Raw genomic sequence first — 115,343 nt, 5'->3', positions numbered from 1 at the left:
TGCGTCAGCACCTACATGCCCATCCGGAACTCAGTGGAGAAGAACATCAGACGGCGGCGTTGGTGGCAGGAGAGCTGCGGAGTTTGGGCTGGAGGGTGCAGGAGGGCATGGGTCGCACAGGAGTTGTTGCTGAACTCGGACCCGATCACGGCCCCACTGTTGGCTTGCGTGTTGATATGGATGCCCTTCCAGTGGAGGAACGCACGGGGTTGCCCTATGCGTCGAAACGTCAGGGGGTGATGCACGCCTGTGGCCATGATCTGCATACCTGTACGGGGCTAGGGGTGGCCAGGCTCTTGGCCAGTTTGCCGGCTTTGCAGGCGCGGGTTCGCCTTCTGTTTCAACCAGCCGAAGAGTTGGCCCAGGGTGCAGTTTGGATGCGGGAGGCAGGGGCGACGAAGGGTTTGGATGCCCTCTTCGGCATTCACGTGGTCCCCAACCTGCCGGCAGGAATCGTGGGGATTCGTCGCGGTTGTTTGACGGCTGCCGCTGGAGAGCTGGAGATTCTGGTGCGTGGAGAAGGGGGGCATGGGGCCCGTCCCCATCAGTCTGTTGATGCGGTGTGGATGGCGGCCAAGGTGGTCACCGAGTTGCAGCAGGCAATTAGCCGTCGGCTGGATGCCTTGCAGCCGGTGGTGGTGAGCTTTGGAAAAGTGGAGGGGGGTCGAGCCTTCAACGTGATTGCTGATCAAGTGCGCTTGCTGGGTACGGTGCGCTGTTTGGATTTGGAGCAGCACGCGATGCTCCCCGGCTGGATTGAAGACACGGTTCAAGCGATTTGTGTTGGTTGTGGAGGGAGTGCCGTGGTCCGCTATCGCTGCATCGCGCCTCCGGTTGATAACGATGTCGTGCTTACCAATCTTTTGGAACGATGTGCGATCGACCGGCTTGGTCGTGATCGGGTGGTTCCCGTGGAGCAACCATCATTGGGGGCAGAGGACTTTGCCGAATTGCTGCGTGATGTGCCCGGAATGATGATGCGGCTTGGCGTGGCTGGACCAGAAGGTTGCGCCCCGCTGCATAACGGAGCGTTTGCACTCGATGAGACAGCCCTTGCTGTGGGCATCGAGGTGTTAACAGCCACGCTTTTGGCCTGGATGGCGGAGCACGGAAGCTGATGAAAACGGATCGCGTCGTGGCTTGGCTGTCCTTGGGAGCGCCGTTGTTGATTGTTCTCGCGGTTGTTGCAGCGCAGCAGCGCGATGGGAATGACAGGGTTCAGGCATTGCCGGCAGCTGCCATTGGTTCGGCTCTCACCCTGAGTTGTGCCCTCGGTCGCCGCCGCCGCCGCGGCAGGCTGTTCGCAGATCTAAAGCGGCTGCGTTTACAGGATGGTGATGGATGAATGAGACCAACCCCCAACCGGATCTCGGAGAACTTCGCGAGGCGATTGCCAGTGGGGATCCAGTTAGGGCGATGCCGGCTCTCACCCAGTTGCGGTTCTGCGACGCTGAAGATGCAGTGCCCTTGTTAGTTCTTGGTACGGAGCAGAAGCCATTTCTGGTGCGTTCGTTGAGTTGTAGTGGCCTGGGCTACAAACGCACAGAACAGGGTTGGGATGTTTTAACGCGTTTGCTGGGAGCGGATGAAGATCCGAATGTGCGGGCGGAAGCCGCGAATGCCTTAGCCAGTTATGGCGTGGAGCGTTCCTGGCCTTTGCTTCAAACAGCATTTTTAGCCGATGGTGCTTGGCTAGTGCGTTGCAGCATTCTTTCGGCCTTGGCGGAACAGCCCGAGATCAAACTCATGTGGTTGCTCGAATTAGCTCAAGTGGCGATCACCGATGCAGATGGCACGGTGCGGGTGAGTGGTGCAGAGATCCTTGGCCGGATTGTTCGCGATGGCATCGACCAACCGATCGGTGCAGAAGCCAGAGCTCTTCTCCAGCCGCTTCAGCAGGACGTTGATCACCGGGTGGTGGCTGCTGCGCTGAATGGTCTTCAGATCAGCTAAACATTTGCCTGCCAGGCTGTTGCTAGTTTTTAAGTACCACTAGGGGTGCCCCACATATTTTTATGTGTGGGGCTGAGATCACACCCTCTGAACCTGATTCGGTTAATACCGGCGAAGGGAAGTGAACGATGTGATCTGCGGCCGTTTGGCCGGCTCCTGGCAATTCAGTAGCTGCTCAGCACATGCGTAATCAATGGGTTTCTGCTCGTAAGGGCCAAGCGAATGTGTCTCAGATGCATTACGCCCGAAAGGGTGTGATCACTGAAGAGATGGCCTATGTCGCAAAGCGGGAGAATCTGCCCGAGTCGTTGATTATGGAGGAGGTGGCGCGGGGGCGAATGATCATCCCCGCAAACATCAACCACACCAATCTGGAGCCAATGGCGATTGGGATCGCCAGCTCCTGCAAGGTGAATGCGAATATCGGTGCTTCTCCGAATGCTTCCGACGCTGCGGAAGAGGTGAACAAGTTGAAGCTGGCGGTGAAGTATGGCGCCGACACCGTGATGGATTTATCAACAGGCGGTGTGAATCTGGATGAGGTGCGTACCGCAATTATTGGTGCATCGCCGGTTCCAATTGGAACGGTGCCTGTCTATCAGGCGCTCGAGAGCGTTCATGGTTCGATTGAGAGACTCGACGAAGATGATTTCCTGCACATCATCGAGAAGCACTGCCAGCAGGGCGTCGACTATCAAACGATTCACGCTGGCCTGTTGATCGAGCATTTGCCCAAGGTGAAGGGTCGCATCACCGGCATTGTGAGCCGTGGTGGAGGGATCTTGGCGCAGTGGATGTTGTACCACCATCGTCAGAATCCACTTTTTACAAGGTTTGATGATATTTGTGAGATTTTTAAGCGCTACGACTGCACCTTCTCTTTGGGAGATTCACTGCGGCCCGGTTGCCAGCATGATGCCTCGGATGCGGCTCAGTTGGCTGAACTGCACACCCTCGGCGAACTCACTCGTCGGGCCTGGAAGCATGACGTGCAGGTGATGGTGGAGGGGCCTGGTCATGTTCCTCTCGATCAGATCGAGTTCAACGTGAAGAAGCAGATGGAGGAGTGCAGTGAAGCTCCCTTCTATGTTCTTGGGCCTTTGGTGACGGACATTGCTCCTGGGTATGACCACATCACTTCTGCCATCGGTGCGGCCATGGCCGGTTGGCACGGCACAGCGATGCTCTGCTACGTGACCCCGAAAGAGCACTTGGGTCTTCCTAATGCAGAGGATGTCCGAGAGGGCTTGATCGCTTACAAGATTGCAGCCCATGCGGCTGATATCGCCCGTCATCGCCCTGGTGCTCGTGATCGTGATGATGAATTGAGCCGTGCTCGTTATGCCTTTGATTGGAACAAACAATTTGAGTTGTCGTTAGATCCAGAACGGGCCAAGGAATACCATGACGAAACTTTGCCTGCGGATATTTATAAACAGGCTGAATTTTGTTCAATGTGTGGTCCTAAGCACTGTCCTATGCAGACAAAGATTACGGATAAAGATCTTGATGATTTGCAAAAAGTTTTAGAAGTTGATGAGCATCATGGTGCTAGTCCTCTAGTTACAGTTAAGCTAGATAAAATTGAATAGTTGCTGACGCCAAGGCCTGGATTTCTTGTCAATTAAAAAAATATATTAAAACACTCGTTATTATTTTTAATTGATATTATACATTTTATTTATAAGAGCTTCAATGCTCTTTGCTTTAGCTGCATTTGGAAGGGCTTTTTGCTAATAATTCGTTATCAAAGGGTTCGTCGCTAGAATTATACAAATACAGGATTACAAACTTTTAGCAACAAATAATACTGGCTTATAACGTTTACCTATGCCACTCAAGCTAAAGTCGTACAACGTGATATAATACGAATACTGCACTAAAAATATCCAAAATAAGAGGTCTCTTTGTCAGAATTCCTAAGTTGGCATCCATCCTCAGAGAATGGGAATAAGCTATATAATATCCGCAAGCAGCTTAGCAACTATATATATCAAGACCCTGTAAATGCATTTGAAATACTTAAAAAAGAGTGGCGTTTTGGAAGCATTAGTGAAATTTGGGACGATTTTATCTTTGATAATGTGATACGAACAGCTTTAGATCGTAATAATTCAGATGATCTGCCTAATGCAGTATCTCGATATAGTGTAATAGATCATCTTTTATTTTTAACTTATATCCGGCGCGAAGAAGATCCAATACGTTTTCGCAGAGCCTTTTGGAATGTCAACTTTTACGGATTGAAGTTAGCAAATGCACTCATGAGTAAAGGCAACTTCTCCAATCATCAAAACAGCAACAAAGTTACATTAGAATATCCTCCCTACCAAAAAAATGATAATAATGCTAAAAAAATCGCATTTATTTTAAAAGGACCTTATAAGCTTGCTCATGTTGAGTTTCTGCATAGTTTTTTGCAAGGAGGCTTTCATTTTAAGTCAAAGGTACATTTGACTTTGATCCTGATAGATGCAAAAGAAGTTTACCCCAAGACAATTGATCATGTCGATATAATTAGCCTCTCGAGTATTGAAGATCCGTATAAGAAAATTCAATCATATATATTATATTGTAGGCAAAAAAATTTTGATCATATTTGCTGGGTTGCATGCGTACAAAATTTGTCTTTATATATGGGGATGCAGCTTGCTCCTGTTCAGAGCTATTGGTCAATGAAATATCATAGTATTATAATGCCAACTATTCAGAAGTACGCTGGCTTAGGTTTTGGTGGAAAAAGCTTTACATACGATAGTGTTAAATGGTTTAGAGGCAGAGCATTTCCGGCTTTAGAGATACCTAAATATAACAAACAGGAAATTAGTAAATTAAAAAACACACAGATGATCTCTGATCAGGATATTGTCGTCGGATGTTTTGTGAGGTCTGAAAAATTACATGATAAAACATTCTGGGATTCAATATGTAATATAATACGTTACAAGCAAAATGTACACTTTGTTATAGCAAGTCAGTCTATGCCAACTCAATTAAAAATATATCTTGAAACTAATTTGAAGAGCTATTTTTGCAAATTTCATCATCTTGGCTGGATAAATACAAAAAAATGGATTTCGAATGTCGATATTTATTACGATAGTTTCCCTCGAGGCTCTTGCAATACAATTTTCGAGGCAATTGAAATGAATGTTCCAGTCTTGATGGCAGATACGAGTCTTAATCGAGAGTCGTCAGCTCTTCCTTATTTGTTGAGTTCTGCTGGTGGAAGTGAGAATTTGACAAATACTTTAGGAATCTATCAGTCTGAATCAGAAAGACTAATGAAGTGCTATGAACTCTTATCATCTATTAAGGAACGTCGAAGTTTATCAACAATTCAAAAAAAATTATTATCTCGACTTCAGAATCAAAAACATCTTTTCGCTAAAGATTATTTAAATTTTTTCATGGATGAACAATATAAAATTAATCCATAATGATTGCTATTTGCGTTATAATTGACTTATAAATATGCAGTAATTTAGTCAGCCAAACTCAATGATGCATAATAATTATTATTTTTGAGAGATTTAACTCTCAAGCGTCTAGGAAGGTTTATGAAAATATAAAATACATGGCATGATAAATAATCAGCGCAAGCTGTTTGGGTAATATGCTAAGATGAGGAAAAAGTTACATGCAAAAAAAATTATTTTCAAGAGTCGAGTTCGAGCAACATCTATCTAAAAAGGCTGCAGAGCAGTTTGTTGACAGTAATCTTTCAGATAAGGCTCTAGAGGCGTTTGTTGGTGCAGATAAACATGACTGGATACATCAAACACGCTGGTTTGGTGAGCCTGCACTGCAGACAGCAGAAGATATGTTAGTCATGCAGGATATCCTTTTTAGAACTAAGCCTGACTTCTTTATTGAAGTAGGTACTGCTTGGTCCGGCTCACTACTTATGTATGCAACAATAATGGAGGCATTAAATTTTGGTCACATAATTGGAATTGATATATATATCCCAGAGGATTTAATTGAAAGAATAAATAGTTTTGAAAATCTGTCAAAACGGATTACATTGATAAAAGGATCGAGTTTGGACGCAGAGACTATTAAACGTATTGATAGCATAGTAGGAGACGCATCCAATATATCAGTACATTTAGATTCTGATCATTCGCATGAGCATGTATTACAGGAGCTAAAAAAGTATTCTAAGTATGTCTCAAAAGGAAATTATCTAATCTGTGGCGATACTGTAGTAGAAGATATACCAGAACAATCACATCGACCAAGACCTTGGGGAGTCGGAAATAATCCAAAAACAGCAATGATTGAATTTTTAAATCATCATCATGAATCTTTTGGTTTCACTATAGATAAAAATATTAGAAACAGACTTCTTCTGTCTAATCAAAAAGAAGGTTATTTACTTAAGAACGAATAATCAATTTGCTAACTCGCGAAGACTTAGGTGACATTCATATGTTTTTCCATCTTCAGTGAATTTGAAAGAGTGACCAGATTCAAAAGTTCGAGCCTTCAAATATGTAATAGCCTCGTATATTGTGTGTTTTTTATTATTCATTTGTGAGCAAAATTCAAGATATGATTTTTTGGAATGATAGCTCCCTTTGATGGCTGTATCTAACTCGTTCTTTGGCAAAATATTAATTTCAAGGTTATTAACTATATTCATGATTTCTTCTTCGAATAGTGATTTACAGGCTATAACTCCCTTTAAATATAACTGCTCTCCAGTCAAAATTGATGTTTTAGCAACATGCTTTTGAGCTAAAATTTTTCCACTATCTATTCCTTCATCTACAAGATGAAGAGTTGCGCCGAACGGCTCATTATGGATAAGGCTCCAAAAGTAACCATACTTGCCCCGACCAAAAGGCAATAAAGAAGGATGTAAATTAACGATATATTCAAATTCATCAATTACTTTATTTTTCAGAATGTGTGGCCACCATAGGAGTAACAAGATATCAATATTTTTTTCGCAGCAATTAGCTAAAACTTGCTTGGACGGCTCGTAATTAGCATCTAAATATATAAAATTAGCTTGAATAGATTCAGAAATTTTTTTAATTTCAGATATAATCTCTTCAGAATCTGCCGAAGATGTAAAAATAGTAGCAATTTTGGCATTTTGGCGGACTAAAGTATTTAATAATTCTAAACCTGTGGAGGAAAAGCAGCAAACAGAAAGACTCATTCTGATTTAAATTGATGTTCATGTACTATAGCTTATAGAGCTATGCTATATTTAACTTACAATTTCTTTCAATAGATGATCGCTAATATAATCTATAGTATTATTATCCAACTCATAGTGAGAGGGTAAAGTAATTCCTTTCTTGAACAGCCAATCTGAGTTGCTATTATTTGATTTATTTTTATAATTTGTATATGCTGGCATTGAGGATAGTGGTCTAAAAAATGGTCTTAGGGGAATTCCTTTAAAAGCAAGATTTTTAATTGTAGAACTTGAATTAAAAGCTTCATTCTCGATGACTAATGTTGTTGCCCAACATCCATTGACAAAATTTGTATTATCAGAAGTCAACGTAAAGTCAAAATCTTGACCCTCAAAATTAGATAAATATCTATCTCTAATTGCTTGCTTAATGGAAATCAGTTCGTTAATCCTATCAAGTTGTGCGCATGCCATAGCACCCATTAAATTTGATGGCATATATTTTGTAGTTGCTTCTAATATAAGATAAGGTTGTTCTGCACTTCGACCATGATCCCTTAAAAATTTACATCGTTTATAAAAATTTTCGTCATCAGTGAGCAGTGCTCCACCCTCACCTGTTGTAATAGTTTTTGTTCTATGAAAACTATGAACACTAAATAAACCAAATTTTCCCGCCCTTATACCCCTTAGAGAAGAACCTAATGCTTCTGCAGCATCTTCGATTATTACTATATTATTCTCTGCACAAAGCTTTTCTAGTTTCATATAATCAGGCATAAAGCCATAAATATCGACTGCAATTACTGCCTTAGTCTTGCTTGTGATTTGGGTATTTATAGTATCTGAACTCAGACACCAATTGTCTTTTTCTACGTCACAAAAAACTGGTCTTGCTCCTGTATAAGTAATTGGAGCAACACTACCAGTCCAGGTAGTCTCGGGAACAATCACTTCATCTCCAATATTAATTCCAAGAGCTATTAAGCCTAAATGTATAGCATGTGTACAACATGGTGTCATAAGACAAAACCTTCGATCATGCCATTTTGCGAACCTTTCTTCGAATTCTTCGACATATTGATAACTATCCCATCCATCATCCATCATTTTTAGAATTATATTTTTTTCGTGTTGAGTGATTGATGGTCCACACATTTTAATCGAATGATTCATGTTTTTAGATTGAATGAAATAAATGGATGCTATATATTATATATAGTGAATTTGATTTTTCCGGTAAAAATTAATAGTATCTGTCAGTCCATGCACCAACTTGGTTGATGAAGACCATTTTAATAAATTACGTGCCTTATTATTATTAAAGATTTGATCACCAACCTCTGTAACTTGCTTGTGCGCTGGCCAATCTATATATTTAATACTGCCTGAACCACATTGATTAACAATAATTGAGCAAATCTCTCCGATGCTATAATGTGAATCAGAGGTGACTAGTAATGTTTCTCCAATACTTTCCTTTGAAGCAACACATTTGATCACAGCATCGATTAAATCATTGACATATAACAAATTTCTTTTTTGCATGCCATCGCCATAAATATTTATTGTTTTACCCTGAAGTGCTTGACCAAGAAAATAATTATTAAATGTAAATTCAGGACTGTGGATTGAGGCATATGGCCCATAGGTATTACTTATGCGAAGTACTGTTCCTTGAATATTAAAAGCCTTACAGTATATTAAAACATGCTTCTCTGACAAAGATTTATCTGCTGAATATATATCAGTTGGAAATTCAGGATGCATCTCATTAGCAGGAATGTTTTTTAATCTTCCAAACTGTGTAGTTGTACCAAAGTGTATTAAACGACATTTAGGATTAAATCTTCTAATCGCTTCAAGAATATTCAGAGTACCTTTTAAATTAGTATCGAGATCAAAATAAGGTTCATCCATTGACCTTGAATGTGATGTTGATCCAGCACAATTAATTACGATATCATTTTTAGCAATAAAATCACTTAACAAGTCAAAATTCAGGATGCTTGAATGAGTTATTTTTAAGTCGCATTTTATGTCGTCTAAATTATAAAGATTTCCCCCAGATCTCTTGTCTAGATTGTCCATAACAGTAATATTTGCAGTTAGCTGATGAAGAGCACGGACAAGATTACTGCCGATAAAACCGAACCCACCTGTGACGAGGACATTTATATTTCCCCAACCATTAATCATTATACTTAAAAAGCAATGTTAAATCTTAGCATCCGATGCTCCACTTTTTTAAGCTAGCTAATCCAAACCTTAATTGGACGCTCGTGATGTGTGCGATGTGGACATGATTAACTTAACTTTATTCTAATACGAATTAATCATACTGAGTAAACTTGAGAGAATATAAGGACTACTCAAGCAACTACCTCCGTCAAAAAAGAAATCAATAAACTCTGGAGATATTGCCTCATTAATAGAATGATACCCACTAAAAATATCGATCCTTTCGAAGTTAATTAGATGCTTTTGATTATTATTTATTCTGAATAAATACTGATGCCTGTCATTCTCGGACATTAGAAAAGATTTTTGCAGATAATTGGTGTCAAAAAGATTTTCTAGCTCTTTCTTTTGATGACGGCTTGAAAGTATTAGAATTTTATCAAATAGTTTTACTACCATTTGAAAAAGTCTTTCCCGTTCACTGATGCTAAGAGACTTGATAAATATTGATGGATGCGTGAATTGACCCGAGGTTTTTCTTTTCATCAACTTTTCCTGTAAATATACACTTTCTTCTGAATAAAACATATTAAGCTGCCTCAATATTGAGAACTGAACAAACCCTACGAACGCAGCATTTTTACTCCCCCAAATCTCCATAAAATCTTTAAAAAATATTCCTAAAGGCTTAATTAATAGCCCAGGAAAGTAAGTCGAGTGATATTGGGGCACATAATAATTTGGCTTGTAATCTTGGGCGGAAAATAATCCACTAGAGTAAGCAAGGCGAAATTCGGCAACTTTTTTTGTTTCTGGACAAAATGAAATTTGTTTTCCACATGAAAAGGGAATAGACTCGGGTAATTCATTAAAATGATCATAGTTTAATAGCAACAATTCATCATGTGGAAGAATAAAAGCTCCATCATCTGAATCTTTCGACAACATAAAATCTCTTATTACATAGTTATAGGTATTTTCATTGAGATCATATTTGCAATGTTTAAAAATAAGATCTGCATTCTTAAGTTGGTGACGTACCAAGTCATGAGCGATCGGTTCTGGCGTTGAATCATAGATAATATAACGCCGTCTAAACTTATATACAGATTCGCAGAGTTTAAGCTGAAATAAAAGTCTGTTGTGATCTTTATAGTGTGGAATGAAAAAGTTAACTGTTCTCATGTTGATACAGATGCTAGAAGGTCAAGTGTGCTTTTTACTGAATGATCTAATGAACCAGCAAATTTAAATCCAATTCCTCTTATCCTTCGCGTGCTTAGAGTATATGACAAATCATTCATGATTGTGCTAGAAGTAAGATTGATTTTTGTTTGCGGCCTATATTTTCTTATACAAGAAACTATATCGCTGACTGTGTAGTTACCCGTAACAACATTAAAAGTTTTATCTAGCTCACTATTTCGATCTAGAGAAAATTGAATAGCCCTGACAGCATCATCCAAATCCAGGTAGGGCCTCTGCTGATGCAATGCTGTTTTCCATATAGACAGTGGTTGTCCAAAGCTTGATTCCCAACAGAATTTGTTAACAGCAGTATGAAATCTCATACCTTCTGAGGGCCCAAAAATGGTTCCAAATCTTAGTATAGTTGCTTTTAAATCACTTGTATTCCTCTTTTCTGTGATTAGTAGTTCCTCCATTAATTTACACTTTGCATACGGTGACTGCCCTGAATCAGTATTTAAAATGTCTGATTCCTCAAGATCTACTCCTGACTTACAGTAAATACTGGTAGAAGATATTGCGATTAATTTTGCTTTTTTTTCAAGACAAAAGTTAATTATATGATTTGTGCAATCTAAATTGTGCTCTATAAATTGATCTGGATTTTTAGCACTTAAAGCTGGCTCTGTCAGGGCAGCAAGATGGACTACATAATCCACTTCTTCTGGAATGATTGAAAGTAAATCATCCCTTACATCGCTTTCAATATAGTTGAAGCAAATATTTGGATTTAGATTAAAGAGGCTTGGATATCGGCATGTTTTTAAATTATCCAGTAAGATGATTTTGAGATTATCGATTGAATTATCAAAACTTCTTATTAATTTAGATCCTATGTGCCCTAAGGCTCCTGTGACGAGGATAGTTTTTGTTTTCATAATAGTTTTGAAGAGAATGCATTAAGCTTTTCGCATATATAGTTGACTTTCTCTATTTCAAGTTCAGGATAGATAGGGAGGGACAATATTTGGTCTTTAATTTCTTCAGTCTTTGTCATATTAAGGGTTTCAATATTTTTAAATGCAGAATGTAAATGAGTAGGTTTTTGGTAGTGAATGCCAGGGTAAATATTATTTTTATTAAGATATTTAATTATTTTCTCGCGTTCCGGCACTTTGACCACATACAGATGAAAAACGTGAAAAGCGTTCGTATTTATAAGTGGTCTTTCGCAGAAACTCGGAAGTTGTTCGGAATAAGTGTTGGCAATCAATCTTCTTTTTAGATTCATTTCTTCTAACGATTTTAATTTTACCCTTAAAATTGCTGCCTGTATTTCATCAAGTCGATAGTTCCCACCATTAATTATGCTCTCTCTATTGTCATTCCATCCGTACTCTCTGATTAGCATCAATTCATTGTGCAAATCTTTATCATTTGTAGTTACAATTCCAGCATCACCTATGGCACCTAAGTTTTTAGTTGGGTAACAACTAAAGCATCCAGCTATACCAAAAGTACCCACATTTTGATTCTTCCACTTGGCACCGTGAGCTTGTGAACAATCTTCAATAAGATGCAAAGATGATTGTTCACAAATATCAACAATTTCATCCATATTGGCAGGTTGACCATATAAATGAACTACAATTACAGCTTTAGTTCTAGAATTAATAGCTTTTCTTAATTCGTCCGGACACATTGTAAATGTTGAAGTGATATCAATTAATTTTGGCTCTAAATTAGCAAGCTTAATTGCGGCAATCGTAGGAATTGCTGTATGAGAAACAGTAATTACTTCATCTTGATCATTAAGCTTGAGAGCTCTAAGTACTATTTCTATGGCACTAGTACCGCTAGATACTCCTAAGCAATAATCTGAACCATTAAATTCGCCAAACTCTTTTTCGAAGGCATGAAGCTCTAAACCATTAATATAAATTCCTTTTTCTAGGACATTATCTATGACAGCACTGATTTTTTCTTTATATTCGCGATACTGCTGCTTTGGGTCTGAACAAAGTATTTTCATGATATCTGTACTGTTGGTATATGTGTAATCCATTTTCTTCCTTGAGATGTATAAGCCCTTTCTTTGGCCATGATTTCCTTTAAATGATTCCAAGCAAATAAGAATGTGTAGTCAGGCATGTTAAGATTAAATTCTTTCCAATCTGTTATCGGTATATGCATCCCAGGAGAGAACTTTCCTTGCTTAAGTGGAGTCGTATCGTATATGCATTGAATTAAATCCGGACCAATGTTACAGTAATTGAGGATTGTTGTACTTTTTGAAGTGGCTGCATATCCACACACTTGACTTCCTCCCGATTTCAAGTTTTCTAATATCTCGACCAGCTTATTCTTTGATTGTTTAATATTTTCACTTAATCTTAGCATGCTTTCTATTTTATTAAGTCCCATTGAATACTCATTTTCTAGAATTTTTTTTGCATTATCGCTAACATCATTGAATCCCTTCCGACCAATTGTGTATCGCATTGATCCGCCATGTGTAACTTGAGGCTGCGCATCTATTAATTCAAGATCAAGCTTATTGAATAAATTTTTGACAGAAATGCATGAAAATAGAAAAACATGTTCGTCATAAATCTGATCGTATGCGCATTTTTGAATTATGTCACCCAAATATGGCTCTTCAAAAATAAATTTACCGTTATCACTCAATAGAATGTCAATGCATTTTGCAAGTTCTAAAATATTGGGTATGTGACAAATTACATTTGCAGCAGTTATATAATCGGCAGATCCATGTTCACTTAACAAGGCTTCTGCTAAAGGAATATTCATAAATGAATTTTCTACCATTACACCTTTGCTCTTTGCGATATTGGCTACATTCTCTGACGGCTCGATACCTATTGTTCTGATATTGGTATTTACAAAATTTTCAAGGAAAATTCCATCGTTGCAACCAATTTCAATAACTAGTGGATTTTTTGTATCGGATGATGTCGCTACTGATTTTGCCCATGATTTAAAGTGCTTTGACATTTCGGTAGAAGTGCTCGAGAAGAACGCATATTCTTCATGAAACATGGCTTCAGGGCTGGGCTGATCAAAGAGTTGCAGTAATCCTGATTCCTCACAAAATCCAACTCTCATGTTAAAGAAGTATTCTTCGCCGAACTGCTCTTGCTTTAAAAAGCCATTACCTAGGGGCTGTTCACCAAAGTCAATTACTTCAATAAGCCTTTTTCCACTCACCCTGCACTTTTCGTTCACAGCGGAAACGTAAACAATACGCATCCTACTCTATGGCAAGGATATTTTCAGAGTATTTACGGTGTGGCTACTTACAAATTTCTTACAAGCATCTCTATAGATTTTGTTTATTCTAACACATTATGAAATTCACTTTCTATTTCTGTCTTTTATAGCCAATGTGCCAAATCTCCCTTTAATTCCGTTTTCAGATCATTGCTATTAAATATTCCAAGTATCCCAAGCTTTTGTGCTTCAACAATTTTTCTTATGTGATTAACAACCTGTACGCTTTCTATTGGCCTTGCACCAATAGCAACCTCGGCAGCTAAAACCATCCCAGTCACTCCCATTGTCAACATATTATGGATGTCAGATATTTCTGCTCGTGAAGGTAGAGAATTTGACATAAGTGAGTCTAAAACATTTGTTGCTACATAAATTGGTTTTTCTATTTCGACACACAGCTTAGTAGCTAGATTAACTGCTACTGGAACCATCGAAATTGATATCTCACGTGATAAGTCTCCTCTATCAATCAAAATCCCATCTGATGCAGTCGCAATCTCCTTAATTGATTCAAGTCCTCGTCTACTCTCAATTTTTGCTATGACTTTTGACTGACCTTTACAAAGTGATCTGGTTGTTTTAATATCCTCGGCACTTTCTGCAAATGAGTGAAAAATAGCTGGACAGCTATGTTTCGTCGACTCCTTAATTGCCCATATATCAAACTCTGTGTGCGGTTTAAGAATCAACGGCTTGTTTGCGATATCAAAAGCTCGATTCTTTTCACATGTTCCTCCTGCTATTACCACGCCTTTGAATGACTTATTTTCACGATCTATCGTCTTTATTTTAATGATAAGCCCAGAAAAATCTATTCTGAGTATATCGTCAATACTAACTTGTTCTATAATCTCCTTATGATTAAGTACTAATACCTCATTACTGTCATCAACTTTTCGCATATTGCGCTGATGGCTTCCAAATAGAAAATCAACGCTCTCTCCCTCTTTTAAATTCTTGTTGCCATACACCTCTATAATCCTCCCTTGTGCCCCTTGAGTATCTATACAGGGTCTTATACCTGCATTAGAAAGAGCCTGAAAATATGAGTAATATTCTTCTTCATTCGAGTGAGATAAGTTAATTCTAAAGCAGTCAGCACCTGCTTTATCTAATCCAATTAAAATACTTTTGCTGATCGAGCTAGGGCCAACTGTCACAATCAGCTTAAAAGCTCCCATCGTTCAGAAATGGAGAAAAGTCAATACCAGGATACATGCTCATTAGCTCAGCAATTTCTTTTCGATATGCAATGCTCAGATCTTTTCCTCTTCCAATTTTACCCACATTAAGCCTAGTGTTCATTTTCTTTGTCTCATTAATTGCAATATTAATTTTATCTCTCACTGGTTTATAGCCAAGTTTTTCTATTACCAGCTGAAGTGTTTCAGCAGTATTTCCTACTAATGCTTCATACGTTATATTTAATAGCGAAATTTGTGATCTTTGCCATGACGCATAAAAGGAAAAGTACCAAGGGACTGCATATTTGATCAGATATGCTTCCAATTGCACTTCAGACATTTCTGCATGTATTGGTAGTGTTTGAGTAAATACTAATGCGCTTGATGCCTTTGTTTTGTGCTTATATCTTCGTATTCTATCTTTTAAGCTTACGATGCAATCGTAAATATTTCTTGTCATTGTAATTGTTTTAATATTGTATTCTTTTATCATTGCTTCTACGTATGGAGATGATCGTGTATGCATTGGGGCTATATAGCTTAACTCTCTTGCTCTTATTTCTGTCAATCGTTGCATGGACAGAACATGATCCGAGCCATCATATCCATCTGCTGCATGGAAATATGGCACGTCTGGCTTAAAGTAATTACCCAATAACCCTGAAAGGAACGTAGTTCCCGAATTGTGAGGAACTGCAATCAGAATGTTTGGGGCTTTCATTTTATCCATAATTGTTCTCTCCATATTACTTCGTTTTTCTTGATCTTGGTTTTATTTACACTATTTCCGTTTGACCAATTTAAATATTATATGCTTTAATTGTCAATTTATTAAAATAGTCATTGTTCTTAGTTGATCATTTCAATCTTAATTTCTCTGCTCATCTTGTCATGTTGCTCCCCCAACTATGAGTACATTATGTGATTTGAGATACACGCTTTGCGGAGTCTTGCACTGCAATACTTTTGTTGCGTCGCTTACCCTTTTTAATATTTCTTGACTGTCAAAGCTTTGAATTTTTCCCTTCGATAGTTGTCTATTGCTTGTATTTTTAAGAGTATTTAGAATATAATTTGCCTCTTCGTTGATACTCTTTTCTTTTCTTATTATCTTGTCTAATTTTTTGGTGTCATTAATTATATCTATTATAGACGATTCTTCGCTTAGATGAAGTGATGGATGTATGCATTGATTTATACCTTTGATTGATGAATTTGTACTTTGCACAACACTATTAAATACTTCTTGGTAATTCTTCATGAGGCTTTGATTTGATTTATTTTGATTTTCAATTATTTTGATTTGATCTTCTTCTCTTTCTTTGTTGTTCATTTTTTTTGTTTTATAATATGCGTCCCTTATCTTTTGATTTAATTCATCTAGATTGTGCACAATATTTGAAATCTTAGACGAAATAGCCATTGCTTTATTTTCTGGATCGATCATATGACTGATATCTAGTACATTTGCATTTAATAGAATACCTTGCAATCCTGTTGTGCACCCTGCATGTATCATTATTCTCGATGCATGTATCCAAGGATCTACTGTTTCCTTGTAAATTATATATAAGTTTCTGTGTTCTCCTATTTGTTTTGACCAAGCGATTGTACTTCCAACTGGATGAGGTCTAAAAACAAATAATATATCTGGATTCATTTTTATTACCTTTCTTATTATTGAACCAAATATTTCACTCCTTTTTTTTGTCTCTTGATATTGCTCTTGTAATTCTGCCACCCTGTTATTGTCTATATCATTTCCTAAGAATCCACTACTGTCGTTGTTATCAAAATCTCCAAATCCTTTTACTCCGAAGTTGTCTGATATTAAAACAAATTTTCCGAAAAATTCCGAAATTATATTGCTCCGTCTTGAATAATAATTCTGGTTCATTGGCAATAATATTTCCAGGCGTGTATTTAATTTGCACGATAATTTATTACTCATTTCCTTAATACAGTCCGTTGGTGTATTTTCTTTTATTAATTTTTCTTGAGCTGTGCACCAGGTTAGGATTTTTGAGCATAATTTTGTACTTAATCTGTCAACGCCTGGAAGATATGATCTTTTTGAGTTGTGAACATGAAATTCCAAGTCATTGCTGCCTTCTTCATCTACTATTGTCGTAATTCCACCTTTACTTATAATGTCATGGTTCCACTTTATACGGTAGTTATTTCTCGGTCGTCCATGCCTGAATAGTGTTGAATATTTGTGATATTTGTATATTTCGGAGAGATTATATTCGTGACCTATTACTGATGTTATACCTTCTGAACTAGCCGCTACTGCTAGTAAAATTCGGCTATCTATCTCTCTATCCCATATATGTATTGGTAGAAAGAGGGCCATAATCTTTTTCAGTATATTACCATATCTATCGATGTCTATTCTCTCTCTCTGTTTAGCTAATACTTCTCATTTCTCCCTGTTCAAATTCTTTATTTTTTTAATCATTAATGCTTCTACTATTTGAAAGTCAATCAAATCATCTATATCTACTGATCTCTCTCTTGGCATTACATGTATTTTTGTTCGACCATGCCAAAGTCCTTTCTTAAGTGTTTTGTAGTGCCAACAATAGATAGATGCATTCATTGCGTACACTATTGGCGCTTCTTGTCGTGATGTTACGCCCCTTTGAATCTTTTTTGATAGCCGTACTATACCATTGTTATCCTCTTCAACCATATTAAAATAAGGATTCTTGTCTGATTTGTAACCAGTAACAACCGCATCTGTATCGTTATCTAGAAGATTAATGCATGCATCTATATCCTCCTTAATTCTCAGTGGTGATGTTGGATCAAGATCAACAATTTTAGAAATTGACCCAATATTCTGCTCAACCCAATCCACTAGGTGCTCAATTACCGGTATTTTTGCGGAGGTGTCGTTTGCAAGTTCTCTTGGTCGTATAAAGGGCACTTCTGCACCTGCACTTTTAGCGATTTCGGCTATTTCTTTCGAATCAGTTGAGACAAAAACTCGATCTATCCCTGGGTGAGCAATTGCCTGTTCAATGCTGTGTACGATTAGTGGCTTACCGTTCAACATCCTTATATTTTTCCCTGGCACTCCTTTTGATCCACCACGGGCACAAATAGTGGATATGGTAAGTTGATCAGTTATATCTTGTCCTTTAGATCTAATACAATTTTCGCACTATTCAGTCCATCTTGCAATGTTTGTGTCTGCATTGTATTGCCCTGGATCCCCTCTAAAAAATTAGTCATAGCTAATAAGTATGTTTCTTGTATATCAAAGCTTTTACTTCCACTCATAATTACCTTTACTTCATGTTTTGTTTCTAAAACGAGTGTCTTCCTTCTTAAATCCCAGATTAGTGTTCCTTTTTCTCCTATTAATTGATATCTTCGTATAGGACGTCTAGCTATGTAATCAATTCCAATTTGTACGAGACATCCGTCATGAGATTTTAATAGAGCAGTTGCTGCCGCTTCTGTTTGTATTTCTAGGCATGGGGCCTGTATTACATTGCACGCTTCTGCTGTTAGGTCGCCTAGTATCCATCGTGCCATATCAATCTCATGAATTAAATCTAGCAGTACTCCACCACCCATTTCGGGCTTTGCGCTGTAGCTTTTCCGGTGGTCTGTTCCCGGCCTCCAATCTGGCAACCATTGCCCCGCATCAAAAGAGGCCCGCATAACTTTTCCAATACATCCGTTTTCAGACAACTCCTTTAATTTTATCAGTGATGGTAAAAATCTTAAGTTGCAACCTACTTGAGTGTAAAAGTTAATTCCACTCCTTGCGAGTTGTACATTAACCTGATTCATTTGTTCTCTATCCGTCACTACTGGTTTCTCAATATACATATGTAATCCGGCTTTTAACCCTTCTATGATTAAATTTGCATGTTTAGCTGATTGGTTTGCAATTATAATTGCATCAAGTTTTTCGTCTTCAGCAATTTTTAAGCTAGTAACTTTATCTGCATCAATTGATTCAATATATGTATCACTTGTAATCCCATTTCTCAGTACGACAATTTTGATGCCTGGACACAGTTTTTCTAGGTTTGCAAGATGTCTTCTTCCAATTGATCCTGTTCCCGCTATACCAATTCTCATTTGTTTAATAGAGCACCAAGTGATTTCTCGATCGATTTTTCAAGGTTACTTGTGATTTCTACATTCTAAACCTTAGGCTTCTCTGCATGTTTTTCACCATATCGCCATTGAAATCCCTTTGTTTATTAGGAATTCCCTTGCTTTTGGTAGTCCGTCCCCTACGAAATTTAGAAGATTTGCGGTTGCTACAGCATCTACGCCTCTGCATTCCAGACTTTCTTGAAGATGATGTTTATTCCCTGCTCCGCCAGCTTGTATTATTGGTAAATGACTTGCCGAATCAAGTTGTTTAAGTACTTCGCTTACATATCCTTGGCCAGTCCCATCTCTGTCAATTGAATTTAAATATAGCTCGCCTACACCCATTTCCCCAAGCCGTTCAATGTGCTCATTTAACGGTCGATCCAGACGCTTTTTCCCCTGATTTGTATATACAATAAATGATCCTTCTTCTATTTTGTAATCAACTGATCCAATAATGCACTGACTTCCGTAAATTGCGATTAATTCCCTTACCAAATTTGGATTCTCATGAAGCGCCGTATTTATAATTAGTTTATCTGCACCATTATAAATTAACATTTTTGCGTCATCTAAACTATTGATATGTCCTCCAAGTGCTAATGGCATAAAGCAGTTCTGGCAAACTTCATTTACTACTTCACAAAACTCTTGTCTGTCAGGTTTTTCACGACTTACATCCAATATCACTAATTCGTCTATTGCGCATGCAACTGAATAAAAGTTATAGTTAATTTTTAGCCAACTTAAATTGCCGATTTTTTGTAATCGAAAGTTCCTGCTTAAATAAAACCCTCCCTTTTGGTAGAGTAAAGTAAAGATTAATCTTTTCTTGGCCATTAGAATTTTTCCAAGAAATTTGCTATTAAGCGCAGCCCATTCGCTTGGCTCTTCTCAGGATGAAATTGTGTACCTGCTATTTGACCATCCTCTACCGCTGCTACAAAATGTTCCCCATGCCATGATTTAGCAGCTATTGTCTTTTTGTACTTGCATTGTAGTCGATAACTATGTGTGAAATAAAAGTCTATAGATGTTCCTAGTCCTGTAAATAAACGTGTTTTTTTATTTGTTTCAACTGTTGTAAAGCCAACATTTGGTATTTTCAAACCCATTATTTTTAGATCGTCTCCAAATTGATCTACATCACCATCAATTAATTTTAGGCCTTCTGTTTCCCCATTCTCGCTGCTACGGTTTGCAAGCAATTGCATTCCTAGGCAAATTCCCAAAATTGGTGTCCCTGAATTTACTTTATTGCGTATTTCCTGATCTAAGCCACTTTTTTGTAGTGATTGCATTGCGGTTTTAAATGAACCGACACCTGGGAGAATTAGATGGCTAAAATCTTCAATATCCTCTAATCCTGCTACTATCTTTCCATTTGATCCGATATAATTAAGTGCTTGTACGACTGATCGTAAATTTCCGGCACCGTAATCAATTACACCCACTTTTTTTTTCATTTTAATTTATCTCGAAATTTGGCACCCAACTACCGTTTTCTTTTCTAAATAAGTCCTTATTAGCCCATTGATCTATCACTGATTCAAATTCTTTTATTTTCATATCGTAATACTCTAAATACATCGGTATGAATTCTTCTGGATAACGACCATCGTACATCTTTACCAAATTTTTCGCTTGGTCTCGTGTCATTGCACCTCTTCTGATTTCTATTCCGGCATCTTGAGTAGCTCTACCAAATCCAAATTTTATGTACATCATGTATGTGTGAAGTGCGTATAGTGCTTGATCATTTTGTGCGAAATTAGTAAATGTTCCTGAATTCCCTTCCTCCTTTTCTTGAAGGCCGCAATGCTCTTTTGCGACGAGATAATTCCGATAAGGATCCCAAGATTCAAAATATGACCAGTGTGTCAGATAGATTTCTTGATTGTATAGTTCTTCATCTTTTGGAAACTTCCAAAAATATAATTCTGCAGCATTTACGTCTTCAAGCAATGCGAATATTTTTTCATATCCACCCTCAAGATATATCTTTTTCATATATTTGATGTCGAATAATGCCTTATCCTTTGTTTCTGTTGATCCACCATACTCAACCTCCCCATCTTCACCATAAAAAATCAATGGTATTTTGTAATTGATCGATGTTCTTACTATGCATGTTAATATTGCTGTCAGCCACCCATAGTAAGGAAACCCTTTTTCAATAAACCCATATCGATTAAATTTTCTCATTATTTCTGCATCAGGCGAAATATGAATATGGTTGTACCCGGAATTTATGAACCTACTTAAATTTTCATCTCCTAATTCTAGTGATAGAGCTGGTTTGATTGTCACTGTTAAAGGATTCATCCCATATACATGTTTTAATTGATATGCAACATAGCTTCCATCTTTACCACCACTTACCGGTACTAGACAGTCGAAGTTTCCATCCTTAGATCTGTATCGATTTAGTAACTTTATTAGTTCCTGTTGCCGTTTGTTCCAATCCTTTTTTTCTTTCTCTTCCATCCACTGACAAGCGTTACACCATCCACGTTGGTCAAAACTGATCCGTGGCCGAGTCGACATATTTAGGCAGTTACGACACCAGAACTCTTTCATCTCTAAGGTCTCTATTGTGGTCAATGTTACTTCACCACACCCCCCATCCTCCATCTACAATTATGTTTTGTCCAGTGACCCATGCAGACAAATCCGTAGCCAGGTATGCAACAGCGCCTTTGAAGTCCTCTTCTCTTCCCATACGTCCTAGAGGTGTTTTCGCTATATATTTGTCAACGAACTGTTTTGGCTGATTCCTTATTACGCCACCTGGTGATATTGAATTTACTCTAATATTTGGTGCTAATACTGTTGCGAGCCAACGGCTCAGTTGTATCAATCCACCTTTGCTTGCAGCATACGCCGCCGGATTATTCATGTCCGTACCTTTGTAGAGTGATAGATCTGGACCATATAGCCCATATATTGACCCGATATTTATAATCGAGGCATGATCTGACTCCCGCAGTAGTTGGTGGCACCCTTGAGTTAAAGCAAATGCTGCGGTCATATTTACTTCTATCGCTCTTCTCCATGTTGCAATACTTTGTTTACTAAATTCTGTTGACCATCCCTCTAGGTTTCTCTCTCCAACAAATGCTGCGTTGTTTATCAATATATCAAGTTTGCCAATATTCTCTTTTATCCAATGTGGAACCTTCACTATTTCCTTGTCTGACTCAAGATTACACTTAATTGTCTTAACATCAACTTTAAAATTTCTACAAATATCCTCTCTGATTTCTTCTAAATCTACTTCTTGTCGATCCAGTAATATAATGTCGGAACCAATTTCTGCCAATGCAGTGGAGATGGCTTTTCCAATGTGCCCCCCAGCCCCAGTTACTAAACTCACACATCCAGTGATATCCATTAATTCTTGAACACTTTTGTTTGAATTCATTTTTTCTTTTTATTTTACCCTCAAACCCTTGTTTTCTTTTCATTCGATATCTTATTTTACGATTTTTTCTCTCTGTTTTGTTCTGGTTTCAATATTATTTGTAGCTTGTATCCAAGTAGTTGGTCAAGTACAGCTTGCTTACTAAGTATCTCTCCTAATTCCCCTTCTTGGAATTTACCTTGATAAGGATCCTCGTAAGATAAATAGTTCCCAATTGGACCAAGTTCATCTATCACTGAAATCATTGATACTATTGTAAACCCTGCATTTTTTGCCACTCTTTTGATTGTTGATGTCCCATATAGGTTGACGTGTTCAATACCATCAAACATGTTGCATTTTTCTCTAAGAATACGTGCCGCTAATGAGTTAGAACTTGGTATTTGTAGGAATATAATTCCTTCTGGTTTTAGTAATTTATTTAAGTATTCCAGGTATTGATTTCCGTCTTTAATATGTTCAAATACATCCCACATTGATATGACATCAAATTGCTCATCAAGTTCTAGCTGCTGTATTGGTTTTCCCCATGCCTTGTGTTCTTTATGCCTTGTTATATTTAGTTCGGACTCATTGAGTTCTATTCCGTATGTCTTATAACCTTTTTCTCTACACAAATCTAGGAACAAACCACTTGAGCATCCTACATCTAGCAATTTTCCATTCTTGCAGTGTTTAATTATTTCAACAAGCCCTTGGCTATATATGTTTTTGTAGAACTCGTATTCATTCTCATGTGCACTTGACTGTTCAGTATTATTCTTTTTGTAATAGTCCACTAGCTTATTATCTTTAAAAACAGGATCTAAGTAGATCATTCCACAATTATTGCACTTAACATATCTGCCGCCATTTTTTGTAAAGAGAATTGATTTCATATCTTTCCCACAGCATGGACAGTCACGATTTTCTATAAGCTCACTTTTTATTAGTCCTGTTTCTTCATTTATATACGTTCTTCGATATATTTCTGTTGTCTCATACATAGACTTTCTGCTTTCATGCAATTTCTGCTCTCGTTGCAATGATGTTTCCATCTTTCAAATAAAAATTTCCTAGTCACCATAGACTAGCATTCCTTCTCCTCGGTCAGCTTGATGTTAGATTACTCTGAATTTGTTGATTCTTAATTCTGATGTTACAGGGTTTTAGTTTTTAATTAGTTTTCCACGACTTAATCGCAGCCTCAAGTGATTCCGGGTTCCCCACATCTATCCAGTATTCATGTATTGGACATGTCAAGACTCTATATTCTGACTGCTGAGCTTTTTGTAGGAATGCTGGCATATCTATATATGTTTGTGGGGAAAGTAGTTGTAGCAGTCTTGGATTAATTACATAAATTCCCGCATTTACCAAATATCGGTATGTTGGTTTTTCTGCGAATGATGACAGCTCAAGTCCTCTTGTTTCTATAACCCCGAACGGAATAGAAATCTCGTGTTCTCGTACACACAACGTCGCTTCAGCATTATGGCTGCTATGAAATTGTAATAGTTGGCTTGGTTTAAGTTTTGTAAGTACGTCCCCGTTTATTACGATTATAGGTTTTGATATTGATTCAGGTAGCAGTTGTAGTGAACCTGCGGTCCCTAGAGGCTCTTCTTCTATCAGGTATTCAATATTTACTCCCCATTTAGAGCCATCTTCAAAGTAATCTATGATTTGCTCTTTTAGGTAATTTACTGACATATAAAAATTTTTAAATCCGTTTGATATGCATTTTTCAATTTGTATTTCTAGCATCGGTTTATCTCCTACAGGTATCATTGGTTTAGGACAGTTCTTTGTTTTAGGTCTTAATCGGGTCCCTTTCCCCCCTGCCATAATTACTACTGGATTTTTATATTCTGGTGGATTAAGTATTTCTTCAAGTATTAATAGTTCTACAACATTTCCGTTTTTGTCTATTACTGGCAGATGCCTTAAAAAGTTTTTTTTCATCATTTTTATCATCTCCTGACGATTTGCTGTTGTGCTGTATTTTGCAGATTGAAAGTTTCGATTCATAAGATCCTTCACGGGCGATTCTAATTTTTTTCCGTGTAGAATTCCTCGCCTAATGTCCCCGTCTGTCAGGGTCCCCAAAAGTTGTTGCTTTCTCCCTATTACTAATGCTATTTGTGCTCCTCCGTGCTCTATCACGCGCATTGCTTCAATCACCTTTGTGTCTTGGTCAATGCTTATTTCGCCTAATTTCTTAAACATCTATTCAAGTTAATTGCATTTATCGAAATCTATGCTCTTATTGAATATTTCTTTAATGGCACTTCTCTTGTCTTTTAAAACAAATATTCTACTTTTACTAATCCTTATTATTTTCACCCAATTACCTTCCATTGGCTTCTCTAATAGATTTTGTTTTTTATATTTATTTTTGAAGTTAATTTTAATTGTCTTCATGTATTTTCTTGTTTGGTTCGATTGCTATTAGTTGTTGTTTGGTTTTCATTTTTTGCTGGATTAGTTCCCTCTGCCATGGTTTTTTATCCTTTGTATATGTAATTTTTTTGTGATCATGGGGCGTTGTTGCCTGTGTGCTCAATGCCCCTCTGGTTCGCTACTTGGTTAGTAGTTTCTTCGCTTTACTGATTACATTTTCTGCCGTAAAACCAAACTCCTTGAGGCATGTTCCACCAGGGGCAGAAGCACCGAAGCGATTCATTGTCACACTGTCGCCATCGAGCCCAATGAAACGGTGCCAGCCGAAGGATTCAGCCGCTTCAACCACGATGCGCTTGCGTACGGCGTTGGGAAGCACCTCTTCCTTGTAGGAGTCGGTCTGCTCATCGAATAGCTCTACGCATGGCATGGAAACCACTCGTACTTTCTTGCCGTCTGCGGTGAGCTGCTTTGCGGCCTGCACGCAGAGGTCAAGTTCGGTGCCGGTGCCGATCAGGATCAGATCTGGAGTTCCAGCGCAGTCTTCGAGTACGTAGCCACCCAGAGCCACCTTGTCGATGGAGGAGTTGGCCTGATTGGCCATGCCCTGGCGGCTCAAGCACAAGGAGCTTGGGCGGTTGCGGTTTTGAATCGCCACCTTGTAGGCACCGCTGGTTTCGTTGCCGTCGCCGGGTCGGAACACCAACATTCCTGGCATCGCCCGTAGCGAAGGGATCGTTTCGATCGGTTGGTGGGTGGGGCCGTCTTCTCCCACACCTATGGAGTCGTGGGTGAGCACGTAGATCACACCCAGCATGCTCAGGGCCGAAAGGCGCATGGAGCCACGCATGTAGTCGGCAAACACCAGGAAGGTGCCGCCGTAGGGGATCAAGCCACTGTCGTGGTAAGCGATGCCGTTGAGAATTGCGGCCATTGCGTGCTCGCGAACACCGAAGTGCAGATAGCGCTTTTCAGGAGATTCAGGCTGGTAGGAGCCGGTTTCGCCCTTGATGTCGGTGTAGTTGGAGTGGGTTAGGTCGGCGGAGCCACCAATCAATTCGGGAATGTTGGGTCCCAAAGCACCCAAGCAGATCTGCGAGTGTTTGCGGGTGGCCAGGCCCCCGTCGTCTGGGGTGTAAGTCGGCAGGCTCGTCTCCCAACCTTCGGGGAGTTCACCGCGCAGCATCCGCTCAAATTGGGCGGCTTCAGTGGGGAATTTGGTGCGGTAGGCGGCTAGGGTTTGATTCCACTCGGCTTCCTTGCTGGCGCCACGCTCGATCGCACTACGGAACTGGTCGTAGGCCTCTTGAGGAATCTCGAAGGGACCATAGTTCCAGCCCAACTGTTTGCGGGTGAGCTCGGCTTCCTCGGCGCCAAGAGCAGCACCGTGAACACCAGCGGTGTCGGCTTTGTTGGGGGAGCCATAGCCGATTGTGGTGGTCACCTTGATGATCGACGGCTTATCGGTGACGGCCTTAGCGGCTGCGATCGCTTTGGAGATGGCATCCACGTCGGTGTTGCCGTCGGCCACGTGCTGCACATGCCAGCCATAGGCCTCATAGCGCTTCAGCACGTCTTCGGTGAACGACACGTCGGTGCGGCCGTCGATCGTGATGTGGTTGTCGTCGTAGAGGGCAATCAACTTGCCCAGCTTCAGGTGACCCGCCAGGGAGCAGGCTTCTGAAGAAATGCCTTCCTGGTTGCAACCATCGCCCATCACCACATAGGTGTAGTGGTCGACGAGGGTGGCGCCGGGCTTGTTGAACTTGGCGGCAAGGTGTGATTCAGCGATTGCCAGGCCCACAGCGTTGGCGATACCAGCACCGAGGGGGCCGGTCGTCACTTCAACGCCTGGGGTTTCAAAGGTTTCGGGGTGCCCAGGGGTCTTCGATCCCCACTGACGGAACTGCTTGATGTCGTCGATGCTCACCGAGTCGTAGCCGGTGAGGTGCAGCAGCGCATAGAGCAACATGCAGCCGTGACCAGCCGACAGCACGAAGCGGTCGCGGTTGAACCACTTGGGGTTCTTCGGGTTGTGGTTCAGGAATTTGTCCCACAACGCATATCCCATGGGTGCGCAGCCCATTGGCAGGCCGGGGTGGCCGCTGTTGGACTTGTTGATCGCATCGACCGCCAGCATCCGAATGCTGTTGATGCAGAGGTTGTCGAGGGATGCGGGCGCAGCGACCATGGGGTTAATGGGAAAAGTTGGGGAGAGTTTGATGCATCAACGGGAAATCCCGTTTAGCTGGCGCGTCGGAACGCAAGGCAGACGTTGTGGCCGCCGAACCCGAAGGAGTTGGACAACACTGTTGCCAGTGTCTGATCTCGGGCCGTGTTGGGCACGACATCCAAATCACAATCGGGATCTGGATTGCTGTGATTGATCGTCGGTGGGACGATTCCGTGTTGCAGAGCTAGCACGCAAGCGACGGCTTCGATACCACCGGATCCACCCAGAAGGTGGCCCGTCATCGATTTCGTCGAGCTCACCGGTATCTGCAGGGCACGCGATCCCAGGGCGCTCTTGATCGCCGAGGTTTCGTTTTTGTCGTTGGCGGGGGTGCTTGTGCCGTGGGCATTTACGTAGTCCACGGCGTCTGCATTGATGCCCGCATCCTCAAGGGCGAGGCGCATCGCCTCAGCACCACCAACGCCACCGGGAGTTGGAGAGGTGATGTGGTGTGCATCGCAGGTCATCCCGTAGCCGATCACTTCGCCAAGAACATTGGCGCCACGGGCTTGGGCGTGCTCGAGGGTTTCCAGCACCAAAATGCCGGCCCCTTCGCCAATCACAAAGCCATCCCGCTCTTTGTCGAACGGTCGGCTCGCGGTGGTGGGGTCGTCGTTGCGGAACGACAGGGCTTTGGCACTGGCGAATCCGGCCACCCCCAGGGGGGTAATCGCCGATTCCGCGCCGCCGCAAACCATCGCATCCGCTTTGCCGAGCTGGAGCAGGCGGAAGGCGTCGCCAATGGCGTTCGAGCCGGCGGCACAGGCCGTGGCCACCGCGGAGCTGGGACCTTTGGTGCCCAACGCAATCGCCGCAAGGCCTGAAGCCATGTTGGGAATCATCATCGGCACCGTGAACGGGCTCACCCGTCCTGGCCCCTTGCCGTCCAAGACGTGGGCTTGGGTTTCCATCGTGAGCAAGCCGCCCACGCCCGAGCCAATGATCATGCCGATCCGGTGCGCGTTGGCATCCGTGATCTCCAAGCCGGCGTGGGCGATGGCTTGCTTGGATGCCACGACTCCAAATTTGCAGAAGCGATCCCAGCGTTTGGCTTCCTTGGGCTCAATCAAGCCAGCGGGATTAAATGCTTTTACCTCTGCTGCAAAGCGACAGGCATGGTTCGACGCATCAAACAGCGTGATCCCATCGACGCCGTTGCGTCCTGAGGTCAAACCGTTCCAGTAGTCCTGAACCGTGTTGCCTATCGGTGTAACCGCGCCGAGACCGGTGATGACGACGCGATGGAGACCCTCCACCATGCCGATCCTCAGGCCTGCTTGTCTTCGATGTACTTCACGGCGTCACCAACGGTGAGGATGCCTTCAGCGGATTCGTCGGGGATCTCAATATCGAAGGCTTCCTCCAACGCCATCACGAGCTCCACGGTGTCGAGAGAGTCAGCACCCAGGTCGTTTTGAAAGTTGGATTCCGGTTTCACTTCTCCGGCATCGACGCTGAGCTGCTCCGCGACGATCGATCGGACTTTCTCAAGGATCGCTTCCTGGGACATGGCCGTAGCAACGGGACAACGGGACGCTGCATCCTACGAGTAAGCCCTCTGATTCCCCCACCTTGAATGACTTGGTCGTTAACAACCGTGACGGCTGCTGTCTCTGGGGGAGGAGGGGCAGGTACGTTTTGCACAAGTGTTTGTTCGCACCGGGCACATGTCCCACGCCGTCAAGATCTACGACACCTGCATTGGTTGTACCCAGTGCGTTCGGGCTTGTCCCCTCGACGTGCTCGAGATGGTTCCTTGGGATGGTTGTAAAGCCGGCCAAATTGCATCTTCTCCTCGCACAGAAGACTGTGTGGGTTGTAAGCGCTGTGAAACCGCTTGCCCCACAGACTTCCTCAGCATTCGCGTCTACCTGGGCGATGAAACAACCCGCTCCATGGGCTTGGCTTACTAACTTTTTGGTTTTGAAGACATAAGCTCAGCCCGGCAATCGCCGGGCTTTTTTTATATGTGCGGAATTGTTGCTCTGGTGGGCTCCCGCGAGGCTGCGCCCCAGTTGCTCGAAGGATTAAGACAGCTGGAATATCGGGGCTACGACTCCGCAGGCATCGCCACGGTGGATGCCGAAGGGCAGCTCACCTGTTTGAAGGCCAAGGGAAAACTGGTCAATCTCACGGCTCGGGTGGAGGAGCAAGGTGCCTCTGGCCAGTGCGGCATTGGCCATACCCGTTGGGCCACCCATGGGAAACCGGAAGAGCGCAACGCCCATCCTCATTGCACGGGGGATGGCTCCGTGGCGGTGGTGCAGAACGGCATCATCGAAAACCACCGCAACCTGCGGGAGGCGCTTGAAACGGACGGTGCGGTGTTCGTCTCAGAAACCGACACGGAGGTGATCCCCCACCTGATTGGTGCAGAGCTGAAGAAACGGCTGGCTGCTGAAAAAAGCCCCAGTGGGGATCTTTTACTTCACGCGGTGCAAGCGGTATTGCCTCAGTTGCAGGGGGCCTATGCCCTGGCTGTGATCTGGGACCAAACCCCGGGCGCCTTGGTGGTGGCCCGTAAAGCCGCACCGTTGTTAATTGGTTTGGGCGAGGGGGAATTTCTCTGTGCCAGTGATACCCCAGCTTTGGCCGGTTTTACGCGCACGATTCTTCCGATGGAAGACGGCGAGGTGGCCCTGCTATCGCCGCTGGGGGTGGAGCTTTACGACGCGCAAGGTGAGCGTCAGCAGCGGATGCCAACCCTGCTTACCGGCACTGATCACGTGGCGGACAAGCGCGAATTTCGCCACTTCATGCTCAAGGAGATCCATGAGCAGCCAGAAACAGCCGAACTTTGGGTGGCCCGCCACTTACCCCAGGGGCTCACGGAGCAAATGCCTGTGGCCCTTCCCTTCGAGGCTTCGTTTTATGAGGGCATCGAGCGAATCGAAATTCTGGCCTGTGGCACCAGTCGCCACGCTGCCATGGTGGGTGCCTACCTGCTGGAACAGTTCGCCGGTGTGCCAACGGCGGTGTACTACGCCAGTGAATTTCGCTATTCCCCGCCGCCCTTAGCGCCCAACACCCTCACCGTTGGCGTCACTCAGTCGGGGGAAACCGCCGACACCTTGGCCGCTCTCGCCATGGAGGCCAAGCGCCGCGAAGTCCATGGCGATCCGGCCTATTCCCCTCGCCAGTTGGGAATCACTAACCGAGCCGAGAGCTCCCTCTCCCGTCAGGTGCCCCACATCCTCGACATCGGTGCCGGCATTGAGGTGGGGGTGGCGGCTACCAAAACATTCCTGGGGCAACTGTTGGCCTTCTACGGTCTCGCCATGGCCTTTGCGGCCAACCGCCGCAGCCGTTCAGCCTCAGAGATTGAGGCTTTGGCCGATGAATTGCGCGCGCTCCCAGAGCATTTGCGGGGGCTCGTTGATCTGCATGATCAGCGCTGTGCGGCGTTGGCCTATCGCTTTGCTACCACCCAGGACGTGATTTTCTTGGGCCGAGGCATCAACTATCCGATTGCTTTGGAAGGTGCCCTCAAGTTGAAAGAGATCAGTTACATCCACGCAGAGGGCTATCCCGCCGGCGAGATGAAACACGGCCCGATTGCCCTCTTAGATGCCCATGTCCCGGTGGTGTCGATTGCCGTTCCTGGCCTGGTGTTCGACAAGGTGCTCAGCAACGCACAAGAAGCAAAGGCTCGCGATGCCCAGCTAATCGGTGTAGCCCCAGAGGGGCCCGATACAGCCTTGTTCGATGAGCTGTTGGCGGTGCCCGAGATGAGTGAGTGGATCAGCCCCCTACTCACCGTGATTCCAATGCAGCTGCTCAGTTATCACATTGCGGCCCATCGCGGTTTGGATGTGGATCAACCCCGCAACTTGGCCAAAAGCGTCACCGTTGAATAGTTAAGTCCTTGAATAGCTAGGCGGTGGTGATTGTGAGATCACTGCGGCCATAGCGGTCTTCGAAGCGCACGATGTCGTCTTCGCCGAGATATTCGCCGCTCTGCACTTCGATCAGCTCCACAGGTATCCGGCCAGGGTTGGAGAGACGGTGCCGGCATCCCATGGGGATGTAGGTGCTTTGGTTCTCACCTACCAATTGTTCACTGCCGTCCCGCTCTACCAGCGCAGTGCCCTTCACTACAACCCAGTGTTCGGCCCGATGGTGGTGCATTTGTAGCGACAAGCTGGCCTCTGGTTTCACAGAAATGCGTTTCACTTGCCAGCGCTCCCCTTCCGTCACACCGGTGTAGTGGCCCCAGGGCCGGTAAATCTTGCGGTGTGCTTTGCCTTCGGGGCTGCCGTCGGCTTCCAGTTGCTTCACCACGGTTTTGATTGCCTGGGCCTGGGATCGATCCGCGATCAGAACCGCATCATCCGTTTCCACCACTACTAGATTTTCAACGCCAAGCCCCACCACCAACCGGTGTTCGCTGCGGAGATAGCAGTTGCGGCTCCCTTGGGAGATCACCCGTCCCTGCAGAACGTTGCCATCGCCGTCACGATCTGAGGTTTCCCAGAGGGCACTCCAACTACCCACATCGCTCCAGCCCGCGTCCAGGGGCAGCACGGAGCCCAGTTCTGTTTTTTCCATTACGGCCACGTCGATGGCCACGTTCGGGCATTTGGCAAAGGCTTCCCGTTCCAACCGCAGAAACTCCAAGTCGGCGGTGTCCTGCTCCAGGGCTGCCCGGCAGCAACTCACCACCTCAGGGTTGAGTCGATCCAGTTCCGCCAGCATGGCGCTGGCACGGAACAGGAACATGCCGCTATTCCAGGTGAAACGGCCGGTCGCTAAGAACTGCTCTGCGGTCGCTTGATCCGGTTTTTCGACAAATCGCGCGATCGGAACATCCTTCAGCTCTCCAACGTTGAAGTCTTCGGCGGCTTCGATGTAGCCGTATCCGGTTTCCGGGGCCGTGGGCACGATGCCAAAGGTCACCAGTCGGCCGGCTTCGGCAGCCGGCCGTCCAGCGGCAACGGCGGCGCGGAACTGTTCAGCGTTGCGAATCAGATGGTCCGCCGCGAGCACCAGCAAGAGGGGGTCATCGCCATCGGCGGTGGCTTGCAGTGCGGCCACGGTCACTGCTGGAGCTGTGTTGCGTCCCATCGGCTCCAACAGGATTGCGTTGGGTTCAATGCCCAGTTGGCGCATCTGCTCCGCCACGATGAAGCGGTGGTCCTCATTGCAGATCAGCAATGGAGCTGCCAGAGCCTCCAGCCCCTCGAGACGCTGTTGGGTTTGCTGCAGCAGGGTGGCGTCGCCGTCACCACTTAATGGCCAATACTGCTTGGGATAACTGGCGCGCGACAGCGGCCACAGCCGTGTACCGGTTCCCCCGCAGAGGATCACAGGAATCAGGGGTGTGGCAGCCAAGATGTCCCATTCATGTTTAAACCAGACTCGCTCGCCGTTGGGTGCTTTGTCGATGTCAACATGAATTCGATTTTGTTGACCTCATGGCTATTGACCCAAAATCGTTGGCACCGACTTACGCATCCAGCACCCCATTTCCTCATTTGGTTTTCAAAAAGCTATGGGATGAGTCGTTATTAAAAAAAGTGGCTGAAGAGTGCTTAGCATTTACGGATTGGGATGAGAAGAAAATCTTCAAGAGTGTTTCTGTAAACAAAAGGTCTTGCGGCATCTTTGGCAAGCTGCCACCAAAGACAAAAATGCTTCTAAGTTATTGTAATAGCTCAAAGTTTTTAGAATTTTTGGAGGAAATTACTGGAGAAAAAGGTCTAATTCCTGATCCCCATCTTCTTGGGGGTGGTATTCATTCCTCTTTGAATGATGGTTTCCTTAAAATGCATGCCGACTTCAATTGGCATGACCGTTTGAAGCTTTATCGAAGGTTAAATTTATTGATCTATTTGAACCCGGATTGGGATAAATCTTGGGGAGGAGAGCTTTGTCTTGCGTGTAAAACTGATCAAGGCTTGCACATTGAGAAAACAATCGAACCGCTCTTTAATACGACAGTATTGTTTACTACTACCGATCAAAGCTTTCATGGCCACCCAGAGCCGATGAGTTTGCCGGAGGGGAAGTTTCGTAACTCGCTTGCGCTTTACTATTATGTCTCTGAAAAGCCTGTAAACTCTGCTGATATACAACGTTCATATACAGATTATCGTCAATTAAATGGTCAGCGCTATTTGTAAATCTAAAGATCCATCAGCCCAGGGGGTGGGGTCAGCAAGAGCCAGCCGTCCTTGAGATGAACCTCTGGAACGATCGCCTCCACGAAGGGAATGAGCAATGTGCTGCCATTGCTTCGTTTGATCTGCAGTAGGTCGTTGCCGCCACTGATCAGATCGGTCACGGTGCCGATGGGGTCGCTATCCAGGCTGAGGCGGGCTTCGAGGCCGACCAAGTCCAGTAGATGGAACTCCCCCTCCCCGAGTGCTGGGCGGTCGTCTGCTGGAACCATCCAATCGCTGCCTACCAGGGCTTCTGCTGCATTGCGATTGTCAACGCTGTCGAGGCGGACCACAAAAAGGCTTTTACCTGGCAGCTGGCGACCTGATTTGAGTTGGACTTCCCGTGGAGCTGAGCCTTTGCTGCGTACCCAGCGAGGACCGGGCACGGTGAAGCGTTCCGGGAAGTCGCTGGCGGGATTCACCCGCAATTCCCCTTGTAACCCTTGAACTCCCACAATTTTTCCCACTGTGAGCCATTCCTCGAGCCATTCCTCGCTGTCTGCCATGCGATCGGGGGTTGCTTTGTTGATAATGGCTCTAGACCCGTTCGCGATCGAGCCATGGCGTCCGCAGCAGCTCCAATTCTTCCCGGCTCCACGGTGACCGTGCAGGATGTCACTTCGATTTACAACGGTTACACCGGTTTTGTGCAGCGCATCAGTGGCGATCGTGCTGCCGTTCTGTTTGAAGGAGGGAACTGGGACAAGTTGGTGACCTTGCGGTTGAAGGACCTCCAGGCTGTCTGATCTTGATGGCGTCTGACCGTAGTTTTCGGCAACGGCTTCGCACCACGGTTCTTGAGGCCAACACCACGGCTGGAAAGATCTACAACCTGGTGATCTTTGGGGCGATTTTGCTCAGCGTGGTGGTGTTGCTCCTTGAGCCCAATCCCCTAGGAAACTCAGCGTTGCAGCAAACCGAGGTGTTTTGGATCGATTTGGTTCAAGACGGTTGTTTGGCGGTGTTTGCTGCGGATTTTGTCTTGCACTTGGCGGTGGTTCCCAGTCCCCGGAAGTACTTGTTCAGCTTCACCGGTCTGATCGATCTCAGTGCCGTGTTGTTCTTCTTTGTGCCGCAGGTTCGCAGTGAATTGCTGCTTTGGGTGTTCAAGTTTGGCCGCATTCTGCGGGTGTTCAAGCTGCTTAAGTTCATTGATGAAGCCAAGGTGTTGGCTCAGGCGTTGCGTGGAAGTGCCCGAACCATTTGTGTGTTTCTGTTCTTTGTGTTCTTGCTGCAGGTGGTGCTGGGCTACGCCATTTTTGTGATTGAAAGCTCTGGTCCGAATTCCCAGTTCGACACCGTGTCCAAAGGGCTGTACTGGGCGATCGTCACGATGACCACTGTTGGCTACGGCGATGTGGTGCCGCAGACCGCGTTGGGTCGGTTGTTGGCTTCGGTTGTGATGATGCTTGGTTTTGGAATCATTGCGATTCCTACCGGGATTCTCACCGTTTCAGGGATGCAGCGTCACCAGAAGCAGTTGGCTGGAGTGGCCTGTCATCAGTGCGGTCGGCAAGGCCATCGAAGCGACGCGCAGCACTGTGATCAATGTGGGGGTTTATTATAAGATCCAAGCAGCAAATATCCCTTCAATCTATTGCTCTTTTAGTGCTTCAAACGCAATATTTTGTTTTGGCTTGGCGAGTTAAGAATTAACTCATTGAGTGTTCAGTGGTTTGCCTTAGGAATTGCTCAATACCGTACGTGCAATAAATTTTTAGAACATTATTTTCAGCCCGCTTTGCATTCATGGTGAGTGACTAGGTAATTAGGAGCACCTTATCCCAATATCTTGACATTAGTTAGATATTGAGATTAAGCCTTAAATTTTTAGCCTAATCTTTGTATGTACAAGCCATTAATTGATTCCTGACGTCAGGACTTTTGATTGTGAATTAATGCATTTTAGTACTCTTTTTAAATAATAGCCTTGTCAGGTTTAGCTTTGAGGAAGACAATATTAGTAAGCAAAAACTTCAAATTGGTAAACAAATGAAATTTATAACTTTTCCGACATCTTGTCGAGTGATCAGTCAGCGGAATATAGTGCTATCAATTGCATAAAAATATTATGGTAATTCTTGCCAGCGAAAGTATTTGATTAAAAGGATGATACTTATTTGGTTCGCTTCTGCGGTAAGGATGCAGGGATGCCTTATGATTGTTTAAATGCGTTTGATAGATGCCTTCTGCGCTTGCAACAATTTCCCAAAAAATTAGGTCCTTAGGAATTAATGCTTTCCATCTCTATAGAGATGCTATTCATCACCAAAATTATTCTAAGCCCAAGCTTCTTCCGGCTAGTAAAAAATCCAAGAAACGTGAGGTTTTTAACAAGCTTTGCGAGAGTATTGGCGCTTCAGACCTTCGGCTCTCATATTTTACTGAAACGGCTAATTATTCAGACGCAGATAATTTAATTTGTATGGATGTTATCAACTTTGTCGAGTCAGGCTCTCTAGATCAAGCGCTAATTTTACTAGACTTATCAAAAAAAGCAGGTTTTAGGTCTAATCGGCTTGATGTTAATCGAGCAAGAGTATTGATGAGTCTTGAGAGATATGCAGAAGTTTTCAAAATATGGATTAGACTAGCCAAATCTGAAGATGAGATGGTCAAAAAAAGAGCAGCCACTCAGCTTAGAAAGCTTTTAAATTTATTTTTGAAGAGTGCATATGCAATGTTGAAGTTGCATCAATGGGAAATTCAGTATCTGCCAATGAAGGCTCCAGATGAAGTGATAATAGAGCTGAAAATATTATTAATTCAAGAAACGACTGCTATCAGGGAAGCTAAAAGATACCAGCTTGCGTTGATGTTACTGGAGAAGGCTCTTAGTTTTGGATTGCACAGTCCTGAGACTGATCATATGCGTGCACAAATTTTAGCTGAACTCAATCGCATTGAAGAAGCCACAATATTATGGAATAAAGTTTTAGCTGGCGACATCACCGAAGAGTTGCATAATACAATACTCGAGCACCTGAAACCGTACGAAGTGCGTGTTGATGTTCAAAAAGTAAGCGATCTGATTAAAAATATGGACCAATCAGACTTGACTTACTCTAGTACGGTTGAAACACTAGTTGATCATATCCTTATGTATCCTAATTGCAAGTATTTTAAGGAAGAGCTAGATACGCTAGCCTTAAAGCATCACGAAACGAAATCTGTTCAAGATGAAAATTTTGATGAGAATGCATCTCATCGTAAGTCAATTGCTGGTTTTGATGCATTCCTGTCTGTACTTGAGAAGCGGTACGAATCGTCTTGATCGGTGATATCCTTAAGCCCGGTTATTCGGCATATCAAAATTTCCAATTGTCTTGAGCTATTTAGTCGACACAACCTTAAAGAATAAATTTTATTACTTATGTAGCGCTACCTTCGTAAATACATTGCTGTTAATAAGTCTGTCCGATTATTTTAGTGTTATGAACGTAAGCGCATAGAATCATTGGTGTGAACATCGAGGTTAACCTGAGACTTTATTTATCGATTAATCATATTTAGGCTGCATTCCAGCGTTATCACGTTTGGATTGTACCTTCTTGAGGCTACCTTTTAAATGATGCTGTTGTTTCGAAACTATATCTGGAGTTTGTGCTTGGAGAATTTTGTGCAAAATATGTTGGAATCGTTCTTCCTGACTTGCGTAAGTATCAAGTAAATCCTTCTGTTGCTGATTAGAAAGGAATTGGTGCTCTAGCTCCTCTTGCATTTGATCCAGTTGCAGCTCTTGCTCCGAAAGTTCACTCTCCAGGGTCATCACTCGCTCCTTTCCAGCGGATCTATAAAGTTGCTCAAACTCTTCTTGTACTTGTTGCAACTGAAGCAGGGTGTGTTCGGTCTCTTCGCGTGCTTCTGCTTTCTGGTGTTCTAACGTCTTTACCTGAAGGACAAGATTATCAATTTGCGACTGAGCGTCTGACACCTTCTTGATAAGTTCTTGAAGAGCCGATTCTATGGTCATGAAAAAGTCAGAAATTGTTGAAGAGGACCAACGAAGGGGTTAACCGCTGACAAGCCACAAAAAGCTTGATGTCATACAATGCTATAACATAAGGTGAGATTGAAGCCAATCCATGAATAAACCAGACTCTTATTCTAACAATAAACAATCTGCGGATTCAATTTCTCTTGAATTAAAAAAGTCAATAGAACGAGAAAAAAAACTTGAAAAGGCCCTTTTCGAGGTTTTTCCTGTTGATCTGTATAGACAAGTAAAGGCACTTCCAGATGAATATGACGATGACTCAAAAGTTATTGATCATTTCGTTAATTATGGCATAAAAGAAATGAATCTTAAGGAAATAATAAATGACAGTATAAGCTATGATCCAGATATACCTAAAAATCAATATCGTCATATTCAAGAAGCTGCCGAGTTAATTGCACTTGAATTAACAGAGTCAAGACTTCGCGTAAAGACACTATCCTTAAAAGCATCAGCTGGCTGTCTGAGAGACTCAGGAATTACAAATATCAATAACTCAAATCATATTGAGGCCGATGCAGAGAGGATTCTTCTAAAAACCCAAGGAAATCCTACAAATCTTTTTGCAAATGAGAACTACCAATTCGCTATAAACCACACCAAAGTCCATTATAAAAGCAATAGCGTGTGTACATGGATCCCAAAAAATGCATGCTCAAACCTCAGGTGCTCAATTGCAATTGCTAACGGAGCAATTGCTGGTGTTGAGGAAATTAAGTGGATTCATGCTAACAACGATTGCTTTGTCGCAAGCACAAAAGAAGCACTTGAGGCTGAATTCACATTCATTATTCTCAGAAATCCGTTTAAAAGGCTATTATCTTATTTTCTTGACAAACTATGCCACGCAGATGATCCTCAAGAAGATATAAGTTATCAGATTGCCAAAGGTGTATTTGATTTTAAATCCGAAATGAGTTTCGAAGATTTTATAAATTATATATGGGAGTATCCGCATACGATTTATGAGGATGAACATACTCGGCCACAATGCGATTTCGTTTTATATCGGAATTACGATAGATATTATTCAATCGAAGGGTTGGAAGATGCGATAAGAGAAATACAAACAAAGACTGGTCTCAAATTTTATGATGTAAGAGGTATAAATTCAATATATACTACAAAGGATCATGATTCTGATTCTGGTATAACGTATCAAACGAAGGCCGTTGATATCAAGCATCGGCAGATTCAAAAACAATCACCACTTACTAAAAATATGTATAGTAAAGAGATGATTAAAAAGGTTGCAGCAATCTATCTCCAGGACATAATTTTATACTTAAGGAGAGTTGCGAACGGAAGCTCAGAACTTGATTATTGGATACAGCGAGCTTTTTAATTTCATTCGTACTTAAATTAAGTGATAATTGGATTGAAAATAAAACAAATAGATTTAAAGTTTAATCATAAATGATATCATAAGAAAATGGAATTTTACTATTTTGAACGGTAAATCTGACTTTTCCTTTCTCTATTAGAAATGTTTCCACGGCTTTTCGACCAGCTTCAATTGCGTAAGGTTTAGATTCAGGAGAACCGCCCGAAGTTGAATCCTCGAAGACTCTCCAATGATAAAGAACCCGAGGAAGATAAAATATTTTTTTTGCATGAGAAGAGGCCCTCAAAATCAAGTCATAATCTTGTGCACCGTCATATTCAGGGCGAAATCCGCCAATCTCCTTAATTAGTTCTCGCGAGAATGATGACAGATGTGTAATATAATTATTCTTGAGTAGCTTTTCTTCTGAGTACACATTTTTATAGACAGGGCCATAAAAATTCAGGCCTGTGCCGTCAACTTTGTCTTCAGCTGTATAAACAAAGTCGCAGTCATTTTCTTCATGAATAGATATAATCTCAAGAGCACAGTTTGCTGACAATAAATCATCGTGATCCAGAAGTGCAATATATTTGCCTGTACAGATAGAAATTGCAGCATTAGAATTTACTGATATTCCTTGTTCAGAAGAGTTTACTTCAATATATTTAATGCGATGATCACTTAGCATTTTATAATTTAAATAAGACAATACATCTTGATCAAGATCACCACCACCTAGACAAAGTTCCCAATTGGGATAAGATTGAGATTGGACTGAAGATAATAATTGCTGAAGGTAGAGTAGAGGGGTTTTAAAAATAGGAACGATAAAGCTGATAACTGAATCGGACTGAAGCTTTGCAGAGCGAAGCAAGTTTGACCTTTCAATTAAAAAATTTGCATATTTCGAAAATATATAATCACGTTGGATTACATTTTCGTTATGAATTCCAGCATCATATGCAAGCTGAGGATTTTTTATATACAAATATATTTTTTCTGCGGCTAATGTCACATCAAATTGACTCAACAAAAAACCTCCAGTACCATCATTGAAGGCATTTCCTACATCAGTTGCATCTTCAAATGCAATTATTGGCTTTTTGCAAGCCATTGCTTCAAGAACTACTCCAGGAAATGGATCCTTACGAGACGTTAAATAGAAGACATCGCATGCTTGAAAATAGCGATCTGCCTTTGTGCAACCACCAAGAATAAGACAATTACTATTCGGTAGATCCTTAAGCTTATCCAGTAACTGTTCGGCCCAATTCCTGTCATCACATTTGGATGCAGGTAAATCACCTATCCATAAAAAAAATATATTCTCACTACTATTATTTAAGAAAAAATCTGCCGTTTCAATAAAGATATCAACACCTTTCCTTGGCTCTATTGTGCCACAACCTAGTATGATCTTTGAGTCTTTGGGAATGCCCAGCTCTGTGCGAACAGATTCATAGCATTCGTCAATTAATAAGTCAGGAAAATTATGTCGATAAATACCTTGTGGCCGAATAGCAACATTTTTGGGCGCATCAATATTACATATTGTATATGCAGCTTGAGCGACTCCTTCTCCTGGGAAAACACACAAATCTCCATTCAGTGCATGACCAAACATTTCTGAGGGCCAATACCCCGTATCTGCGTTCTCGTGTACAAGCGCCACATGAGTATGACCATAAGCCTGAGCTAATTGACCGACGACAGCAGTAATCACAGTATTAGTGACTACATTAAGCAGTCTATCGGAATACTTAAATACAGCGTTTAAATATGAATGTACAAGATTATTTTTAAATACAAAAGTCGGACCATTATCCTTATATGCTTGTAAAAGTGGCCCGTCATTTAGGAGAATTACTATACAGTTTAAATTCAAGTCATTAATCAGTGATCGTTGTAAGGCCAAAGCAGTACGAGGCGCTCCGCTGTTACTTGCATCGTGACCAACAATTATGAAGGTATTACGATCATCACAGGCTTTGATACTTTCAAGTACATTCCACTCTTTAATCGATTTCAAATATAATGACGGATCAAAATAATATAGTGTTTTAAGCCCATTAAGAATTGATATATATGGAATAAGTCTCTCTAGTGAATGTGCAGTAGTCCCATCAATAGGTATTGGTTCCTCAGGGAAAAAGTCTGGTTGAATAGACCTAAATTGTTGTTGATTTAAAGCTTCAGGTTTAAACCAAAAGACAGTGGCTGAAGGATAACGAAGTTTTTCTTTGTTAATATCTAATTCAGAATTAAATATGTGATCCGAAATGGATTGTGAAATGTCAAAATTTGATGCCCAGTCATGGTTGTTTGTTCCCTGAAAACTTGTCGGAGCAAGTATGCCAATATCCTTACTATGATAAAGAATATTAACTATATTTTCAATTGCAGATTGGTTGCCAATTGTAGATCGAATGAGGTATCTAAACCAGCTTTTCCCGAACTCTCCAAGGTGAGGACTTTTCTTAGCATGTAACTTACATACAACATCATACTTAATTAGCTCATCATAGATATTGATAAAAGCACCAATATCTCTACCTTTATTTTCGTGATAAACATGACATAGGTCAAGGCGATTTATTAAAAGTGCTCGTTCCAATATTTCAATGATGAGTTCTTTTTTCTCAGAGGTTGTTGTTGTAATTACTAATCTGATCTGAGATGGCAGTACAGTAAGGTATTCCAGAAATTCATGCAAAGATTCTGGATAATAAATATGCAGATAAATGGCAACCTGACATTCTTGAAATATTGATGTCTTGCATTTCCCTGAATGATCTAATATGTCAATATGATCTCTAAGTGTTACGAGCGAGTCTAATATTTTGTTGCTTGGCGCGTGTTGCCGTTCATCAATATTCCCATACATCAAATAATGCCTTAACGCATTAAGCTGAGCATCTTTAACATCAGGGTGCAGATTATAATATTGAGAAACACTAAAGTACTGACTTGGGTCCCTATTTGGTTCATTTACTGAATTATCAAAAAAATGATTAACTAGTTCGGCATTAGAACAGTGGTAGAGGTCCGGATTAGTCAGTCTATAGAAATTTGGATCAAAATATCCAGATTGAATCGCAAATTGTTTGATGTCAGCGATTTCAGTTCCCTGAATATCACTGCTATTTTCGATGATAGGGTACTGGTCTAACGAATGTATTTTGTAGTAAAGATCAGAATTGAGGTAAGAGCTAAAATAATGACGGCTACAACAGTAGGGTCTAATTAAATCTATATAATTTTGTCTTATTTGATAAAAACTCCTCAGGCTATCAACGAAATTAGTAGGGAACCCTAGGGTTTCACACTGACTAGAAATTGCATAATTAGCATATATATCCCCTTTTACTTTGGATATATATGCTCGCCTAGAGAAAGACAAAATAGGTTCAAGAGTAGTGCTCATTCGGTCACTGAGGGTTGCTCATATAGTGATTCATTAGGCCGAAGTGATGCTGCTATATTTGATTTCTCCTTGCCATAACGTTTTAAGTAATCTAACAAAGCATCTCTCCAACCCCAATCGTAAGATGACAAAATTGTTGGCAATTCGCTTAGATCAATTCTCAAAGGATTTTCCCTGATTAATTCTTTTTTGAGGTATGGATATTTATTTTTGATCAATTTTTCCCAATCCACATGTGTTGGATTGCTAGCAGTGGATGAGTTTCCATATAATGACGTACCGGTAAAACCTAATCTTTTGAGCCGAGTACACCAATCAACTTCATACCTCATAACTATATCAAACTTTGAGTTGAGTATACCGATGTTAAACCAGTGCTGTTTAAAGTATGATGAGCTAAACACTTTCTTGGAGTACATTACAAAAAAGCTTTGCAGGTGCCATGTTGGTGTTGTTGAAGAAGTTAATCCTATGTAATCTACGTCATTCAAAAGATTATTGATCTTTAAAAAAGTGTCAGAAAAATCGTCTAATGGACCCCAATTGCTGTCGTTGGCCAGTAGCACGCCTTTATATTCACAAAGTTGACCATAGTTTTTTCTGATTACATGCGACCAACATCCAAAATCATAACCACTATTCTTACGGATTAAAATTTGTTTGCAAAAAGGTTTAATCTTTTTAACTTGCTCTGGTAATTTTTTTAGATATTCAGAACTAGAAACAAAGAAAAGATCACAATATTCACTTAGTTTCTCTACATGATGAACACAATCTGCGGAGATCAGAGAGTCTTTGTCATAATGCACAAATATGCAGGCATATTTTTGTGTCTTACCGTCATTTGATTCATAAATATCGAGCTCTTCAAGATTTATATCTGATGTCCGTGATGACGACAGATCGATGAATTTACGATCAAAACTTGTTTTTATAAACCTTTGTATATCATCAAAAGTGCTATTGATACCTGTAAATATATCGGGATGATTAAATATATTCTCATGTCGATTTACCAGTTTGACTCTTTCATGATAAAGACGGGCTGCCTTCTCATTGTCATTATCCAAGCCTCTTGATTCAGATTCTAAATGTAATATTTTTGTATCCGTACAGCATATGATAGGCCTTGTTATATATTTTTCCTTTGCTCGAAAGCATAAATCTACATCATTATAAGCAACTTTAAATGTTTCATCAAAACCACCAATACTGAGAAAATCTTCCTTCTTCATGAGCATACATGCGGCTGTCACTGCAGAGCATTCATGGGTTCGATCCCATGGATGTGAATCGAAATCTGTTTTCAGTTCATGATTCAAATTTGTATTTTGTCCTCTAAATGGACTATGAACTGCAATATGTTTTTCTTGCGTAATTGCTAATCCATTATGCTGTATTTTACCACTTGGGTATAGTAATTTTGAGCCTGTTATGATGGCATTATAAAAGTAGTGAGTGTTTAAGAGTGTAGTTATCGCAAAGCTTGAATCAATCAATATGTCATTATTTAAAAATAAAATATATTCTTCTTCAACAATACTGACGGCTCCATTGTTGATTTTGGAATAATTAAATTCTCCAGGAGAGTTTATGCAGATGAACTGATCTTGATATTTGTTTTTCAATCGCTCTAAACCTTCAAAAGTTCCTGGCTCGCTAGAGTTATTGTCAATTGCATAAATTTTAAAACCTACCTCTTCTTTTTTGGCCATTAATGAGTCAGCACAATTCTCAAGCAAATGTATCTTGTCTTTAAATGGAATAATTATGGCAACCATATTGTCTACACTTGGTTTTAACTTCATCACCAATTTTTCTCGATCTATCGAAAGGTTATCTTCAGTATTTATAACGCCATTACTTTTACTTCTATGTGCTACCTCTTTAGTCCAGGTTTTAATAAAATCGCGTCGAATTAAAGTTAAGGGACATGTGCTTCTATTATTAGCTGATGTTGCCCAGAAAAAGGGTGACCAGCAATCATTTTTTTCAGAATTTATTTTTATATTCTCATCATTTCTAGTTTGACTTAGTATTTCGGTTTTTAAACAAAATTCCACCCCATTCTTTTGCATTTGAAGGACTAAAGCATGATAAAAACCATATCCAGTTTCATAGTCTCTAAGTTCAGCTACCACAGATAATGCCTCAATAGAATTAACTATTACGCATCCATTTGTAACGTCAGAGGCCAGCATATTTGCATATGAGTATTCTGATACAGAGCAAAATTTGCCTTGGCTTGTAGAATAGCCAAAAATAGCAGTTCGATCTTTTAACTTGATATCAAGAATCCATTTATTGGCTGCAGGGGCTAAAGTCTTATGTGGTAAAAGTATGCATATGTTGTGATATTCTGATATATTTTGAAAAAGATATGCTTCAATGTCCAAGCTTGATCCACTACTGGTATAGACAGTATTATCTTTTAGGCCAAGTATATCTCCCATTAATTTATCTAATTGAGGAGACTTTAAAATATTACTTTCCTCCTCGTCCAATTTTTTGTAATCATCTACAATATAAAGAAGTTTTCCGGTATATTTTTCTCGTTCATGTGAAAAGCAAGTCGAACAATAACGTTTCCCGTAGAGAATTTCAATGTAGCCGCACCTTAAAAAGTGGTCAATTTCGGATGGTATTATCCCCTTCTTGACTGCTTCAGATACATCGGGATTCTCAATTGAGTATTGATAAGCAGAATAATGTAAAAGATTTTCAGTTGGTTTGTTTGCTGTCAGATCGGGGACTACTATTTTTCCGTCACTTAAATCTAAATTTGCAAATGTTATATCGACAACTCTGTTAATTATGTCTATGCCAATGTTATTTTCTTCGCAATACTTGTATACAATATTCCGGAATTCGTTTCTCAGATTAGGTCCCAACTTCAAGCTTAAGCTATTATTATTTGTGTTTGGTTCTTGTGCATAATCTAACGGATGACGGAATCCGGGCTCTAGTTTTGAAAGTGAATTTTCCCAGTAATTAATAAGCGCATTAGGGTAATTAAGTGAACGGGCTTGTTTGATAACTTCAATTGCTGCAACAAAGTCCCTATTTGATAGGTGTAAAGAGAACTGCTTGCTAAGAGATTTGTTCATAATGTGATGCCTCTAAAATTCATAACTGGTTTGTTGCTGCGTTCAGTTATTGTGAGAAAAGTTCCTTCTTTAAATAAAGAATTTTTTGCTATGGGCTTGTCGTTTCTTTGGTTGGTTGTAATAAGCATTATTTGTAATTTGATTTGCGTAGGTTCCGAAACATCTACGCGGATCGTTTGCCACAGCTTTATGCAGTCTCGAATTGGCTTCATGACGAAATGCCAGTCCTTAGAGAGTTGTATCACATTTAACTATAGCAAACGTGCCTTTTAAGTGCACCACAATACATTTTCTGCCTGCAGGCTAGATGGTGTTCGCCTGCTTGGAGGATTCCTTCAACGATGTACGCGAGATTAATTAACAGTGGCTGATAAAATTTTCATTAGCCTAAGTTAAAACCTTTATCGATCTAATCGAAGTAGACTAATTGGCAATAATCCTTTTGATAGTTATTTCCTTCATGAGTTGTTCACTATAGGCGACAATTGATTAGATATCTTTTGCTTCTTTAGCTTTACTGTTCTCCTGGATAATAATTTTAGCTATATGTGTTTTTCCAAAAGGCATTAAGAGTGAGATTTCTGTTTAAAGTAGAAAGCTGCGAGACTAAGTTTGTTTGATTCTTTTTGCTGTCAATCATCATATCAAGTGTCAAGGTTGAACTGGTATAGCCAGTGGCTCTATCGGTATCGAAGATTTAATATCTAAATCATCTAAAATATTGATTAATTGATTGTAGATAGCCTGCCATGGCAAGCTGTAGTTAATGTACCCTGCAAGAGCCTGCGAATCGTCTTGATCTTGTACAAGTAGCATGTCAATTTCTCTCGTATAATGATGGATGTGCTGAGACTTATGATTCGCCATCTTGCGGCTCATGTGGCCGACTCCTGGTTTTTGACATATTCTCGCAACATTTACTGAACCAGTAGTGTAATTAGCCATAAAAAGGTCTACTGACATGCCAACTCGAATCTTTTCTAACATTGGCTGCCCTGCAATAATACCGAATCGTCCATGATTACGAAATGTCAGATTTTTGATTATTTTGTTAATAATGTCACTGTCTTTGCGTGCTTCCGAGCGATGGTAATTCGAGCTACTAAGTGGTGGTGTCCAACCGTCGAATATAACTCCAATTTTTGGGTAATGTTCATAGAGAGTGTTTAAGATATTCACAGTGCCTTCGATTTGTTCCAGCCAATAACGCTTTTGACCTGTGATACCTACCCATAGAAGCGGTTGGCATTCTTCCATGAAATCTAATGCTCCAGAATTCGCAATAATTGAATTAGTATTAGCAAATTGACGTAGTGATTGATCCACATTATTTGCATGTTCCAAAGAGCGGGCATCGGGCTTTTGAAAGCACCAAAACCATGACCCTAATTTCAACAGATATCCACTCTCGGCCTCGGTCATATTATTTATAGAGCCTTTGGATTTGCATTGATGCTTTTGCTTCAGCCCTAATCCAGAACCTAAATCGATGAAAGCTTCGTCATTCTTGGAGTACAGCGCATCCTCGGGAAGCAGCTCACCTTCTTCTCGAATATGCTGAAGAGCGAGAAGTGAATCATAGTTACAGTGGTATGGACGCGAATGTCCAACGAGATAACCGAGAAACTTACGGGGCCTTACAATTTGAAAAAATTCAGGTGTGCGTCCCAGTTCTCTCAAGCACTGCAAGATTTGTTGTTGTGTTATATGGCAAACAATGATTAATGTATTCATTCCTGGAATAAAAACAGCATCACAACTGCTCACTCCCTGGAAGACCAATAGACGTTGGCCAGCGTCCTGAATTAAAAGCACATTCCAGGCCGAAACAAGTCTGCTTGCAAGAACAACACCATCTTCTTCCTTGATGATGGCTGGGAAATGTCCATGTCGACGTAGTTGAGCCATACGAACAACAAAATCTATACTTTTTACACGTTCACAGAAAATATTAAACTTATTTGTCGGCTTTACTGCGTAAATAATTTCGGCGGAATTCAAGATGTGCTTTGCAAGTCTTCCGAGATTTACGTTAGGCAGTAGTTTTTCATGTCCGCTAAAATAGCTTGACCACTGCGTAACTTCTTCAAGTTGCGTCATCTCAAGCCTCATTTCAAGCCATGGATACTGAATATTGTTAAAGCACAACGTGAATAAAACATCTAGATCCAAGTCCTTTGTGCATAGATCTCCCCCAAAAGTCAATTGATTTTCGTGCTTGTCACATTTAAAAGTCCAGGTCTGACTGCCACTCTTTAGTACAAGTGAAAGATCTGTTGGCGATAAATTCTCAACTTTATCAACCACTCCTTTAAACGAGAATTTATCTATTGTGATGCTCAAGTTCTTTAGAGTAACTTTGAATCCAAGATGTTCAACAGGGTTAGTTTTAAGAATCTCCGCTAGCATCTGCCAGTACGCAATTAATCCAACTCTAAGCTACAGCTGTGCTTGTGCTAGTCAATCCATATTCCTCATTCGTTCTGTTCTGATTAATTCTAGATTTTTGATTTATATTTTTAAGTTCTACCTGTTATTTCAATAAATTTAAAGAATCTCTCGTATGGTTCTAAACATTATTGGTTCCCCTTCGGGTTTCATTTTCTACTGGTCGTCGTTCAAGAGCCTTCTTCTGACTCTGCTGTATATATCATTTAATGCAAATCATTTATATTTCTGTTCGAATTTATCTCTAGTGATGTTAAGTATCTATGCAGAAAACTCATCAACTATTTAAATTTTTATTTGCCCTCCCCCCTGCGTACTTACCTCTGCTTTATTGTATGCTCAATGTAATATTCGCTCTTGCTCAGTCTGGCGATCCTAGGGTTTATAATTTATAGTTTTTGTATTGTTGATCTATTATAGTCAGATCATCACGCTTTAACCAGCCGACTATGCCTAAATTTGCCAGGCGAAGGCGGGAATTCAAAGCTTTTAGATTTCGTCGTCGGCACGATCATTTCCTACGTTATAGGCTTTCTGGGGCAAAGCCAAATGAAATAATTGATACGGCCAGAGAGCTTGGTTTTAATCTGAATCTTGATGATTTCCATAGAAGAAAGCTCTCGAAGACCTCATCATCAAGATGCCTAAATTTGTTAAATCGTCTAATCAGCCTTCTGAAGTTCTAGTCTATTGATATACTTAGCAGTTCTGTCGATTCTGACTAATTGGTTTAAGTCAATCTTCTATAGTAGCATTAGTTAAGTGTATGTGTGCATTAATATTGTCTTGCTATTGCGCTTCCATCTCTTGTAGAAGTCAATGAATATAATTTCAGGTTGACATTTAGATGTGGGTCCCTCAGGTTATGTTCTCGTTGATTTTTCTCCTGCCTGGCCCGTTAAGACTCATCTGCTCCTTGACTTGTCCTGTCTTTAGAAAGAATTTTTGCGTTGTTATGAAGACTTTGCACCGCATTAGACGCGGCATTTTGCTCAGCATATTTTCGAGAACGGCCGAAGCCATCTGCGCCTAGTCGTGTTCCCACCTGTACGTGGCTTTTAAACCGTTCTGGATCGCCATGGCGACAGCTTTGCTCAGTGGTTATGTAGTTCGGTAAGCCGAGGCCTTCGGCCTGGCTCCATTCCTGAAGAATGCTTTTGCCGTTAAATAGATGGGGCGTAGCAAACACGTCGGCTGTGGTTTGTTGCCACTGGGGCGTCAGCCATTGGTGGATGGGCTCCAAGTTGTTGTCGCTACCGCTATAGATCGCACCGATCAGCGCCTCGGTGGCATCGGCATGCAGAGTTGCTCTGGCCGCTTCATCCCCCAGAGCTTTGGGTCCAATTACCAGAAATGACTCGAGCTGAAGTTTCTCTCCCAGTTGTGTGAGCCAGCGGTCACTTACGAGCTGGGCCCGCAAGCTTGAGCAGCTTCCCACAGGGAGGTTGGGGTAGTGATGGTCGATGAATTCCGTTGCGGCTAGACGCAGCACGGCATCGCCTAGGAATTCCAATCGCTCAAAGTTTTTGCCTCGGCCAGCCGAGATGTGGGTGAGCGCTTCGTCCACCAGGTTCATCAGCTTGGACGAGTTGAGCTCTTGCAGGCCAATCGCCCGCAGTAGCTCCAGCAGGTTTTTTGTTCGTGTGCTGTCCAACGCTCAACTGGATTAGGGGTGAAAGCAGGGCATAAGCCGGGTTCTGTTCACGCCTCCACAGAGGTTGGTCTGCAGAGGGTGGGTGGTTATCTATCTGGGACCGCCGTTACCGACGGCCTCGAGCGGCGCTTACGAGCGGAACGGGGCAGATGGCCAGCCATCGTTCCTTGGCCTTGCTCCCAGCCGGGGTTTACCGAGCCAGCACCTCTCGATGCTGCTGGTGCGCTCTTACCGCACCTTTGCACCCTTGCCTGTGCCGGCGAACCGGCCATCGGCGGTGTGTTTCTGTGGCACTCTCCTCACGGTCACCCGCACTGGGCGTTACCCAGCAAGCCTGGCCATCGGGGAGCCCGGACTTTCCTCAATCGAATCGCGAACAATTCAATTGCAACCACCTCGCCTGCTTTCAGCCCTCATCATGCCTCGTTGGCATAATTAAGGAATCTGGGGCTGTAGCTCAGCCGGATAGAGCAACGGTTTCCTAAACCGTAGGTCGTGGGTTCGAGTCCCGCCAGCCCCGTCACGAGCTTTTCTGCCGGTAGCCAACGCTACATCTGGTGGGGTGGCTAGATCGTTCACCACCGCTAGTGTTAGCGCACTCAGGCGGGTGCCATGACCCAGCTTCACGACCTTCGTTTGCGACTTCTTGTTCAGCAGGAAAGCGAACAGATCTCAGATTCTCAGCCTGCAGATCTTGATTTGTCGGTTGTCCAAGCGCGTTGCCTTTGTTGGTTGGCGTTACTGGCTGAAGCTCATGAAGACCAGGCCAGCGATGCGGAAGGGCGTGGTGATACGGAGCAGGCCATGGGCTGGTTCGCCGATTCCATGCGACTCAGGGATGTGATTGGAGTGGTGTCGTCGATTGAGATCCCTCTCCCAGGGGTGATCGACGCGGGTCAATCTGATGCTGGCGACAACCGCGGCGCTGAGGCGGCTTAACGGGTGTCATAGTGGAGGTCGACTAAGAGGGACTGCGGTGCCGGACGAGCCCTGCCAATGCCCGGACTGCCAGAGGTTCTACAGGGAGCACGATCGGCTCATCCGTGAATCTCCCACCTTGCGTCAGCAGCAAGAATTGAATTGGGCGGCGCTGCAGTCGTTCCGCACGTTGTCCGGTCGTGTTCTGGAAGAACTCCAAAAGCAGCATGCTCCCCGGCAGCCCGCTGAATCAGCGGCACCCACACCGCTGAGTTCTTCGGCGGTACCGGAGGAAGCCACTGACACGATCCAGCAGGCCATCGCTGATTTGGAGAACATCAACGCTCACCTGTTCTCTATTGAGGCCTTGATGGAGCGCGTGTTCGATGTGCGAGTCCCGGAGGAGATCGAGCAAAAATTCCGCGAATTGGCCGGCGAATTGGCACCAGATCCGCTGAATGTGGATCGTTTACGCCTCAATCGTCTGCTGCACCAAACCACGGATTTTCCTGATCGTTGATAAGTCGATTCTGTTTTGAAGCTGTTCGACTCTTAAAAAAGCCCTGGTGTTGAACCAGGGCTTTTTAAATGGATCAACGCGCGTCGCAGGTGATTTCCAGGTTGAGCGGATCAACGTTCCAAATGTTTTGGCAGTACTCCCTAATCGACCGGTCGGATGAGAAGAAGCCTGAACGGGCGGTGTTCAGCACAGACATGCGTTGCCAATGCATCTGATCACTCCAGGCCAGACTCACCGCGTCTTGGGCTCGCACGTAATCGGCAAAGTCGGCCATCACGTAGAAGGGGTCGTGGCCCATGAGGTTATCCAGGAGTGGGCGGAACAGTTCTCCGTCGCCGTTGCTGAAGTGACCCATTTCCACGAGGTGGAGGGCTTCCTGCAATTCGGGCATGGCGTCGATGAAATCCCGAGGGCGATAGCCGCTCTGCCGCAGCGCGCTGATCTCTTCGACGGTCTTGCCGAAGAGGAAGAAATTGTCTGCACCCACTAACTCTCGGATTTCAACATTGGCGCCATCAAGGGTTCCGATGGTGAGGGCGCCGTTCATGGCAAATTTCATGTTGCCGGTGCCGGAGGCTTCTTTACCCGCTGTGGAGATTTGCTCCGAGAGATCGGATCCTGGATAGACCTGCTCACCCAACTTCACGCTGTAATCCGGTAGGAACACCACCCGCAGTCGACCGTCCATATCCGGATCGGAATTCACTGTTTCAGCGATGCCATTGATGAAGCGAATAATCAGCTTCGCCATGTAATAGCCGGGAGCGGCTTTTCCGCCAAACAAAATGGTTCGCGGTGCCATGTCGCCAGCTTGCCCATTTTTGATGCGCAGATATTGGGTGATGATTTGCAGAGCATTCAGGTGTTGGCGCTTGTATTCATGAATGCGCTTCACCTGCACATCGAACAGGGAGGAAGGATCCACCAAAACACCAGTGTTGCGGTGGATGTAGCTGGCTAGTTTGCGTTTTACCGAGAGCTTGGTACTGGCCCAATGCTCAAGAAAGGCGTGATCGTTTTGGCGTTCTTCCAACTTGCGTAGGTTCTCCATGTTGGAGATCCAATCGCTGCCCACGTGCTCGTCGAGCAAGGTGCTGAGCTCAGGGTTGGCGAGGGCCATCCAACGCCGGGGGGTAACGCCGTTGGTGACGTTGGTGAACTTGTCTGGCCACAGGGCAGCAAATTGCGGCAGCAAATCGCTCTTCACAAGATCGGAGTGGAGCGCGGCCACGCCGTTTACATGGTGGGCACCAATGGTGGCGAGGTGGGCCATCCTGACGGCCTTGTTTCCATCTTCATCGATGATCGAAAGCCGGCTCAAAATGGCTTCATTGCCGGGGTAGCGCAGGCGCACCTGTTGCAGGAAGCGGCGGTTGATCTCGTAGATGAGCTCGAGATGGCGGGGCAACAGGCTTCTGAACATGTTCAGATCCCATTTCTCCAGGGCTTCAGGCAGCAGGGTGTGGTTGGTGTACGCGACTGAGCGGGAGGTGATGTCCCAAGCCCGATCCCATTCCAGATGGCGATCATCGATTAGCAAACGCATCAGTTCCGCGACGGCGATCGCTGGGTGCGTGTCGTTCAGCTGAACGGTCCAATACTCCGGAAAGTCTTCGACGCTCAGGCCGCGATGGTCGAGGCTGCGCAGCATGTCTTGGAGCGAACAGCTCACAAAGAAGTGCTGCTGCTTCAGACGAAGGCGACGCCCTTCATCCGTTCCATCGTTCGGATAGAGAACTTTCGAGAGGGTTTCGCTTCCCACCTTTTCTTCAACGGCACCGGAGTAATCGCCGATGTTGAAGGCATAAAAATCGAAGCTTTCGGCGGCATCAGCCCGCCATAAACGCAGGCGATCGCAGATGTTCACCTTGTAACCAAGGACTGGTACGTCATGGGGGATGCCAATGGCGTGCTCCGCAGGAATCCAGCGGGATCGGTAGTTGCCCTTTTCATCGACGTAACTCTCGGTGCGGCCGCCAAAGCCCACAAAGCACGATTCATCGGGTTGGGGCAGCTCCCAGGGCCAACCCCCCTTGAGCCATTTGTCGGTGATTTCTACCTGCCAGCCGTCACGAATGAGCTGGTCAAAAATTCCAAATTCATAGCGAATGCCATATCCCGTGGCTGGAATCTTCAGGCTTGCCAAGGAGTCCATGTAGCAGGCTGCCAGCCGCCCGAGGCCACCATTGCCAAGACCAGGCTCTTCTTCCACATCCAAAATTTGCTGCAGCGATTCGATGCCGAAGTTGCGAAGCGCCTCTTCGGCTTCTTCTTGAATCCCCAAGTTGAGCAAATTGCTATTCAGCTGGGGGCCGATCAAGAATTCAGCGGAGAGATAGGCCACAGATTTCTGCGGTTTCGCGCGCATCGCTTCGGTGGTGGCCAGATACCGCACCATCAAGCGATCTCGCACGGCATAACTCAAGGCCATGTACAAATCGTGACGACTGGCGGTCGATGCGAGTTTGCCGAGGGTGAAGAACAAATGTTCTGTCATGCCATCGAACACGCCCTTTGCGTCGAGGCCCACACGTTCAGGATCGTTGTGACAACCAGGGGTTGGCAGGCGTAGATCGAAGGGTTTGGACGCAGTCATGACGACGAATATCTGAGAGAGCGGCAGCTCCCACGGGCAGCTGATTGCACTGATGCTGATGAGCTAAGGCCAAATGTGCATCAGTAATTGTTGATATGCGAAGCATCGAGACCATCGTTGCTAGCCGTCTAAGCCCTCCATGAAGGGGATCAAAGACATCACGCACCAAGGTTGAGTCGCATTGCAGCCATCTCCCTGTTCCGGTTGTTTCCGTTCCAAACGGACCACTCGATGGACAGTCCAATGGAAGATTCACCATTAAGGTCGGCTCAGATTTGCCAGCCACGATGCTGCTCCCCTCACTGCTGAGCGAAATCAGCAGTCATGACCTGGAGGTCGCCGAAACGCTGATCGGCATTCTGCGTTTTGTTCTGATTTTCGTTGGAGCCCGCACTCTTTCGGAAATTTTGGTGCGGCTCGAGCTGCCCACCATTCTTGGTGAACTGCTTGCTGGTGTGATCATTGGCGCCTCAGGGCTCCACTTGTTGGTTCCCCCTGAAACGCAAGTTCAACTCAGCGGAGCGTTTGCCGATGTGATTGCCGGCATGGCGCACATTCCCGCTGCGGAAGTATCGGTTTTGTACAACGAGAGTTTTGGGGCGCTCCAATCTGTGGCCACTCTTGGCCTCTACTCCCTGTTGTTCCTAACGGGTCTGGAAAGTGAGCTGGATGAGTTGATGGCTGTCGGGAAGCAGGCCTTCTCGGTAGCGGTCGTCGGCGTTGTGCTGCCCTTTGCCCTGGGCACGCTTGGCCTGATGAGCATTTTCCACGTCGATGCCATTCCGGCCATCTTTGCGGGGGCATCGATGACGGCCACCAGCATTGGTATTACGGCCAGCGTGTTTGGAGAACTGGGCTATCTGCGCACCCGCGAGGGTCAGATTGTGATCGGCGCCGCTGTTCTGGATGACATCCTCGGCATCGTGATTCTGGCGGTGGTGGTGTCGTTGGGTGCTGGTGGCAGCCTCGATATCGCTCCGATTATTCAGTTGGTCGTTGCGGCTGTTTTGTTCGTGGTGGTGGCGTTGGTGCTCAGCCGTAAGGCAGCCCCAGCCTTTGATTGGGTGATTGATCAGCTCAATGCCCCCGGCGGCAAATTGGTGGGTTCCTATTTGTTGTTGGGCGCTAGTTGCTTTGCAGCTACAGCCATTGGTTTAGAGGCGGCCCTCGGCGCCTTCGCCGCTGGTTTGATCGCCAGCACTTCGAAGCACCGGCATGAGATTCAAGCGGCGGTAACGCCCATTGTTGGCTTGTTTGCCACCGTATTTTTCGTGTTGGTGGGAGCCGGAATGGATCTTTCGGTGATCAACCCTTCTGATCCAGAGGCTCGATCGGCCTTGGTGATTGCGGCTTTCTTATTTGTTGTTGCCGTCATCGGCAAGGTGGTCGCCGGGTGGGCCGTGTTTGGCAAAGAGCCCACCAATCATCTGGTGGTGGGTCTTGGAATGATGCCCCGCGGCGAGGTGGGCTTAATTTTCCTTGGCCTCGGCACGGCGTCTGGATTGCTGAGTCCAGGGTTGGAAGCAGCGATTCTGTTGATGGTGATTGGTACCACATTCTTGGCACCGGTGCTGTTGCGGTTGGTTCTCAAAGACAAGCCGCCAGAGGATGGCAATCAGGTGCCCGAGGAGTTTGCGGCAGATCCGCTTGGTGGGTCGTCATGACCAACCCGTTGGGGTTTTGATTATTCCGCTCGAGAGGCGGCGATGATTAACAAACTCCAGCCAATCGCGATGAATCCCAGGCTGGAGGCCCAGCCTGGACCAAGGGCCCAGCTGGCGATGAGCTGGGTCACTACGCCAACACCGAGGGCCAACAGCAGGCTGCTGATCACCAAGGTGATTTGACGCCACTTCTCTGAGAGCGGACTGTCCGTGAGACTGGCCTCAAAGGCAGACAAGGGTCCGCTTAAGGGGACGTAGAGAGCGATGGCCCAGAGCAGAGCACCGCGCCACACCGATGGATCGGCGAGTGGTCCACCAAAGGCGATGTAGTCCTGCATTCGAACTTTGGCGTGAGCTTCCTAGCATCGCGCCACTTGCCTGTTGTTGTGGAGATCAGTCCCTGGAGCCATCTCGGCCATGCCGTCCATACGGTGTGTCAGGAACCGGATCAGCCGATCCCATCCGATCGTCCTGCTCTTTTGCTGGTCCATGGCTTTGGAGCGTCAACGGACCATTGGCGGTACAACATCCCTGTGTTGTCCCGCAGCCATCCAGTCCATGCCATCGATTTGCTCGGCTTTGGCCGCAGTGCCAAGCCGGCCAGCCTTTCGTATGGCGGCGCCCTCTGGCGTGATCAGCTTGTGGCCTATGTGCACGAACGGATTGGGCGACCAACGGTGATCGCCGGTAATTCCCTTGGGGGGTTTGCAGCCCTCGCAGCGGGTGCGGCCCTTGGTCAGGACTGCGCTGGTGTTGTGTTGCTCAATGCAGCTGGCCCGTTCAGTGACGAACAAAGACCTCCCAAGGGATGGGGTGCCATCGCTCGGCAAAGCATTGGGACAGCCTTGTTGAAGAGCCCAGTGGTTCAACGAATCCTGTTCGAGAACCTGCGCCGTCCGGCCACAATCCGTCGCACCTTGAACCAGGTGTATGTGGATAAAACCAATGTGGACGACTGGCTGGTGGAGGCGATCCGACGCCCGTCCATGGACCCTGGTGCCTTCGGGGTGTTTCGCACCGTGTTCGATATTCCCAGTGGTCAGCCCTTGGATGAATTGTTTGCCGAGCTCACGGCTCCCTTGCTGCTGCTGTGGGGCATCCGTGACCCCTGGATCAATGCTCCGGGGCGTCGTTCCACCTTCCAACGCCATGCCCCAGAAGCCACCAAGGAGGTGGTGTTGGATGCCGGACACTGCCCCCACGATGAGGTTCCGGAGCAAGTGAACGCGGCTTTGCAGGAGTGGCTGGCTGAACTCAATTGAGAGATCTGCTGCCAAAGGTTCATCCCGGCGCTAGGCCGTTTAGTGCAACCCCTCTCTGTTTTGGCCGACGCCGATGACTCTCACGCAGCAATCCGCGCCCTATGCGCACTGGGAGTTTGTGCATCCTGAAACAGGTGATCGCCTCCGGATCATTCCCGAACGCGGCGGCATCGTGAGCGAGTGGCGCTGCCAGGGGCGCGAAGTCGTTTATTTCGATCAAGAGCGTTACGCCAATCCAGCGAACAGCATTCGCGGCGGTATCCCTGTGCTGTTTCCGATTTGTGGGAATTTGCCTGGGGATCTGCTCCGGGTTGATGGTCAAGACCACACGCTGCAGCAGCATGGTTTTGCCCGCAATTTGCCTTGGCAGTTGCAGGTTCTCGACGACCAGCAAGGGGTGCGGGTCAGCCTGACCAGTACGGAGGACACGTTGAAGGCTTATCCATTTGCGTTTGAGGTCGCCATGGATGTGCGTCCAACGCCGGGGGCGTTGGAGATCACAACCACCATTCAGAACCGCAGCTCTGCGGAGATGCCCTTCAGCTTTGGGTTGCATCCGTATTTCAACATCAGCGACCTCTCCCAAACCCGTTTGACAGGCTTGGCAGCCCGCTGCCTGAATCACTTGGAGATGGCCGATGCGGAGACCGCCGCTCAGCTGACTCGGCTTCCAGAGGGCGTGGACTTTTTGTGCCGTCCGGCTGGACCTGTCACTTTGATCGACGATGCAACAGGGGCGGAGCTCCAGCTTCAGCATCAAGACCCGATGGACCTCACCGTGGTGTGGACGGAGCCTCCTCGCAAAATGGTGTGCCTGGAACCCTGGACCGGCCCGCGTCAGTCCCTGGTGAGCGGTGATCGCAAATTGGTCTTGCAGCCTGGGGGTGAGCAGACCCTCTCCTGTCGCTATGCCCTGGTCTGAAACTGATCAACCCCGGGTAGCCGTCCTCGGCTGAGTTGTTGTCGTGGATCAAACTGCCGTTTGACAGCTTCAATCACCGGCCGTGCCGGTGTATCCGTCCAAGCAGATACCTGTTGATCTCCTGGCTGCACCAGCACCATCAACTGTCCGCCAAGGGATGCCACTTGGCGGCGTAGGGCTTCGATTTGGAAGGCCGGTGCGGCGCTGCTGCACCAGCCATCGCCGCAGCCGGCTCCGGCTGCCAGCTCCCAAGACCAACCTTTGAGGGAGGTCATGGCCTCACTGGCGATTAATTGATGCAAGCTTGCGGCGGGGAGCACCAGACGCAGTATCTGGTCTGGCTTATGGCACAGCATCGCCACATCCAGCGGCGAGCTGCATGGCTTGGCTTCGGCCTGCAAGCCATGCTCTGTGGCGAGGGCCTGAATCCGGGTGAGCTGATCCAGCACGGCTTGGTCCGACACGCTGCTCAGCACCAGTCGCAGTGCCCAGCTGCCATCCCCAGGGCACTGCCAATCACAGCGCTCTGGCGTCAGGGTCGAGAGCAGTAGCGCAGCTCGAAAGCCTTCCAGATTGGCAAGCACACCGGTCACCAGGAGGCCCGCATGGGCGGGGCGGATCGGTTGAACCCGCAGGGTGACCTCCGTAATCAGCGCCAGGCTTCCCCAGCTTCCGCAGAGCAGGCGCATCAGGTCATAACCAGCCACGTTTTTGACAACGCGACCGCCGGCTTTGGCGGCTGTTCCATCACTGCGCAGCAGCCCAATCCCGATGATTTGGTCGCGGATGCCGAGGTGCCGTTGGCGCAGGCCACCGGAGATCCCGCGGGCGATGAGCCCGCCAATACTTCCTGCAGATCCATTGTCCAAACGATCTGTTGTCATCGGTTCACCGCCGCGGGGCCAGTCCACCGGCAGCCACTGATCCTGCGCCGCGAGTAAACGTTGCAGGTCCACAAGGGGGAGTCCCGCCTCCACGGTGATGGTGAGATCGTCCACGGCATGGTCGATCACCTGATTGAGCTGTTGGCAGCTGAGTACCGAATGGTCGGGATCCAGTGCGGGTCCCCAGTCCAAGCGGGTTCCGTGTCCACTGGGGATCCAGGGGGTGGAGTCTTGATGCCACTGGCGCACCAGGTTGATCAGCTCCGCTCGGGTTGCAGGGGTATGGCTCACGGCACGATGGTGCCATGAAGGTTGTGGTGATCGACGACGACCCCACCGGTTCGCAGGCGGTGCATAGCTGTCTGCTGCTGCTGCGCTGGGATGTTCAAGCACTGCGCCGTGGTTTGCGCCATGGCTCGCCGTTGCTGTTTGTGTTGGCCGACACGCGCTCCCTGACACCAGAGGCCGCAGCGCAACGCAACCGGGAGATCGTCACCAACCTAGAAGTGGCTCTGACGGAGGAAGGCCTCGACCGCTCGGAGATTCAGCTCGTGAGCCGGGGCGATTCCACCCTGCGTGGCCATGGGGTGGTGGAGCCAGCTGTTTTGGAGCGTTGTTTTGGTCCGTTTGCGGCCACCTTGCACGTGCCGGCATTCATTGAGGGGGGGCGCACCACGGTGAACGGTGTGCACTTGCTCTATGGGGAGCCCGTCCACACCACGCCGTTTGCCAAGGATCGTTTGTTCGGCTTCAGCACGAGTGATCTCCCTCAGTGGCTGGAGCAGAAGAGTGCTGGTGCCATCTGTGCAGCTGATGTGGTGAAAGTCAGCCTCGAAGACCTGGATCAGGCTTCAGCAGGGGAGATGCCCCACTTGATCCAACGCTTAGCGGCCCTGCAAGGGAATACCGCCGTGGTGGTGGATGCGGAGCATCAATCGCAGCTGGCTGCCCTGGCGGCGGCTGTGCTGGCCTTGAAAGGCGAACGGCGGTTTCTTTTCCGTTCAGCGGCCAGTGTGGTGAAGGCTCTGGCCGACCCTGGTCCCCAGCCGTTGGATCCGAATGGCTTAGCTCGGTTGCGACGACGCGGCCCCAACGGGGAGGGGCTGCCTGGGTTGGTGATGGTGGGATCCCATGTTCCCCTGGCTGATCAGCAGCTCATGCGGTTGCTGGAGGATCCTCGCTGCATTGGCCTTGAACTGCCTGTGCGCCGCATTGCTCGGGTGTTGGACGGTGGATCGCCCGACCTGCTGTTGCCGGATTTGGAGCGGGAATGGTGCGAGCAACTTCAAGCCCTGCTCCAGTCGGGCCGAACGCCGGTGTTGTTCACCAGCCGCGGTGAGATCAGATTGGCGAGCGCGTCGGCGGGGCGCTTGATGTGTCAAACCATCGCGCGTCTGATGGGGCGTCTCGCTAGGGCCTTGGCACCGGGATTGGGCTACCTGATTAGCAAGGGTGGGATCACCACCCAAACCTTGTTGGCAGATGGGTTGGATTTGGAGGCGGTGGAGCTGGAAGGTCAGTTGATGCCGGGGTTATCGGTTGTGCGCCCTTCAGCGGGTGTCGCGCAGGCGCTACCGATCGTCACCTTCCCCGGCAATCTCGGCACCGACAGCAGCCTGTGTGAGGCTTGGCAGCGGATGCAAGCCGGCTGATGCCGCTAACAGTTCCATTGGGTGGTGAACCGGCTGCCGTCCCTGCAGATGCCGGCGAAGTTGCATGGTGCAACCGATATTGGCGCTGGCCACAAGCGCTGCCCCGGTGTTGCTGAGGTCGTCTGCCTTGATTGTTCCCAGCTCTGCGGCTTCCTCCGGTTGCACCAGGTTGTAGATGCCGGCGCTTCCGCAACAGACGCCTGCTTCCATGGGTTCCTTGAGCTCTAGTCCGGGGATGGCGGCGAGAAGGGCGCGTGGCTGTTGCTGAATGCCTTGGCCGTGGATCATGTGGCAGGCGTCATGCATGGCCACTGCCTTGGCGATGGGCTTCAGTTGGGCCGAAAAGCTGTCGCTCAATCCCACGTTGGTGAGAAATTCATGCACGTCCAAAACCGGTGCCCGGAAGCCGTTGTTGTTGTGCAGAATTTCGCCATAGGCCTTCATCGTGTGGCCGCAACCGGAGGCTGCCACCAGCACGGCGTCTAGCTCTCCTTCGATTGCATTCATGCTGTCAACAAGCGCTGAAGCCAGCTGGCGGGTGAGCTCCATCTCCCCTTGGTGGTGACTCACGGCACCGCAGCAGCCCTGTTCGGGGGGGAGAACCACCTCAAACCCATTGGCTTGAAGCACGCTCACCGTGGCCGTGTTCACCGACGGATCGAAGCAGCGTTGGACGCAGCCCAACAGCAGCGCCACTCGGCCGCGGCGAGGGCCGATGGCAGGGTTCACCGTTGGCATCGCGTCGTCGAAGGCATTGGCTGCCAGGGAGGGCAGCAGCTGTTCCATCGCTTCGATCCCTGGGCCAAACAAGCGGGTTAGGCCACTGCGGCGGGCGAGGGTCTGGATGGGGGTGCCGGCGTAAAGCCGCAGCGGCTGGAGCAAAGCCCGAAGCCGGCGTGGGTAGGGCAAGACCTGCAGGAGCAACTGACGAAAACTGATTTGCCAGCTGCTGCGCAATTTGGCGTTGTTGAGTTTCGGTCGCGTGGCTTCGATCAGTTGGTCGTAACGGACGCCAGAAGGACATGCCGTGACGCAGGCATAACAGCCCAAGCAAGTGTCGAAGTGGCTTGCAACGGTGGCGTCGAGTTCCAGCTCACCGGCTTCGATCGCCCGCAGGGCATGGATGCGGCCACGGGGGGAGTCCATCTCACTGGCCAGAACGCGATAGCTGGCGCAGGTGGGCAGGCAAAATCCGCAGTGCACACAGGGATCGGCGGCTCCTGCGGGTAAGCCCGGGAGAGATGTGGTTGACGTGGGGTCGGCGCTGAGTGGCTCGCTCATTGAGGGAGTCTGGCTTCCTCGGCCAGTGAACGGCTGTCCAGGACAAGGAAATGTTCTTGATTGACCCGTTGCGAGAACTTCAATTCCGAATAGCCGTGACTCTGCGGATAATCCCGGTTCGTTCGCTGGGATTGTGCTGGTAGATCAGGTCCGTCTCGAGATTTTTCAGGATTGGCTCAATCAGGCTGATGTTTTTGTCAAGGTTCGCAATTAGATCGCCGACCTTCGGTATGTAGATGGAGCCTTTGTGGGCGCCGTCTTTGATAATAAATTGATTTTCATTTGGCATGTATTCAATTAAAGAGCTGTAGGGGATTCGATTTAAGTGACGCTTGACTGAAAATCTTGATTTTTTATTGACGATGATGTTTACGTCATCGCCAGATTCGCGGATTTCTCGACTGGTTTTATCCAGTTTTTCGTAGGTCAATTGAATGTAAGACTGTTCGAATTTTTGTTCTATGGTGTTATTGATAAATGTGTCTCTAGCTATCCGATGATCAGCGAGGATAACAGCTATAGATGTAAGAATGGCTCCAATAATTTTTTCCCTTTCCCTGGCGCTCTGGTCTCTATATCTCTCTATCAGTAAGGTCCATGCCCAGGCGATATTGATGGCTGCAATCAGTTGAAAAGGGAGTGCAAGGTAGCTGCTCGCGTCGAATTCATATGTAGCGGCAAGGGCGAATGCGTATGCAAAGCCCGAGAGATTGATAGCATCGAGGAGATGGAATTGGGTCTTTTTGTTGGTGATTCCGATTGCTCGGTATATTGCAATTAGTGCAAAAATGTAAAAGCGTAGGTCAAGAAAAATGTTGTATGCAGCATTTTCATTGTAGGCCCCTTCGGATGCATAACTGCTGGGAATCAAGGCTAAAACGATGTAGCTTGTGATGAACAGTAGTGAAAGACTGCAGAGCCAATATTCGAGTTTTTTGTTTCGCTCAATTGGTGCACGAATGGGCTCGCGCTGCTCGTCTTTAGGCTGAATTCTGAATATCTCTCTGGCCCAAATACTTGCGGGCGGTATGATGAATAGTAGAATAGCAATGTCTTTAATATAGATCCCAATTAGGGCCCATAGGAGTGTCGTATAGAACGATGAATCGCTTCCTGTCTTGATATGGATTAGGTATGCATTGATGTAGAGCACGAATATCAGGCACAGTAGTCTTTCACAGTAAATAACGTGAAAAAAAGCTGTTCCCGTTGAGGGGTGAATGAGTAGTAGTGATGTCATTAACAGTATGGTTGATGCTTTCGCCGATGACCGTTCTTCTAGGTTGTTGAGGAATTTAACGCTCAAAAGAATGATGCCGATGAGCTCCGCTCCGCTGAAGAGCATCCAGGTTTTGATATGAATGCTGAACCAACTCAGAATGTGAAGATCCTGATGGGCGAGGGGAAAGAAGCGATAGTCCGTACGACGCATCGTCTCTGAAATGAAGCTGTCTCGCACAGAGAAGTTGTCGAGAAAATATCCTTTCACCAGGTCTGGATACCAGCCAAACATATCTTTGTAGAGATAGGTTGTGCCTGAAATCATCGCCATGATGTAAGCGATGAGAAGGACTGTTGTGATGGGGTTGTTGCGAAAAAATCGCAGACAGGATTTCACCGGATGTGGAAAAGTGCGGTCGCTTTTATATGCCTCTCGTTGTCTGCTGACGTAAATCCTGTTGATCAGATATCCCACTGCAAGCAGCAGCAGAATCAACCAGATGTCATGGGTGAGCTCCTGGTACTGGCGAAGAAGGGCTCTTCCGGATTTTGAGTCTGGTAGGGGAAGAAACGCCCTGTTGTGTTGCATCCAGAGCCAACAGCCCATGCCCAAGCTGCTGATGGTGAAAAGCGCGATCAACAGTCGCCGCAGGGCTATATCGCCGCTTAATCCTTCGACAGCGTTCGGTTGATCGCTCATGGCGCGTTGACGATCGATATGACTGGTTTTTGTTCTGCGAGTCGGCATTCTTGCGGAGCGAGGACGCTCCTCTGGCCTGATTAGAAGTGACGAATCACGGCATCCGCGAAGCCGCTGCAGCTCACGGGATCCACTTGAGGCTCCATCAAACGTGCCAGGTCGTAGGTGACTTCACGATTGGCAATGGCGGCGCTCAGCCCTTTGGTGATTAGATCGGCTGCTTCTTGCCAACCCAAAAATTCGAGCATCATCACGCCGCTGAGAATCACTGAACCCGGATTGATTCGATCAAGGCCCGCATGCTTTGGTGCCGTGCCATGCGTCGCCTCAAAAATGGCGGCGTTCTCGCCGATGTTGGCCCCGGGGGCCATACCCAAACCACCCACCATCGCTGCAGCGGCATCCGAGATGTAATCGCCGTTCAAATTGAGGGTGGCCAGGATCGAATACTCCTGGGGTCGGGTCTGAATTTGTTGAAAAATGCTGTCGGCGATGCGGTCGTCAACGAGCACCATGTCCTTCCACTTCCCCTGGCCATGGCTGCTTCCAATCGCATCGATCACGGCCTGAACTTCGGCATCAAGAACGGATTGTTTCTCGGGAGTGAGGCTGTCGTATCCCGGCTCGATCATGCGGGCGTTGTTTTGCACGCTCAGCGTTGAATCCTTCTCCAGATTGCCCAAGATCCAGCTCTCGCGTTCAGTGATACAAACATCACGGAACTCCGTTGTGGCGAGTTCGTAGCCCCAGTCACGAAAGGCACCTTCCGTGAATTTCATGATGTTGCCCTTATGCACCAGGGTGACGTGACGCTTGTTGCCCTCAAGCCGCAACGCATGTTGAATCGCCTTGCGAATGTGGCGCTGGCTGCCGTTCTTGCTCACGGGTTTGATCCCGATGCCAGATCCCTCGGGGATCTGTCGTTTTCCTAACTTTCCGTTCGCTGGGATCACGACGTCGTTGAGGTATTGGCGCAGTTCTTGGCCAACGGCATCGTCCGCTTCCCACTCGATCCCCATGTAAATGTCTTCGGTGTTTTCCCGGTAAACGATCACGTCCAAGTCTTGGGGACGCTTATGGGGGCTAGGGGTGCCTTCGTAGTAGCGGCAAGGCCGCACGCAGCAATAGAGATCAAAAATTTGTCGCAGGGCCACGTTCAGGGAGCGGATGCCGCCTCCCACGGGGGTGGTGAGGGGACCCTTGATTGCGACCCCATAGGTGCGGATCGCATCCAGGGTGTCTTCAGGGAGGTACTGGTACGTGCCGTATAAGTCACAGGCCTCGTCGCCGGCATACACCTTGAACCACTCAATGGATTTGGTCCCGCCATAAGCCTTCGCGACAGCTGCATCGAGCACTTTTTGGGTGGCGGGCCAAATGTCCACCCCCGTTCCATCACCTCGGATAAATGGAATGATCGGATTGTCGGCAACCACGGGTGCACCGTTCTCGAAGCGGATCGCAGTGCCTGTGCTGGGGGCAGTGAGCTTCTCGAACTTGACCATGGCGGGTGATCGCGCTTCAGCCCTTGGAGCCTATGACTGAGCGGGGTGGCTTTACGGTTCAGCCCCAACCGGAGGCGTGTGATGGCTGGCAATGCTCTCTGGGTCGTAGCGGCCTGCTTCAACGAAGAAACGGTGATTCCTCGCTTTATCGAGCGGGTGATCGCACTGCCAGAGGTGGATCGTTTGCTGTTGATTGATGACGGTTCGTCCGACGCCACGGTGGCCGTCATTCGTCAGTGGCAAGCGCAGCATCCAGATGCTGGGGTAGTGCTCCTCGAGCTCACAAGGAATTTCGGAAAGGAGGCAGCGATGTTGGCCGGTCTGGACCACGTTGATGGTGAGTGTGCAGCAGCAGTGCTGATTGATTCAGACTTGCAACACCCGCCAGAACGCATTCCGGCAATGGTGGCGGCCTGGCGTGAAGGGGCTGAGGTGGTCACTGCTGTTCGTGACGATCGTGACGAAGAATCCCGCCTGAAGGTGGCAACGGCCTCTTGGTTTTATCGGGTGTTCAATCGACTGGTGGATTCCATTCAGTTGCAGGAAGGAGCGGGTGATTTCCGCTTGCTGTCCGCTCCAGTGGTGGCCGCCATCACGCAAATGCGTGAGGCCACACGCTTTTCCAAGGGTTTGATGCCCTGGACGGGGTATCGCAGCGTGGAGATTCCATACAGCCGGGTTGCCCGTGCTGGGGGCCAGACCTCCTGGAATTCGATCAAGCTCTGGCGCTATGCCTTGGATGGCATCTTTTCGTTTTCGGTGCGACCCCTAAAAGTGTGGGGGGTGATCGGTGCGTTGATTTCTCTTTTGAGCTTTGTCTATGCGGCCCTGATTGTGTTGCGCACCTTGGTGTTGGGTGCCGATTTGCCGGGCTATGCCTCATTAATTGTGGCGATCTTGTTCCTTGGTGGAATTCAGCTGATTGGCATTGGGGTACTGGGTGAATACATCGGTCGGATTTATGTCGACGTCAAGCGAAGGCCTCATTATTTCGTGCGGGGTGTTTATCGATAGGTCTTTTATGGCTTGCCATTCGTGTTGTCTCTGGGGCGATGAGAAGAAGACGAACGATTCAGTGAATTGCTGCTCCTGCATGGCATCAATGTTTCCCGGTTGAGCGGGGTGGATCAGCAGCATCGCTCTTGACCTGGTCCCGGAGGTCTGTTGGCGATGGTTGGTATGCCAACAGCACTCCAGAGCCTTCCCAGTCATGCGACCGGTGAACAGAACCCCGGCAAAGCTTCCGTTTGTCCCCACGTTCGCGGCCCGTATTTTCGGTTTGGCGAGCTTGGTGAGGCACTGCAGCACAAACCATTTCAAGAATCCCCCTTGGCGGACGCAGGCCCACCACAGCTTGAGCGGCAAGTCGGTTGGTAGAGGCTCCGCTGTTGTTCGAATCCAGGTCACCTGTTCGGTCTGGGCCAGACCCAGCACGGTGTCCAGCACTATTGGGATCAGATGGACATGCTGATGGCCATCCAGATGAATCTCGTTTGCTCCAGTGAGTTGCTTGTAGCGACCGATCTGTTGGCGGAGGCTGCGCCGAATTTGTGGTTTCAGTCTGCGGCGTTGCCACGGCAACCATGAGGCCAGGAGCAAGCGTCCAAAGCTGGTTGGTAAGTCGGCAGTAGTGGAGTCCCCTGGGCCTTCCGTGAGGCAGAGATGGAGGCAAAGCGCTGGAGGGTGCGGCAGTTGACGCCAGGTATCAATCGCTGTCTTGGCGGTGGGCCCATTCACCAACAAGCTGGCCCCATCAAGCCGGCCGGATTGGACGAGATCGAAAATGGCGTGGTCCACGCCAGCGCCGAGGCCGAGGTCATCGGCATGGAGCAACGGTGGCGTTCCGGCTTGTGTCCGTTGTCGGGCGCTGAACTGCGCTGCGCGGCTCCAAATAAGGGCATTGAGCACCGTCGGCGTGAACACCAATACGACGGTGCGCAGCATCGGGTGCACCCATGGCCCAAGGATCAAGGGCAGCAGGGCGCAAACACTCAGATTCACCGCGTATTGGAGCACTAGCCAGCGGCGGGCAAAGTGTTTGCCACCGGTATCCTCCCGGAAGGTCACCAAGGCATGGCCCACATAACCAGCGAGAGAGGCCGCTAGAAAGGCAACCGGGTTGGCCAGGCTGAGGGAGATCCACTGGCTGAGCAGCAGAAGAATTCCGGCGTGAACGGCCGCGGCAATAATCCCCACGGCTCCATAGCGACCCAACCGCTGCAACAACCTTGTTTTGTTCATCGTTCAGGTGCTTGGTCGACCCGTGACAACAGTGCCTGAAGAAGAGACCAAGCTCGGCGGTCGTACAACTTGATGAAGTTCCCGAAGCTTTGGGCTGCACTGGCGTCGGCTCCATCAGAAATCACCCGCAGCACGAGCCATGGAATGCCCTCCTGTTCGGCGACCTGTGCAACGGCAGCACCTTCCATTTCCACGGCCCTAAGTCCAGGTAATGCTTCGCGGAGGGCATCCAGCACGTCGGCATCGCCAATGAAGCGGTCTCCGGTGGCGATCAGTCCGGTGCTTGGTGTTCCAAAGCCGTCGAGTTCTCCGGCGTCATCAGCCTCCGCCAAGGCTGTGGAGGCCCAGGTCAACCAGCTGGAGTCGGGGTCCAGTTGGGCCCGATTCAGCGCTGGCAAGGTGAACCGCGGGAAGAGGGGTCTGGAATCCATGTCGTGTTGCACCACGGCATGGGCAAGCACCACATCCCATTGCTTGAGCGATGGATCGGCGCCGCCGGCCACGCCCGTAAACAGCAAGAGATCAATGTCGGGCGCAGAACTCAGCAGTCGGGTTGCCGCTCGAGCGGAGCTCACCTTGCCCCATCCGCTCCAGGCGAGGCTGAGGCGGATGCCTTCTCCCCAGGTCCCGTGATGGATGGTGAGGTCACCATGCTGTTCACTCTTTAGCTGTTGGAGATGGCCCAGGTCAGAGCCGATTTCTTCGGGCATGGCACCCAGAACACCGATATGCAATGCGCGTGCCATGGATTTGTGAACCTGGCGCAACCGTAACGGCGGCCCCTTGCCGACCCCTGCAGGATGAGAGGAGTCGGAAGCGTGGTGTGAACGCGGGCGAGTCAGTGCGAAGCGTTGCGCAAATGCGGGCGGTGGCCTCCATCGTCACTTTGGTGCGAGAGCAGTTCCCTGCTGCAAAGCCGAACCTGCAACCTTGGCGGGATGACGCCCAAACCCGCCAGTGGGATGAACCCGAATCGCTCGACCTCTCGTTTCACTTTCCTGGTTGGAGTCCGCGTTTGCAATGCCGCAGCCTGCTTTTCCAACTTCGCTTCCAGAACAATGACGGTGATCAGGGACTGAAACTGCTTGGCGTTTTGATTCGCGGGATGACCTACGACGGCGAACGCTGGCGGTTGGCCACGGTGGGGGATTGGTCTCCAGAGGGTTCTCACTTACCGCAAGCGGAGCAGGCAGCACAACTGCGTCAGATGTGTCGTGATCTGTTTCTTTTGTTCGTTCCAAAGGTTCATCGGCTTGAAGAGCCGTAACCCTTCGCAACGCTCGTGACTACTGCGCCAAAACTCCTTATAGGGTCTTGGAATTGGTGATCTCGATAGCATTCATGTCCGTCGCACTTGCTGCTCAACTCAGGGAAGGCACGAAAAAGGCCCACACGATGGCCGAAAACACCGGTTTTGTGAGCTGCTTCCTCAAGGGTGTTGTTGATAAGTCCAGCTACCGCAAACTCGTTGCAGATCTGTATTTCGTCTATGAGGCGATGGAGGAGGAAATCGACCAGTTATCAGAGCATCCAGTGGTTGGTCCTGTGGGGAAGAAAGAACTGAATCGGGTTGAATCCCTTTCACAAGACCTTTCCTATTACTTCGGCGAGAACTGGAAGGAAGAAATCCAGCCATCTCCATCTGCTGCACTCTATGTAGAGCGGATTCATGCCCTTGCGAAAGAGTCTCCTGAATTATTGGTTGGGCACCATTACACCCGCTATATGGGAGATCTCTCCGGTGGTCAGATTCTGAAAAATATTGCTCAGAAAGCAATGAATATGGATGGAGACGATGGTCTTCGTTTTTATATTTTCGACGATATTGCTGACGAGAAAGGGTTCAAAACGATGTACCGCTCAACCATGGATGCGTTGCCCATCGATCAAGCGATGGCGGATCGGATCGTTGAGGAAGCCAACAATGCTTTCCACCTCAACATGAAAATGTTCCAGGAGCTGGAGGGGAACCTGGTGGCGGCGATCGGTAAGGTTCTGTTTGGTTTCTTGACCCGTCGTCAGCGGACTGGTAGCACCGAGGCAGCCACCGCCTGATCTGTGTCCACCAGGCTGATTCGTTTTCTGGTCCCTGGCACCGGTCGTCGTTTTCGATGTGGCGGACTCAGCGTTGAATTGCAGACGGCCCGCCTGATGGCGGGCCTTTGCGCTACCGAAGTGGTCACGTACCGCCAGCGCCAAGATGATCTCAACTTTTTGGACGACTGCCTTCAACGCGAACAACCTGATCGCAGCATCCTCTGGATTGTTAGCTGGGGCTTCGATGTCCCTCGACTGATTCGACGCTTGCGGGGCCATCGCGTTGCCTACCACGCCCATAGCAGTGGATACGGATTTGATCTCCCTGCTGGTGTTCCTGTGCTTGCAGTGAGCAGAAACACGTTGGGGTATTGGGGAGCACGGGCTCCGCGTAACCCTCTTTGTTTGGTCCCTAATGCCCTTGCGGATCCCTGGTTCACGCGAGGTGCGCGTGGGAAGCAAGGAGCGCGTCCGATTGATGTTTTCGTTCAAGCCCGAAAAAGCAGTCCGTATGTGCTGGATCACCTGGTGCCCGCACTGCAGCGGGCTGGGTTGAGGGTGGAGGTTCAGAGCGGTTGGGTCGACGATCTCGTAGAGCTGTTTAATCAGTCCACGGTGTATCTCTACGACTCAGCGGACTACTGGCGGGGCAGGGGGGTGACCGAGGGATTTGGTTTGCCGCCTTTAGAGGCTCTGGCTTGCGGGTGTGTGGTGTTCAGCAGCTTGAACCATGCCCTTGCTGATCACGGTGATCCCTGCCGCACTGTCCATCAAATTGGCTGCGGGAGACTTGAGTTTGATCTTGATCGAATTCAGCGTGCGGTGCGGAACCCATCGCAATGGCGTCCCCAGGTTGATCAGCTGGAGACGGACTTAGCCCCCTACACAGAGACATGTTTACGTGAGAGTTGGCGGGCAGCTCTGAAGCACCTCGATGCCTTGGATGTTTTACCTGGCCCTGCGTTGATCAATCCGGCTACGTGGCAACTGCGCTGGCGGCAACGCCTGGAGCGGTTACGTCGAGTGGTCGATCGGTTGCCCGGCTGGCCTGCAACCTGATGGGTCCCCCACCTGAATCGACCTAGGTTCGCTCACAGCAGGCTGGCGTTGTGTCGGCACCGCGTACGGACCCGCTGCTTTCATGCCTGTTCGAAGTCAGACTTGGAGAGATCTCAGCCGCCTGCTCAAGGAGCTGCCGGCGAGTCGTGTTCGATTTTTAATTGTCGTTCTTCTGGCCTCGTTTCTTCAGGGCCTGATGGACATCTTGCTTGTCGGTTTGCTGGCGCGGCTGGTGGGCTTAATGGCAGGCGTAAAGCTCACCGACCAGATTCCTGGAATTCGGGTGTTTGGTGGTGGAATCCTCGATCAAGCAGGGTGGTTGCTGGGATTATTGATTGTTGCTTTTTGGGTCACCTCGGCCATTCGCTTTGGCGTGGCTTATCTCCAAAGCATGCTGAGTGCTGAAATTTGGAATGATCTCGTTAATAAGGTTTATCGCAATTTGATGTTGCAAAATTATGAATTTTTCACTCAACATCGAACAGCTAATCTTTCGGAAACCTTCAATCGAATCCTCAATAAAGTATCCACATCTGTGGTGAGTCCAATGATCACCATCGCAGGTAATGCATTGTCTGTGGTGGTCTTGTTGGTTGGTGTTGTTCTTGTTCTTGGTTTGCCTGCGTTGGCAATGTTTAGCTTGATGTTATTGGCCTATGGCTTGGCGTCGAAGTTAATCATTCCCTACCTGCGCTTCGCGACGAAGCAACGGGTACGTTATTCCCGCAGGATTAATTTGCTGCTGATGGAATCGTTGCGTTCCATGCGTGATGTTCAGTTGTATTCCGCTGATCAATTTTTTATTGGCCGCTTTTCCCGTGATGGTCTGATTGCAAAGCGCTATGACCGAATCACAAAACTGCTTCCTGATGTTCCCCGCTATGTCATCGAGCCAGCTGGAATCACAATTTTATTTGTTCTTGGTTTAGGGCCAGCTGTTTTTAATGGAGATGTTGGAGATGTACGCCAGGCGATTCCTACCCTTGCGGCAGTTCTTGGCACACTTTTGAGAATTTCTGCGCCGATGCAGAACACCTTCCGTAATATCAACAAATTGCGGGGTGGATTGCCAGAAATTCAAGACGCTCTTGAGCTCTTGGCACTTCGACCTGTGCGGATGGAGTCGACGTCGCCCAGCATCCCGACGGCATCTGGGGTGAGGCCACGTCAGTCGATTCAGCTCCGGCAGGTCAGTTTCCGCTATGCCGGAAGCGACCGGGATGTTCTATCTCAGATTGATCTCACGATTCCTGTGGGATCACGCATCGCTTTGGTCGGTCGAACGGGAAGTGGAAAAACAACGTTGGCCCATCTGCTTTTGGGTTTGTATCACCCCAGTGAGGGAGGACTGCGTTTGGATGGTGTTCCCTTGATGCCAGAGGAGTTGCCGGCTTGGCAGGCTAATTGCGCTTTGGTTCCACAAGATATTCGTTTGCTTGACACGAGTATTCGTGAAAATGTGGCCTTTGGTATCGACCCTGAAAATATTGATGATGACCAAATCTGGTCTGCTTTAGAGAATGCCCAATTTGATGATGTCGTCTCTGATATGCCCTATGGCTTATTTACCATGATTGGTGAGAATGGAATCAAACTCTCTGGAGGTCAGCGACAGAGATTGTCATTAGCTCGTGCTTTTTATCGTGGTGCCAAAGTATTAGTCCTAGATGAAGCGACGAGTGCTTTGGATAATAAAACTGAGAACGATGTGATGCAAGCTCTGGATTTAGTCGGACGACGTTGTACGACCATTGTGATTGCGCATCGTTTATCGACTGTTCGCAAATGCGATCGTATTTATGAGATTGAAAATGGTGTGATTAAAGCCGCTGGCGATTTCGATGCCTTGTGCGCGCAGTCGGAATCGTTCCGTGAAATGACGCAGTTTGAAGCCACCTGATCGCTATGGCTGATTTTGTTGTTCTTGCAACGGCTGATTGGGATCATCCGCTCTGGACCAACAAGCAGCACACGGCTCTGAGTTTGGTGGAAAACGGACACCGAGTTCTCTACGTCGAATCCCTTGGCTTGCGTCCTCCTCGGGCCAGCACATCCGATGGGTTGAGGATTGTGCGGCGGCTTCAAAGAATGTTGCGGCCACCGCGTCAGGTGCGACAAAACCTATGGGTTTGGTCCCCGGCCGTATTGCCAGGAGGAACCAAGGGCCGTGCGTTAACACTCAATCGAGGTTTGTTTCGCGCTGGCTTGGCCTTCGTGCTCAGGTTGCTGCGTTTTCACAAGCCGCTGCTTTGGAGCTACAACCCGCTCACTCGGTTGTATTTGGCCCTCAATAATTTCAGTGGGTCCGTGTATCACTGCGTGGACAGCATTCAGGATCAGCCGGGAATGCCATCGGCCTTGATTGAGAGGGGTGAGCGAGATCTCTGCGCTTCAGTGAATGTGGTGTTGACGACGGCGCCGGAGCTGCAACGGCGGTTAAAGCCGTTGAATCCGCACACCTATTTTTTCGGAAATGTGGCGGATGCCAGCCATTTCCATCAGGCCTTGGAGTCGGACTTGCCCTGCCCGGATGACTTGGCCACGGTCTCGAGTCCCAGGGTGTTGTTCGTGGGTGCCCTCGATGCCTACAAGCTTGATCTCGAGATGTTGGAGGACTTAATTCGCCGTACACCTCAGTGGTCCTATGTGTTGGTGGGGCCGATTGCTGAATGTGATCCATCCACGGATTTGTCCTCTGTTTTGGCCCTCTCGAATGTGCACGGCATGGGGGTGAGGCCGTACCGAGAGTTGCCTGCGTGGCTGGCCCATAGCGATGTGGCATTGCTCCCTCTTCGCTTGAACGACTACACACGCCAGATGTTTCCGATGAAATTCTTCGAGTATTTGGCATCTGGCTGCCCCACGGTGGCAACCGCGATCCCTTCGTTGCAGTCCCATCGGGATGTCGCCTTGCTGTGTGCTCCGTCCGCCGCGGAGTTCGAAGTTGCGATTCAACAGGCATTGGCGGGAGCAGGTCCACCGCTGGCGCTTCGATTGGAACGCGCCTCTCAGCACACGTATCACCAGCGCACCCAACACATGTTGGAGATGTTGCAACAGCTTGGTTTGCTCCCCGACCAGATGCGTTGCCGCGTTGCTCCGCTTCGATCGCATGCCCCTTGGGTGGGGCTGCTCAACAGCATTTTGCAGCGTCTAACCGTCCTGCCCTTTGCGATGTTGGATCAGGCGTTCATGGCGTTGAATTGCCGTCGTTGGTCGACGGCTGTGCTCCGCTTCGGACGACGGATCGTTCCCTGGAACACCCGTTTGCTTGAACGTTTGGCGCGACGCGCGGTGGCCTTGCGGCGTTGGGATCAGGCGATGGCCTTGTTTGCTGAGCTTTGGTGTGATCACGGCACGGTCACCGTGTTGCATCGTCTTTTGTTCCGTCGGGGTGCGCGCCCCGTCGATGTGGACGACCAAATTGCTCTGTTTGAGGCCATCTGTCGGACGGATGCACTGCCCTTGGTGGATCGGCGCTATGGCCAGATCGTTTTGGCGCATCGCGCCTTGCAATCTCGAGATAGGGCAGGAATGGTTCGAGCGATTCTCAGCTTGGATCAAATCGTGATCGATTTGGAGCAAGATTCGGGTACTTGGGTTTGTCAACGGCCCAATCGCGCTAATCGTGCCAAGCAGTTGATTTCTTGTTATTCCACCTTGTTGAGATTGCATTTGTGGCAGGGAGACTGGGATTCTTTGGCAATGCTTGGGCAACGAGTTGCCAGGTTCATGGATCGATTTGATCCGGCCCAGATTGATCAGGAAACGTCCTATCGGATGACGCGAAATTTGTGCCGTGCTCTGTCGATTGACATTATTTTTGCCCATAAAATTCAAAATTTGGATCTTCTCTCTGCTGCAAAAATACGACTTGATCGTCAATCCACCTATTGCCAAGATCCACGTCATGAGGCCAATCCTGCCCAGGAGAATCATCGTGTTTTTGCTGCCGATTTGATCAAGGTTGTGGCAGAGATTGAGGCCGATATGAAAGCGGGCACTCTTCGGTCAAGTAGTTTCTCTAAATTTATCATTTTGTTGTTGTCTAATAAACCGCCAGGCAGGTCTGAAGTGGCCGAATATCTCAGTTTATTCCCCTGGTATTCTTTCGATCAGATTGATCAAGATTTGAGTTTGAATGATTGATAAAAATCCTGCAAAAAAAAGAGTCGCTTTGTATGTGGATTCTTTGAAGATTGGTGGTGCTGAACGTATAACTCTCACCTTCGCTCGCTGGTGTGCTGAGTCGGGCTGGACTCCCATTGTTCTGACGCGTCAGGGCCTCGATTCTGATTTTTATCCGATCCCAAGCGGCGTTCAGCGGGCCGTCGAGCCCCAAGAGCCTTCTTGGTTGATGCGTTTTGGTCGCTGGGGCTTTCCTTGGCGGGTGGTGCGTTTGCGCCGTTGGTTGCGCTCTGAAGCGATTGATCTGGCAGTGGGAATGACCACCAAGCCATCGGTGAAGCTGCTGTTGGCAGCACGGCCGTTAAACGTGCCCTGCGTGGTGTCGGAGCGCAACTACCCGCCCCTGAAACGGATGACCTTGCCCTGGGGAATTTTGAGACGGTTTACCTACGCTTGGGCGTCTTTGCATCTCGTTCAGACCCGCGCCACCGGGGAATGGTTAGATCAACGGTTGGCGGCGCGTCCGCAGCTGTTGATGCCCAATCCTGTGCAGTGGCCACTGCACAGGTTCACGCCCGAAGTTGACCCCAATGTTTGGCTTGCCGATCAAGGTGTTCCCCAAAACGCACCCGTTCTTTTGGGGGCAGGAACTAAATCGCACCAAAAAGGGTTCGATGTCATCGTGCGGGCTTTGATCCCCCTAGCCCGTCGATTCCCTCATCTGCAGCTGGTGATTTTGGGGTTGGATGCTGAGCCGTATCACGGGGTGAACCAGCAGCAGGCTTTACGCCGCCTGTTGCGTCAAGCACCCGATGTGGCCGAGCGTCTTCATTTCCCGGGCCGGGTGGGAAACATGGCTGATTGGTACGCACGCTGCAGTTTTTTTGTGTTGCCATCTCGCTATGAAGGCTTCCCCAATGTGTTGTTGGAAGCGATGGCGAATGGATGTGTTTGCCTTGCTTCTGATTGTCCGCATGGGCCGGCGGATTTGATTCAGCACGGTCGCAACGGCATGCTGCTGCCACGCCGGGCTCGGCCAGATCAATGGCGCGATGCTTTGGCGGATTTGCTGATGGATCCGAACCGCTGCCGCGGGTTGGCCGATCGAGCCCTTGAGGTCCGCAACCGTTATTCAGAGCCGCAATTACGTAGCCGTTTTGTGAATGCCTTGGAACAACTGCTGCGGGGCAAGAGGTCGGCTCTTTGAGTGGGTCTGCTGGCTCTGATTTGTGTTTAGTTCTTCCGCACTTGGGGGCCGGCGGAGCTCAGAAAGTCGCTGTGTTGGCGGCAGAGCATTTTCAGCAGGTTGGATATCGAGTGGAGCTGATTACCTTGCTGCCCGATCAGGAGGTCCTTCACGTCTTGCCTCTGGGGGTTAACCACATTGATTTAGGTGCTTCCTTGCATCGGGCCATCACGCAGCAATCCCGTTGGAGCCGCGTCCTGCATCGTTGGCTGGCACGCCTCTGTGTGTCCGTGGCTGGATCGTCCATGGTTGGGAGAATTACCCCCCGAATTGATGCGGACTGGATCCAGCGTTGGATGCTTTGGTGCTGTCGCGGCATTGTCGGTCCAAGGGCAGATCTACTGATGGCCCATTGGCGAGATCATCCGCCCCGTCGGGTGTTGTCGTTTTTAAGCAAAACCAATCTTGTGGCTTGTCTGGCCCTTTGGTCCAAAGAGGCTCATTTGGTGGTGTCGGAGCGCAATGATCTTCGCCGGGATGCTTTGCCGGCCGAATGGCGAGCATTGCGGCCGTTGCTTTTCCAAAGGGCTGATGTGGTGACGGCGAATGCCCAGGGCACCCTCGATAGCTTGCGCGCCATAACGTCCTTAAAGCACCTCATGCTGCTGCCCAATCCATTGCCCCGGGTTGCTGTGGGTCCGTCAAAGGTTGGGCAGAACTACGGCTTTTTGACCATCGCCCGCGCCGTCCAACAAAAGGGATTGGACCTTCTGATCGAGGCATTTGCCGTTGTGTTGGATGGGTCGGAGTCGATGGATAGTTGGTCGTTAACGCTTGTGGGGGATGGTCCGGAGCGGGTCGGTTTGGAGGCGTTGGCGGAGCGTTGTGGGGTACGGCATCGGGTTCGTTTTCTCGGTCATTGCCATGACGTGCATGCTGAGTTGGCTGCAGCGGCCGTGTTCGTGCTGCCATCCAGAAAGGAAGGCATGCCGAATGCCTTGCTGGAAGCCATGGCAGCTGGTTTGGCCGTAATCGTGAATGATGCGTCCCCTGGCCCATTGGAGTTCGTCACCCATGGCCAGAACGGCCTCGTGGTGCCCCATGACGATGCGGCTGCACTAGCAAGAGCCATGCTTCGTCTTCAAACCGATCCACAGTTGCGCATTCGCTTGGGTTTGGCGGCTCAGGACCGCTTGAAAAGCCAAGACTGGCCAGTCCTGGAGCCCATTTGGAAAGCGGTATTGGCGATGGAATGATGGATCCACCAACCCTGCTGGTGTTTGCTCCCACCCGTCGTGCGGCGTCGGAAACATTCATTCGGGCCAATTTGCGGGGTTTGCCCTTTCGGGTGCATGCCTATTTCGGAGATGAGCGGCCTCCCATGCAGCCCCTGCGTTGTCTCTATGGAGTTGGGGTGTTGATCAGCAAAGCCTTCACGAGGCTGGGTTGGTTGCGGCTTGCGTCGTGGCCGGCGGCTCTTGTGGCGAGGTTGATCGTGCGGTGCCATCAACCGGATGTGGTGTTGGCGGAGTTTGGTTTCCACGCCATTCGTGTGATGCATGTTGCCCGTTGGAGTGGCGTGCCGTTGGTGGTGCATTTCCGTGGATCGGATGCCTCGTCTGAATCGAAATTTCGTCGTTTGGAACAGCGTTATCGCCAACTGATGCAGGTGGCATCGGGGTTCATTGTGAAGAGCATCCCGATGCGCTCCACCCTGCAAAGCCTTGGTGCACAGACCGATCGGGTGTTGATTAGTCCTTCTGGCGCGGATGCCGCTTTATTTCAAGGCGCCTCGCCGGAAACGGCACCGCCGACGTTTTTGGCGGTCGGTCGGTTTGTCCCGAAGAAAGGTCCGTTGCTCACCCTCGCCGCATTTGAGCGTCTACAGCATCAGCTCCCTGAGTTCTTGGCATCCGCGTGTCGGTTGGTGATGGTGGGGGATGGTCCGATGCTGGAGGAGGCCAAACGGCTTGTGCATCAACAGTCTTTGACGACGCAAGTGCGTTTCGCTGGGGTGTTGTCTCCTGCTGAGATTGCAGCGTTGATGCGCCAAGTGCGTGGTTTTGTGCAGCACTCCCTGGTGGCACCCGACGGAGATAGTGAAGGAAGCCCTGTGGCGGTGATGGAAGCTCAGCTGAGCGGACTGCCTGTGGTGGCCACACGGCATGCGGGGATCCCAGAGGTGGTGATGGACGGCAGCACCGGCCTTTTGGTGGAGGAGGGTGACGTGCAGGCCATGGCCAATGCGATGGCTCAGTTGGTGCGTGATCCACAGCTGGCGGCCAGGCTTGGTGCGGCTGGACACGAGCGGATGAGCCTCAATTTCACCGTTGAGCATCACTTGGCTGCGGTGAGCGCCTTGCTCCATCGCGTTGCTCAGCAAGGAGCCCGGTCCTCGTTGCCATGACCGATTCCCCCAGCCTTGAGACGGTCAGCATCGTGACGGTATGCATGAACCGAAGAGCTCACCTTTTGGTATCAGCCGACCATGTTGCGCGGTGGCCCCATCACCAGGAGCATTTGATCCTCGATTGGAGTAGCGAGCACCCGCTAACCCGGGCTGAGTTGCCAGCGGATTCGCGGATTCGCTTGGTGCGGGTCGATGGCGAGCGTCAATGGCACCTCTGCCGTGCCTACAACTTGGCGTTGCGATTGGCCCAGGGTGATCGGCTGTTCAAGTTGGATGCCGATTGTTGGCCCGAGGCCATGCCCTCGCCTGATCAACTAGCTGCGGCTGGACCGGTGGCTGCCTTTTGTACTGGGCCCGATGGTCGCGCCGGCCAATGGTTACTTGAGCGTCGATTGGTTGATCAGGTGGGTGGATTTAACGAAGTGCTCTTGGGCTATGGCTTTGACGACAAGGACTTTCGCTCCCGTGTTGAGGCCCAGGGTGTGGTGGTGCAGCGGTTGCCAGCGAGTGCCCTTGGTGTGATTGCCCATTCAGCCAGCCTGCGGGTCAGTCGCTCTGGGGAGGTTTCATCCCCCACTGCAATGCAACGGGTGTCTGCACAATCGCTTAAACGGGCTACTGCGATCACCAATCGGCTCTTGGCCGCTGGTCATCCTTGGAGCGCCCAGCGTCTCAGCAGTGTGTACGACACCGATCCCACCAACGGTGCATTGAGAGTGCAACGTCCAACCATTCCCCGTCCATCGCTTCAAGTGGATGACGAAGCCCAGCGGTTGCGTCGTCGGATTTATTGGGGCTTGTTCTTCAGCCTGCCGGAGGAATTGGTGGTGCGCATGCCCGTGCGCCTTCTGCCCAATGATGTGCGCGGCCGCTTTCTGCTCAAGCCCATCCATCGATGGTCTTGGTATCTGATTCGTCCGTTTTGGGCCTGGCCGTTGCTAGTGGTCCAGGCGCTGCAGCGTCCCTCCCAGAGTGCTCGAGCCGAACAGGCGGTTTGGCTAGCGCTGGAGATGGTCGATTGGCCTGCCCTTTTAGAAGCACTCCAGCGACTGCGCCGCAGACAACGGCGAGATCTGATCGAACGCTTGTTGTTTCAGCGAGGACTGCGACCACAAGACACCACACAGCAAAAGGACTTATTTGCTTCTCTTTTGAATGCTGATGTGCTGGATTCGGATCAGCGCTTTTACGCCGGCATTGCGTTGGGATGGAGTTTGATTCGCATCGCTGATACCCAAGCAGCGCTTCCGCTGATTGATCAATTAATGCTTGAGGCAAGGCGGCTGGAGGCCGATCCTTCGACCCGGCAATGTCAGGGGCGGAACCGTGACAATCGGCTGAAGCGTTTGGTGTCCACGTGGACCGTGGTGATGCATCTCGCTCTGCTGACGGGTCGGGATGAGCTGATTGGAGACATTGCTGCTGCCGCCCATCACTTGCTAGAGCGCACGGATCTCAACCGCATTCCAGCTGATGTTTTGCTGCGGATGAGCAGTAATTGGGCTCGATGTCTGGTTTGGCAGTGGCCGACTTCACCAGACCGTCTGAAAGCTGATCTCGATCACCTGTACCGGGCTGTGCGGCATGAGCGTTGTGGGATCAGCCTTCCGGATGAAGATCACCGACGTTTCGTTGCTGACTTGCAGGCACACATCGCTGGGCCATCGGGAGGTCAAGTGTTGGAGCATTCCCTTGGCCTCAAGACCCCTGAATTGCTCCAGGCCATTCAGCGTTTTTAAGTGCCTTCAGTAGTTGATCTGCCAAGGCCAACGATCGGGGGGACACATGAATTGATCCCCCCCGATGCAATCTTCGAGGCTCAAAATCCGATCGTCGATAAATGATTCCCCGACGACGGCCAGGACTGGGATCAAGGTCCACGCGCAGTGATGCCGAGAGGTCCAGGCCAGAAGCGCGAGCAGCCAAAACAGTCCAATCGGGTCGAGACAGCGGCTCACAATGGGTGCCAAAAACCCCGTGGCCATGGATAACTGCACGAGACCCAGCATCAGGGTGTAAGCGAGCAGGGTGCGGCAGTCATGGCAAGAGGCCATCGAGCGCAGGTTGAGCTTGGCTCGCCAAACCGTAAGTAGAACAGCCATGAGTGCAGTGAGCTCCAATCCCAGCACTTCATTGCGCAAGCCATAGGTGTTGTAGTACCCGGTTTCAAATAGGTAGTGGTTCAGTTTTTGTTGAATTGCCGGATGGCTGAAGGCGATAAGCGCTGTCCCCACCACCAACACGGCCGAAAACAGCAGGGCTTTCCTGTTGTTGTTTGAGGTAAGGAGTGCCGGCCTGGTGAGCAATGGCACCACGGCAAGCGCTGCTGTCACCGCCAGACTGTTGTGGGACAGCCCAGACCCCGCAATGGCGATGCCGACCCATAGCCAGGTGGGGTGGCTCCACCCCGCACTGCGAAGTAGCAACGGTGTGATCAGCAGCGTGGCGAGGGCCTGACGGGTGACTCCGTTTTGGAGGAAATTGCGCAGTAGGGGCGACCACACCAGCAGGAGCGCCCACCAACCGCCCCAGTGGGGACGGCGCCATTGACGGGCCAATAGCAGTGGGATTAGGGCGAATCCTGCACTCACGAGCCCTTGCACGAACGCGAGCCGGTAGGGAAGCATCGTGATCAGCGGTGCCACAGCGATCCAAGCGGGTTCCTGCAGAACCTCGTTGGGGTTGATCGCTAAGTGGTGGCTAAAGCGGGCAATGTCGCTGGTCCCCCAAGAGGCGAGCGTGAAGAACACGGCGATGGTGATCAGCTGGAGTCCGGCTGTGGTCCACCAAAGGCGAGCTGCTGTGACGCGGCTCAAAAGGCCAGCTAAAAGAATTTGCCCGATGGCCAGGCTCAGCATGAGACCGGGGTTGTTGGTGACTTGATCAATCCGATAGGGGGCTTCCGTTGGAAAGCTCATCAGGATCTGCACATCAGTCATGAGATCAGCAGGGCCCGCATTGCAGCTGGGGAGAGCACGTGGTCAAAGCCCCAGTAGGGCAAAAGCAAATTTCGAAGAGCTCTCTCGTCGTGACTGACCTGTTGAAGCTGCTGGCCGAGCTCACGGCGTCGCTCCCATTCGATTTGCTCACGCTGTTGCTGCTCCATTGAGAGTGCATCCAGGTTTTGCGTACTGGGGAGATCGAGCCAGTGCAGACGACAATTCATTTGGATGCCGTAACCCAGGTGGGTGCCAAAACTGTTGCTCACCAACCCGGTGCTCAGTTGCAACAGCGTGCGCATCGCATCGAGAAACCATGGGTTGGAGCGGTGGCCGTTGCAGGCTTGGATCCATCCTCTTGGTAGTGGGATCTCCGCAGGGTCCTGCCAGTGACGTAACCAAATCACTGAGTCGTAACCCTGGTTTTGCCGTAGCGCTTCGATGCTTTGGATGGTTGCAGGGAGATCGTTCTGGCGGTGCACCGGGCCCCAGCTATGGGCAAGCACCACCAGGAGAGTCGGGCCCAGTTTTTGTCGCCACTGATCGAGGTGCTGGGTCGAAAGCAGTGACTGGGCATAGGCGATCCAAGGACCGATCGCGATAGCAGGGCGCTGATGCTGTTCTTCCATCCATTGGGCACGCCGTGGACCCATGCAGAGAGCTCCGCGGCTCCAGCGCTTGGGTTGTTCAAATTGGGCTTCTGGAGTCACCTTCAAACCGTGCTCGAGTTGCCATGGCAGGGGGCGACCGACCAGGGGCAGGTTGGCGTGACGTTTCAGCTGAACGTCGTGGCCATAGTGATGGGACGCGTTGTCCCGCTCTCGCCGGGCGGGGGATCGCAGGGACGTGTTGGCGTTATGCCATTGGCCTTGATGCCAAACCAATGGTGCAATCTCGGGTTGAAAGCTGGGTCCAGAAAAGGCCTGAATGCTGAGGCCTCGATAGCCCTCCAGCGCTAACCATTCGTTGATCTCAGGCCAAAACCTACGACTCGACCGCAACAGGCTTTTTGCCCACCAGCGCACACTCACCTGATGTTCAGCTGGGGTTGTGTTTTCACCAACTGATCAAGAGCTTTGAGTTGACTGAGGAATGGTTCCAGGAGATCCAGTGGCAGGGCGCTGGGACCGTCGCAACGTGCTTTGTCTGGGTCGGGATGGGCTTCAAGGAATAGGCCGGCAAGTCCGACGGCGATGCCGGCTCGGGCGAGATCTACCACTTGTGATCGACGGCCACCGGACGCGGCACCACCGGGATCTCGGCACTGCAGAGCGTGGGTTACATCAAAAATTAGAGGGATGTCCTGGCAGGTTTTCTTCATCACTCCAAAGCCGAGCATGTCGACCACGAGGTTGTCGTAACCGAAATTGCTGCCGCGTTCGCACAGCAACAACTGGTCGTTTCCGCACTCTTTGAATTTTTCAACGATGTTGGCCATCTGTTCCGGGCTTAGGAACTGCGGCTTTTTGATGTTGATCACCGAGCCGGTGTTGGCCATCGCGGTGACTAAATCCGTTTGACGGGCCAGAAATGCTGGCAATTGAATGATGTCGGCAACCGCCGCTGCAGCAACGGCTTCTTCTGGGGTATGCACATCCGTGATCACCGGGATGCCATGGGTGTCTTTGACGGCTTGAAGAATGGCCAGACCCTTCTCAAGGCCTGGGCCACGAAAGGAGTGGATGGACGACCGATTGGCTTTGTCGTAAGAGGCTTTGAATACCAAGGGAATACCGAGGCGTTCACAGACAGTTTTGTAGTGGCCAGCGCAGTTCAGGGCGAAGTCCAAGTCCTCCAGGACATTCACGCCTCCCAAAAGGACAAAGGGTTGGTCGTTCGCGAACGTGATGTTTCCGAGCTGTACCTGTCGGGCCACGATCGTGTTACTGCTGATGATTCGATGAGCTTACGCGGTCTATCTAAATGTTTTTTAAAATCTGGCTTGTTTCGGATGTGAAAATAATTCTTATTTAATTCTCTATTTGATAATTAAATCTGTTCTGCTTGCACGGCTGCATTGTTTTTTGATTTTTTATTTAGGCCCATAAAGAAGTCGAATATGCTGAGATTTCATGTTGACCAAAGCGGTGGGGAACATCGCTGTGGAGACCTTGTTTAAAATCGCTCTATGCAAGTCGGTGGATTGACTTTGCTGTTTGAGTTGAGCGGTAAGGCCTCAAGTGACTCGAAGCATTTGTCATCTTTTCTTTTAATGCGTCTTTTAGTCAAGGCACTACCGATCAATTGTCGCTTTTGGTGATTCAGCTGTAGGCGAGTTTTGTGTCTGCATCAAACTCAATGCGACTGAGATTTTGGCGTCGAGTATCAAGTATCTTTGTGACTAGTTCCAGGGCTATTGTTGAATAATTAGCGCGTATTTCTTTTTTGTTAAGTGTTAGGCGTTGGCGCTGCAAGCAGGCAGAACCGTGAACATCAGTTCAAGCCCTTCTTTGATCGCCATTTTTCTGGTTGTTTTGATATATAGGCGTTCGCTTTCGTGTGTGGTTTGGCTGAGGGGTTTGACCTTGAGCTCAGTCCACTTGATGGTTTCTAGATGCCTCGACGTATCGCCTCTGGTTTCCTCGCTCTAACGTTCTGTCCATGAGCTTTTTGGCAGGCCTCAACGACGCCCAACGCCGGGCGGTGGACCACCACCAAGGGCCTCTGCTGGTGGTAGCTGGTGCTGGGAGCGGAAAGACGCGTGCTCTCACCCATCGCATCGCCCATCTAATTGGAGAGCACGGAGCCGATCCCGGCCAAATCTTGGCAGTCACCTTTACGAACAAGGCGGCTCGGGAGATGAAGGAACGGCTCGAGCTGCTGCTGGCCCAACGTTTGGCCCAGAGTCAGTTCGGTCAGCCTTGGAGCACGTTGCCGCCGGTGGAACAACGGCAGCTGCGATCTCGGATTTATCGGGAGATCACTAAGGAGCTGTGGATCGGAACATTCCATGCGTTGTTCGCCCGGATGCTTCGCTTCGACATCGACAAATTCCGGGATCCAGATGGACTCACCTGGACTAAGCAGTTTTCGATCTACGACGAAGCCGACGCCCAAAGCCTGGTGAAGGAGATCGTCACACAGGAGCTTCAGATGGATCCGAAGCGGTTTGAGCCCAAAAAGGTGCGCTGGGCGATCAGCAATGCCAAGAATCAGGGTTGGTTGCCGGATCAGCTCGAAGCCAATGCCGAAGGTCAGCGCGGCAAGCTCACGGCCGATGTGTATCGCCGCTACCGCAAAGCTTTGGCGGCGAATAATGCTCTCGACTTTGACGACCTCCTGCTACTCCCGGTTCAGTTGCTGCAACAGAACGAACAGGTACGTCGCTATTGGCATCGGCGTTTTTGTCACGTGCTGGTGGATGAATATCAAGACACCAACCGCACCCAGTACGACCTGATCAAGTTGCTGGTGACCGATGGCAAGGAGCCGCAGGCCTACGACGACTGGTCTGGCCGTTCCGTGTTTGTTGTGGGGGATGCCGATCAGAGCATCTACAGCTTCCGTGCTGCTGACTTCACGATCTTGATGGGCTTTCAGGACGACTTCGGTGATCAAGCGCCGGACGATGCCACCCGGACGATGGTGAAGCTGGAGGAGAATTACCGCTCCACCGCCACGATCTTGGCTGCTGCAAATGCGCTGATTTCGAACAACAGTGAACGGATCGACAAGGTGCTCCGCCCCACCCGTGGCGAGGGGGAGCTGATCACCCTGACGCGCTGTGACGACGAAATTGCTGAGGCGGAGGCGGTGGTTCATCGCCTCCGCATGATGGAAGCAGCAAACCCAGACCTGAGCTGGGGCGACATGGCGGTGCTCTACCGCACGAATGCCCAGTCGCGGGCGATGGAGGAATCGTTGGTGCGCTGGGGCATTCCTTACATCGTGGTGGGCGGGCTTCGCTTTTATGACCGCCGTGAGATCAAGGATTTGTTGGCGTACTTACGTCTCCTCGTCAATCCAGCCGACACCGTCAGCCTGCTTCGGGTGATCAATGTGCCCAAGCGTGGAATTGGTAAAACCACGATCCAGCGCCTCACCGATGCGGCCAATCAGCTCGGCATTCCCCTTTGGGATGTGGTGAGTGATCCCGAGGCGGTGCGCTCGCTTGGTGGACGTTCGGCCAAAGGATTGCTGCAATTTTGCGAGCTCGTGAATGATCTAAAAACCCAGGTGCAAGCGGTGGCGCCATCCGAGCTGCTTCAGCAGGTGATGGAAAAAAGTGGATATGTGAGTGAGTTGATCGCCGAGGGAACCGATGAAGCCGAAGAACGCCGCCGCAATCTTCAGGAATTGGTGAATGCGGCCTTGCAGTACCAGGAGGAAAACGACGACGGGAATTTGGAGGGGTTTTTGGCGTCGGCTGCGTTGTCGAGCGATGCCGATAACAAAGACACCGCAGCGGATCGTGTCACCTTGATGACCCTGCACAGCAGCAAAGGTCTGGAATTTCCGGTCGTGTGTCTGGTGGGTTTGGAGCAGGGTCTTTTCCCCAGCTACCGCTCCTTGGACGACCCTGCGTCTCTGGAGGAGGAACGGCGTCTTTGTTATGTCGGAATTACCCGCGCCAAGGAGCGTCTCTTCCTGTCCCACGCCAGCGAGCGTCGTCTTTGGGGTGGTATGCGCGAGGCGGCCGTGCCCTCCGTGTTCCTCTCGGAATTGCCCGAGGCTTTGGTGCAGGGTGACCTCCCGCAAACTGGCGGAGCAGCTCTCCGGCGCGAGCGCCGTTTGGATCGGCTCACCCGGGTCGATCGTGATCAACCCTCCTCGGCCCCAGCGAACGCTGTACGTCGTCGTCAGGCCGGGCCAGCCCCTGGCCGCAGTTGGACTGTGGGGGACAAGGTCACCCATTCAAGCTTTGGTGTGGGAGAGATCACCCACACCTTCGGTAGTGGGGAAAAAATCTCGATCGCGGTCAAATTTGTGGGGATGGGGCCGAAAATTTTGGATCCCCGCTTAGCGCCGATCGAACCGGTCACCAATCGCGATGCCTAAGTCGTCTGCTCTGCCAGGTTTGCTGCTGATCCGAGGCCTCGGCCACAGCGGAAGCACCATTTTGGATTTGGCCCTCGGTGCTCACTCCAGCATTGTTGGCCTGGGGGAAGCGGTTCGCGTGCTCGAGAAGCCGCGGTTGGGTGAATCCCATAAGGGCCCGCAGCAGCTACGGGGTGCCTTGCGCTTCGAACGCCGATGCACGTGTGGTGCGACTGCCGGAACGTGTCCTGTTTGGGGACCGGTGCTCACCTGGCTGCCAGAGCATGACGATCGTCCCCTCCTCGAAAAGGTCGATCGTCTGATCACACCATTCACGTCCGGCTCAGCCCGTTGGTTGGTTGAGTCCTTTCAAGCGGATGAACAGCTGCTGGATGCCAGAGCTCTCGGCCGACCGGTGCGGGTGATTCATCTGGTGCGGGATGTTCGTTCTTGGGTGCATTCGGAGGCCCGCCGTGGTGTTGAGCGGCATGGCCGCGGCATGTCCGTGGGCTGGCGGTCGTTGGTGCGCTGGTGGCGGGTAAACCGCCGGCTTGAGCAGCGGCTACGGCGGTCTGACTGTGCGGTATTTCAGCTGGGCTATGAGGAATTGGCCTTGGCACCAGAGGCAGCGTTGCGGCGCTTATGCGATTGGCTTGAGCTGCCATTTGAGCGGGCGATGCTTCAACCCGGACTGCATTCCGGCAGCCATATCGTTTCCGGGAATCGCTTGCGGTTTGAGCCTGGTCAGAGCCATGCCATTCGCTATGACGCCGCTTGGCTCACCTCCCCAGCCCTGTCCTTACGGGTGGCGCCGCTGCTCCCATCGGTGGCAGCGATGAATCGTCGTCTTGTTTACAGCCATGGTTTGCTCGGCTCAACCTGGCCAGCGGCTTAATCTCCCCTCAGCAACCAACGGCCCGTGTCAACCGCCCACCCGCCGATTCCGATTTTCATCGGCTACGACCCGCGTGAGCGTGCTGCCACCAACGTTCTGATCGACAGCTTGTATCAGCACAGCAGTGTGCCTTTGGCGATTACACCCCTGGTGACGCCTCAGTTGGAAAACCAGGGGTTGTTCCACCGTGAACGGGATCCCAAACAGAGCACCGCGTTTTCTTTTACGCGGTTTTTGGTGCCGTATTTGATGGGGTATCAGGGCTGGGCGCTGTTCATGGATTGCGACATGCTCTGCCAGGCCGACATCAAAGCGTTGTGGGATCAGCGCGATGATCGCTATGGCGCGATGTGTGTCCAGCACGAACATGTTCCTGGAGAGACGGTGAAGTTCCTGGGTGAAGTGCAGAGCCCATATCCGAAGAAAAATTGGAGCTCATTGATGCTGCTGAACTGCAGCCGCTGCACGAATCTCACCGTGGATTACGTCAATACGGCTTCGGGTTTGGAGCTGCATCGTTTCCATTGGTTAAAGGGTGATCACGAGATCGGAGCGATTCAGGGGGGATGGAACCATCTAGTGGATGTGCAGCGACCTCCAGAACAGGAGGAGCCGGCGCCGATGTTGCACTGGACTCTCGGTGGCCCTTGGTTTCGCGAACAACGAACGATGGGAGGACCTTTGGCTGCTCAATGGTTCGCTGCCCGTGATGAAGCAATCAAGCTCTGGGATTAATGGCAATTCAAAAATGTGTCGTTGCTGTTCCAGCCCGTTTGCAATCGTCGCGGCTGCCCAACAAGGTGCTGGCCGAGATCGGTGGTAAACCGATGATTCAGCGGGTTCTCGAGCGCTGTCGTGAATCCACGGCTGTAGACACTGTTGTGCTTTGCACTGACAGCCAGGAGCTTCAGCAGCGGGCCGAGGCTTGGGGCTTTCCCGTTTTGATGACGGCTGAATCCTGCAGCTCCGGCAGTGAAAGGATCGCTTCAGTGGCCAATGCGCTGATGGCTCTCGCCTGGGGTGATGCAACACCTGCGGCAGACCAAACCGCTGTGATCAATGTTCAGGGGGACCAGCCGTTTATCGATCCCCAGGTGATAGATGCGATGGCTGCTGAGTTTCGCCGCCTTGATCCCGTCCCAGCGGTCGTGACTCCCGTTTATGGCTTGAAGCCAGAGACGGTTCACAACCCCAACGTGGTGAAAACGTTGTTGGCCCACGATGGCCGGGCGTTGTATTTCTCGCGGTCTGCGATTCCCCATGTGCGTGACGTGGATCCATCGGAATGGCATCGCCACACCACCTTCTGGGGACATGTGGGGATGTATGGCTTTCGTGGGGATGTGTTGGCGGCTTGGAATCAACTCCCAGCGTCACCCCTCGAAGACTTGGAACGTCTTGAGCAGCTCCGTTTGATCGAAGCTGGCCTCACCATCGCCACGTTTGAAGTGCAGGGAACCTCCCTATCGGTCGACACCGCTGAACAGCTCGAACAGGCACGCGCGATGGTTTGATTCAGCTGAGGTCTTCGCACCAGCGATGGGCGAGAGGCCAGAGCTGAGCTAGATCAAGATGCCCCATGGTTTGGCGCACAGCAGCAAGGGTGGGGGCCTGCCACGCCCCCAGTTCGGCCAGCACCTCGTCAGGAATCGGCGTATTGGTACGGCTGACGTTCACCTGTTGTTCCCATTCGGGTTCTTCATAGGGAACGGTTAAAACGTCGCAAAGGCGTTGCCAGCTTGCTGGGGTGAACAGGCGTTCGTAGAGGTCGATAAAGCACTCACTTGGGTCAAACACCTGGGTGAGAGCCCTCAGGGTGTGGCCGTAATCGCTGCGAAGCTTCACCATCTCTGGCTGCTCAACGCAGAGTTGTCGCAGCGCTTCTACCTCGGCTTCGTGGTTGAGCTGGTTTTGCTTGCGCAGCTTCATGCGCTGGCTGGAGATGATGCGTTCGATCGGATCGCGCATTAGAAAAACCGGGCGCAGGCAAATCTTTCGCTGCTCAAAGTTGGCCTTGATCTCCGTCAATGTGCCAATGCTTAGGGCGCTGTACGACGGCGTGATGTCACCGGTGAGCTTGATGCCCGGTCGGCGCAACAGGCTGGAGAAGTAGTCGTAATACCGCTGGGGTTGAGCGATGAATCGCTGGCGACGCCAGGTGCGCGGTTTGATCAGAGAACGCATGCGTCGATTGCTGAAGCCCGCCTCCGGCAGGGTGCGTGCATCGTGAATGTGATATTCCTTCAGGAAACCAAAGTCCGCATCTCGACGACGGTTGAGTTGGGCGTGAAGCCATGAAGAGCCTGCTTTTTGGGCCCCAAGCCCCAGGACGAATGTCCCGTTGCGTTCAGTCATTTCGATCGCGCCAACCATCGCGCTTCAGGGTTTGCCAGCGCCCGCGTGCTTGAAGGATCGTTTCTGCGAGTTCTCGGATAGCGCCGTGGCCTCCTTGTTTCCGTAAAACAGCATGGGCTCCCTGCCGCACCGGCGTGCAGGCATCGGCTGGAGCGATCAGAAGTTCAACAACGGGCCGCACGGCAAGGTCATTGAGGTCGTCGCCGACAAAGGCCGTTTCGGCAATGTCGATCCCAAGTTGTTGTTGGAGTTTGAGCAGCGCCTCTGGTTTGTCTTTGATGCCCACGAGACAGTGTTGAATTCCCAGTTGGCGTGCCCTCACCTCAGTGGCGCCTCCTTGCCCGCCACTCAGGAAGGCGATTTCGACTCCTGCCTGTTGCAGCAAACGAATCCCAAGACCGTCCCGCACATCAAACCGTTTGGTTAGATGCCCGCTCGCATCAAACCAAAGCCCTCCATCCGTGAGCACGCCATCGACATCGAGCACAAGCAACTTGATCTGTCTCAGCCGCTTCCCGATTCGCCACCAGCGCCATCTCCTCATGCCAGGCCTGCTTGTACGAGATCGTGGAGACGCAACAGACCGATCAGCTGCTTGTTGTCACCAACCACCGGAAGCACAGAGATCGGTTTGCGTCGGTTGTTCTCCATCTGCTCCAAGGCTTTCACCACCAACACATCGGAACGCACTGTGATGGGGTCGGCTGTCATGAGGTCGGCGGCTTGAAGGGTGCTCCAGTTGTTGGCGCTGTGGTCTTGCAGGGCCCGTCGTAGGTCGCCATCCGTGAGGATTCCCAACAAAGAGCCTGGAGAATTGGGGTCTTCCACCCAGCCGCTGCCGATTCCGTCTCGGGTTAATCCACCGATCACGTCGGGAAGAGATGTGTCTGGTTGAAGGGGGTGCAATTTGCTCGCCGGAACCATCAGGTCTGCAGCAGTCATCGTGAGTTGTTTGCCCAGGGAGCCCGCTGGGTGATTCAGGGCGAAATCGGCGGGCGAGATGCCTCGACGCTCCATCCAGACCGCTGCGAGTGCGTCGCCAATCGCCATGGCAACAGCTGTACTGGCGGTTGGTGCCAGATTGAGCGGACAGACTTCGCGGTCGACGCTGGCCTCCAGCACCACATCGCTTCCACGACCAAGGGACGACTCGGCTCGGCCAACGATGGCGATGCGTCCGGTGCCCCGACGTTTGAGATGGGGAAGAACCTCGAGCAGTTCAGTTGTCTCGCCACTGTTGGAGAGCATCAAGCACACATCTTCTGGTGCTACGACGCCCAGATCTCCATGGAGGGCATCGAGGGGGTTGAGGTACAACGCCATCAAGCCGATGGATGAAAAAGTGGCGGCGATTTTTCGAGCCACGATTCCGCTTTTGCCGACCCCAGTGATCACAAGCTTGGCTTTTCGATCGGCGCAACGTTCGAGCAGTTGAATCGCAGCCTCTACTTGATCACTGCTGAGTCGTTGTGCTGCAGTGGCGATTGCTGAGGCTTCCTCTTCTAGGCAACGGGTCAGAGCAGACAAGACCGATATCCACGATGATCGGCCCATTGTCATGCACACCATGCGATGAACCTGACCGGTGTGCCGTCCTCTTTGCTGGCTGACTTACGAGCGGCGGCAATTGGTGCGGGCGTTAAACGGTTGGCCATGGTTGGGGGCGCCGTGCGGGATGGGCTGCTCCATGAGCGCTATGGCCGGGCTTGGTCAGGTGTGCCTGATTTGGATTGGGTTCTCGAAGGTGATCCCATGCGCCTTGCTGCTGAGTTGTTGAGGCGTTGTGGTGAGCAGCGGGTGATGGCACTTCAGAGCTATGGAGCCTTTGGCACTGTGGCTTTGAAACTCGATGGTGTGGCCTTGGATTTCGCCATGGCTCGACGGGAGAGCTACCCCATGCCAGCTGAGAACCCCGTGGTTGAACCAGGCTCGTTGGATTCTGATCTGGTGCGTCGCGATTTCACGATTAACGCGATGGCTCAGGATCTGCTGTCTGGGCAGCTCATCGATCCGCACCGAGGTCAGCAGGATTTGGCCGCCGGTCGTTTGTTGTTTCTCCACGACGAGAGCGTGTCTGATGACCCCACCCGTGTAATTCGTGCATGCCGTTATGCGGCTCGCTTGGGATTTGTTCTGTCGCCGGAGGCGAAGCAGCAAGTGACCGCCACGGTGCGGCGTTGGCCATGGTCGTGGCATTGGTATGACGCACCGGATAAGGCTCCACCGGCATTGGCGAATCGCCTGCGGATGGAGCTTGATCGGTTGTTTGAGGTTGAGCCTTGGGCTGTCGCACTCGATTGTCTAGAGGAGTGGAAGGCGATGGCGTTGTTGGATCCGTCCTTGCAGAACGATCGGGGTCGAAACCGTCGGATTGCTTGGGCGCAACGGCTTGCACTTCCCTTGCTACCGGCCTGGTTAGCGGCTGCTCCGGATCCTGAGGCGGTTGCCCGTCGCTTGGGTGTTCCTGGTCAACAGCAGCGGTGGCTCCAGCAGCTCGTGCGACTTCGGGATTGGTTGTTGTCCGCAGATGCACCTGATGTTCATGCGGCCCCTGATGTCTGGACTGCGGCCCTGGAATCCCAGGGCTGGATGCCAGAAACAGTGGCCTTCATGGTGTGCCTGCAACCCCCGCAATGGAAACCGTTGTTGCGCTGGTGGGGGCGTTGGCGACATCTGAAATCACCGAGAAGCGCTCGGGATCTGATCGCCGATGGTTGGTCGTCTGGCCCCGCATTAGGCAATGAGTTGAAGCGTTTACGCCTGGAGGCGTTGAAGCAAAGCCGATGAGTTTTTCCCGTTCTGCTTTGATCCGCCTGGTCGTCGTTGTGGTGTGTGCAGGGTTTGCCTTGAAGGCGCTCTTGCTGATTGATGCCACGGCGCTCTGGAGCGACGAGCTGTACAGCGTGGGCAAGAGTTTTCAAGCCAGTCCGGCGGCTTTGCTTGCGATGCTCCGCCACGACACCCATCCCCCTCTCTATTACGGCTTGCTTTGGGGGTGGGGCCAGCTGGTGGGCCAAAGCCCGATCACCTTGCGGTTGTTGTCTTGGCTTGCCTACGGGGCCGGAGGACTTCTGATGGTGGCCCAGTCACGGGCTTTGGCTGCAAATCAGCGTTTGGGCGGGACCGTGCCCTTGGCGGCGCTGATGGCGCTTTGCAGCCCCTATCCCATTCGTTTTTCGATTGAAGGCAAGAGCTATGCGCTCTTGGTGTTGTTTGTGGCCTTGGCTTGGTGGTGGCGCAACCAAGGCCGTGTTGTGCCCTATTCCCTAGCTGTGGCTCTGGCTTCCCTAACTCATTTTTATGGTCTGTTTTTGATGTTGGCTGCTGGGGCCTGGGATGGCTGGCGCCGTCGTTTGGGTTTATCAGTGGCTGCTGGCCTGGGGGCGATCCCTGCCCTCGCTTGGATGGCCTACGCCTCCGACTATCTCTTCAGTTCCAAGGCCGGCAGCTGGATTGGCGGTCCGAGCTTTGCCTTGCTGGAGGACACCTTGGCCCGTGGGCTTGGCGTTTGGCCCCTGCCCAAGTTGGCCCTGCTGCTGCTCACGCTGGTGATCCTGCGTCGTTGGGGTGGTCTCAAGCCAGTGCGCTGGCTCGATATGGATCTGTTGGATCGCAGTGGTCTGATCCCTTCTGCCTTGATGGTGGTTGGGGTGGTGCTGATCTCCTTCTTCAAGCCCCTTGCCTTCAGTCGTTATTTCGTCGTGCTGATTCCGGCCCTTGTGCCTGTCTTGGCGGTTTTGTTTGGTGAGGCTCGGTTGAATCGGGGGGGGCGTTTGTTCGCCGGTGTTGTTTTGGTGATCGTGATTGGCAGCTGGTGGGGGCCAGGGTTTGTTGAACTCGATCCGGGATTGGGCGGGGTGCGTGAACAGGATCAGTTTCGGATGGTGAGTCGGCACACGGATGGATTCCCTGAGCGATACAGCCCTCGGGCACGTCTGCTCAACCTCAGTGATCGGATGGAACAGCAGATGGGTCGAATGGCACCTCCCGTGGCTGCATGGGGTGATCGCAGCGCCCTGCGCCAACGGTTGTCGATCACCCCACACCCTTCCGAGATTTGGTTGGCCAGTAGTGGGCCTGAACAGGCGCTTCGGCGCAAACTCAACCCATTGCAGCAGGAGGTTGAGCAGGTGGGCTATCGCTGTGTCGACCGGTCAGAAGGGCTTAGCCATGGCCGGATCCTGCAGTGCCAACTTGGATCCAAGCTGAATCCTGTGCCGTAAGGCTTTCGGCAGCTGTTGCAGTGCAGGCCACAATCAGTGGCCCACAGGTTTGTGGGTCTACCAGTAGTTCGAGACAGGCCTGGGATGGAGATTGGTTGAGCTGAACTGGCCCCTCGAGCCAGCTCCAAGCGTCCCGGTTGGCGGGGGCCAGGCTGCTGGCTAGCCCTTGTGCGAGTAGATCCATCGCACCCGGGTGAGCGGGAATGCGATCCGTCCAAAGTTGAATGGTGATGGACTTGCTGCCCTGAAGCATCTCCCCGAGATGTCCCAGCAATCCAAAGCCCGTCACGTCGGTACAGGCATGGATGTCGGCTCCATGCTTCTGCAATGCCGCCACCAAGTGATGTTGGCTTTGGTTCATCGTGCGCAGGGTCGCTTCGACATCTTTGGGCTTGGCGACCCCTGCCATGGCGGCGGCAAAAATTACGCCGACTCCAAGCGGACGGCTCAGCAGGAGCGCATCTCCAGGCTGAATCCCCCCCTTGGCCCAAGGTGCGGAACTTTGACCATTCACGCTGAGGGCGACCTGTAATCCAAGGGTGGTCGGGGATGGTGTGGAACTGCGCGACTCCAAGGTGTGCCCCCCGATCAGCGACGCTCCCTGTTCAACCAAGACCGATTGAACACCTGCCAAGGTCTGATGGAGCAGCTCTTGCTGTTCGGTGGGGTGGCTGGCTGGCAGGGTGATGACTGCCATCGCACTGGTGACCTTGGCTCCACAAGCCCAGAGGTCTGAGCAGGCATGCAGGCTGGTGAGTCGACCATTGAGCCAGGGATCACTCACCAGTGCTGGAAAGCCATCCACGCTTTGCAGCAGTGCTGGTGTCCCGCCGAGGTTGGCGGCATCTTCCGCTTGTCCTTGAAGACCCGCTTGTAAAAGTGCTGCGGTGAGGGGGGCTGCGGGAAGCTTGGCGGCACAGCCCCGGCAAGCCATCGGTTGGGCTGCGACCATCGACGATTCTTGGCTGAAACCGGCCATAAACGCCCGATCAATTTGTTGTTTCAGGGTCCAAAGCAGAGTGAACGCTTGCGTGCGAGCACGGCCTCGCTGCATCCAGGCCGTGTTGTTCCCGGTTCCAACCAATTGCAGGGCATGGCGTTGTGGCTTCCACCGCTTCAGTCTTTGGCCGTTGCAGGCCGCCTCAAGATTCTTGGCCAAGGGCAGGGCAGACCGTACCGCCCATACCCCTGAAGCGGGCCGCGGCTGGGACTCCATCACGGCGCAATCGCCGCTTGCAAACAGATGGGGGTATCCCTCGAGTTGGAGGAAGGGGTTGGTCAACACCCGTCCGTCGTGATCCACCGCGAATCCACTGTCAGCCAGCCAAGACGGGGCGCGACTCCCGGTGCAGAGGAGGGTGGGCTGATCAATGGGGTCGGTGACGCATTGAATCTCAGCGCGATGGAGGATGGCTCTTGTGGTGGCGTTGAGTTGGCCTGTACGGGCTTGCAACTCCAGTGCGCGATTGGGCCAGCGCCGGCGTAGGGCTAAGGCCACTTCGATCCCAGCTGGCCCTGCACCAACGATGCGAAACGGTTCTGGATCGTGAGGGTCTTGCTGCGACAAAAACTGAAGGGCTGTTTCCAGCGGTTTGATTGGAACGCCAGCCAGGTCGTCAGCGTTGCGCGTCTCTGCCCCCACATCGAGGCTGAGCAAACCGAAGCGCAATGATGGACGCTCTTGCAGGAGGAGATGTTGGCGTTGGGAATCAACACCTAGGACTTCGGCCTGTACAAAGGCCACACCAGCTCGATCGCAGAGATGCGGCAGGTTGAGACTCAGCTCGTCCCGTCGATAGATCCCAGCGATCAGGCCTGGGACCATGCCTGAATACAAGGCCGTGGGATGCCGATTCACCAAGACAACCCCGCGTTTTGGCCGCAACTGCGGATTCATCGCCCAGCGTTTGAGCAGAAGCGCATGGCTGTGCCCACCTCCCGCCAGGAGGAGAGGTCCCGATGGGGTCATGGGTTGGTGCGATACCCCATGGGATTGGCCTGTTGCCAAGCCCAGCCGTCGCGACACATCTGGGCAAGATCGCGTTGTGCACTCCAGCCCAAAATGTCTTTCGCTTTTTGAGGACACCCCTCAAGCTTGGGCACATCTCCTGGTCGTCGTTCCACGAACTCGTAGGCAATCGGCAGTCCTGTTGCTTGTTCAAAGCCGTGCACAACGTCGAGAACGCTGAGTCCGTAACCCGTACCAATGTTCAGCGTGAGTTGGTGGGGGGCTGTTGCTTGAAAGAGGTGACCCAAGGTGACGCTGTGGGCTTCGGCGAGGTCCATTACGTGCAAGTAGTCCCGGATGCCGGTGCCATCGTGCGTTGGGTAGTCCTGCCCGAAGATCCGCAGTTTGTCGCGTCGCCCTGAGGCAACTTGGGTGATAAATGGGAACAAGTTATTGGGAATGCCGAGGGGGTCTTCCCCAATCCGGCCACTCGGGTGGGCTCCGACGGGGTTGAAGTAGCGCAAACAGGCCACCCGCCAGTCCCTAGAACGACATAGGGCACCCAGCATCTGCTCAACCGCACACTTGGTTTGGGCGTAGGGATGCACGGGTGCTGTTGGCATCTGCTCGTGGAGTGGAAACACTTCGGGCTCCCCATACACGGTGGATGTGCTGCTGAAAACGAGGGTGCGGCACTGGTGCTGCTCCATGGCGGCGGCCAGAACCCTGCTGCCGTTGAGATTTACATCCCAGTAACGCAGTGGGTCGGCCACGGATTCACCCACGGCCTTGAGCCCGGCGAAATGAATCACCCCATCAATCGGTCCCCCACAATCAAAGGCGCGATTCACCGCGTCTAGATCTCGGACATCACCTTCGACAAAATCCAACGAATTGGAGCCTGTGAGCTCCTTCACGCGCTCTAGAGCTTCTGGGCTGCTGTTGTCGAAGTTGTCGAGAACCACCAGCTCATAGCCCTGCTCCAGGAGGACAAGAGCGGTGTGGCTCCCGATGAAGCCAGCGCCACCAGTAATTAGGACGCGGCGAGGCATGGCGAAGAGGGTCCATATCGAGTTTGATTCTGAAGTACGCATCAATAACCCAGGTCAAAACGCGTTTTCGCCCCTACCTTTCGCGCACTGAGTTCTGATGCGTGGATTGCCCTCAGGTCTTGCTTGATTTGAAGCGAGTGATTGGGGAGGAAGGCCGTGCTCTTTTGCAACGCTTTGATTTGCTCCGTCCTCTGGTGGAGCAAATGCTGACGCAGAGCGTTCTTGCCGATGTTGAGGTCTCTGATGAAGAGCTCGATCAGGCCCGTTTGGAGCTCTTGGAACAACGGGGGTATGGGCGGCTTGAGCAATGGTCTGAGCTCTTGAATGAGATCGGGCGTTCCAATCAAGAGGTTGTGGATCGATTGGCCGGTGTGATCCGGCGCCAGTCCTTGATGCGTCAACAATTTTCCGCGAAGGCGGAAGCGCGGTTTTTAGACCGCAAACACGAGCTTGATCAGGTGGTGTACAGCCTGCTGCGACTTGAGAATAGTTTTCTTGCGCGAGAGTTGTATCTGCAAATTGAATCGGGGGAATCCAACTTCGCCGATTTGGCTAAACGCTATGCCGAGGGGCCGGAGCGCAACACCAACGGCATTGTTGGCCCCGTGTCCCTCACGCAGGCTCATCCTGACCTAGTCGAGAAATTGCGGGTTTCTCAGCCGGGGGTTCTTCTTGAGCCCTTCAAAATTTCTGATTGGTGGTTAGTGGTTCGGTTGGAGCGCTACTCGCCGGCCACCTTCATAGATGACATCTCAGACCAAATGTGTCGGGAAATATTTGATGACTGGGTGAGCGAGCAGACCGATTGGTGCCTCGACCAACTGCAGATCGCATCGCATGAGCCAGGCGAATCCCACGATTTGGAGCCGAGGGCGGCGTTCAGTGACTTCAGTATTTCTCAATGACCCAGGCTTCATCCTTCCCATTGCTGACCCATCCAGCCTTTAAAGGGCTGAGTGAAACGGGGGCCAACGACCTTCAAAAGGCGACGCGCCTGTTGAAGTTTGAACTCGGCCAGCAAATGTGCGATGCCGAGGTGATCCCCGCACGGGTGCTTGTGCTGCTGAGTGGCCAAGCCCGATTGGTGGGGCAACAAATGGGACGACTGACCACGGTGGGCAAATTTGGCCCGGGCAGCGTCATTGGAGCGCCAAAGATATGAGCAGATGAATAATGCTGAAGTTCAGATGTTGGAAAATAATTTGGCCTTGCAGGCAGAGATTCTCTCTCGTTATGTGCAGTTAAAGGCTGCTGGTGCCTTTTCGGAAGTGCAGCTTCTCACCCAGAAGAACACAGTTGAGGAAACCCGTGGTCGCTTGATGCAGGCCAGGGCAAACCGGCTTAGACAACTGGCCCTTCTGGATCAGCAGATGGCTCAACTGAATTCTGAGGTTGCAGATATTAGTAGTCGGCTGGCTCAGGCCAGGGTGACGTTGCGCTACCAGCAATTAAAATCACCACTAGATGGAGTGGTCTTTGATTTGCAGCCCACATCTGCTGGTTATACAGCCCAGTCCACTGAAACCGTCATGAAGGTGGTCCCTTTTGGTTCTTTGGAAGCTAGTGTTGAAGTGCCGAGCAATAAAATTGGTTTCGTGAAGGTTCCTGCGGGATGCCCGAAGCAACTTGTTAATTGTATGAATGCAGACATCAGTATTGATTCTTATCCGGCTACTGATTTCGGCATTTTGCCAGGAAAAGTAACGCGAATTGGATCCGATGCTTTGGCTCCTAACCCTCAGGAGCAGCGTCAGGAGTTGAGTTATCCAGTGACGGTCAAGCTCATACAGCAACAATTGCAAATGAAAAGTGGCGTGAAGCTTCCGCTGCAAGTTGGCATGAGTCTTACGGCTAATATCAAGTTGCGGAAGGTGTCTTATTTGCAGTTGTTGCTGGGGGAGTTCCAGGATAAAGCTGAGTCTTTGCAGCGACTCTAGAGGCTATGAAAATCTTATTTGTCCATCAAAATTTTCCCGGCCAGTATATTCATATTATTCAGCATCTAGAACGTCAAGGGGGGCATCAATTAGTAGCTCTAAGTCTTAATAAATTGGATAAAAGGCGTGGATTACCGTCTAATCTGCAACATTTTCGATATCAACTCCGCCGGGGGAATGGGGAAGGCGTTCATCCGCTTGTGATGGAAACTGAAAGTAAGGTGATTCGAGCTGAGGCGTGTACTAATGCCGCGCAACAGTTGAAAGGCCAAGGCTTCATTCCTGATCTTATTTGTGCGCATCCAGGCTGGGGAGAGCCCCTCTTTCTTAAGTCAATCTGGCCGGATGTTCCGTTGCTTTGTTACCAAGAATTCTTTTATCAGGAATACGGTTTTGATTCTAATTTTGATCCGGAGTTTCCTGAAGCATGTGGTTGGGAGTCTCAGGCGAAATTACATATGAAAAATGCTTACTTACATCTCACACTCGATCAGGCGGATTGGAATGTGTCGCCCACCCATTTTCAGGCCAGCAGTTTTCCGGAGTATTACCGGCATCGCATTAGCGTGATTCATGACGGCGTGGATGTAAATCGTGCTGTTCCAAATTCCTCTCCCACTCCGCTTCAATTGTTGGATGGCACCATGCTCGAGTCTGGTCAGCCGATTGTCACCTTCGTCAATCGGAAATTAGAGCCCTATCGCGGCTGCCACATTTTTTTACGCTCTATTCCTGAGCTGCAAAAGCGTTGTCCAGAAGCACGGATTGTGATTGTTGGTGGCACAACTGGTGTTAGTTATGGCGCTGTTTGCCCCCAGGGTGAATGGAAAGATCGTTTTCTGGCGGAGATTGAGGGGCAATACGACCCATCGCGTGTACATTTCACGGGCCAGCTGCCCTACGAGCAATTCATTCCGCTGCTGCAGCTCAGTGCCTGCCATGTGTATCTCACCTATCCCTTTGTGATGAGTTGGAGCCTGTTGGAGGCGATGGCCTGTGGTTGCGCCGTTGTCGGCTCTGATACGGCTCCAGTGCGCGAAGTGATTCGCCATGGGCACAACGGTTTATTGGTCGATTTTTTCTCTCCCGGAGACCTTGCCACTGCTGTGACTGAGCTGCTCCAAGATCGCCAGCGAGCTAAAGCCTTCGGGGTTGAGGCGCGTCGCACGGTGGAGAACACCTACGACCTCGATGTTTGTGTCGAACGCCAGGTGGCGTTGATGGATCTTGTGGCGAGCGGCAGCATGAATGCGTGATTGGCCCCGCAGGCTTCACCCTGCAGACTGATTTATTGATGCAGAACCCAGCACCGTGACGCAGCTGCAGAGCCTGAGGGGGATGGTGGATTTGCTGCCGCAGGCGTTGCAGCGCTGGCAGGCCGTGGAAGCAGAGGCCCGCGCTCACTTTCAACGCTCTGGCTTTGGAGAGATCCGCACGCCGCTGATGGAACCCACGGATCTGTTTTGCCGTGGCATTGGTGAGGCCACCGACGTCGTTGGCAAAGAGATGTACACCTTCAATGATCGTGGCGAGCGTTCATGCACATTGCGTCCTGAGGGGACGGCATCGGTGGTGCGTTCTGCGTTGCAACATGGCTTGCTCACCCAGGGCCCACAGAAACTTTGGTACGCCGGGCCGATGTTTCGCTACGAACGTCCTCAGGCAGGGCGGCAACGACAATTTCATCAAATTGGTGTGGAGTGGCTTGGGGCTTCTAACGCGCGCTCCGATGTGGAGGTGATCGCTCTCGCCTGGGATTTTTTGGCGTCGTTGGGGGTGGGTGGTTTGGAATTGCAACTGAATAGCCTTGGATCAGCAGACGATCGCAAGGGCTATCGCACGGCTCTTGTGGCCTGGCTTGAGCAGATAGCGGAGCAGTTGGATGAGGATTCCCGCGCCCGTTTGTCCACGAACCCATTACGCATTTTGGATTCCAAAAACAAGGCGACTCAAGCGTTATTGGAATCAGCTCCAACGTTGATCGATGCCTTGAGCTCTGAAAGTCGAACTCGATTTGATCTGGTGCAGCAGGGGCTGACCACCCTTGGGATTCCGTTTTGTCTGAATCCTCGCTTGGTGCGTGGTTTGGACTACTACTGCCACACCGCGTTTGAGATCACGAGTGATCAGCTCGGTGCTCAGGCCACGGTGTGTGGCGGAGGCCGTTACGACGGTTTGGTGAGTCAATTGGGGGGTGCGGACACCCCTGCTGTGGGGTGGGCCCTCGGCTTAGAACGCCTGTTGCTGGTGCTGGAGGCAGCTGCAAAAGCCGATCCCGTTGGTCGGGCTGCCCAGGTTGTCACTGCACCAAAGCCGGATGCCTATCTGGTGAATCGGGGTGCGCAGGCTGAGGGAGCGGCGCTTGCTTTGGCACGCGCCTTGCGATCGCAGGGATTGACCGTGGAGCTCGACAGCAGTGGGGCTGCTTTTGGAAAACAGTTCAAAAGGGCGGACCGTTGCGGTGCGCGGTTTGCCCTCGTGCTGGGCGATGAGGAGGCGGGGCGCGGTGAGGTGTTGATCAAACCTCTTCTTGAGAAAGGAGACGAAGCTACCTGGGCAATTGATGCCATTTCCGCGATGGTAGATGTCTTGCAGAGCCGCTAATGCGGATTCATTTAGTCACCGGTGGAGCTGGCTTTCTTGGCTCTCATCTGATTGATCGGTTGATGGACGCCGGTGAAGAGGTGATTTGTCTCGACAATTACTTCACTGGCCGTAAGTGCAACATCGATCGCTGGATCGGTCACCCGCGCTTCGAGTTGATTCGCCACGACGTCACCGAGCCAATCAAGATTGAGGTGGATCGCATCTGGCATTTAGCTTGCCCCGCCTCCCCGATTCACTACCAGTTCAATCCGGTTAAAACCGCAAAAACCAGCTTTATTGGCACCTACAACATGCTTGGCCTAGCCAGGCGGGTTGGGGCGCGTTTGCTCCTGGCGAGCACCAGTGAGGTGTATGGCGATCCTGAGATTCATCCACAGCCGGAGAGCTATCGCGGCTCGGTGAATCCGATTGGGATTCGCAGCTGCTACGACGAGGGGAAGCGCATCGCTGAAACCCTTTGCTTCGATTACCAGCGGATGAATGCTGTTGAGGTGCGTGTGGCGCGCATTTTCAACACCTACGGGCCTCGGATGTTGATCGATGACGGCAGGGTTGTGAGCAATTTCATTGTTCAGGCCCTCCGCGGTGAGCCCCTCACCATTTATGGCGATGGTTCCCAGAGTCGCTCGTTTTGTTATGTGAGTGATTTGGTGGACGGCTTGATGCGGCTCATGGGCGGCGAGCACACCGGTCCGATGAATCTGGGCAATCCCGACGAATTCACGATTCGGGAGTTGGCCGATCAGGTGCGGCAACGCATCAACCCTGCTCTGCCGTTGATTGAAAAGCCTTTGCCTTCAGACGATCCTCGTCAACGTCAGCCCGATATTGGTTTTGCCAAGGGCGCCTTGGGCTGGGAGCCGACTGTGTCACTGGAGCAAGGCCTTGGCCCCACCATCGACTCCTTCCGTAATCTCCTTGCACTTCCAGGGGACGCAGCAGCGTGAAGGTTCAACGCATCTGCTGTATTGGTGCTGGCTATGTCGGTGGTCCGACCATGGCGGTCATTGCTGACCGCTGCCCTGCGATTCAAGTGACGGTGGTGGATCTCAACCAGGCTCGGATTGATGCTTGGAATGATTCAGATCTCACCAAGCTGCCGGTGTATGAACCTGGGCTCGATGCGGTGGTAGCCAGAGCGCGCGGTCGGAACTTGCAGTTCTCGACGGCTGTCGAGGAGTCGATTGCCTCCGCCGATATGGTGTTCATTTCAGTGAACACGCCCACCAAGACCAAAGGGCTTGGTGCTGGTCAGGCCAGCGACTTGCGCTGGGTGGAAGCCTGTGCTCGTCAGGTGGCAACGGCGGCGACAGGCCACACGGTTGTTGTTGAAAAAAGCACCCTTCCGGTGCGTACGGCGGCTGCGATCAAAACGATCTTGGAGGCAGCTCAAGAGGAGGGCTCGTCGCGCAGCTTCTCGGTGTTATCGAATCCTGAGTTTTTGGCCGAAGGGACTGCAATTGGCGATTTGGAAGCCCCGGACCGTGTGCTGATTGGTGGGGAAGAGACCGCGTCTATCGATGCGTTGGCCGAGATTTATGGCCATTGGGTTGCTCCGGAAAAAATCCTGCGAACCAACCTCTGGAGTAGTGAACTCTCCAAGCTCACGGCCAATGCTTTTTTGGCTCAGCGCATCAGCTCGATCAATTCGATTGCTGCGTTTTGCGAGGCCAGCGGCGCTGATGTCCGAGAAGTTGCTCGGGCGATCGGGTTCGACAGCCGGATTGGTCCAAAGTTTTTGAATGCTGGCCCAGGTTTTGGTGGGAGTTGCTTTCAAAAAGACATCCTCAACTTGGTGTATCTCTGTCGTCATTTCGGCCTTCCCGAAGTCGCCGACTATTGGGAAAGTGTGGTGACGTTGAACACATGGCAACAACACCGCATTGCCCGTCTTGTGGTGCAACAGCTGTTTGGCACTGTGACGGGCAAACGGTTGGCGATTTTGGGGTTTGCCTTTAAGGCAGACACCAACGACACCCGCGAAGCGCCGGCGATCCGCATCGCTCGCGACCTACTTGAGGAGGGGGCTCAGCTTTCGATTCACGATCCCAAGGTGGTTGAGGCACAGATCAGCCGTGACTTGCAGTTGGAACCAGCTTCCGAAACTGATACTTTGAGTGGAACGGGTAGTTGGACACCAGCCACCTCGATCGAAGCGGCGGTTCGAGGTGCTGATGCCGTTTTGGTTCTCACGGAATGGCAGGACTATCGCCATCTGAACTGGTCTGATCTTGCAGCATTGATGCGACGGCCGGCTTGGGTGTTTGATGCCCGGGCTGTGGTCGAACCAGCGGCAGTGCAAGCGGCTGGACTCCGGCTGTGGCGTGTTGGTGACGGCGAGAGTTGATGACACGCACTGTTTTGGTTACCGGTGCGGCGGGCTTTATTGGTGCCGCTCTGTCCCAGCGCCTTCTTCAACAGGGCGACCGCGTGGTGGGTGTCGACAATCTCAACACCTATTACGACCCAGCTTTGAAGCAGGCGCGTCTGCGCCAGATCGAGGCAGTCGCCCAAGAAGGCAACTGGCGGTTTGAGCCCCTTGCTCTTGAAGATGGTGAAGCTCTGATGGAGTTGTTTTCAGCTGAACAGCCCCAAGTGGTGGTGAATTTGGCGGCCCAAGCTGGGGTGCGCTATTCGCTTGAAAATCCTGCTGCTTACATCCAAAGCAATCTCGTGGGATTTGGCCACATTCTTGAGGGTTGTCGTCATCACGGCGTGGGCAATTTGGTGTATGCCTCCAGTAGTTCGGTGTATGGCGGTAACCGCAACCTGCCTTTTGATGAACGCCAGCCGGTGAACCACCCGGTGAGTCTCTATGCCGCCAGCAAAAAGGCCAATGAGTTGATGGCGCACACCTACAGCCATTTGTATGGTCTTTCAGCAACCGGCTTGCGCTTTTTCACTGTGTATGGCCCTTGGGGGCGACCTGATATGGCTCCGATGTTGTTTGCCCGGGCAATCTTGGCGGGTGAACCGATCAAGGTGTTCAACCACGGCAAAATGCAGCGCGATTTCACCTATATCGACGACATTGTCGAAGGGGTGATGCGCTGCTGTGATAAGCCCGCCACGACCAATCCTGATTTCGATCCTCTTCAACCTGATCCTGCAACGGCAGCAGCACCGCATCGAGTGTTCAATATTGGAAACAGCCAACCCACTGAGTTGTTGCGCTTCATCGAGGTGATGGAGCAAGCACTGGGGTGTGAAGCCATTAAAAATTTCCAGCCAATGCAGCTTGGGGATGTGGTGGCCACAGCAGCGAATACCTCTGCCCTTGAAGACTGGGTCGGCTTTCGTCCCTCGATGCCGATTGAGGTTGGAGTCGACCGTTTTGCCCAGTGGTATCGATCTTTTTACAGCGTTTAACCGCTATGAAGCTCATTAAAAAAGCCGGCCTTAATGCCAGCTTTTCTAATGGATTGAATTGTTTGATTCAGGCGGAACCAACTCCGGTGTAGGCCCCGAAAAAGAACAAGCCGACGACAAAAAATACTGCCATGCCACCAGCCGTGGCAACAAGCCAAAGTGGCAAAACACCTTCAGTCCAGCGGGAGCGCCAAGCGACTGCAGGACGTCCGTCGGGTAAACGATCTGGAATTCGACCGTCTGGATAGAGAGATTTCTTACTGCTCATGATTCAGGCGCTTAGTTGAAGAAGTAGCTGGACATCAGAACTCCCGTGACAAAAACAAATAACAACCCCAGGTACAAGCTGGTGCGGTTGAGTTCGACCGGAAGATTGTTGGGGTTGGTGTTGCGTTCCATGATTAAGGATCAGCGGCGGATGAACTGCATCGCGGCAAGAGCGCCGAGGAAAAACACAGTGGGAATGCCAAGTGTGTGTAAAGCGAGCCAGCGCACCGTGAAGATCGGGTAATTGCGCGGCGTTGTAGCCATTGGAGTTTGTGACATTGGTTATTTCAGGCGAACGTCAAGTTGAGATTTTCCTTCGTAGCGCTGGCTGACGACAGGAGCTTTGGTGTCTGTGGCTTGGAAGTAAGCATCAGGACGAGGTGTTCCAAATGCGTCGTAGGCAAGGCCTGTGTTGACGAAGAGGAAACCGGCAAGGAAGATTGACGGCAGCGTCACTGCGTGAATCACCCAATAACGGATGCTGGTGATGATTTCGAAGAACGGGCGTTCCCCGGTAGAGCCTGCGGCCATGGCTTCGGCGTTTCAGATAAGTGATCTTAAGAGGTGACGACGGGTTGCTGAGCCCGTCGTTTCATCTCGGTTACACAGCGTTGCCGACCCAGCGCAGCAGATTGCCGCGCTCTCCCAAGACGAAGGCATGGTCGTCGTCAAAGACGAAGCGTGTGAAGTTGCTGGGTTGCTGGTCGCCAACGGGATCGGTCTCCCAGCTGTCGCCACCGTCATGGCTTACCAGGAGGGTGCCATTACCACCGCCAGCCCAAATGCCACCGTCGTCATCCCAAGCCAGGTCCATGTAGCCATAGCCATTGGTGATCGGAATAATCGCCTTGCTCCACTCCTCAACGTTGCCGTCGCCGTCGTTGAGACGAATCTGTGCGCCGCGGGCCACCATCCAGAGATTCCCATCGGGTTGATAGCCGATGCTCTGCAGGCGTTGGCTGCTCACGCGCTGATGGACTTTCCAAACCGTCTCTCCTGGCTCCCAAGTGGCGTAGAAATTGCCAAGACCACTCACGCTCACATAGCTGCCGTTGCTGCTTCGGCGTAGATCACGCACCGCACCAGCAGCGTCGGTCACGCTGGCTTCCCAGCTCTCTCCGCCATCGTTGGTTTTGTAAACAGCTCCCACATTCGTCGCCAGTTCGGCGGTGTCCTTGCCCAGAGCTGTAATTAGGTAGGGCTCCCCAGGAAGCTTGGTGTCAAGGAAAAGACGGGTCCAATTTTGCCCACCGTCGGTGCTGTGCATCAGCAAGCCAGGTTGCCCGGCAATCCAGCCTTCCTGCCCTTCAAAATCGATGCTGATCAACCTGAAGTTTTCTTCATCAGGTAAATCAAGACTGCGATCGTTCCAATGGGAACCGCCATCGTCAGTTTCCCGAATCATCCGGTTGCTTCCAACCAGGAATCCATGGTTTGGATCGGTGAACGACACATCAAGGGGATTCGCCTGGGTTTCCAGATCGATCGCTTGCCAAGGGCTAGTGTCGGCTGTTGGAACGCGAGTGGATACGCATCCACTCAGGCCAACGCCGAGTACAACGACAAGGACAAGATTGACGGCGGATGACAGCAGTCGATTCATGACGAATTGGCTCAGCGCAGGGAATAAAGAGAGAGGAAGAAGGCAAAGCCCAAGGCAAGGCTTCCAAAGATCAGCACGTTCTTCTGGCCGGGGGTCATGCGGTTAACGCCGAGACCGTAATTGAGGTTTTCCTCAAAACCACTGGCTTTCGTGCGAGGACCAATATCTCGAAACGCAGCAACTTTGCTGCGACAAACGGGACAACGAAAACTGAGGGGATCGAGATCGCTGAACGCTGTGCCCGCATCAATGCCCACTTTTTTGACCCCTTCTTCCGGGTCGTAGACGTAGCCGCAGCTGCGGCATTCAAATCGGTGGGTTCTTGGGTCGGTTTCAGCCGCTGCTTCCACAGGCGATTCGGCCGCTTCAGCGGCAGGTTCGCTTTGCTCGACGGACTCAAGTTCGTGGCTCACAGCTGCTTCCACAGGTGATTCGGCCGCTTCAGCGACAGGTTTGCTCTGTTCGACGGACTCAAGTTCGTCGCTCACCGCTCTACTGCTGGGCTGCACGACTCTATCGGCGACAACTCCCCACGGCGAATGCCAGACTGTTGTTACGTACTTGGACGTTCATGTTCGCCCTGCCCGGCTATGACGCCTTTCTAGGGTTTCTGCTGATTGCGGCTGCTGTTCCGGTGCTGGCGCTGGTCACCAACAAGCTTCTGGCCCCCAAAAGTCGTGCTGGTGAGCGTCAACTCACCTACGAATCAGGCATGGAGCCGATTGGTGGTGCATGGATTCAGTTCAATATTCGCTATTACATGTTTGCGCTGGTCTTCGTCATTTTCGATGTTGAAACAGTGTTTCTTTATCCATGGGCTGTGGCTTTCCATCGGCTCGGTTTGTTGGCGTTCATCGAAGCGCTCATTTTTATTGCCATCCTGTTGGTAGCCCTTGCCTACGCCTGGCGTAAAGGCGCCCTCGAGTGGAGCTGAGTTATGCCTGAATCACCATCCATTTCCGCTGTACGCGATCTTCGGGAGGCCACCTGTGGCCCCATTGGTACTCCAGCGGTGACCAATGAGCTGAGTGAAAACATCATCCTCACCAGTCTTGATGATCTCCACAATTGGGCTCGGCTCAGCAGCCTCTGGCCTCTGCTTTATGGAACTGCTTGCTGTTTCATCGAATTTGCGGCCTTGCTTGGCTCAAGATTCGACTTCGATCGATTTGGTTTGGTGCCGCGCAGTTCGCCCCGTCAAGCGGATTTATTAATCGTCGCTGGAACGGTCACGATGAAGATGGCTCCTGCACTTGTTCGTCTCTACGAGCAAATGCCAGAGCCGAAGTACGTGATCGCCATGGGTGCATGCACAATCACAGGTGGCATGTTCAGCGCGGATTCCACGACAGCTGTCCGTGGCGTTGACAAGTTGATTCCAGTTGACCTCTATCTCCCCGGTTGTCCTCCCCGTCCGGAAGCCATTTTTGATGCCGTAATCAAACTGCGTAAAAAGGTTGGCGATGAGTCTTTGGCAGAACGGAGTAAGCATCAACAGACTCATCGTTACTTCACGGTGACCCATCAGATGAAAGCTGTAGAACCTCAAGTCACCGGCGCATACTTGCGCGCTGAAAGTCAGCAAGCAGCATTGGCGGCAGCCCCAGCAGGGCAGACTTTGGCCACGGATGCAGCTGTTTTAAACCCTGCTCCTGAAATGGTTCAGCCATGAGTGATTCAGCTCCAACCAATCCCGCTTCAGAGGAGTCATCGTCGGCGGTAGCGACTCTCGAACCTGGTCCGGTCAGCCAATGGTTAAACACTCAGGGCTTCGATCACGACGTTCTCGAACCCGACCATGTTGGGGTCGAACAGATTGGTGTTGAGTCGGCCGTGTTGCCGATCATTGCTGCCGCGATTAAAAGCCATGGTTTTGATTATCTGCAGTGCCAAGGCGGTTACGACGAAGGGCCTGGAGAAAGGCTCGTTTGCTTCTATCACTTCATTGCCATGGCCGAGCAAGTGGAAGCGATGACCGCAGGTCTGCCCCACGAGCTACGCGAAGTGCGCCTCAAAGTGTTCCTCAGCAGGGAAGGAACGCCATCATTGCCGTCGATTTATGGATTGTTTCGGGGTGCTGATTGGCAAGAGCGTGAAACCTTCGATATGTACGGAATCGAGTTTGAAGGCCATCCCCATCCCAAGCGTTTGTTAATGCCGGAAGATTGGAAAGGTTGGCCACTTCGAAAAGATTATGTTCAGCCCGACTTTTATGAAATGCAGGATGCTTTTTAAGGCGTGCTGCTTGTGGAGACGATCTAATTTTGGGATGACTCTCCTTTGTGCTTTCGGTAAAAGCGCATAACAGCTAAGGCAAGGCTGCGAGGGTCATGGCGCAATGTTGAGGTAGGACGTATCCCTTGGAGAGGGGCTTGGGTGATGTCGTAGCCATCTCTTTTAAGACCTATGGAATCGCAGAGCACCGGTTCGGCTCCACGGGATTGGTAATGCTTGATCAGGGCTGAGCTGGGTAGATCGTCCTGGGCGAGAACGGCAGTAAAAAGACGTTGACTAAGACCAAGGCTGGCGAGTTGGGCTTCGATCGCCCGGAGATGACCGCGCACATCAAGGCCATCCGTTTCTCCCGGCTGAGTCATCAAGTTGCAGATGTAGAGCCGAGGGGTGCGGCTGCGTTGGATCGCTGAAACCAATTCTGGCACTAGCAAATTTGGAAGCAGCGAGGTGTAAAGACTCCCCGGGCCCAACACAATTAAGTCTGCGTTGGCAATGGCTTCTAGGGCTCGGGGGAGGGCTGGGGGGCGCTCTGGGACACAACCCAGCCTCACGATTGGACTGGGGGCACGACCAATGTTGCTTTCGCCTTCGATGCGTTGACCGTTTTCGAGTTCTGCCCACAGACGTACGTCGACGTTGGTGGCTGGCACCACCTGGCCTTGCACGGCTAAGACGCGACTGGATGCGGTGATCGCTGTTTCCAGATTGCCGGTAATGGCCGTCAGCGCTGACAGGAAGAGGTTGCCGAAGCTGTGGCCCTCAAGTCCGCTTCCAGCGGAGAACCGGTACTGAAAAAGACGGGTTAGTAGAGGTTCTTCCGTAGAAAGAGCTGCGAGGCAGTTGCGGATGTCGCCGGGAGGTAAGACGCCCAGTTCACGCCTCAAAACACCGCTACTGCCTCCGTCATCAGCCACTGTGACGATGGCAGTGATGTGGCTGCTATATCGCTTTAGGCCGCTCAACAAGGTCGATAAACCGGTGCCTCCACCGATGGCAACGATGTTTGGGCCACGGTTTAAGCGGCTTTTGGCTCGTAGTGCATCAATGAGCACCGTGTCTTTGTCGGGGGCTAAGGCCTGTTGAATCGAGCCGAAGCTTCGGCTTTGTCCCCATAAAACGAGGGCAACGCCCACAAGCACCACCAAGGGCCCAGTGAACTCTCTTGGAAGGATGGTGGTGAGTGCTCCCAGGAGCCAGCTCAGGGTTTCAAGAATCCAATAAATCGGTTTGAGGTCGGCCCAAACGGCACCACCGATTAAGGCCATCAGTAAGCCCAGGCCAGAGGTGAGAACCCAACGCTTCACCACCAAGCCAGGTTGTAACCAGCGCACGGCGCGCTGGGAACGCGTCATGAGCTCTTGTCGCCGGTGCCCCCGGTTGGCTCTGGCCTTCTGGCGTCTGCTTTTAGGGCGTTTGCGCGCCAAGGGGCGACTCACCAAGTCATGTCATGAACTGTACGGAGCCTTTCCAAGCGCGGCAGGATGGCGACATGTTCCGGACTCTGATGTGCCTCAGCCCCAGGCGGTGGTGGAGATGGACAACCTCACCATGCAGTGGGGGTCAAGACCTGTACTGGACAGGGTGAGCTTGACCATGCAGCCCGGTGAACGTCTCGCTGTGGTGGGCCCCTCTGGAGCAGGGAAATCGACGGTGCTGCGACTCCTGGCCGGCTTGCAGTTGCCAACAAGCGGACAGTTGCACTTATTTGGCGAGTCTCAGGATTATCTGCGGCTGGATCAAACCAACCCCCCGGACGTGCGCTTGGTGTTTCAGAATCCCGCGCTGTTGGCGTCCCTCACAGTGGAGGAAAACGTTGGTTTCTTGCTTCGGGAAAAAGGGAACCTGACCAGTCAGGAGATCCGCGAGCGTGTTGAAACGTGCCTGGAGGCTGTGGGCTTATACGACGTGGCGCATCTCTATCCCGGGGAATTGAGCGGTGGGATGCAGAAACGGGTGAGCTTTGCCCGCGCCTTGATCGATGACCCCCAGCGGGGAGATCAGTCGATGCCTCTCCTGCTGTACGACGAGCCCACCGCGGGGCTTGATCCCGTGGCGTGTACGCGCATTGAAGACTTGATTGTGAAAACCACAACGGTGGCGCGGGGCTGTTCTGTTGTGGTGAGTCATGTCCGCAGCACGATTGAGCGCTCGGCGGAGCGCGTCTTGATGCTCTACGAGGGCCATTTTCAGTGGCAGGGCTCAGTGGATGAATTCCGCAGTTCCTCGAATTCCTATGTGGAACAGTTCAGGACGGGTAGCCTGCGCGGGCCCATGCAGCCTGCGGAGCACTGATCACCATGCGTCGCAGTGTTCGTGATGCCATCGTCGGATTCACGATTCTTGGCGGTCTTGCTGGTTTTGCTGCAACGGGGTTGTGGATGCGTGGGATTCGCTTGGGCTCGAGCGACTGGAGACTCACGGCGAATTTCAATGATGCGGCAGGACTGGCCGAGCGTTCGCCGGTGACCTACCGCGGCATTTTGGTTGGATCGGTGCGCTCGATCAAAGTCACTTCGAGTGCGGTGGTTGCTGAGTTGGAAATCACCAAGGGTGACCTGCGTCTGCCTTTGCCGGTTACGGCCACCATTGGTTCAGCGTCGTTGCTTGGAGGAGATGCCCAGGTGGCATTGATGAGTCGTGGCAAACCCTTGCCGCAAAACGCACCGTTGCCGAAGGCCGCTAATTGCCAAGCCAAAGTTCAGTTGTGTAATGGCGCCACTGTTGTGGGTCGGGAAACGTCCAGCCTCGCCACGGTCACCGACACCCTTCAGGAGTTGTTGACACAAGCCAAAGCCGAGAATTTGATCCCCAATGCGGCCGCTTCGATTGAGCAGATCGATGCCACCGCCAAATCTTTTGAAGACCTGACGGTTCAGCTGCAAGCCGAGTTATCAAAAGTGGATCCCGTGTTGCGCAATCTCCAAGCAGCGACGGCCCACGCCAACAACATTGTGGCGTCGTTGGACAACCCGGAAACATTGTCGAGTTTGCGACAAACGGCGGCGAATGCGGCTGAGCTCACCGCCAAATTGGATGCCGTGGGAGGTGACGTCGAGACTCTTACGTCCGATCCAGCTTTTATGGACGGTCTGCGCAATGTGACCATTGGCCTCGGAGCTTTGTTCTCAGAGGTATACCCAGCCAAAATGAATCCTTAGGACCAATATTGTTTCAATATTGAATAATTAAAGTGTCTATATCGTGCTAATCGCCTCCATGGCAATCGAGGCGATGGCTTGATCGCTGGCCTTTGGTAGTTGGACGTATTTGCCGCCGGCAGCTTCAGCGAGGTCTTTGCCCATCCCGCTGCCGATGAATTTGCGTTCGGTGTCGATCACCAGCAATTTGATACCGAGCATCCGATAGCGGGCCGCCACATCCAGCACCTCCTGCTTCAAATCGGGCTTCTCCTCACCGTCCAGTTCGGGTTGGCCCAGCGACTTACTGAGCGGTACGTTGCCTCTGCCGTCGGTAATGGCGACCACCACGACTTGGCCAAGGTCCCCTGTAGCCAGAGCATTGGCCCCCACCCTGGCTGCTTGGGTAAGTCCGTGGGCGAGCGGTGAACCGCCCCCGCAGGGCATGGATTCAAGCCGTCGCCGTGCGGCGGTGATTGAACGCGTTGGCGGCAACAACACCTCGGCTTGCTCGCCTCGGAAGGGGATTAGCGCCACTTCATCACGGTTTTCATAGGCCTCGGTGAGCAGCCGAATCACAGCGCCCTTGGCGCTTTGCATGCGGTTGAGCGCCATCGAACCACTGGCATCCACGAGAAACACCACCAGGGCACCAGCTTTGCGCTGCAAAAGCTTGGCGCGCAAATCGCCCTCCTCCACGATCACAGCGCGTCCGGGCTGTCGTTCACGCCGCACTTTTTGGTACGGGGCCGCGGCCCGCAGCGTTGCATCCACTGCTATCCGGCGGACGGGTCCCCGGGGCAGCATCGGCTTGACGTAGCGGCCTCGGCTATCGCTCAACACCACCGAGCGACTGCCGCTGTTGCCGGCTTTGCTTTTTGCTGCATTGAACAAAAGGAGATCTGGGTCCACATCAATCGCTTCTGGATCGAGCATGAATTCTTCGGGCACCGCTGGAGGGGCTTGGTCCTCCGGATTGTCGTCATCACTGTCCTCGTCGTCGCTGTTGTCGCTGTTGTCGTCGTCGGCGTTGTCCTCGTCCGAGTTGTTGTCGTCTGGGGTGTCGTCCTCTTCTCCAGATCCCTCCGGCGGGGGAGGCGGATTGTCCTCCTGGCTCTGCTGATCCCCTTGGGATGGTGGCGGCTCTTGCTCTTCTGGTGGTGGGGGCTCCATCTGCTGATCCGGTGGAGGCAATTGCGATGCCCGTGGGGCGATCACAAGAGCAACCGCCACTTGCAGATCGTCTGCTTCAACATGGTCGCGACCGCTCAGGGCGGCATGGGCGCGAGCGACGCGAACGGCGTACAGCTCAGAGCGGTGCCCTTCGACGCCACCGCGGATCGCTTCAGTGACGAGGTATTCGATTTGTTCGCGGCTGATCTGCACATCCGGTAACCATTGACGGGCGAGCAGCAGTTGGGTGGCGAGAGCGTCGGTTTCTTCCTTCCAGGTGTCGGCGAAGCTTCGGCTGCATTGGCCGTGGGCCAGTACCGCGTTGGTGATCTCCACCCGTTGCTCTGTGCTGACCAACTGATTGGCCGAGAGGGCGATCGCAAAGCGATCAAGCAGGTGATCACGAATGTTGCCTTCTTCTGGGTTGTAAGTGGCGATCAGTAGCGGCCGGCAAGGGTGGCTGAGGCTGAGGCCTTCCCGTTCCACTCGGTTGTCTCCGCTTCCAACGGCTGCCAGCATCAAATTCACGATGCCGTCATCGAGAAGATTGAGTTCGTCGACGTAGAGCACCCCCCGATGCGCATCGGCCAAGAGGCCTGGTTGAAAAACGGCACTTCCGCTGGATAGCGAGGCGGCCACATCCACAGCGCCCACCAGACGGTCTTCGGTGATGCCGAGCGGAATTTGTACGAATGGAGCCGAAATCACCTTGGAGGGGGCCTCTCCTGAGATCTGCTCTCGGGTGGTTTGGTCCCATTCATCTCTGTTGTGAGGGTCGAGGTTGCGGCCGATTCCCCCCGCAATGTCGAGGATGTCGATGGGTGGCAGCAGGGTGTGAAGTCCACGGGCCAACACGGATTTACCGGTGCCGCGACCTCCCGCAATCACCACGCCACCGAGGCCTGGGTCGACTGCTGCCAAGAGAAGCGCAAGCTTGAGCGTTCCATGCCCGGTGATCGCCGCCAGGGGGAAGGCACGGGTGGCTTGGTCGTTTTTTGCAACTACACCGCTTGCCACCATGGAGGCTTCTCTTCCCGCTCGTCCACGCCAGTCTCGCTGATGCTCCGCAGTGATGATGTTCCTCTCGCAATCGCCCTCGGTGCCAACCTGCCGAACGCGGGTCTTGGACCGCGTCAAACCCTGCAGGCGGTGCGTCCACTGCTGGACGTTTTGATCAAGGATTGGGCCGGTGTACCCCTGCGGTTGTGTTGGTCGCCGTTAATCGACACAACCCCTGTCGGTGGCCCTCCTGATCAGCCGCGCTACTGGAACGCTGTAGTGGTCGTTCATGGGCTGCTTGCGACTCCATCGAATGGGGCGGCGTTGAGATTGTTGGATGCATTGCACCAGTTGGAATCGCAATTTGGTCGGCAGCGCTCCTTGGAGCAACGTTGGGGGCCGCGAACCTTGGACCTTGATTTGTTGTTTTGGGGAGAGCACCGGATGGAGCATGCCCGTTTGGTCCTCCCCCATCCGCGTCTTCACCTCCGCAGCTTTGTGCTTGAGCCGCTTTTGGCTGCCATGAATCAATCCGCGGCTTGGATCGACTGACCCCCCGGATGCATGCAATGACCCGCCATGCTGGTGACTTGTCAATCCTGATCCGATGGCACCGTTGCCAGCTCCGGAGCCTTTTGAGTTGCTCGAAACCGTCGAAACGGTAGACGTGCGCAAGCTGCGGTTCGAACGCAACAAGATCAGGCTGCCCATGGGGGTGGAGAGCACCTTCGGCATGATTCGTCACCCCGGTGCATCCTTGGCGGTACCGATTACTGACGACGGCCACGTCGTGCTGTTGCGGCAATACCGCTTTGCGGTGCAGGCACGCTTGTTGGAGTTCCCCGCCGGCACCCTTGAAGCTGGGGAAGATCCGCTCGAATCGATGCAACGGGAGCTTGGGGAGGAAGCCGGCTTTAGCGCTGCCCGTTGGGATGCCCTTGGGCCGATGCTTCCTTGTCCCGGATATTCCGATGAGGTGATCCATTGTTTCTTGGCCCGGGAGCTCACGGCTTTAGAGAATCCACCGGCTGGGGATGACGACGAGGATCTTGAGGTGGTCACCATGACCTCCGCTCAATTGGATGAAGCACTGGCGTCGGGAGATGAGTGGCTAGATGGCAAGTCCGTCACGGCTTGGTTTCGAGCCAAACAGCTGTTGGGTCTCTGATGGCAGCGTCCCGCGTTCTCTTTTGGCATCGCCGCGATTTGCGCTTGGCCGACAACCTCGGCATTCAGGCCGCTGTTGAGATCAGCCCTGCGGTGACCGGTGTGTATGTGCTGGATCCAGCCTTGATCCATCCACCTCAAGCGTTGCCACCCATGGCACCGGCCCGGTTGTGGTTTTTGTTGGAGAGCCTGATTGAACTGCAGCAGCGTTGGCGTGCTGCCGGAAGCCGGTTGCTGATCCTGGAGGGTGATCCGGTGCAAATGCTGCCGCCGTTGGCAGAACGACTCAGTGCCGAGGCTGTGGTCTGGAATAGAGATGTAGAGCCCTATAGCCGCGAACGGGATCGTCAGGTGGCGAAGCGGTTGCAGGCTGATGGCCGACAGGTGGTGGTGGATTGGGATCAGCTGCTGATTGCCCCGGAGTTACTCAAAACAGGTGCTGGAGATCCCTATCGGGTGTATGGCCCTTTCTTGCGCAACTGGCGGGGCAAGGTGCAGGCCCAACAGCCCACCACCATTGAGGCTCCTTCAGGCCTTGTTGATTTGGATTCAAGCTTGGTGCCGGAAGGGGATCCCCTAGCTGCGCTTCGCCATGACCATGGATTTCAAGGCACGGAGATCTGCCCCTGCAGGCCTGGCGAATCGGCAGCCCTGGAGCAGCTCACCTGTTTTGCGGATGGAGCTCTCTCGGCCTATGAGCCTGATCGGAATTTTCCCAACGTTGTTGGTACGTCGTATCTCAGTGCGGCATTGAGCGTTGGCACCTTGAGTCCCCGTCAGGCGTGGTGTGCGGCGCAACAGGGTCGTGATCATGCCCGCAGCGATGAGCAGCGCACGGCGATTGCTGTGTGGGAGCAAGAACTGGGCTGGCGTGAGTTTTACCAACAAGCCTTGTTTCACTTCCCTGAGCTGGCGGATGGTCCTTATCGGGAGCAATGGCGACGTTTCCCGTGGGAGAACAACGAAGCGTGGTTTTCCTCTTGGCGGGACGGGATGACCGGCATGCCGATCATTGATGCGGCGATGCGTCAGCTCAATGA

Annotated in this window: 102 protein-coding genes, 1 tRNA gene, 1 other RNA gene, 1 pseudogene and 1 riboswitch (2 of these 106 only partly in view); of the genes and pseudogenes, 52 read left to right on the top strand and 53 right to left on the bottom strand. The window is 50.3% G+C overall.

Annotation, left to right across the window (positions count from 1 at the left end; genetic code table 11):
* The 6 genes from BL107_RS01140 to BL107_RS01115 form a co-directional block, all read left to right on the top strand.
* Window positions 1–1,118: the 3' portion of an amidohydrolase gene (locus tag BL107_RS01140; protein ID WP_009788421.1), read on the top strand. Its footprint begins 61 nt before the window's first position; 1,118 of the gene's 1,179 nt are visible here — the last part of the coding sequence; its start codon lies beyond the left edge, outside the window; its stop codon occupies window positions 1,116–1,118.
* On the top strand, window positions 1,118–1,345 hold the full coding sequence (locus BL107_RS01135; RefSeq protein WP_009788420.1) for a DUF3188 domain-containing protein: 228 nt from the start codon (window positions 1,118–1,120) through the stop codon (window positions 1,343–1,345). The genes BL107_RS01140 and BL107_RS01135 overlap by 1 nt, the downstream gene beginning before the upstream one ends.
* Complete coding sequence (locus BL107_RS01130; RefSeq protein WP_009788419.1) at window positions 1,342–1,953, top strand: HEAT repeat domain-containing protein; 612 nt, start codon at window positions 1,342–1,344, stop codon at window positions 1,951–1,953. Before BL107_RS01135 ends, BL107_RS01130 begins: the two co-directional genes overlap by 4 nt.
* Before the next feature lie 31 nt (window positions 1,954–1,984).
* A riboswitch (TPP riboswitch) is annotated at window positions 1,985–2,090 on the top strand.
* 45 nt (window positions 2,091–2,135) lie between these two features.
* Window positions 2,136–3,545, top strand: a complete 1,410-nt coding sequence (gene thiC, locus BL107_RS01125; RefSeq protein ID WP_037987850.1) for a phosphomethylpyrimidine synthase ThiC — start codon at window positions 2,136–2,138, stop codon at window positions 3,543–3,545.
* A 315-nt stretch (window positions 3,546–3,860) separates the two neighbouring features.
* On the top strand, window positions 3,861–5,393 hold the full coding sequence (locus tag BL107_RS01120; protein ID WP_156779353.1) for a hypothetical protein: 1,533 nt from the start codon (window positions 3,861–3,863) through the stop codon (window positions 5,391–5,393).
* Between the two features lie 200 nt (window positions 5,394–5,593).
* Window positions 5,594–6,349 (top strand): CmcI family methyltransferase, encoded by a 756-nt coding sequence (locus BL107_RS01115; protein ID WP_009788416.1) that lies wholly within the window; start codon window positions 5,594–5,596, stop codon window positions 6,347–6,349.
* Here the strand turns inward: BL107_RS01115 and BL107_RS12000 are convergent, their stop codons facing one another.
* The 21 genes from BL107_RS12000 to acpP form a co-directional block, all read right to left on the bottom strand.
* Window positions 6,350–7,126: a formyltransferase family protein gene (locus BL107_RS12000; protein WP_009788415.1), complete on the bottom strand. Its 777-nt coding sequence runs from the start codon at window positions 7,124–7,126 to the stop codon at window positions 6,350–6,352.
* Window positions 7,127–7,177: 51 nt separating this feature from the next.
* A complete protein-coding gene (locus BL107_RS12080) occupies window positions 7,178–8,284 on the bottom strand; it encodes a DegT/DnrJ/EryC1/StrS aminotransferase family protein (RefSeq protein ID WP_071984213.1) in 1,107 nt (368 codons plus the stop codon).
* A 36-nt stretch (window positions 8,285–8,320) separates the two neighbouring features.
* Window positions 8,321–9,307: an NAD(P)-dependent oxidoreductase gene (locus BL107_RS01105; protein ID WP_037987846.1), complete on the bottom strand. Its 987-nt coding sequence runs from the start codon at window positions 9,305–9,307 to the stop codon at window positions 8,321–8,323.
* 123 nt (window positions 9,308–9,430) lie between these two features.
* The gene (locus tag BL107_RS01100; protein WP_009788413.1) at window positions 9,431–10,474 is read right to left on the bottom strand and encodes a hypothetical protein; all 1,044 of its coding nucleotides are present in this window, start codon (window positions 10,472–10,474) and stop codon (window positions 9,431–9,433) included.
* The gene (locus BL107_RS12075) at window positions 10,471–11,415 is read right to left on the bottom strand and encodes an SDR family oxidoreductase (RefSeq protein ID WP_009788412.1); all 945 of its coding nucleotides are present in this window, start codon (window positions 11,413–11,415) and stop codon (window positions 10,471–10,473) included. The genes BL107_RS01100 and BL107_RS12075 overlap by 4 nt, the downstream gene beginning before the upstream one ends.
* Window positions 11,412–12,509 carry a DegT/DnrJ/EryC1/StrS aminotransferase family protein gene (locus BL107_RS01095; RefSeq protein WP_009788411.1) on the bottom strand — a complete coding sequence of 366 codons (1,098 nt, stop codon included), beginning with the start codon at window positions 12,507–12,509 and terminating at the stop codon, window positions 11,412–11,414. Before BL107_RS01095 ends, BL107_RS12075 begins: the two co-directional genes overlap by 4 nt.
* Window positions 12,506–13,705, bottom strand: a complete 1,200-nt coding sequence (locus BL107_RS01090; protein ID WP_232192710.1) for a class I SAM-dependent methyltransferase — start codon at window positions 13,703–13,705, stop codon at window positions 12,506–12,508. The genes BL107_RS01095 and BL107_RS01090 overlap by 4 nt, the downstream gene beginning before the upstream one ends.
* A 167-nt stretch (window positions 13,706–13,872) precedes the next feature.
* Complete coding sequence (locus tag BL107_RS01085) at window positions 13,873–14,952, bottom strand: pyruvate kinase (protein WP_009788409.1); 1,080 nt, start codon at window positions 14,950–14,952, stop codon at window positions 13,873–13,875.
* Window positions 14,939–15,700, bottom strand: a complete 762-nt coding sequence (locus tag BL107_RS01080; protein WP_071984212.1) for a sulfotransferase domain-containing protein — start codon at window positions 15,698–15,700, stop codon at window positions 14,939–14,941. Before BL107_RS01080 ends, BL107_RS01085 begins: the two co-directional genes overlap by 14 nt.
* 144 nt (window positions 15,701–15,844) lie before the next feature.
* Window positions 15,845–17,311, bottom strand: coding sequence for a hypothetical protein (locus BL107_RS01075; RefSeq protein ID WP_071984211.1), 1,467 nt, complete (start codon window positions 17,309–17,311; stop codon window positions 15,845–15,847).
* Between the two features lie 66 nt (window positions 17,312–17,377).
* A complete protein-coding gene (locus BL107_RS01070; protein ID WP_083772458.1) occupies window positions 17,378–18,064 on the bottom strand; it encodes an acylneuraminate cytidylyltransferase family protein in 687 nt (228 codons plus the stop codon).
* Between the two features lie 23 nt (window positions 18,065–18,087).
* The gene (locus tag BL107_RS01065) at window positions 18,088–19,056 is read right to left on the bottom strand and encodes a Gfo/Idh/MocA family protein (RefSeq protein ID WP_009788405.1); all 969 of its coding nucleotides are present in this window, start codon (window positions 19,054–19,056) and stop codon (window positions 18,088–18,090) included.
* Window positions 19,057–19,149: 93 nt separating this feature from the next.
* Entirely contained in the window at window positions 19,150–19,917 is a 768-nt protein-coding gene (locus tag BL107_RS01060; RefSeq protein ID WP_009788404.1) for an imidazole glycerol phosphate synthase cyclase subunit, read from the bottom strand.
* Window positions 19,917–20,543: an imidazole glycerol phosphate synthase subunit HisH gene (hisH, locus tag BL107_RS01055; RefSeq protein WP_009788403.1), complete on the bottom strand. Its 627-nt coding sequence runs from the start codon at window positions 20,541–20,543 to the stop codon at window positions 19,917–19,919. The genes BL107_RS01060 and hisH overlap by 1 nt, the downstream gene beginning before the upstream one ends.
* A gap of 1 nt (window position 20,544) precedes the next feature.
* Window positions 20,545–21,657 carry an N-acetyl sugar amidotransferase gene (locus BL107_RS01050; RefSeq protein ID WP_037988632.1) on the bottom strand — a complete coding sequence of 371 codons (1,113 nt, stop codon included), beginning with the start codon at window positions 21,655–21,657 and terminating at the stop codon, window positions 20,545–20,547.
* A gap of 31 nt (window positions 21,658–21,688) precedes the next feature.
* Entirely contained in the window at window positions 21,689–22,501 is an 813-nt protein-coding gene (locus tag BL107_RS01045) for an SDR family oxidoreductase (protein ID WP_037987839.1), read from the bottom strand.
* Window positions 22,502–22,557: 56 nt separating this feature from the next.
* Window positions 22,558–23,538 (bottom strand): methyltransferase domain-containing protein, encoded by a 981-nt coding sequence (locus tag BL107_RS01040; protein ID WP_037987836.1) that lies wholly within the window; start codon window positions 23,536–23,538, stop codon window positions 22,558–22,560.
* A gap of 118 nt (window positions 23,539–23,656) precedes the next feature.
* Window positions 23,657–24,709, bottom strand: a complete 1,053-nt coding sequence (locus tag BL107_RS01035; protein WP_009788399.1) for a nucleotidyltransferase family protein — start codon at window positions 24,707–24,709, stop codon at window positions 23,657–23,659.
* Between the two features lie 352 nt (window positions 24,710–25,061).
* Window positions 25,062–27,074, bottom strand: coding sequence for a transketolase (tkt, locus tag BL107_RS01025; protein ID WP_009788397.1), 2,013 nt, complete (start codon window positions 27,072–27,074; stop codon window positions 25,062–25,064).
* A 53-nt stretch (window positions 27,075–27,127) separates the two neighbouring features.
* A complete protein-coding gene (fabF, locus tag BL107_RS01020) occupies window positions 27,128–28,375 on the bottom strand; it encodes a beta-ketoacyl-ACP synthase II (RefSeq protein WP_009788396.1) in 1,248 nt (415 codons plus the stop codon).
* An 8-nt stretch (window positions 28,376–28,383) separates the two neighbouring features.
* The gene (acpP, locus tag BL107_RS01015) at window positions 28,384–28,626 is read right to left on the bottom strand and encodes an acyl carrier protein (protein WP_009788395.1); all 243 of its coding nucleotides are present in this window, start codon (window positions 28,624–28,626) and stop codon (window positions 28,384–28,386) included.
* A 157-nt stretch (window positions 28,627–28,783) separates the two neighbouring features.
* Here acpP and psaC point away from each other — a divergent pair, with 157 nt between their 5' ends.
* Together psaC and glmS are read left to right on the top strand one after the other, a co-directional pair.
* A complete protein-coding gene (psaC, locus tag BL107_RS01010; protein ID WP_006850103.1) occupies window positions 28,784–29,029 on the top strand; it encodes a photosystem I iron-sulfur center protein PsaC in 246 nt (81 codons plus the stop codon).
* Between the two features lie 54 nt (window positions 29,030–29,083).
* On the top strand, window positions 29,084–30,973 hold the full coding sequence (gene glmS, locus BL107_RS01005; RefSeq protein ID WP_009788393.1) for a glutamine--fructose-6-phosphate transaminase (isomerizing): 1,890 nt from the start codon (window positions 29,084–29,086) through the stop codon (window positions 30,971–30,973).
* A 16-nt stretch (window positions 30,974–30,989) separates the two neighbouring features.
* Here glmS and BL107_RS01000 read toward each other — a convergent pair whose 3' ends face one another.
* Complete coding sequence (locus BL107_RS01000) at window positions 30,990–32,447, bottom strand: mannose-1-phosphate guanylyltransferase/mannose-6-phosphate isomerase (RefSeq protein WP_009788392.1); 1,458 nt, start codon at window positions 32,445–32,447, stop codon at window positions 30,990–30,992.
* An 83-nt stretch (window positions 32,448–32,530) separates the two neighbouring features.
* On the opposite strand from BL107_RS01000, the gene BL107_RS00995 reads away from it, so the two are divergent.
* Window positions 32,531–33,238, top strand: a complete 708-nt coding sequence (locus BL107_RS00995; protein ID WP_083772457.1) for a 2OG-Fe(II) oxygenase — start codon at window positions 32,531–32,533, stop codon at window positions 33,236–33,238.
* Window positions 33,239–33,240: 2 nt separating this feature from the next.
* Here the strand turns inward: BL107_RS00995 and rimM are convergent, their stop codons facing one another.
* Window positions 33,241–33,783 carry a ribosome maturation factor RimM gene (gene rimM / locus BL107_RS00990; RefSeq protein ID WP_009788390.1) on the bottom strand — a complete coding sequence of 181 codons (543 nt, stop codon included), beginning with the start codon at window positions 33,781–33,783 and terminating at the stop codon, window positions 33,241–33,243.
* A 54-nt stretch (window positions 33,784–33,837) separates the two neighbouring features.
* Between rimM and BL107_RS00985 the strand changes: the two genes are divergently transcribed.
* The 3 genes from BL107_RS00985 to BL107_RS00975 all read left to right on the top strand — a co-directional run bounded on the left by BL107_RS00985 (window position 33,838) and on the right by BL107_RS00975 (window position 36,551).
* Window positions 33,838–34,023 (top strand): NAD(P)H dehydrogenase subunit NdhS, encoded by a 186-nt coding sequence (locus BL107_RS00985; RefSeq protein ID WP_009788389.1) that lies wholly within the window; start codon window positions 33,838–33,840, stop codon window positions 34,021–34,023.
* 5 nt (window positions 34,024–34,028) lie between these two features.
* Complete coding sequence (locus BL107_RS00980; RefSeq protein ID WP_009788388.1) at window positions 34,029–34,844, top strand: ion transporter; 816 nt, start codon at window positions 34,029–34,031, stop codon at window positions 34,842–34,844.
* A 615-nt stretch (window positions 34,845–35,459) separates the two neighbouring features.
* Window positions 35,460–36,551 carry a hypothetical protein gene (locus tag BL107_RS00975; RefSeq protein ID WP_037987832.1) on the top strand — a complete coding sequence of 364 codons (1,092 nt, stop codon included), beginning with the start codon at window positions 35,460–35,462 and terminating at the stop codon, window positions 36,549–36,551.
* Between the two features lie 225 nt (window positions 36,552–36,776).
* On the opposite strand, the gene BL107_RS00970 is transcribed toward BL107_RS00975, so the two are convergent.
* The gene (locus tag BL107_RS00970; RefSeq protein WP_009788385.1) at window positions 36,777–37,250 is read right to left on the bottom strand and encodes a hypothetical protein; all 474 of its coding nucleotides are present in this window, start codon (window positions 37,248–37,250) and stop codon (window positions 36,777–36,779) included.
* Between the two features lie 112 nt (window positions 37,251–37,362).
* On the opposite strand from BL107_RS00970, the gene BL107_RS00965 reads away from it, so the two are divergent.
* Window positions 37,363–38,619, top strand: coding sequence for a sulfotransferase family 2 domain-containing protein (locus BL107_RS00965; RefSeq protein WP_009788384.1), 1,257 nt, complete (start codon window positions 37,363–37,365; stop codon window positions 38,617–38,619).
* A gap of 61 nt (window positions 38,620–38,680) precedes the next feature.
* On the opposite strand, the gene BL107_RS11995 is transcribed toward BL107_RS00965, so the two are convergent.
* From BL107_RS11995 to rnpB, 5 genes are all read right to left on the bottom strand, one after another.
* Window positions 38,681–42,025 carry a rhamnan synthesis F family protein gene (locus tag BL107_RS11995; protein ID WP_083772456.1) on the bottom strand — a complete coding sequence of 1,115 codons (3,345 nt, stop codon included), beginning with the start codon at window positions 42,023–42,025 and terminating at the stop codon, window positions 38,681–38,683.
* On the bottom strand, window positions 42,022–45,132 hold the full coding sequence (locus BL107_RS00955; protein ID WP_009788382.1) for a rhamnan synthesis F family protein: 3,111 nt from the start codon (window positions 45,130–45,132) through the stop codon (window positions 42,022–42,024). Before BL107_RS00955 ends, BL107_RS11995 begins: the two co-directional genes overlap by 4 nt.
* 651 nt (window positions 45,133–45,783) lie before the next feature.
* The gene (locus BL107_RS00945; RefSeq protein ID WP_009788381.1) at window positions 45,784–47,541 is read right to left on the bottom strand and encodes a hypothetical protein; all 1,758 of its coding nucleotides are present in this window, start codon (window positions 47,539–47,541) and stop codon (window positions 45,784–45,786) included.
* Window positions 47,542–48,478: 937 nt separating this feature from the next.
* Window positions 48,479–49,234, bottom strand: coding sequence for a ribonuclease III (gene rnc, locus BL107_RS00940; RefSeq protein WP_009788380.1), 756 nt, complete (start codon window positions 49,232–49,234; stop codon window positions 48,479–48,481).
* A gap of 16 nt (window positions 49,235–49,250) precedes the next feature.
* An RNA gene (gene rnpB / locus BL107_RS12060) (RNase P RNA component class A) lies at window positions 49,251–49,642 on the bottom strand.
* Between the two features lie 38 nt (window positions 49,643–49,680).
* Here rnpB and BL107_RS00930 point away from each other — a divergent pair.
* From BL107_RS00930 to BL107_RS00920, 3 genes are all read left to right on the top strand, one after another.
* Window positions 49,681–49,754, top strand: a tRNA-Arg gene (locus BL107_RS00930).
* A 92-nt stretch (window positions 49,755–49,846) separates the two neighbouring features.
* Window positions 49,847–50,173: a hypothetical protein gene (locus tag BL107_RS00925; RefSeq protein ID WP_009788378.1), complete on the top strand. Its 327-nt coding sequence runs from the start codon at window positions 49,847–49,849 to the stop codon at window positions 50,171–50,173.
* Between the two features lie 37 nt (window positions 50,174–50,210).
* Complete coding sequence (locus BL107_RS00920; protein WP_009788377.1) at window positions 50,211–50,672, top strand: hypothetical protein; 462 nt, start codon at window positions 50,211–50,213, stop codon at window positions 50,670–50,672.
* A 73-nt stretch (window positions 50,673–50,745) separates the two neighbouring features.
* On the opposite strand, the gene BL107_RS00915 is transcribed toward BL107_RS00920, so the two are convergent.
* Entirely contained in the window at window positions 50,746–53,268 is a 2,523-nt protein-coding gene (locus tag BL107_RS00915) for a glycogen/starch/alpha-glucan phosphorylase (protein WP_009788376.1), read from the bottom strand.
* A 287-nt stretch (window positions 53,269–53,555) separates the two neighbouring features.
* Between BL107_RS00915 and BL107_RS00910 the strand changes: the two genes are divergently transcribed.
* On the top strand, window positions 53,556–54,932 hold the full coding sequence (locus BL107_RS00910; protein WP_009788375.1) for a cation:proton antiporter: 1,377 nt from the start codon (window positions 53,556–53,558) through the stop codon (window positions 54,930–54,932).
* Window positions 54,933–54,952: 20 nt separating this feature from the next.
* On the opposite strand, the gene BL107_RS00905 is transcribed toward BL107_RS00910, so the two are convergent.
* The gene (locus BL107_RS00905; protein WP_009788374.1) at window positions 54,953–55,270 is read right to left on the bottom strand and encodes a hypothetical protein; all 318 of its coding nucleotides are present in this window, start codon (window positions 55,268–55,270) and stop codon (window positions 54,953–54,955) included.
* 36 nt (window positions 55,271–55,306) lie between these two features.
* Here BL107_RS00905 and BL107_RS00900 point away from each other — a divergent pair, with 36 nt between their 5' ends.
* Both BL107_RS00900 and BL107_RS00895 read left to right on the top strand, forming a co-directional pair.
* Window positions 55,307–56,194, top strand: coding sequence for an alpha/beta fold hydrolase (locus tag BL107_RS00900; RefSeq protein ID WP_369791560.1), 888 nt, complete (start codon window positions 55,307–55,309; stop codon window positions 56,192–56,194).
* A 73-nt stretch (window positions 56,195–56,267) separates the two neighbouring features.
* Complete coding sequence (locus BL107_RS00895; protein WP_009788372.1) at window positions 56,268–57,116, top strand: galactose mutarotase; 849 nt, start codon at window positions 56,268–56,270, stop codon at window positions 57,114–57,116.
* Here the strand turns inward: BL107_RS00895 and BL107_RS00890 are convergent.
* Complete coding sequence (locus BL107_RS00890; RefSeq protein WP_009788371.1) at window positions 57,101–58,291, bottom strand: FAD-binding oxidoreductase; 1,191 nt, start codon at window positions 58,289–58,291, stop codon at window positions 57,101–57,103. The genes BL107_RS00895 and BL107_RS00890 overlap by 16 nt on opposite strands.
* Window positions 58,292–58,305: 14 nt before the next feature.
* Here BL107_RS00890 and BL107_RS00885 point away from each other — a divergent pair, with 14 nt between their 5' ends.
* The gene (locus BL107_RS00885) at window positions 58,306–59,652 is read left to right on the top strand and encodes a four-carbon acid sugar kinase family protein (RefSeq protein WP_009788370.1); all 1,347 of its coding nucleotides are present in this window, start codon (window positions 58,306–58,308) and stop codon (window positions 59,650–59,652) included.
* Here the strand turns inward: BL107_RS00885 and BL107_RS00880 are convergent.
* From BL107_RS00880 to BL107_RS00870, 3 genes are all read right to left on the bottom strand, one after another.
* Window positions 59,572–60,933, bottom strand: a complete 1,362-nt coding sequence (locus tag BL107_RS00880; protein ID WP_009788369.1) for a (Fe-S)-binding protein — start codon at window positions 60,931–60,933, stop codon at window positions 59,572–59,574. The genes BL107_RS00885 and BL107_RS00880 overlap by 81 nt on opposite strands.
* Window positions 60,934–61,012: 79 nt before the next feature.
* Window positions 61,013–62,854 (bottom strand): hypothetical protein, encoded by a 1,842-nt coding sequence (locus BL107_RS00875; RefSeq protein ID WP_009788368.1) that lies wholly within the window; start codon window positions 62,852–62,854, stop codon window positions 61,013–61,015.
* A gap of 80 nt (window positions 62,855–62,934) precedes the next feature.
* Window positions 62,935–64,359 (bottom strand): NADP-dependent isocitrate dehydrogenase, encoded by a 1,425-nt coding sequence (locus BL107_RS00870; protein ID WP_009788367.1) that lies wholly within the window; start codon window positions 64,357–64,359, stop codon window positions 62,935–62,937.
* A gap of 81 nt (window positions 64,360–64,440) precedes the next feature.
* Here BL107_RS00870 and BL107_RS00865 point away from each other — a divergent pair, with 81 nt between their 5' ends.
* On the top strand, window positions 64,441–65,373 hold the full coding sequence (locus tag BL107_RS00865) for a glycosyltransferase family 2 protein (protein ID WP_009788366.1): 933 nt from the start codon (window positions 64,441–64,443) through the stop codon (window positions 65,371–65,373).
* Window positions 65,374–65,385: 12 nt separating this feature from the next.
* Here the strand turns inward: BL107_RS00865 and BL107_RS12070 are convergent.
* Window positions 65,386–66,600: pseudogene (locus BL107_RS12070) on the bottom strand (ChbG/HpnK family deacetylase); the annotation flags it as partial.
* Entirely contained in the window at window positions 66,597–67,346 is a 750-nt protein-coding gene (locus tag BL107_RS00860; RefSeq protein ID WP_037988627.1) for a 5'-methylthioadenosine/adenosylhomocysteine nucleosidase, read from the bottom strand. The pseudogene BL107_RS12070 and the gene BL107_RS00860, both read right to left, overlap by 4 nt.
* Here BL107_RS00860 and BL107_RS00855 point away from each other — a divergent pair.
* The 9 genes from BL107_RS00855 (at window position 67,334) to BL107_RS00815 (ending at window position 79,159) form a co-directional block, all read left to right on the top strand.
* Window positions 67,334–67,867 (top strand): hypothetical protein, encoded by a 534-nt coding sequence (locus tag BL107_RS00855; protein WP_009788362.1) that lies wholly within the window; start codon window positions 67,334–67,336, stop codon window positions 67,865–67,867. The genes BL107_RS00860 and BL107_RS00855 overlap by 13 nt on opposite strands.
* A gap of 74 nt (window positions 67,868–67,941) precedes the next feature.
* Window positions 67,942–68,655: a heme oxygenase (biliverdin-producing) gene (locus tag BL107_RS00850; protein WP_009788361.1), complete on the top strand. Its 714-nt coding sequence runs from the start codon at window positions 67,942–67,944 to the stop codon at window positions 68,653–68,655.
* Between the two features lie 3 nt (window positions 68,656–68,658).
* A complete protein-coding gene (locus BL107_RS00845) occupies window positions 68,659–69,696 on the top strand; it encodes a glycosyltransferase (RefSeq protein WP_009788360.1) in 1,038 nt (345 codons plus the stop codon).
* 82 nt (window positions 69,697–69,778) lie between these two features.
* On the top strand, window positions 69,779–71,596 hold the full coding sequence (locus BL107_RS00840) for an ABC transporter ATP-binding protein (protein WP_009788359.1): 1,818 nt from the start codon (window positions 69,779–69,781) through the stop codon (window positions 71,594–71,596).
* Window positions 71,597–71,601: 5 nt separating this feature from the next.
* Window positions 71,602–73,845, top strand: a complete 2,244-nt coding sequence (locus BL107_RS11990; protein WP_009788358.1) for a glycosyltransferase — start codon at window positions 71,602–71,604, stop codon at window positions 73,843–73,845.
* Window positions 73,838–75,031 (top strand): glycosyltransferase, encoded by a 1,194-nt coding sequence (locus BL107_RS00830; protein WP_009788357.1) that lies wholly within the window; start codon window positions 73,838–73,840, stop codon window positions 75,029–75,031. Before BL107_RS11990 ends, BL107_RS00830 begins: the two co-directional genes overlap by 8 nt.
* Window positions 75,028–76,266, top strand: a complete 1,239-nt coding sequence (locus BL107_RS00825) for a glycosyltransferase (protein WP_037987825.1) — start codon at window positions 75,028–75,030, stop codon at window positions 76,264–76,266. The genes BL107_RS00830 and BL107_RS00825 overlap by 4 nt, the downstream gene beginning before the upstream one ends.
* Window positions 76,266–77,417, top strand: a complete 1,152-nt coding sequence (locus BL107_RS00820; RefSeq protein WP_009788355.1) for a glycosyltransferase — start codon at window positions 76,266–76,268, stop codon at window positions 77,415–77,417. The genes BL107_RS00825 and BL107_RS00820 overlap by 1 nt, the downstream gene beginning before the upstream one ends.
* On the top strand, window positions 77,414–79,159 hold the full coding sequence (locus BL107_RS00815) for a glycosyltransferase family 2 protein (protein ID WP_009788354.1): 1,746 nt from the start codon (window positions 77,414–77,416) through the stop codon (window positions 79,157–79,159). The genes BL107_RS00820 and BL107_RS00815 overlap by 4 nt, the downstream gene beginning before the upstream one ends.
* Window positions 79,160–79,165: 6 nt before the next feature.
* On the opposite strand, the gene BL107_RS12815 is transcribed toward BL107_RS00815, so the two are convergent.
* Genes BL107_RS12815 through kdsA form a run of 3 tightly spaced genes read right to left on the bottom strand, consistent with a single transcriptional unit; the run spans window position 79,166 to window position 82,238 of the window.
* Window positions 79,166–80,359 carry a hypothetical protein gene (locus BL107_RS12815; protein ID WP_009788353.1) on the bottom strand — a complete coding sequence of 398 codons (1,194 nt, stop codon included), beginning with the start codon at window positions 80,357–80,359 and terminating at the stop codon, window positions 79,166–79,168.
* On the bottom strand, window positions 80,356–81,390 hold the full coding sequence (locus BL107_RS00805; protein ID WP_009788352.1) for a hypothetical protein: 1,035 nt from the start codon (window positions 81,388–81,390) through the stop codon (window positions 80,356–80,358). Before BL107_RS00805 ends, BL107_RS12815 begins: the two co-directional genes overlap by 4 nt.
* A complete protein-coding gene (gene kdsA / locus BL107_RS00800; RefSeq protein WP_037987822.1) occupies window positions 81,387–82,238 on the bottom strand; it encodes a 3-deoxy-8-phosphooctulonate synthase in 852 nt (283 codons plus the stop codon). The genes BL107_RS00805 and kdsA overlap by 4 nt, the downstream gene beginning before the upstream one ends.
* Window positions 82,239–82,960: 722 nt before the next feature.
* On the opposite strand from kdsA, the gene BL107_RS00795 reads away from it, so the two are divergent.
* Genes BL107_RS00795 through kdsB form a run of 4 tightly spaced genes read left to right on the top strand, consistent with a single transcriptional unit; the run spans window position 82,961 to window position 87,745 of the window.
* Entirely contained in the window at window positions 82,961–85,357 is a 2,397-nt protein-coding gene (locus BL107_RS00795) for a UvrD-helicase domain-containing protein (protein WP_009788350.1), read from the top strand.
* Window positions 85,350–86,231 (top strand): sulfotransferase, encoded by an 882-nt coding sequence (locus tag BL107_RS00790; protein ID WP_009788349.1) that lies wholly within the window; start codon window positions 85,350–85,352, stop codon window positions 86,229–86,231. The genes BL107_RS00795 and BL107_RS00790 overlap by 8 nt, the downstream gene beginning before the upstream one ends.
* A gap of 24 nt (window positions 86,232–86,255) precedes the next feature.
* Window positions 86,256–86,966 (top strand): hypothetical protein, encoded by a 711-nt coding sequence (locus tag BL107_RS00785; protein ID WP_009788348.1) that lies wholly within the window; start codon window positions 86,256–86,258, stop codon window positions 86,964–86,966.
* Window positions 86,966–87,745: a 3-deoxy-manno-octulosonate cytidylyltransferase gene (gene kdsB, locus BL107_RS00780; protein ID WP_009788347.1), complete on the top strand. Its 780-nt coding sequence runs from the start codon at window positions 86,966–86,968 to the stop codon at window positions 87,743–87,745. The genes BL107_RS00785 and kdsB overlap by 1 nt, the downstream gene beginning before the upstream one ends.
* 1 nt (window position 87,746) lies before the next feature.
* On the opposite strand, the gene BL107_RS00775 is transcribed toward kdsB, so the two are convergent.
* From BL107_RS00775 to BL107_RS00765, 3 genes are read right to left on the bottom strand one after another with little or no spacing between them, the layout of a single operon-like run.
* Window positions 87,747–88,586, bottom strand: a complete 840-nt coding sequence (locus tag BL107_RS00775; protein ID WP_037988623.1) for a sulfotransferase family protein — start codon at window positions 88,584–88,586, stop codon at window positions 87,747–87,749.
* Window positions 88,579–89,130 carry an HAD family hydrolase gene (locus tag BL107_RS00770; RefSeq protein ID WP_009788345.1) on the bottom strand — a complete coding sequence of 184 codons (552 nt, stop codon included), beginning with the start codon at window positions 89,128–89,130 and terminating at the stop codon, window positions 88,579–88,581. Before BL107_RS00770 ends, BL107_RS00775 begins: the two co-directional genes overlap by 8 nt.
* Window positions 89,127–90,155, bottom strand: a complete 1,029-nt coding sequence (locus tag BL107_RS00765; protein WP_198002309.1) for an SIS domain-containing protein — start codon at window positions 90,153–90,155, stop codon at window positions 89,127–89,129. The genes BL107_RS00770 and BL107_RS00765 overlap by 4 nt, the downstream gene beginning before the upstream one ends.
* Window positions 90,156–90,158: 3 nt before the next feature.
* On the opposite strand from BL107_RS00765, the gene BL107_RS00760 reads away from it, so the two are divergent.
* Together BL107_RS00760 and BL107_RS00755 are read left to right on the top strand one after the other, a co-directional pair.
* A complete protein-coding gene (locus BL107_RS00760; protein ID WP_009788343.1) occupies window positions 90,159–91,373 on the top strand; it encodes a CCA tRNA nucleotidyltransferase in 1,215 nt (404 codons plus the stop codon).
* Window positions 91,370–92,809 (top strand): hypothetical protein, encoded by a 1,440-nt coding sequence (locus BL107_RS00755; RefSeq protein WP_009788342.1) that lies wholly within the window; start codon window positions 91,370–91,372, stop codon window positions 92,807–92,809. The genes BL107_RS00760 and BL107_RS00755 overlap by 4 nt, the downstream gene beginning before the upstream one ends.
* On the opposite strand, the gene selD is transcribed toward BL107_RS00755, so the two are convergent.
* Window positions 92,751–94,778: a selenide, water dikinase SelD gene (selD, locus tag BL107_RS00750; RefSeq protein WP_009788341.1), complete on the bottom strand. Its 2,028-nt coding sequence runs from the start codon at window positions 94,776–94,778 to the stop codon at window positions 92,751–92,753. The two genes, BL107_RS00755 and selD, sit on opposite strands and share 59 nt — an antisense overlap.
* Window positions 94,775–95,809, bottom strand: a complete 1,035-nt coding sequence (galE, locus tag BL107_RS00745) for a UDP-glucose 4-epimerase GalE (RefSeq protein ID WP_009788340.1) — start codon at window positions 95,807–95,809, stop codon at window positions 94,775–94,777. Before galE ends, selD begins: the two co-directional genes overlap by 4 nt.
* A 101-nt stretch (window positions 95,810–95,910) precedes the next feature.
* Here galE and BL107_RS00740 point away from each other — a divergent pair, with 101 nt between their 5' ends.
* The 8 genes from BL107_RS00740 to BL107_RS00705 are packed head-to-tail and all read left to right on the top strand — an operon-like array spanning window position 95,911 to window position 103,722.
* Entirely contained in the window at window positions 95,911–96,714 is an 804-nt protein-coding gene (locus BL107_RS00740) for a peptidylprolyl isomerase (RefSeq protein WP_009788339.1), read from the top strand.
* A complete protein-coding gene (locus BL107_RS00735; protein WP_009788338.1) occupies window positions 96,711–96,971 on the top strand; it encodes a hypothetical protein in 261 nt (86 codons plus the stop codon). The genes BL107_RS00740 and BL107_RS00735 overlap by 4 nt, the downstream gene beginning before the upstream one ends.
* A gap of 4 nt (window positions 96,972–96,975) precedes the next feature.
* Window positions 96,976–97,746, top strand: coding sequence for an HlyD family secretion protein (locus tag BL107_RS00730; protein ID WP_009788337.1), 771 nt, complete (start codon window positions 96,976–96,978; stop codon window positions 97,744–97,746).
* A 5-nt stretch (window positions 97,747–97,751) separates the two neighbouring features.
* On the top strand, window positions 97,752–99,002 hold the full coding sequence (locus BL107_RS00725; protein ID WP_037987817.1) for a glycosyltransferase family 4 protein: 1,251 nt from the start codon (window positions 97,752–97,754) through the stop codon (window positions 99,000–99,002).
* 55 nt (window positions 99,003–99,057) lie between these two features.
* Complete coding sequence (hisS, locus tag BL107_RS00720; protein WP_037987815.1) at window positions 99,058–100,350, top strand: histidine--tRNA ligase; 1,293 nt, start codon at window positions 99,058–99,060, stop codon at window positions 100,348–100,350.
* Window positions 100,350–101,300 carry a UDP-glucuronic acid decarboxylase family protein gene (locus BL107_RS00715; protein WP_009788334.1) on the top strand — a complete coding sequence of 317 codons (951 nt, stop codon included), beginning with the start codon at window positions 100,350–100,352 and terminating at the stop codon, window positions 101,298–101,300. The genes hisS and BL107_RS00715 overlap by 1 nt, the downstream gene beginning before the upstream one ends.
* Window positions 101,297–102,700 (top strand): nucleotide sugar dehydrogenase, encoded by a 1,404-nt coding sequence (locus BL107_RS00710; protein WP_009788333.1) that lies wholly within the window; start codon window positions 101,297–101,299, stop codon window positions 102,698–102,700. The genes BL107_RS00715 and BL107_RS00710 overlap by 4 nt, the downstream gene beginning before the upstream one ends.
* Window positions 102,700–103,722, top strand: a complete 1,023-nt coding sequence (locus tag BL107_RS00705; protein ID WP_009788332.1) for an NAD-dependent epimerase — start codon at window positions 102,700–102,702, stop codon at window positions 103,720–103,722. Before BL107_RS00710 ends, BL107_RS00705 begins: the two co-directional genes overlap by 1 nt.
* Before the next feature lie 67 nt (window positions 103,723–103,789).
* On the opposite strand, the gene BL107_RS00700 is transcribed toward BL107_RS00705, so the two are convergent.
* The 6 genes from BL107_RS00700 to BL107_RS00675 form a co-directional block, all read right to left on the bottom strand.
* On the bottom strand, window positions 103,790–103,990 hold the full coding sequence (locus tag BL107_RS00700) for a photosystem II reaction center protein J (RefSeq protein WP_009788331.1): 201 nt from the start codon (window positions 103,988–103,990) through the stop codon (window positions 103,790–103,792).
* Window positions 103,991–104,001: 11 nt separating this feature from the next.
* The gene (locus BL107_RS00695) at window positions 104,002–104,121 is read right to left on the bottom strand and encodes a photosystem II reaction center protein L (RefSeq protein ID WP_009788330.1); all 120 of its coding nucleotides are present in this window, start codon (window positions 104,119–104,121) and stop codon (window positions 104,002–104,004) included.
* A gap of 9 nt (window positions 104,122–104,130) precedes the next feature.
* Entirely contained in the window at window positions 104,131–104,268 is a 138-nt protein-coding gene (psbF, locus tag BL107_RS00690; RefSeq protein WP_009788329.1) for a cytochrome b559 subunit beta, read from the bottom strand.
* A 3-nt stretch (window positions 104,269–104,271) separates the two neighbouring features.
* Complete coding sequence (psbE, locus tag BL107_RS00685; protein ID WP_009788328.1) at window positions 104,272–104,520, bottom strand: cytochrome b559 subunit alpha; 249 nt, start codon at window positions 104,518–104,520, stop codon at window positions 104,272–104,274.
* A gap of 70 nt (window positions 104,521–104,590) precedes the next feature.
* A complete protein-coding gene (locus tag BL107_RS00680; protein WP_009788327.1) occupies window positions 104,591–105,592 on the bottom strand; it encodes a photosynthesis system II assembly factor Ycf48 in 1,002 nt (333 codons plus the stop codon).
* Window positions 105,593–105,603: 11 nt separating this feature from the next.
* Window positions 105,604–106,101 carry a rubredoxin gene (locus tag BL107_RS00675; protein ID WP_369791559.1) on the bottom strand — a complete coding sequence of 166 codons (498 nt, stop codon included), beginning with the start codon at window positions 106,099–106,101 and terminating at the stop codon, window positions 105,604–105,606.
* A 62-nt stretch (window positions 106,102–106,163) separates the two neighbouring features.
* On the opposite strand from BL107_RS00675, the gene BL107_RS00670 reads away from it, so the two are divergent.
* Genes BL107_RS00670 through BL107_RS00660 form a run of 3 tightly spaced genes read left to right on the top strand, consistent with a single transcriptional unit; the run spans window position 106,164 to window position 107,827 of the window.
* A complete protein-coding gene (locus BL107_RS00670; RefSeq protein WP_009788325.1) occupies window positions 106,164–106,526 on the top strand; it encodes an NAD(P)H-quinone oxidoreductase subunit 3 in 363 nt (120 codons plus the stop codon).
* Window positions 106,527–106,529: 3 nt separating this feature from the next.
* Complete coding sequence (locus BL107_RS00665) at window positions 106,530–107,264, top strand: NADH dehydrogenase subunit K (RefSeq protein WP_009788324.1); 735 nt, start codon at window positions 106,530–106,532, stop codon at window positions 107,262–107,264.
* Window positions 107,261–107,827 (top strand): NAD(P)H-quinone oxidoreductase subunit J, encoded by a 567-nt coding sequence (locus BL107_RS00660; protein WP_009788323.1) that lies wholly within the window; start codon window positions 107,261–107,263, stop codon window positions 107,825–107,827. The genes BL107_RS00665 and BL107_RS00660 overlap by 4 nt, the downstream gene beginning before the upstream one ends.
* Window positions 107,828–107,850: 23 nt before the next feature.
* On the opposite strand, the gene yvcK is transcribed toward BL107_RS00660, so the two are convergent.
* Complete coding sequence (gene yvcK / locus BL107_RS00655) at window positions 107,851–109,179, bottom strand: gluconeogenesis factor YvcK family protein (protein ID WP_037988620.1); 1,329 nt, start codon at window positions 109,177–109,179, stop codon at window positions 107,851–107,853.
* A 181-nt stretch (window positions 109,180–109,360) separates the two neighbouring features.
* Here yvcK and BL107_RS00650 point away from each other — a divergent pair, with 181 nt between their 5' ends.
* The gene (locus BL107_RS00650; protein WP_198002348.1) at window positions 109,361–110,119 is read left to right on the top strand and encodes an ABC transporter ATP-binding protein; all 759 of its coding nucleotides are present in this window, start codon (window positions 109,361–109,363) and stop codon (window positions 110,117–110,119) included.
* Window positions 110,120–110,124: 5 nt separating this feature from the next.
* Window positions 110,125–110,985 (top strand): MlaD family protein, encoded by an 861-nt coding sequence (locus tag BL107_RS00645; RefSeq protein ID WP_009788320.1) that lies wholly within the window; start codon window positions 110,125–110,127, stop codon window positions 110,983–110,985.
* 36 nt (window positions 110,986–111,021) lie between these two features.
* Here BL107_RS00645 and BL107_RS00640 read toward each other — a convergent pair whose 3' ends face one another.
* Window positions 111,022–113,157, bottom strand: coding sequence for a magnesium chelatase subunit D family protein (locus BL107_RS00640; RefSeq protein WP_009788319.1), 2,136 nt, complete (start codon window positions 113,155–113,157; stop codon window positions 111,022–111,024).
* A gap of 39 nt (window positions 113,158–113,196) precedes the next feature.
* On the opposite strand from BL107_RS00640, the gene folK reads away from it, so the two are divergent.
* The 3 genes in view from folK to BL107_RS00625 are tightly spaced (at most 55 nt apart) and all read left to right on the top strand, a layout consistent with a single transcriptional unit that may run on beyond the window.
* Window positions 113,197–113,688, top strand: a complete 492-nt coding sequence (gene folK, locus BL107_RS00635) for a 2-amino-4-hydroxy-6-hydroxymethyldihydropteridine diphosphokinase (RefSeq protein WP_009788318.1) — start codon at window positions 113,197–113,199, stop codon at window positions 113,686–113,688.
* Between the two features lie 55 nt (window positions 113,689–113,743).
* Window positions 113,744–114,304 carry an NUDIX hydrolase gene (locus tag BL107_RS00630; protein WP_009788317.1) on the top strand — a complete coding sequence of 187 codons (561 nt, stop codon included), beginning with the start codon at window positions 113,744–113,746 and terminating at the stop codon, window positions 114,302–114,304.
* A protein-coding gene (locus tag BL107_RS00625) for an FAD-binding domain-containing protein (RefSeq protein ID WP_009788316.1) crosses the window boundary here: on the top strand, window positions 114,304–115,343 show its 5' portion. It continues 394 nt past the right edge of the window; 1,040 of the gene's 1,434 nt are visible here — the first part of the coding sequence; the start codon lies at window positions 114,304–114,306; its stop codon lies beyond the right edge, outside the window. Before BL107_RS00630 ends, BL107_RS00625 begins: the two co-directional genes overlap by 1 nt.

The sequence above is a fragment of the Synechococcus sp. BL107 genome, assembly GCF_000153805.1.
Classification (GTDB): domain Bacteria; phylum Cyanobacteriota; class Cyanobacteriia; order PCC-6307; family Cyanobiaceae; genus Parasynechococcus.
This window is presented reverse-complemented; position numbering and strand designations above follow the sequence as displayed.

What these genes read in the sequence shown, in the direction of transcription:
- BL107_RS01135 (WP_009788420.1), top strand. Translation starts at nt 1,118, where the DNA reads ATGAAAACGGATCGCGTCGTGGCTTGGCTGTCCTTGGGAGCGCCGTTG.
- BL107_RS00975 (WP_037987832.1), top strand. Translation starts at nt 35,460, where the DNA reads ATGCCTTCTGCGCTTGCAACAATTTCCCAAAAAATTAGGTCCTTAGGA.
- BL107_RS00895 (WP_009788372.1), top strand. Translation starts at nt 56,268, where the DNA reads ATGACTCTCACGCAGCAATCCGCGCCCTATGCGCACTGGGAGTTTGTG.
- BL107_RS00795 (WP_009788350.1), top strand. Translation starts at nt 82,961, where the DNA reads ATGAGCTTTTTGGCAGGCCTCAACGACGCCCAACGCCGGGCGGTGGAC.
- BL107_RS01035 (WP_009788399.1), bottom strand. Translation starts at nt 24,709, where the DNA reads ATGTTTAAGAAATTAGGCGAAATAAGCATTGACCAAGACACAAAGGTG.
- BL107_RS11990 (WP_009788358.1), top strand. Translation starts at nt 71,602, where the DNA reads ATGGCTGATTTTGTTGTTCTTGCAACGGCTGATTGGGATCATCCGCTC.
- BL107_RS00925 (WP_009788378.1), top strand. Translation starts at nt 49,847, where the DNA reads ATGACCCAGCTTCACGACCTTCGTTTGCGACTTCTTGTTCAGCAGGAA.
- BL107_RS01115 (WP_009788416.1), top strand. Translation starts at nt 5,594, where the DNA reads ATGCAAAAAAAATTATTTTCAAGAGTCGAGTTCGAGCAACATCTATCT.
- galE (WP_009788340.1), bottom strand. Translation starts at nt 95,809, where the DNA reads ATGCCTCGCCGCGTCCTAATTACTGGTGGCGCTGGCTTCATCGGGAGC.
- BL107_RS00970 (WP_009788385.1), bottom strand. Translation starts at nt 37,250, where the DNA reads ATGACCATAGAATCGGCTCTTCAAGAACTTATCAAGAAGGTGTCAGAC.
- psbE (WP_009788328.1), bottom strand. Translation starts at nt 104,520, where the DNA reads ATGGCCGCAGGCTCTACCGGGGAACGCCCGTTCTTCGAAATCATCACC.
- BL107_RS01080 (WP_071984212.1), bottom strand. Translation starts at nt 15,700, where the DNA reads ATGGAGAGAACAATTATGGATAAAATGAAAGCCCCAAACATTCTGATT.
- BL107_RS12080 (WP_071984213.1), bottom strand. Translation starts at nt 8,284, where the DNA reads ATGAATCATTCGATTAAAATGTGTGGACCATCAATCACTCAACACGAA.
- BL107_RS01130 (WP_009788419.1), top strand. Translation starts at nt 1,342, where the DNA reads ATGAATGAGACCAACCCCCAACCGGATCTCGGAGAACTTCGCGAGGCG.
- BL107_RS00700 (WP_009788331.1), bottom strand. Translation starts at nt 103,990, where the DNA reads ATGAGCAGTAAGAAATCTCTCTATCCAGACGGTCGAATTCCAGATCGT.
- selD (WP_009788341.1), bottom strand. Translation starts at nt 94,778, where the DNA reads ATGACCCCATCGGGACCTCTCCTCCTGGCGGGAGGTGGGCACAGCCAT.
- BL107_RS01085 (WP_009788409.1), bottom strand. Translation starts at nt 14,952, where the DNA reads ATGGGAGCTTTTAAGCTGATTGTGACAGTTGGCCCTAGCTCGATCAGC.
- BL107_RS00715 (WP_009788334.1), top strand. Translation starts at nt 100,350, where the DNA reads ATGCGGATTCATTTAGTCACCGGTGGAGCTGGCTTTCTTGGCTCTCAT.
- BL107_RS12075 (WP_009788412.1), bottom strand. Translation starts at nt 11,415, where the DNA reads ATGAAAACAAAAACTATCCTCGTCACAGGAGCCTTAGGGCACATAGGA.
- tkt (WP_009788397.1), bottom strand. Translation starts at nt 27,074, where the DNA reads ATGGTCGCTGCGCCCGCATCCCTCGACAACCTCTGCATCAACAGCATT.
- rimM (WP_009788390.1), bottom strand. Translation starts at nt 33,783, where the DNA reads ATGGCAGACAGCGAGGAATGGCTCGAGGAATGGCTCACAGTGGGAAAA.
- folK (WP_009788318.1), top strand. Translation starts at nt 113,197, where the DNA reads ATGCTCCGCAGTGATGATGTTCCTCTCGCAATCGCCCTCGGTGCCAAC.
- BL107_RS00790 (WP_009788349.1), top strand. Translation starts at nt 85,350, where the DNA reads ATGCCTAAGTCGTCTGCTCTGCCAGGTTTGCTGCTGATCCGAGGCCTC.
- BL107_RS00760 (WP_009788343.1), top strand. Translation starts at nt 90,159, where the DNA reads ATGAACCTGACCGGTGTGCCGTCCTCTTTGCTGGCTGACTTACGAGCG.
- BL107_RS00885 (WP_009788370.1), top strand. Translation starts at nt 58,306, where the DNA reads ATGAAGGTTGTGGTGATCGACGACGACCCCACCGGTTCGCAGGCGGTG.
- BL107_RS00730 (WP_009788337.1), top strand. Translation starts at nt 96,976, where the DNA reads ATGAATAATGCTGAAGTTCAGATGTTGGAAAATAATTTGGCCTTGCAG.
- BL107_RS00840 (WP_009788359.1), top strand. Translation starts at nt 69,779, where the DNA reads ATGCCTGTTCGAAGTCAGACTTGGAGAGATCTCAGCCGCCTGCTCAAG.
- BL107_RS00725 (WP_037987817.1), top strand. Translation starts at nt 97,752, where the DNA reads ATGAAAATCTTATTTGTCCATCAAAATTTTCCCGGCCAGTATATTCAT.
- BL107_RS00640 (WP_009788319.1), bottom strand. Translation starts at nt 113,157, where the DNA reads ATGGTGGCAAGCGGTGTAGTTGCAAAAAACGACCAAGCCACCCGTGCC.
- acpP (WP_009788395.1), bottom strand. Translation starts at nt 28,626, where the DNA reads ATGTCCCAGGAAGCGATCCTTGAGAAAGTCCGATCGATCGTCGCGGAG.
- BL107_RS00905 (WP_009788374.1), bottom strand. Translation starts at nt 55,270, where the DNA reads ATGCAGGACTACATCGCCTTTGGTGGACCACTCGCCGATCCATCGGTG.
- fabF (WP_009788396.1), bottom strand. Translation starts at nt 28,375, where the DNA reads ATGGTGGAGGGTCTCCATCGCGTCGTCATCACCGGTCTCGGCGCGGTT.
- BL107_RS01045 (WP_037987839.1), bottom strand. Translation starts at nt 22,501, where the DNA reads ATGAATTCAAACAAAAGTGTTCAAGAATTAATGGATATCACTGGATGT.
- BL107_RS00735 (WP_009788338.1), top strand. Translation starts at nt 96,711, where the DNA reads ATGACCCAGGCTTCATCCTTCCCATTGCTGACCCATCCAGCCTTTAAA.
- BL107_RS01040 (WP_037987836.1), bottom strand. Translation starts at nt 23,538, where the DNA reads ATGGAAACATCATTGCAACGAGAGCAGAAATTGCATGAAAGCAGAAAG.
- BL107_RS00630 (WP_009788317.1), top strand. Translation starts at nt 113,744, where the DNA reads ATGGCACCGTTGCCAGCTCCGGAGCCTTTTGAGTTGCTCGAAACCGTC.
- BL107_RS01105 (WP_037987846.1), bottom strand. Translation starts at nt 9,307, where the DNA reads ATGATTAATGGTTGGGGAAATATAAATGTCCTCGTCACAGGTGGGTTC.
- BL107_RS11995 (WP_083772456.1), bottom strand. Translation starts at nt 42,025, where the DNA reads ATGAGCACTACTCTTGAACCTATTTTGTCTTTCTCTAGGCGAGCATAT.
- BL107_RS00670 (WP_009788325.1), top strand. Translation starts at nt 106,164, where the DNA reads ATGTTCGCCCTGCCCGGCTATGACGCCTTTCTAGGGTTTCTGCTGATT.
- BL107_RS00770 (WP_009788345.1), bottom strand. Translation starts at nt 89,130, where the DNA reads ATGAGGAGATGGCGCTGGTGGCGAATCGGGAAGCGGCTGAGACAGATC.
- kdsB (WP_009788347.1), top strand. Translation starts at nt 86,966, where the DNA reads ATGGCAATTCAAAAATGTGTCGTTGCTGTTCCAGCCCGTTTGCAATCG.
- BL107_RS00860 (WP_037988627.1), bottom strand. Translation starts at nt 67,346, where the DNA reads ATGGCACGCGCATTGCATATCGGTGTTCTGGGTGCCATGCCCGAAGAA.
- BL107_RS00660 (WP_009788323.1), top strand. Translation starts at nt 107,261, where the DNA reads ATGAGTGATTCAGCTCCAACCAATCCCGCTTCAGAGGAGTCATCGTCG.
- psbF (WP_009788329.1), bottom strand. Translation starts at nt 104,268, where the DNA reads ATGTCACAAACTCCAATGGCTACAACGCCGCGCAATTACCCGATCTTC.
- BL107_RS00880 (WP_009788369.1), bottom strand. Translation starts at nt 60,933, where the DNA reads ATGAGCGAGCCACTCAGCGCCGACCCCACGTCAACCACATCTCTCCCG.
- yvcK (WP_037988620.1), bottom strand. Translation starts at nt 109,179, where the DNA reads ATGACGCGTTCCCAGCGCGCCGTGCGCTGGTTACAACCTGGCTTGGTG.
- BL107_RS01075 (WP_071984211.1), bottom strand. Translation starts at nt 17,311, where the DNA reads ATGGCCCTCTTTCTACCAATACATATATGGGATAGAGAGATAGATAGC.
- BL107_RS12815 (WP_009788353.1), bottom strand. Translation starts at nt 80,359, where the DNA reads ATGACTGATGTGCAGATCCTGATGAGCTTTCCAACGGAAGCCCCCTAT.
- BL107_RS00705 (WP_009788332.1), top strand. Translation starts at nt 102,700, where the DNA reads ATGACACGCACTGTTTTGGTTACCGGTGCGGCGGGCTTTATTGGTGCC.
- BL107_RS00645 (WP_009788320.1), top strand. Translation starts at nt 110,125, where the DNA reads ATGCGTCGCAGTGTTCGTGATGCCATCGTCGGATTCACGATTCTTGGC.
- BL107_RS00755 (WP_009788342.1), top strand. Translation starts at nt 91,370, where the DNA reads ATGAGTTTTTCCCGTTCTGCTTTGATCCGCCTGGTCGTCGTTGTGGTG.
- BL107_RS00915 (WP_009788376.1), bottom strand. Translation starts at nt 53,268, where the DNA reads ATGACTGCGTCCAAACCCTTCGATCTACGCCTGCCAACCCCTGGTTGT.
- BL107_RS00815 (WP_009788354.1), top strand. Translation starts at nt 77,414, where the DNA reads ATGACCGATTCCCCCAGCCTTGAGACGGTCAGCATCGTGACGGTATGC.
- BL107_RS00945 (WP_009788381.1), bottom strand. Translation starts at nt 47,541, where the DNA reads ATGCTAGCGGAGATTCTTAAAACTAACCCTGTTGAACATCTTGGATTC.
- BL107_RS00665 (WP_009788324.1), top strand. Translation starts at nt 106,530, where the DNA reads ATGCCTGAATCACCATCCATTTCCGCTGTACGCGATCTTCGGGAGGCC.
- BL107_RS01095 (WP_009788411.1), bottom strand. Translation starts at nt 12,509, where the DNA reads ATGAAAATACTTTGTTCAGACCCAAAGCAGCAGTATCGCGAATATAAA.
- BL107_RS01065 (WP_009788405.1), bottom strand. Translation starts at nt 19,056, where the DNA reads ATGAGAATTGGTATAGCGGGAACAGGATCAATTGGAAGAAGACATCTT.
- BL107_RS00820 (WP_009788355.1), top strand. Translation starts at nt 76,266, where the DNA reads ATGGATCCACCAACCCTGCTGGTGTTTGCTCCCACCCGTCGTGCGGCG.
- BL107_RS00980 (WP_009788388.1), top strand. Translation starts at nt 34,029, where the DNA reads ATGGCGTCTGACCGTAGTTTTCGGCAACGGCTTCGCACCACGGTTCTT.
- BL107_RS00830 (WP_009788357.1), top strand. Translation starts at nt 73,838, where the DNA reads ATGATTGATAAAAATCCTGCAAAAAAAAGAGTCGCTTTGTATGTGGAT.
- BL107_RS00875 (WP_009788368.1), bottom strand. Translation starts at nt 62,854, where the DNA reads ATGAGCGATCAACCGAACGCTGTCGAAGGATTAAGCGGCGATATAGCC.
- BL107_RS00850 (WP_009788361.1), top strand. Translation starts at nt 67,942, where the DNA reads ATGTCCGTCGCACTTGCTGCTCAACTCAGGGAAGGCACGAAAAAGGCC.
- BL107_RS00680 (WP_009788327.1), bottom strand. Translation starts at nt 105,592, where the DNA reads ATGAATCGACTGCTGTCATCCGCCGTCAATCTTGTCCTTGTCGTTGTA.
- BL107_RS00865 (WP_009788366.1), top strand. Translation starts at nt 64,441, where the DNA reads ATGGCTGGCAATGCTCTCTGGGTCGTAGCGGCCTGCTTCAACGAAGAA.
- thiC (WP_037987850.1), top strand. Translation starts at nt 2,136, where the DNA reads ATGCGTAATCAATGGGTTTCTGCTCGTAAGGGCCAAGCGAATGTGTCT.
- BL107_RS00650 (WP_198002348.1), top strand. Translation starts at nt 109,361, where the DNA reads ATGGACAACCTCACCATGCAGTGGGGGTCAAGACCTGTACTGGACAGG.
- BL107_RS00965 (WP_009788384.1), top strand. Translation starts at nt 37,363, where the DNA reads ATGAATAAACCAGACTCTTATTCTAACAATAAACAATCTGCGGATTCA.
- BL107_RS01060 (WP_009788404.1), bottom strand. Translation starts at nt 19,917, where the DNA reads ATGGCCAAGAAAAGATTAATCTTTACTTTACTCTACCAAAAGGGAGGG.
- BL107_RS00985 (WP_009788389.1), top strand. Translation starts at nt 33,838, where the DNA reads ATGGCGTCCGCAGCAGCTCCAATTCTTCCCGGCTCCACGGTGACCGTG.
- BL107_RS01050 (WP_037988632.1), bottom strand. Translation starts at nt 21,657, where the DNA reads ATGAAAGAGTTCTGGTGTCGTAACTGCCTAAATATGTCGACTCGGCCA.
- BL107_RS00765 (WP_198002309.1), bottom strand. Translation starts at nt 90,155, where the DNA reads ATGGTGTGCATGACAATGGGCCGATCATCGTGGATATCGGTCTTGTCT.
- BL107_RS00955 (WP_009788382.1), bottom strand. Translation starts at nt 45,132, where the DNA reads ATGAACAAATCTCTTAGCAAGCAGTTCTCTTTACACCTATCAAATAGG.
- BL107_RS00995 (WP_083772457.1), top strand. Translation starts at nt 32,531, where the DNA reads ATGGCTATTGACCCAAAATCGTTGGCACCGACTTACGCATCCAGCACC.
- BL107_RS00695 (WP_009788330.1), bottom strand. Translation starts at nt 104,121, where the DNA reads ATGGAACGCAACACCAACCCCAACAATCTTCCGGTCGAACTCAACCGC.
- BL107_RS00870 (WP_009788367.1), bottom strand. Translation starts at nt 64,359, where the DNA reads ATGGTCAAGTTCGAGAAGCTCACTGCCCCCAGCACAGGCACTGCGATC.
- BL107_RS12000 (WP_009788415.1), bottom strand. Translation starts at nt 7,126, where the DNA reads ATGAGTCTTTCTGTTTGCTGCTTTTCCTCCACAGGTTTAGAATTATTA.
- BL107_RS00910 (WP_009788375.1), top strand. Translation starts at nt 53,556, where the DNA reads ATGCTGCTCCCCTCACTGCTGAGCGAAATCAGCAGTCATGACCTGGAG.
- BL107_RS00775 (WP_037988623.1), bottom strand. Translation starts at nt 88,586, where the DNA reads ATGACTGAACGCAACGGGACATTCGTCCTGGGGCTTGGGGCCCAAAAA.
- BL107_RS00855 (WP_009788362.1), top strand. Translation starts at nt 67,334, where the DNA reads ATGCGCGTGCCATGGATTTGTGAACCTGGCGCAACCGTAACGGCGGCC.
- BL107_RS01100 (WP_009788413.1), bottom strand. Translation starts at nt 10,474, where the DNA reads ATGAGAACAGTTAACTTTTTCATTCCACACTATAAAGATCACAACAGA.
- psaC (WP_006850103.1), top strand. Translation starts at nt 28,784, where the DNA reads ATGTCCCACGCCGTCAAGATCTACGACACCTGCATTGGTTGTACCCAG.
- glmS (WP_009788393.1), top strand. Translation starts at nt 29,084, where the DNA reads ATGTGCGGAATTGTTGCTCTGGTGGGCTCCCGCGAGGCTGCGCCCCAG.
- hisH (WP_009788403.1), bottom strand. Translation starts at nt 20,543, where the DNA reads ATGAAAAAAAAAGTGGGTGTAATTGATTACGGTGCCGGAAATTTACGA.